102 protein-coding genes, 4 pseudogenes and 1 riboswitch (1 of these 107 only partly in view) are annotated in these 113,250 nt (G+C 71.0%); of the genes and pseudogenes, 52 read left to right on the plus strand and 54 right to left on the minus strand.

Features of this window, described 5'->3' with window-relative positions; translation table 11 throughout:
• Positions 1-604: 604 nt before the first annotated feature.
• The 6 genes and pseudogenes from IE244_RS05045 to IE244_RS05065 all read right to left on the minus strand — a co-directional run bounded on the left by IE244_RS05045 (position 605) and on the right by IE244_RS05065 (position 6,780).
• Complete coding sequence (locus IE244_RS05045; RefSeq protein ID WP_191871434.1) at positions 605-1,603, minus strand: DUF1259 domain-containing protein; 999 nt, start codon at positions 1,601-1,603, stop codon at positions 605-607.
• A gap of 805 nt (positions 1,604-2,408) precedes the next feature.
• Positions 2,409-2,702 (minus strand): annotated as a pseudogene (locus tag IE244_RS43115) (transposase family protein); the annotation flags it as partial.
• A gap of 1 nt (position 2,703) precedes the next feature.
• Positions 2,704-3,873 (minus strand): hypothetical protein, encoded by a 1,170-nt coding sequence (locus tag IE244_RS05050; protein ID WP_191871435.1) that lies wholly within the window; start codon positions 3,871-3,873, stop codon positions 2,704-2,706.
• A gap of 59 nt (positions 3,874-3,932) precedes the next feature.
• Positions 3,933-4,733 carry a transposase family protein gene (locus IE244_RS05055; protein WP_191871436.1) on the minus strand — a complete coding sequence of 267 codons (801 nt, stop codon included), beginning with the start codon at positions 4,731-4,733 and terminating at the stop codon, positions 3,933-3,935.
• 557 nt (positions 4,734-5,290) lie between these two features.
• Positions 5,291-5,899: a hypothetical protein gene (locus tag IE244_RS05060; RefSeq protein ID WP_191871437.1), complete on the minus strand. Its 609-nt coding sequence runs from the start codon at positions 5,897-5,899 to the stop codon at positions 5,291-5,293.
• A 398-nt stretch (positions 5,900-6,297) separates the two neighbouring features.
• Entirely contained in the window at positions 6,298-6,780 is a 483-nt protein-coding gene (locus IE244_RS05065) for a hypothetical protein (RefSeq protein ID WP_191871438.1), read from the minus strand.
• Positions 6,781-7,979: 1,199 nt separating this feature from the next.
• On the opposite strand from IE244_RS05065, the pseudogene IE244_RS41745 reads away from it, so the two are divergent.
• Positions 7,980-8,315: pseudogene (locus IE244_RS41745) on the plus strand (hypothetical protein); the annotation flags it as partial.
• Here IE244_RS41745 and IE244_RS05070 read toward each other — a convergent pair.
• Positions 8,301-8,507: a hypothetical protein gene (locus IE244_RS05070; RefSeq protein ID WP_373305707.1), complete on the minus strand. Its 207-nt coding sequence runs from the start codon at positions 8,505-8,507 to the stop codon at positions 8,301-8,303. The pseudogene IE244_RS41745 and the gene IE244_RS05070 sit on opposite strands and share 15 nt — an antisense overlap.
• A gap of 85 nt (positions 8,508-8,592) precedes the next feature.
• Between IE244_RS05070 and IE244_RS05075 the strand changes: the two genes are divergently transcribed.
• Both IE244_RS05075 and IE244_RS05080 read left to right on the plus strand, forming a co-directional pair.
• Complete coding sequence (locus tag IE244_RS05075; protein ID WP_191871439.1) at positions 8,593-10,104, plus strand: metallophosphoesterase family protein; 1,512 nt, start codon at positions 8,593-8,595, stop codon at positions 10,102-10,104.
• 162 nt (positions 10,105-10,266) lie between these two features.
• Complete coding sequence (locus tag IE244_RS05080; RefSeq protein WP_191871440.1) at positions 10,267-10,650, plus strand: hypothetical protein; 384 nt, start codon at positions 10,267-10,269, stop codon at positions 10,648-10,650.
• Positions 10,651-10,783: 133 nt separating this feature from the next.
• On the opposite strand, the gene IE244_RS05085 is transcribed toward IE244_RS05080, so the two are convergent.
• Entirely contained in the window at positions 10,784-11,533 is a 750-nt protein-coding gene (locus IE244_RS05085) for a hypothetical protein (protein WP_191871441.1), read from the minus strand.
• Between the two features lie 346 nt (positions 11,534-11,879).
• Here IE244_RS05085 and IE244_RS05090 point away from each other — a divergent pair, with 346 nt between their 5' ends.
• Positions 11,880-12,029 carry a hypothetical protein gene (locus IE244_RS05090; RefSeq protein WP_157857829.1) on the plus strand — a complete coding sequence of 50 codons (150 nt, stop codon included), beginning with the start codon at positions 11,880-11,882 and terminating at the stop codon, positions 12,027-12,029.
• Between the two features lie 159 nt (positions 12,030-12,188).
• On the opposite strand, the gene IE244_RS05095 is transcribed toward IE244_RS05090, so the two are convergent.
• Together IE244_RS05095 and IE244_RS05100 are read right to left on the minus strand one after the other, a co-directional pair.
• Positions 12,189-12,569, minus strand: coding sequence for a hypothetical protein (locus tag IE244_RS05095; RefSeq protein WP_191871442.1), 381 nt, complete (start codon positions 12,567-12,569; stop codon positions 12,189-12,191).
• A 179-nt stretch (positions 12,570-12,748) separates the two neighbouring features.
• Entirely contained in the window at positions 12,749-13,114 is a 366-nt protein-coding gene (locus IE244_RS05100) for a hypothetical protein (RefSeq protein ID WP_191871443.1), read from the minus strand.
• A 472-nt stretch (positions 13,115-13,586) separates the two neighbouring features.
• Here IE244_RS05100 and IE244_RS05105 point away from each other — a divergent pair, with 472 nt between their 5' ends.
• Positions 13,587-13,874 (plus strand): hypothetical protein, encoded by a 288-nt coding sequence (locus IE244_RS05105; protein WP_191871444.1) that lies wholly within the window; start codon positions 13,587-13,589, stop codon positions 13,872-13,874.
• Between the two features lie 191 nt (positions 13,875-14,065).
• Here the strand turns inward: IE244_RS05105 and ku are convergent, their stop codons facing one another.
• Positions 14,066-15,130, minus strand: coding sequence for a non-homologous end joining protein Ku (gene ku / locus IE244_RS05110; protein WP_191871445.1), 1,065 nt, complete (start codon positions 15,128-15,130; stop codon positions 14,066-14,068).
• 143 nt (positions 15,131-15,273) lie between these two features.
• Between ku and ligD the strand changes: the two genes are divergently transcribed.
• Entirely contained in the window at positions 15,274-16,161 is an 888-nt protein-coding gene (gene ligD, locus IE244_RS05115; RefSeq protein ID WP_191871446.1) for a non-homologous end-joining DNA ligase, read from the plus strand.
• Positions 16,162-16,182: 21 nt separating this feature from the next.
• Here ligD and IE244_RS05120 read toward each other — a convergent pair whose 3' ends face one another.
• Positions 16,183-16,986: a nuclease-related domain-containing protein gene (locus tag IE244_RS05120; RefSeq protein WP_191871447.1), complete on the minus strand. Its 804-nt coding sequence runs from the start codon at positions 16,984-16,986 to the stop codon at positions 16,183-16,185.
• A gap of 100 nt (positions 16,987-17,086) precedes the next feature.
• Between IE244_RS05120 and IE244_RS05125 the strand changes: the two genes are divergently transcribed.
• The 5 genes from IE244_RS05125 to IE244_RS05145 all read left to right on the plus strand — a co-directional run bounded on the left by IE244_RS05125 (position 17,087) and on the right by IE244_RS05145 (position 22,614).
• A complete protein-coding gene (locus tag IE244_RS05125) occupies positions 17,087-17,596 on the plus strand; it encodes a protein-tyrosine phosphatase family protein (RefSeq protein WP_191871448.1) in 510 nt (169 codons plus the stop codon).
• Between the two features lie 110 nt (positions 17,597-17,706).
• Positions 17,707-18,441 (plus strand): hypothetical protein, encoded by a 735-nt coding sequence (locus IE244_RS05130; RefSeq protein WP_373305708.1) that lies wholly within the window; start codon positions 17,707-17,709, stop codon positions 18,439-18,441.
• A complete protein-coding gene (locus IE244_RS05135) occupies positions 18,438-19,688 on the plus strand; it encodes an ATP-binding protein (RefSeq protein WP_191871449.1) in 1,251 nt (416 codons plus the stop codon). Before IE244_RS05130 ends, IE244_RS05135 begins: the two co-directional genes overlap by 4 nt.
• A 71-nt stretch (positions 19,689-19,759) precedes the next feature.
• On the plus strand, positions 19,760-21,121 hold the full coding sequence (locus IE244_RS05140) for an FtsW/RodA/SpoVE family cell cycle protein (protein ID WP_191871450.1): 1,362 nt from the start codon (positions 19,760-19,762) through the stop codon (positions 21,119-21,121).
• A 35-nt stretch (positions 21,122-21,156) separates the two neighbouring features.
• Positions 21,157-22,614, plus strand: coding sequence for a penicillin-binding transpeptidase domain-containing protein (locus IE244_RS05145; RefSeq protein ID WP_191872066.1), 1,458 nt, complete (start codon positions 21,157-21,159; stop codon positions 22,612-22,614).
• A 3-nt stretch (positions 22,615-22,617) separates the two neighbouring features.
• Here IE244_RS05145 and IE244_RS05150 read toward each other — a convergent pair whose 3' ends face one another.
• Entirely contained in the window at positions 22,618-23,475 is an 858-nt protein-coding gene (locus IE244_RS05150) for a hypothetical protein (RefSeq protein ID WP_191871451.1), read from the minus strand.
• A gap of 103 nt (positions 23,476-23,578) precedes the next feature.
• Complete coding sequence (locus tag IE244_RS05155; protein WP_191871452.1) at positions 23,579-24,688, minus strand: ferritin-like domain-containing protein; 1,110 nt, start codon at positions 24,686-24,688, stop codon at positions 23,579-23,581.
• Positions 24,689-24,810: 122 nt separating this feature from the next.
• Here IE244_RS05155 and IE244_RS05160 point away from each other — a divergent pair, with 122 nt between their 5' ends.
• From IE244_RS05160 to IE244_RS05175, 4 genes are all read left to right on the plus strand, one after another.
• On the plus strand, positions 24,811-25,749 hold the full coding sequence (locus IE244_RS05160; RefSeq protein WP_191871453.1) for an AurF N-oxygenase family protein: 939 nt from the start codon (positions 24,811-24,813) through the stop codon (positions 25,747-25,749).
• 112 nt (positions 25,750-25,861) lie between these two features.
• On the plus strand, positions 25,862-26,518 hold the full coding sequence (locus IE244_RS05165; protein ID WP_191871454.1) for a TetR/AcrR family transcriptional regulator: 657 nt from the start codon (positions 25,862-25,864) through the stop codon (positions 26,516-26,518).
• A gap of 4 nt (positions 26,519-26,522) precedes the next feature.
• Positions 26,523-26,825: a DUF8847 domain-containing protein gene (locus IE244_RS05170; protein WP_506005164.1), complete on the plus strand. Its 303-nt coding sequence runs from the start codon at positions 26,523-26,525 to the stop codon at positions 26,823-26,825.
• 124 nt (positions 26,826-26,949) lie between these two features.
• Positions 26,950-28,002, plus strand: coding sequence for a C40 family peptidase (locus tag IE244_RS05175; protein WP_191871456.1), 1,053 nt, complete (start codon positions 26,950-26,952; stop codon positions 28,000-28,002).
• 112 nt (positions 28,003-28,114) lie between these two features.
• On the opposite strand, the gene IE244_RS05180 is transcribed toward IE244_RS05175, so the two are convergent.
• The 4 genes and pseudogenes from IE244_RS05180 to IE244_RS05195 form a co-directional block, all read right to left on the minus strand.
• On the minus strand, positions 28,115-29,353 hold the full coding sequence (locus IE244_RS05180) for a tyrosine-type recombinase/integrase (protein WP_191871457.1): 1,239 nt from the start codon (positions 29,351-29,353) through the stop codon (positions 28,115-28,117).
• The gene (locus IE244_RS05185; protein ID WP_191871458.1) at positions 29,353-29,550 is read right to left on the minus strand and encodes a helix-turn-helix transcriptional regulator; all 198 of its coding nucleotides are present in this window, start codon (positions 29,548-29,550) and stop codon (positions 29,353-29,355) included. Before IE244_RS05185 ends, IE244_RS05180 begins: the two co-directional genes overlap by 1 nt.
• Positions 29,519-30,304: pseudogene (locus tag IE244_RS05190) on the minus strand (FtsK/SpoIIIE domain-containing protein); the annotation flags it as partial. The pseudogene IE244_RS05190 and the gene IE244_RS05185, both read right to left, overlap by 32 nt.
• Positions 30,305-30,306: 2 nt before the next feature.
• Positions 30,307-30,636 carry an SCO3933 family regulatory protein gene (locus IE244_RS05195; RefSeq protein WP_191871459.1) on the minus strand — a complete coding sequence of 110 codons (330 nt, stop codon included), beginning with the start codon at positions 30,634-30,636 and terminating at the stop codon, positions 30,307-30,309.
• Between the two features lie 191 nt (positions 30,637-30,827).
• On the opposite strand from IE244_RS05195, the gene IE244_RS05200 reads away from it, so the two are divergent.
• From IE244_RS05200 to IE244_RS05215, 4 genes are all read left to right on the plus strand, one after another.
• Positions 30,828-31,148 (plus strand): putative quinol monooxygenase, encoded by a 321-nt coding sequence (locus IE244_RS05200; RefSeq protein ID WP_191871460.1) that lies wholly within the window; start codon positions 30,828-30,830, stop codon positions 31,146-31,148.
• Positions 31,145-32,380, plus strand: coding sequence for a helix-turn-helix domain-containing protein (locus tag IE244_RS05205; RefSeq protein ID WP_191871461.1), 1,236 nt, complete (start codon positions 31,145-31,147; stop codon positions 32,378-32,380). Before IE244_RS05200 ends, IE244_RS05205 begins: the two co-directional genes overlap by 4 nt.
• 598 nt (positions 32,381-32,978) lie before the next feature.
• Positions 32,979-33,515 (plus strand): hypothetical protein, encoded by a 537-nt coding sequence (locus IE244_RS05210; RefSeq protein ID WP_191871462.1) that lies wholly within the window; start codon positions 32,979-32,981, stop codon positions 33,513-33,515.
• A 317-nt stretch (positions 33,516-33,832) separates the two neighbouring features.
• Positions 33,833-34,351, plus strand: a complete 519-nt coding sequence (locus tag IE244_RS05215) for a SixA phosphatase family protein (RefSeq protein ID WP_191871463.1) — start codon at positions 33,833-33,835, stop codon at positions 34,349-34,351.
• A 419-nt stretch (positions 34,352-34,770) separates the two neighbouring features.
• Here the strand turns inward: IE244_RS05215 and IE244_RS05220 are convergent, their stop codons facing one another.
• The 5 genes from IE244_RS05220 to IE244_RS05240 are packed head-to-tail and all read right to left on the minus strand — an operon-like array spanning position 34,771 to position 40,633.
• Positions 34,771-36,024, minus strand: coding sequence for a styrene monooxygenase/indole monooxygenase family protein (locus IE244_RS05220; RefSeq protein ID WP_191871464.1), 1,254 nt, complete (start codon positions 36,022-36,024; stop codon positions 34,771-34,773).
• A 23-nt stretch (positions 36,025-36,047) separates the two neighbouring features.
• The gene (locus IE244_RS05225; RefSeq protein ID WP_191871465.1) at positions 36,048-36,686 is read right to left on the minus strand and encodes a GTP-binding protein; all 639 of its coding nucleotides are present in this window, start codon (positions 36,684-36,686) and stop codon (positions 36,048-36,050) included.
• Positions 36,667-37,104, minus strand: a complete 438-nt coding sequence (locus IE244_RS05230) for a DUF742 domain-containing protein (protein ID WP_191871466.1) — start codon at positions 37,102-37,104, stop codon at positions 36,667-36,669. The genes IE244_RS05225 and IE244_RS05230 overlap by 20 nt, the downstream gene beginning before the upstream one ends.
• Complete coding sequence (locus IE244_RS05235; RefSeq protein ID WP_191871467.1) at positions 37,101-37,598, minus strand: roadblock/LC7 domain-containing protein; 498 nt, start codon at positions 37,596-37,598, stop codon at positions 37,101-37,103. The genes IE244_RS05230 and IE244_RS05235 overlap by 4 nt, the downstream gene beginning before the upstream one ends.
• A complete protein-coding gene (locus IE244_RS05240) occupies positions 37,595-40,633 on the minus strand; it encodes a sensor histidine kinase (protein WP_373305709.1) in 3,039 nt (1,012 codons plus the stop codon). The genes IE244_RS05235 and IE244_RS05240 overlap by 4 nt, the downstream gene beginning before the upstream one ends.
• Positions 40,634-41,086: 453 nt before the next feature.
• Here IE244_RS05240 and IE244_RS05245 point away from each other — a divergent pair, with 453 nt between their 5' ends.
• Positions 41,087-41,875 (plus strand): protein phosphatase 2C domain-containing protein, encoded by a 789-nt coding sequence (locus IE244_RS05245; RefSeq protein ID WP_191871469.1) that lies wholly within the window; start codon positions 41,087-41,089, stop codon positions 41,873-41,875.
• 18 nt (positions 41,876-41,893) lie between these two features.
• Here the strand turns inward: IE244_RS05245 and IE244_RS05250 are convergent, their stop codons facing one another.
• On the minus strand, positions 41,894-42,385 hold the full coding sequence (locus IE244_RS05250) for a MarR family winged helix-turn-helix transcriptional regulator (RefSeq protein ID WP_191871470.1): 492 nt from the start codon (positions 42,383-42,385) through the stop codon (positions 41,894-41,896).
• A gap of 237 nt (positions 42,386-42,622) precedes the next feature.
• Here IE244_RS05250 and IE244_RS05255 point away from each other — a divergent pair, with 237 nt between their 5' ends.
• Positions 42,623-43,456, plus strand: a complete 834-nt coding sequence (locus IE244_RS05255) for a lysozyme (protein ID WP_191871471.1) — start codon at positions 42,623-42,625, stop codon at positions 43,454-43,456.
• A 165-nt stretch (positions 43,457-43,621) separates the two neighbouring features.
• Positions 43,622-45,985 carry an ATP-binding SpoIIE family protein phosphatase gene (locus IE244_RS05260; RefSeq protein ID WP_191871472.1) on the plus strand — a complete coding sequence of 788 codons (2,364 nt, stop codon included), beginning with the start codon at positions 43,622-43,624 and terminating at the stop codon, positions 45,983-45,985.
• 1 nt (position 45,986) lies between these two features.
• Here the strand turns inward: IE244_RS05260 and IE244_RS05265 are convergent, their stop codons facing one another.
• The 6 genes from IE244_RS05265 to IE244_RS05290 form a co-directional block, all read right to left on the minus strand.
• A complete protein-coding gene (locus IE244_RS05265; RefSeq protein WP_191871473.1) occupies positions 45,987-46,499 on the minus strand; it encodes a hypothetical protein in 513 nt (170 codons plus the stop codon).
• 8 nt (positions 46,500-46,507) lie between these two features.
• Positions 46,508-46,951 carry a hypothetical protein gene (locus tag IE244_RS05270; RefSeq protein WP_191871474.1) on the minus strand — a complete coding sequence of 148 codons (444 nt, stop codon included), beginning with the start codon at positions 46,949-46,951 and terminating at the stop codon, positions 46,508-46,510.
• A gap of 122 nt (positions 46,952-47,073) precedes the next feature.
• Positions 47,074-47,670, minus strand: a complete 597-nt coding sequence (locus IE244_RS42715) for a hypothetical protein (protein WP_191871475.1) — start codon at positions 47,668-47,670, stop codon at positions 47,074-47,076.
• 179 nt (positions 47,671-47,849) lie between these two features.
• On the minus strand, positions 47,850-48,806 hold the full coding sequence (locus IE244_RS05280; RefSeq protein WP_229853963.1) for a serine/threonine-protein kinase: 957 nt from the start codon (positions 48,804-48,806) through the stop codon (positions 47,850-47,852).
• A 95-nt stretch (positions 48,807-48,901) separates the two neighbouring features.
• Positions 48,902-51,331, minus strand: a complete 2,430-nt coding sequence (gene lon / locus IE244_RS05285) for an endopeptidase La (RefSeq protein ID WP_191871476.1) — start codon at positions 51,329-51,331, stop codon at positions 48,902-48,904.
• Positions 51,332-51,452: 121 nt separating this feature from the next.
• Positions 51,453-52,277 carry a rhomboid-like protein gene (locus IE244_RS05290; RefSeq protein WP_191871477.1) on the minus strand — a complete coding sequence of 275 codons (825 nt, stop codon included), beginning with the start codon at positions 52,275-52,277 and terminating at the stop codon, positions 51,453-51,455.
• Between the two features lie 194 nt (positions 52,278-52,471).
• On the opposite strand from IE244_RS05290, the gene IE244_RS05295 reads away from it, so the two are divergent.
• From IE244_RS05295 to IE244_RS05310, 4 genes are all read left to right on the plus strand, one after another.
• Entirely contained in the window at positions 52,472-53,152 is a 681-nt protein-coding gene (locus IE244_RS05295) for a spermine/spermidine synthase domain-containing protein (protein WP_191871478.1), read from the plus strand.
• Positions 53,153-53,265: 113 nt separating this feature from the next.
• Positions 53,266-54,006, plus strand: coding sequence for a response regulator transcription factor (locus tag IE244_RS05300; protein ID WP_031163266.1), 741 nt, complete (start codon positions 53,266-53,268; stop codon positions 54,004-54,006).
• Positions 54,003-55,118, plus strand: a complete 1,116-nt coding sequence (locus tag IE244_RS05305) for a HAMP domain-containing sensor histidine kinase (RefSeq protein ID WP_191871479.1) — start codon at positions 54,003-54,005, stop codon at positions 55,116-55,118. The genes IE244_RS05300 and IE244_RS05305 overlap by 4 nt, the downstream gene beginning before the upstream one ends.
• Positions 55,119-55,421: 303 nt before the next feature.
• Positions 55,422-59,219 carry a multifunctional oxoglutarate decarboxylase/oxoglutarate dehydrogenase thiamine pyrophosphate-binding subunit/dihydrolipoyllysine-residue succinyltransferase subunit gene (locus IE244_RS05310; RefSeq protein ID WP_191871480.1) on the plus strand — a complete coding sequence of 1,266 codons (3,798 nt, stop codon included), beginning with the start codon at positions 55,422-55,424 and terminating at the stop codon, positions 59,217-59,219.
• A gap of 95 nt (positions 59,220-59,314) precedes the next feature.
• Here IE244_RS05310 and fxsT read toward each other — a convergent pair whose 3' ends face one another.
• The 8 genes from fxsT to IE244_RS05350 all read right to left on the minus strand — a co-directional run bounded on the left by fxsT (position 59,315) and on the right by IE244_RS05350 (position 73,280).
• Complete coding sequence (gene fxsT / locus IE244_RS05315) at positions 59,315-62,323, minus strand: FxSxx-COOH system tetratricopeptide repeat protein (protein ID WP_191871481.1); 3,009 nt, start codon at positions 62,321-62,323, stop codon at positions 59,315-59,317.
• Positions 62,324-62,451: 128 nt separating this feature from the next.
• Positions 62,452-63,876 carry an aKG-HExxH-type peptide beta-hydroxylase gene (locus tag IE244_RS05320; RefSeq protein ID WP_191871482.1) on the minus strand — a complete coding sequence of 475 codons (1,425 nt, stop codon included), beginning with the start codon at positions 63,874-63,876 and terminating at the stop codon, positions 62,452-62,454.
• Positions 63,873-64,997, minus strand: a complete 1,125-nt coding sequence (locus tag IE244_RS05325; protein WP_229854004.1) for an FxsB family cyclophane-forming radical SAM/SPASM peptide maturase — start codon at positions 64,995-64,997, stop codon at positions 63,873-63,875. Before IE244_RS05325 ends, IE244_RS05320 begins: the two co-directional genes overlap by 4 nt.
• 222 nt (positions 64,998-65,219) lie before the next feature.
• A complete protein-coding gene (gene fxsA / locus IE244_RS05330) occupies positions 65,220-65,411 on the minus strand; it encodes an FxSxx-COOH cyclophane-containing RiPP peptide (RefSeq protein ID WP_191871484.1) in 192 nt (63 codons plus the stop codon).
• A 68-nt stretch (positions 65,412-65,479) separates the two neighbouring features.
• Positions 65,480-69,025, minus strand: coding sequence for an SAV_2336 N-terminal domain-related protein (locus IE244_RS05335; protein WP_229853964.1), 3,546 nt, complete (start codon positions 69,023-69,025; stop codon positions 65,480-65,482).
• Positions 69,026-69,032: 7 nt separating this feature from the next.
• Positions 69,033-70,049, minus strand: a complete 1,017-nt coding sequence (locus IE244_RS05340) for an AAA family ATPase (RefSeq protein WP_191871485.1) — start codon at positions 70,047-70,049, stop codon at positions 69,033-69,035.
• A gap of 109 nt (positions 70,050-70,158) precedes the next feature.
• Positions 70,159-72,759: a VMAP-C domain-containing protein gene (locus IE244_RS41755; protein ID WP_229853965.1), complete on the minus strand. Its 2,601-nt coding sequence runs from the start codon at positions 72,757-72,759 to the stop codon at positions 70,159-70,161.
• Positions 72,756-73,280, minus strand: coding sequence for a CU044_2847 family protein (locus IE244_RS05350; protein ID WP_191871486.1), 525 nt, complete (start codon positions 73,278-73,280; stop codon positions 72,756-72,758). Before IE244_RS05350 ends, IE244_RS41755 begins: the two co-directional genes overlap by 4 nt.
• 182 nt (positions 73,281-73,462) lie before the next feature.
• Here IE244_RS05350 and IE244_RS05355 point away from each other — a divergent pair, with 182 nt between their 5' ends.
• From IE244_RS05355 to IE244_RS05365, 3 genes are all read left to right on the plus strand, one after another.
• Positions 73,463-73,642, plus strand: a complete 180-nt coding sequence (locus tag IE244_RS05355; RefSeq protein ID WP_003992906.1) for a DUF6104 family protein — start codon at positions 73,463-73,465, stop codon at positions 73,640-73,642.
• A gap of 348 nt (positions 73,643-73,990) precedes the next feature.
• Complete coding sequence (locus tag IE244_RS05360; RefSeq protein WP_191871487.1) at positions 73,991-74,896, plus strand: DUF4097 family beta strand repeat-containing protein; 906 nt, start codon at positions 73,991-73,993, stop codon at positions 74,894-74,896.
• A gap of 1 nt (position 74,897) precedes the next feature.
• Positions 74,898-75,941 carry a PadR family transcriptional regulator gene (locus tag IE244_RS05365; protein WP_191871488.1) on the plus strand — a complete coding sequence of 348 codons (1,044 nt, stop codon included), beginning with the start codon at positions 74,898-74,900 and terminating at the stop codon, positions 75,939-75,941.
• An 88-nt stretch (positions 75,942-76,029) separates the two neighbouring features.
• Here the strand turns inward: IE244_RS05365 and IE244_RS05370 are convergent, their stop codons facing one another.
• Both IE244_RS05370 and IE244_RS05375 read right to left on the minus strand, forming a co-directional pair.
• Positions 76,030-76,995 (minus strand): zinc-binding dehydrogenase, encoded by a 966-nt coding sequence (locus IE244_RS05370; RefSeq protein ID WP_191871489.1) that lies wholly within the window; start codon positions 76,993-76,995, stop codon positions 76,030-76,032.
• Between the two features lie 192 nt (positions 76,996-77,187).
• Entirely contained in the window at positions 77,188-78,411 is a 1,224-nt protein-coding gene (locus IE244_RS05375; RefSeq protein ID WP_191871490.1) for an NAD(P)-dependent malic enzyme, read from the minus strand.
• A gap of 556 nt (positions 78,412-78,967) precedes the next feature.
• Between IE244_RS05375 and IE244_RS05380 the strand changes: the two genes are divergently transcribed.
• Genes IE244_RS05380 through IE244_RS05390 form a run of 3 tightly spaced genes read left to right on the plus strand, consistent with a single transcriptional unit; the run spans position 78,968 to position 81,685 of the window.
• The gene (locus tag IE244_RS05380; protein WP_191871491.1) at positions 78,968-79,930 is read left to right on the plus strand and encodes an ABC transporter substrate-binding protein; all 963 of its coding nucleotides are present in this window, start codon (positions 78,968-78,970) and stop codon (positions 79,928-79,930) included.
• A 28-nt stretch (positions 79,931-79,958) separates the two neighbouring features.
• Positions 79,959-80,927 carry an amino acid ABC transporter permease gene (locus IE244_RS05385; protein ID WP_191871492.1) on the plus strand — a complete coding sequence of 323 codons (969 nt, stop codon included), beginning with the start codon at positions 79,959-79,961 and terminating at the stop codon, positions 80,925-80,927.
• A complete protein-coding gene (locus tag IE244_RS05390; RefSeq protein WP_308436252.1) occupies positions 80,924-81,685 on the plus strand; it encodes an amino acid ABC transporter ATP-binding protein in 762 nt (253 codons plus the stop codon). Before IE244_RS05385 ends, IE244_RS05390 begins: the two co-directional genes overlap by 4 nt.
• A gap of 111 nt (positions 81,686-81,796) precedes the next feature.
• Here the strand turns inward: IE244_RS05390 and IE244_RS05395 are convergent, their stop codons facing one another.
• Complete coding sequence (locus IE244_RS05395; protein WP_191871493.1) at positions 81,797-82,555, minus strand: class I SAM-dependent methyltransferase; 759 nt, start codon at positions 82,553-82,555, stop codon at positions 81,797-81,799.
• Between the two features lie 100 nt (positions 82,556-82,655).
• Here IE244_RS05395 and IE244_RS05400 point away from each other — a divergent pair, with 100 nt between their 5' ends.
• Complete coding sequence (locus IE244_RS05400; protein WP_191871494.1) at positions 82,656-83,285, plus strand: CGNR zinc finger domain-containing protein; 630 nt, start codon at positions 82,656-82,658, stop codon at positions 83,283-83,285.
• On the opposite strand, the gene sodX is transcribed toward IE244_RS05400, so the two are convergent.
• Positions 83,189-83,623: a nickel-type superoxide dismutase maturation protease gene (gene sodX, locus IE244_RS05405; RefSeq protein ID WP_191872074.1), complete on the minus strand. Its 435-nt coding sequence runs from the start codon at positions 83,621-83,623 to the stop codon at positions 83,189-83,191. The genes IE244_RS05400 and sodX overlap by 97 nt on opposite strands.
• Positions 83,624-83,768: 145 nt before the next feature.
• On the opposite strand from sodX, the gene sodN reads away from it, so the two are divergent.
• Together sodN and IE244_RS05415 are read left to right on the plus strand one after the other, a co-directional pair.
• Positions 83,769-84,164 carry a superoxide dismutase, Ni gene (gene sodN / locus IE244_RS05410; protein WP_023546844.1) on the plus strand — a complete coding sequence of 132 codons (396 nt, stop codon included), beginning with the start codon at positions 83,769-83,771 and terminating at the stop codon, positions 84,162-84,164.
• A gap of 525 nt (positions 84,165-84,689) precedes the next feature.
• Complete coding sequence (locus IE244_RS05415; RefSeq protein WP_308436253.1) at positions 84,690-85,130, plus strand: EF-hand domain-containing protein; 441 nt, start codon at positions 84,690-84,692, stop codon at positions 85,128-85,130.
• A gap of 217 nt (positions 85,131-85,347) precedes the next feature.
• On the opposite strand, the gene IE244_RS05420 is transcribed toward IE244_RS05415, so the two are convergent.
• Both IE244_RS05420 and IE244_RS05425 read right to left on the minus strand, forming a co-directional pair.
• A complete protein-coding gene (locus IE244_RS05420) occupies positions 85,348-85,521 on the minus strand; it encodes a hypothetical protein (RefSeq protein ID WP_191871495.1) in 174 nt (57 codons plus the stop codon).
• A gap of 24 nt (positions 85,522-85,545) precedes the next feature.
• Positions 85,546-86,130, minus strand: coding sequence for a helix-turn-helix domain-containing protein (locus IE244_RS05425; RefSeq protein ID WP_191871496.1), 585 nt, complete (start codon positions 86,128-86,130; stop codon positions 85,546-85,548).
• A 334-nt stretch (positions 86,131-86,464) separates the two neighbouring features.
• Between IE244_RS05425 and IE244_RS05430 the strand changes: the two genes are divergently transcribed.
• The gene (locus IE244_RS05430; protein WP_191872078.1) at positions 86,465-87,172 is read left to right on the plus strand and encodes a B3/B4 domain-containing protein; all 708 of its coding nucleotides are present in this window, start codon (positions 86,465-86,467) and stop codon (positions 87,170-87,172) included.
• Positions 87,173-87,264: 92 nt separating this feature from the next.
• Here IE244_RS05430 and IE244_RS41760 read toward each other — a convergent pair.
• A pseudogene (locus IE244_RS41760) lies at positions 87,265-87,462 on the minus strand (inorganic phosphate transporter); the annotation flags it as partial.
• A 49-nt stretch (positions 87,463-87,511) separates the two neighbouring features.
• Between IE244_RS41760 and IE244_RS05435 the strand changes: the two are divergent.
• Genes IE244_RS05435 through IE244_RS05445 form a run of 3 tightly spaced genes read left to right on the plus strand, consistent with a single transcriptional unit; the run spans position 87,512 to position 89,175 of the window.
• On the plus strand, positions 87,512-87,910 hold the full coding sequence (locus tag IE244_RS05435; protein WP_191871497.1) for a helix-turn-helix transcriptional regulator: 399 nt from the start codon (positions 87,512-87,514) through the stop codon (positions 87,908-87,910).
• A 40-nt stretch (positions 87,911-87,950) separates the two neighbouring features.
• Positions 87,951-88,367, plus strand: coding sequence for a VOC family protein (locus IE244_RS05440; protein WP_031163324.1), 417 nt, complete (start codon positions 87,951-87,953; stop codon positions 88,365-88,367).
• A gap of 43 nt (positions 88,368-88,410) precedes the next feature.
• Positions 88,411-89,175 carry a VOC family protein gene (locus IE244_RS05445; RefSeq protein WP_191871498.1) on the plus strand — a complete coding sequence of 255 codons (765 nt, stop codon included), beginning with the start codon at positions 88,411-88,413 and terminating at the stop codon, positions 89,173-89,175.
• Between the two features lie 59 nt (positions 89,176-89,234).
• On the opposite strand, the gene IE244_RS05450 is transcribed toward IE244_RS05445, so the two are convergent.
• From IE244_RS05450 to IE244_RS05460, 3 genes are all read right to left on the minus strand, one after another.
• The gene (locus IE244_RS05450) at positions 89,235-89,567 is read right to left on the minus strand and encodes a DUF952 domain-containing protein (protein WP_191871499.1); all 333 of its coding nucleotides are present in this window, start codon (positions 89,565-89,567) and stop codon (positions 89,235-89,237) included.
• Positions 89,568-89,736: 169 nt separating this feature from the next.
• Positions 89,737-90,870 carry a family 2 encapsulin nanocompartment cargo protein polyprenyl transferase gene (locus tag IE244_RS05455; RefSeq protein WP_191871500.1) on the minus strand — a complete coding sequence of 378 codons (1,134 nt, stop codon included), beginning with the start codon at positions 90,868-90,870 and terminating at the stop codon, positions 89,737-89,739.
• Positions 90,871-90,982: 112 nt separating this feature from the next.
• On the minus strand, positions 90,983-92,389 hold the full coding sequence (locus tag IE244_RS05460; RefSeq protein ID WP_191871501.1) for a family 2B encapsulin nanocompartment shell protein: 1,407 nt from the start codon (positions 92,387-92,389) through the stop codon (positions 90,983-90,985).
• A gap of 268 nt (positions 92,390-92,657) precedes the next feature.
• On the opposite strand from IE244_RS05460, the gene IE244_RS05465 reads away from it, so the two are divergent.
• Positions 92,658-93,251 carry an N-acetylmuramoyl-L-alanine amidase gene (locus tag IE244_RS05465; protein ID WP_191871502.1) on the plus strand — a complete coding sequence of 198 codons (594 nt, stop codon included), beginning with the start codon at positions 92,658-92,660 and terminating at the stop codon, positions 93,249-93,251.
• A gap of 125 nt (positions 93,252-93,376) precedes the next feature.
• Positions 93,377-94,282 carry a 1-aminocyclopropane-1-carboxylate deaminase/D-cysteine desulfhydrase gene (locus IE244_RS05470; protein WP_191871503.1) on the plus strand — a complete coding sequence of 302 codons (906 nt, stop codon included), beginning with the start codon at positions 93,377-93,379 and terminating at the stop codon, positions 94,280-94,282.
• Here IE244_RS05470 and IE244_RS05475 read toward each other — a convergent pair.
• Complete coding sequence (locus tag IE244_RS05475) at positions 94,279-95,874, minus strand: Na+/H+ antiporter (RefSeq protein WP_191871504.1); 1,596 nt, start codon at positions 95,872-95,874, stop codon at positions 94,279-94,281. The two genes, IE244_RS05470 and IE244_RS05475, sit on opposite strands and share 4 nt — an antisense overlap.
• Positions 95,875-95,935: 61 nt before the next feature.
• Here IE244_RS05475 and IE244_RS05480 point away from each other — a divergent pair, with 61 nt between their 5' ends.
• The 3 genes from IE244_RS05480 to IE244_RS05490 all read left to right on the plus strand — a co-directional run bounded on the left by IE244_RS05480 (position 95,936) and on the right by IE244_RS05490 (position 98,046).
• On the plus strand, positions 95,936-96,196 hold the full coding sequence (locus IE244_RS05480) for a UBP-type zinc finger domain-containing protein (protein ID WP_191871505.1): 261 nt from the start codon (positions 95,936-95,938) through the stop codon (positions 96,194-96,196).
• A 324-nt stretch (positions 96,197-96,520) separates the two neighbouring features.
• Entirely contained in the window at positions 96,521-96,937 is a 417-nt protein-coding gene (locus tag IE244_RS05485) for an ATP-binding protein (protein ID WP_031163342.1), read from the plus strand.
• A 17-nt stretch (positions 96,938-96,954) separates the two neighbouring features.
• Positions 96,955-98,046: an RNA polymerase sigma factor SigF gene (locus IE244_RS05490; protein ID WP_229853966.1), complete on the plus strand. Its 1,092-nt coding sequence runs from the start codon at positions 96,955-96,957 to the stop codon at positions 98,044-98,046.
• Between the two features lie 12 nt (positions 98,047-98,058).
• On the opposite strand, the gene IE244_RS05495 is transcribed toward IE244_RS05490, so the two are convergent.
• A complete protein-coding gene (locus IE244_RS05495) occupies positions 98,059-98,505 on the minus strand; it encodes a hypothetical protein (protein ID WP_031163346.1) in 447 nt (148 codons plus the stop codon).
• A gap of 198 nt (positions 98,506-98,703) precedes the next feature.
• Here IE244_RS05495 and IE244_RS05500 point away from each other — a divergent pair, with 198 nt between their 5' ends.
• On the plus strand, positions 98,704-99,672 hold the full coding sequence (locus IE244_RS05500; RefSeq protein WP_191871507.1) for a diacylglycerol/lipid kinase family protein: 969 nt from the start codon (positions 98,704-98,706) through the stop codon (positions 99,670-99,672).
• A 320-nt stretch (positions 99,673-99,992) separates the two neighbouring features.
• The gene (locus tag IE244_RS05505; protein ID WP_003992873.1) at positions 99,993-100,250 is read left to right on the plus strand and encodes a WhiB family transcriptional regulator; all 258 of its coding nucleotides are present in this window, start codon (positions 99,993-99,995) and stop codon (positions 100,248-100,250) included.
• A 222-nt stretch (positions 100,251-100,472) separates the two neighbouring features.
• Here the strand turns inward: IE244_RS05505 and IE244_RS05510 are convergent, their stop codons facing one another.
• Both IE244_RS05510 and IE244_RS05515 read right to left on the minus strand, forming a co-directional pair.
• Positions 100,473-101,948, minus strand: coding sequence for a sensor histidine kinase (locus IE244_RS05510; RefSeq protein WP_078963508.1), 1,476 nt, complete (start codon positions 101,946-101,948; stop codon positions 100,473-100,475).
• A gap of 316 nt (positions 101,949-102,264) precedes the next feature.
• Positions 102,265-102,894 (minus strand): TetR/AcrR family transcriptional regulator, encoded by a 630-nt coding sequence (locus IE244_RS05515; RefSeq protein ID WP_191871508.1) that lies wholly within the window; start codon positions 102,892-102,894, stop codon positions 102,265-102,267.
• A 169-nt stretch (positions 102,895-103,063) separates the two neighbouring features.
• On the opposite strand from IE244_RS05515, the gene nagB reads away from it, so the two are divergent.
• From nagB to IE244_RS05545, 6 genes are all read left to right on the plus strand, one after another.
• A complete protein-coding gene (nagB, locus tag IE244_RS05520) occupies positions 103,064-103,849 on the plus strand; it encodes a glucosamine-6-phosphate deaminase (protein ID WP_191871509.1) in 786 nt (261 codons plus the stop codon).
• A gap of 165 nt (positions 103,850-104,014) precedes the next feature.
• Positions 104,015-104,779, plus strand: coding sequence for a GntR family transcriptional regulator (locus IE244_RS05525; RefSeq protein ID WP_191871510.1), 765 nt, complete (start codon positions 104,015-104,017; stop codon positions 104,777-104,779).
• Between the two features lie 134 nt (positions 104,780-104,913).
• Positions 104,914-105,177 (plus strand): DUF3311 domain-containing protein, encoded by a 264-nt coding sequence (locus IE244_RS05530; protein WP_031163359.1) that lies wholly within the window; start codon positions 104,914-104,916, stop codon positions 105,175-105,177.
• Positions 105,174-106,802 carry a monocarboxylate uptake permease MctP gene (gene mctP, locus IE244_RS05535; protein WP_191871511.1) on the plus strand — a complete coding sequence of 543 codons (1,629 nt, stop codon included), beginning with the start codon at positions 105,174-105,176 and terminating at the stop codon, positions 106,800-106,802. Before IE244_RS05530 ends, mctP begins: the two co-directional genes overlap by 4 nt.
• Positions 106,803-107,149: 347 nt before the next feature.
• A riboswitch (cobalamin riboswitch) is annotated at positions 107,150-107,217 on the plus strand.
• 172 nt (positions 107,218-107,389) lie between these two features.
• Positions 107,390-109,753 carry a ribonucleoside-diphosphate reductase subunit alpha gene (locus IE244_RS05540; protein WP_191871512.1) on the plus strand — a complete coding sequence of 788 codons (2,364 nt, stop codon included), beginning with the start codon at positions 107,390-107,392 and terminating at the stop codon, positions 109,751-109,753.
• Entirely contained in the window at positions 109,753-110,766 is a 1,014-nt protein-coding gene (locus IE244_RS05545) for a ribonucleotide-diphosphate reductase subunit beta (RefSeq protein ID WP_191871513.1), read from the plus strand. Before IE244_RS05540 ends, IE244_RS05545 begins: the two co-directional genes overlap by 1 nt.
• 91 nt (positions 110,767-110,857) lie before the next feature.
• On the opposite strand, the gene IE244_RS05550 is transcribed toward IE244_RS05545, so the two are convergent.
• Positions 110,858-112,228 carry a bifunctional albaflavenone monooxygenase/terpene synthase gene (locus tag IE244_RS05550; protein ID WP_191871514.1) on the minus strand — a complete coding sequence of 457 codons (1,371 nt, stop codon included), beginning with the start codon at positions 112,226-112,228 and terminating at the stop codon, positions 110,858-110,860.
• Positions 112,225-113,250, minus strand: the 3' portion of a protein-coding gene (gene cyc1 / locus IE244_RS05555) for an epi-isozizaene synthase (protein ID WP_191871515.1). It continues 60 nt past the right edge of the window; 1,026 of the gene's 1,086 nt are visible here — the last part of the coding sequence; its start codon lies off the right edge, out of view; it ends in the stop codon at positions 112,225-112,227. Before cyc1 ends, IE244_RS05550 begins: the two co-directional genes overlap by 4 nt.

Here is a 113,250-nt window from a genome sequence, read left to right on the forward strand (position 1 = left end):
CCACCTGCCGGAACAGCACCCATAACTCGTCCGGCACCAACCGCTCAACCAGATCCGTCATGCACGGTTCAACGAACGATCACGCCATAAGAAACGACGTCTTAGGAGAGAGGCTAGGTGACCGCGCGCCTGAGCTGCGGCCTGGCATCGAGCAGTGCGATGTCGTGGTGGTCGGTGGCCCAGCCGATACCGCAGAACACGCTGGTCATGGTGGTGCCCTTGGGGGGGCCGGTGATGTGAGGTCGTCGCCGTCGCGGGGTCGCGCGTCTCCCTAATGGCAGGGCTCAGGGCCCGTCATCCGATTAGCCGTTCCTAATCCCAGCGGTCGCCAGGAGCCTCGGTCAGCTGCAGAACTGGGGCGTTCGCCGAGCGGCTAGAGGTGTTCCCTGGCGGCGGCTTGGACCACGAGAGCCAACGATGCCGCTGTTTGTGTGCGAGCGGGGGTGGCGGGAAGGCATATGGGGCCGACTCTGTTTTGAGAGGTCAGGCCTCAGGAGCGGCTACGGATCACCACATGCCGACCCGTCCAGGACGCTCGGCCATGAGAAACCGCCCAGCGTCTTACCTCGCCATTAGAGCTTTATGCGAGTCTGTCAAACTAAAACTAGAGTCCCGCTGCAGGCATCGGCACAACGTTGGTGACGTCCACGGCCCGGCGAATGGCCGCGGCGAGCCTGACGGCATCGCCGACAGCCCAGTAGTGGACGAAGAACAGGTGAGGTTCGTCGTTGAGGTGGTGGTGATGCACCTCGACGAGTTCGACCCCGCCGCGCCGCAAGGCCACGAGGACGGGCTGAACCTCGTTGGCGATCATGACCAGATCACCGCTAACCGCGGCCGTTCCGCCACCGAGCGGCTGAAAGTTGACGGAGGTGGTGGCGCCCAGTCCCGGAGGCAAGGCCAAATTGCCGTCGGCAATGGTCTCCCGGCGGACATAGGTGCACGTGTAGATCTCGTCGCTAGCAGCCCCCTTGACGCCCATGGCGGCATCGATCGAGGCAGTGTCCAGGTCGCCCGACGGCGAGAGGGGGATGGGTTCGGCAGGCGGGGTGCTGGTGCAGTCCAATGCCGCACGTAGACCGCGAGCAACGGCGACCGGATCGTGGCCGTGAGCATGCAGGTGAACCCACCAGACATCCGGACTATGGGCCAGCAGGTGCTTATGGATGGCCGTCAGCATGATCCCCCGACCCTGCAGGACGTCACAGAAATGCTGGAGTTCACGCTCGGTGACCACAAAGTCCCCTATCATGAGCGCACTGTGGTCTGCGTACCGGACGAAGGACACATGCGTGCCTAGGGCGAGGGCAGGCTTGATCAGGATGCCTTGGGAAAAGACAGTGAGGTCTCGGCGCGGAAAGGCCGTGTGGTACATGAACCGCCGCATGTCACCGGGGCGACCAAGAGCCTTACCCACGTCCGCCCAGTCTGCCGGCTTGGTCATCACCGGTTCGACCAGATCGCGGCCTTTAGGTCCGAAGGACAGGGCGTGGGCCCGGGCTGGCACGCTGGTAAATGCCGGCGCAAGGGCTACCGCGGCCAGCACACCGCGCCGGGACGCGGTAAGTCGGGGGCTGGTGTCCTGCTCTCGCTCATCGTCCATGCGCTACGCCTCCTGACGCGATGGAAGCACGGAAGAGCGCGTCGACCGCTGATCGGCACAGCTACATCCCACCAGTTGGGCTACCCAGCGGACGCCCCACCTCGCTCGTAAGCAGGGACCGTGGGCGGCCGGTCTGTGCTGTAGGGAAGTACAGCAACCACACCGACCGCGGTCGATCGACGCGAACCGCCGGCGACCTCGTGACCAGCGTGCTTGGCCTCAGCGACCGTCGTGCCTGTAGTTCGCATCGAGGGTCTGTGGCGTGGTCCCCGGGCCGTGCCACTCTCGTGCCAGAACGGACGGGGACTCACGGGGAACCGCAGTACGCCCCGGCACTCAGCGCCAGACACGCCCAAGACGGCATAGCCGCTGATCACCCGAGCATTGGCCCAACCTCGCTCCTCAAGCGGCAGTCGGCCGACTGCACCTGGTCTCGCCTTACGGCGATCTGGCTTGTGCAGCGGCTCACTGCCTCCAGCTTCCGAGGATGGCCCTTGGCCGACGTCGAGCGCCATGGGGAGCGTCCCAGGTGTCCGACTGTCCGGTTAGAGCGCTGACCTGCATAAATGGGTGAGACAGCGAGATTCGCCGGTGTCCCACCTGTCCGACCTGAGTATCGGCTGCAACACCCGGGGTGTGGCAGCCCCTCACGTCGTCGCCTCCCGCCCCCTCCCCTGCGCGTCGAATCCTGCCGGGGGCACTCGCCGAGGATCGGCAGGAATCAGGCGCTGACCAGGGCGGATGCCGACAGAAGAGGGCGGAAGTCAGTCTCACTGAGCCTTTTCAGCGTTGCCTCCCCCGGGGCGAGGACAGCCGTGGCGATTGACGACATTCGATTCGGGCTGCGCCGGGCCCTGCGGAACTCGCCATCAGTCGTGCGACGCCGCGCTCGACCGGCGTGGCTTGTGCCGCGGACAGCGCGCGGTTGTGGGTTCGCTTGTTCCGGTGAGATCACGGCCCGGCGGGCGTCTGAGGGGGCCGTCACCAGACTGGCGCCAAGGTAGGCACGGTCGACAAGGGCCGGGACTCCTGGCACTCGCAGATCCGGTGTCCGGTGGGCACGCGCGGTCAGGTCGTGGCCGCGGCCGAGACGCCCTCCTTCAGGGCAGAAGGCCGTGAAGCACTCCGCCCCAGGCGTCCATGGCCCGGCGCAGTTCCTCGCCGCTGGCTGCCGCAACTGTCAAGGACGAGAGTACCGATCTGATGATTCCACGGTTTCGTTGTCCAGAAGGAGTCTGCGCGGCCTCGGCGAGATACCCGACATTGTCGAGCAGGTCCCGCCGCTCGTCTTCGTCCAGGCCGGCCTGGTGCAGCACGGCCTGCTCCAACTCCTTCAAAGCCTCGGCCACATCTGGGCTGCCGTGCTGAACGACACCCGCGATCGTGGAGTCGATGTTCGCAATCTGTGCGGCGAACTGACCGCCGTAGAAGGTCCCCCCGCTGAAGGACAACGAGATGCGGGGTTCGGGCACTGATTGCCCCGACGCCTCGGCATAGTCCGGCATGCGCTGTTGCACCTCTTCCAAGTAGGCAAGCCCAAGAGCCAGATAGGCCCGGCTCAAGACCACCGGATCCGTGACGACCGGACTCTCACAGGCTCCCAGGCCCCGGGTCAGATCCATAAAGCCGAGTAGATAAGGGATGGCGGTCGACTCCAACACCTTCGCGCGCCAGGACTGCACGGTCGTCTCCCCGACCCCACCAACGGTCAGCCGCTCCTCCAGTGCCCGACCTGTGTTGATGTGGTCGGCGAGATCTTCAGCGACAAGCCGGGCGAGCGTTCCCTCGAGCAGCTGCCCGTACCGGGGCGGGTGGAACTCATCTGGGATGTCGAGCGCCGACCCGACTATCCGTGCTCCCCGGCAGTTCTCCGCTATCTGCTCGGCCAGGAGATAGACGTCCTCGATGGCTCTCGCGGCGTCGGCGTCTCCCTGCCGGAAGCGTTCAAGGTCCCGCGCCTCGTAGTGAAGGTCCACTTCGGAGCTGCCGAGGCTGCCGTACTCGTGGCCGGAGACCGCGATCATGTAACGCAGCCCTCCCGGCAGTCCTCGGTTGGCAGATGCCCATCTGCTTGCATCGGCGAGCGCGCGGAGAGCTTCGGGTTTTGCGCGTCCCGTGAAGAGGGTGGTGGCTGAACCGTGCCGCCACGGGCGGAGGGCTGCCGCGACGGCCTGAGCCTTACGGCCGCGCTCGGCCAGCATCTGTCGCAGTCGTGCCCGAACGTCCTCGTCCTGGGACCGGATGATGCGCCTGGCCGTCTCCCCGTCCATGCCCTCATCGTCTGCTGCACGAGCCGTAGTTGACAAGGAAATCGAGATTCTCGCCTGCATCAGCAACCGCGAGAGATGGTTTCCCGTCGACTGGAGTAGTCACTGGTCTTCCAGCGTTGCCTCTCCAGGGTGAGGACGGCCTTGGTGATGACGGTCATGCGGTTGGGGCTGATGCGGGATCGTCGGGAGATCTGCCAGGACTTCAGCTGTGCCATGCCGCGTTGGGCGGGGGCTCGGGCCTGGGCGAGGGCACGGTTGACGGTGCGCTGGGTGGGGTTGAGTTCCCCGCCCGGTGACCGTCTCTGCCCGGTGGTGACGTGCGGGCCGGTGCCCTGGTAGGCGCGGTCGGCCAGGATCGGGACGCCCTGCCGCTCGCAGATCCGGACGATGTGGTGGGTGCGGGCTGCGGTCAGGTCGTGGGTGCAGCCCGGCAGCGCGGGTGAGATCCACAGCACCGTGCCAGCGGGATCGGTGACGACCTGGACAGCCACGCCGTGGCGGCGGTGCTTGGCGGAGTAGTCGGCGCGGCTGTCGCCGACGCGGTCGCATTCGGCGAGGGTGCCGTCGAGGAGAACGAAGTCCGGGCCGCTTTCCCGCAAGGCTTTCAGCAGGCCAGGTGCGCGGTCGGCGAGCAGGCCGACGACGGCCGTGACGTAGGCGTGGGCGGTACCGACCGATATCCCAAAGCCGGCCGCGATCCGCGCCAGGGTGTCGTGCGTACGCAGGTACACCAGCGCCACCAGCGCGCGCTGGTGCGGCGGGAGTTTGCGCCGACGGTCACCCTCACGAGTGACGATGAGCATCGTGACCTGCTCGACCAGGGCGTGGGGCAGGTCGAGTGCGGCAGGATAGGGAACCAACGAGGCTCCTGTGCCGGTGGGTTGAGATGCCGAACACCTCCCTCAACGGCACGGGAGCCTCGTGCGTTGCGGGACCCCGGCTCGCCGTGTTGAGGTCACCCGATCGGTGGGCGCACTGAAAAGGCTCACTGACTCCCGCCCTTTCTCGTTATCTCTCACGGTCCGCGACACAGCCCCGACACACTCTTCGGCAAGCAGGCGCCCCGAGAGGGCCTGAGGGAGTCGCCTGCACCTGTGGAGCCCCACCCTCAGCGCAAGGCATGGCGGGCTCACAGTGGACCAAAGTTTTCAGGGGTCATCACGCGTGGATGACCACCCTGCTTGATCAAGCTCTTCACGGAGGCGCCCGATGCACCATCGCCGGGGGTGGTGGGGCCGGTCCGCGCTCCTGCCTTCGTCCCGCTCCAGCCTGGCCAGCGCACGTGCCGCCGCACAGCATTCGGCCGCCTGATGTCAGGGAAGGGGTACTTCGTGGCCGGGGGTGTCGGCAGGGGCGGTACCGGCAACGGGCAGAAGTGCGGCCGGCAGCGGCCGCACCCCGCCGAGCGATTTTCCCACTAATCAATCCTGACGCAGTAGACGAACGGGACGCTGGCCGTGCTTCGACCCGACGTCAGATCGACTGCGCGAAGACGTGCGTTCGGGTTGCCGGGAGCGCACCGTCCGGGAAAGCCGGGGACGAATCCGAAGCTCCCGCCGGCGTGTCCGGAGTACCTGGCGGCCGTGACCGTCCAGGACCTGTTGACCGCGCCGGAGACCACGATGCGGACCCGGCTGTCTATGTTGAAGTGGTCGCCGCTGACCTTGAGGGTGCCGCTGTTCGTATTGATCCACAGCCGCACCGCCAACCGTCGATCATCGGCCTGACTGTTGTCGTATCGCGCCTGCGCGCGGGTCTGCGGGGTGACGCAGGTGAGGTCGTCAGAGCCCCATGCCTCACGCCAGACATAGCCCTGCTTGCAGTAGCCGTTCGCGAGAGTCCTGTCAGGGGCCAGAGCGTTGTCGTTGGCGGTGTCCGTACGCGTCTGCGGTGTGACGCACACGAGATCGTTGGCACGCGCGGCCCTCCAGACATATCCCTGTCTGCAGGTGTTGGGCCCATAGTCCTGAGCGTTGGCGGCCGACGGTGCAATTAGCCCGCCACCGATCCCGGCGACAACCACCATCGCCGGGGCTGTAAATCGCCTGAACATAGTCATACCTCCACAGTTCCGAGGTCGCTACGGTTCCCTCGTCCGCTTCGCCAGCGAATCGTCAAACCCTGCGGGTGGAAGCCCGGTCCGGCCACACCGTGCGACATCCCCCTCAGCTTCACCTTGTCCGCCGTCAGACGGGCCCGCACCGCCCGGCGAGTCGCATCACCGGGACCATTCCGGCCTCCGCGATCGGGTTCGTGTCATCGAACGCAGCGGCATGGGTGCATCTCGCGGATGCACTCCGATTCTGTGGAAATGGAACCCTGGGAAGTCCCATCGTCGCAGCTCGGAGGGCATCCGCGTCTTCATGTCCCGCCCTGTACGGCTATTGCCCGGTGGACCGAAGTGACGCCGAAACTACTTGGGCGTCATCGCGTGTTGAGGTAGAGCTGCGGCGACCAGTTGGTGCATCGCGATTGCTGGAAGATTCCACCGCGGTTGCATGCCTGGACCATGAAGTTGTAGTCGCCCCAAGCAGCGGAGATCGTCCACACCTGTCGCGCACCCGGGCCCAGTTCGGTCTGGCGCCAGCTGCCCCCCGGTGGTGCCCAACGGACGTTGTAATGTGTGGTGTTGGTGGTGTACCCACCGTAGTAGATCCTGGCGACCCTGCCGCATGAGGAGTACCGCGCCCCGATGTAGGGAGTGTTGTCCCACTTGTACCGGACCGGATCCTCGCCGGTGCTTCTGCCGCCATCGGGCGGGTAGCCGTCGGTCTCGTAGCACGCCTGCTTGGTCACGTCGACGGCCGTCGCGGATGCGGCACCGGCATTGGGGGCCGTCGTCATGCCGATGGCAACGGCGCAAGAGAAGACCACGGGCACCGTTCTGCGCAACATCAGCGTGGTCATTCTTCCCACCGTCCTTCCTGTGATGGGAACCCACTTGCGGTTGTGCGGGAGCACCTGTGACGGAGCAGTCCCGTGCGCCGGGCATGACACGACCGCAGCGGGCGCCTGAGTGCTTGATCACCCCGGACCGGGCCCTGCTTGTACGGGCCTCGGTCCCCTCCCTTCTCCTCAGCCTAGTTCTGATGCGCCGCTGCCGCTTGTCGACACGAAGGTGGGGAACCGCGGACGGGGGCGACCAGGAGTTCTGACCCCACCCCGCCGCAGGACTGCGCGACAACTGCCGCCAGAAGTTGCAAGCTTTCGCCAGAAGGCGATCATCGCAAGGTCGCTGTTCACCGAGCTGGGACCTGGGATTCGCCCGTGGACCGCCCGGCCGGCGCCCGTGGACCGGCAACGGTGCCCCCGCGGGTAGTCATGGTTCCCCGGTGTGGCGAGCAGCAAGGTCGCAGGCCTCCGCCTGTCTTGTCGGAGGCTCGCTTCATGCATGGATCATCGGGTCATGCGCGGATCATCGGGCGTCCGCCGTCCGACACACCTCCGACACACTCCGTGTCGTGGACGCCTCCGACACGCTCCGCCGCAGGTCAGAGGAGTGTGAGGGGTGATCTCCGCATTCACTCCGCAGCCGTGTGCGAAGGTTCGAATCCTGCTGGGTGCACCCAGCAGGAGGTGTCCAAAGACCTCGTCACCAGCGGAATCGCTGAGGCCGGGGTCTTCGCGTTTGTGCAGGCGTATGCCGCCCGAAGCGGCCGTGTCTCGGGGTCGGTGGACGAGGCGTGGACGGGATCTTGGAGCATCGCCGCAGGTCGCGGCCCCCTTCCGGCGCTCGGCTCAACTCGTCTCGAAGACAGGGCAACTGGCGCGACTCCAGCCGTGGAGTCCGCGGCACCCGACTGCTTGGATCGCTGGCGTGACGGACTGGTCCCAGCTCCACCACGCCTACGGCACGGCAGAAGACATTCCGAGCCTGCTCGGCGCAGTGAGCAGGGCCCCCAAGGATTCAGGCTGGACCGCGCTTTGGCCGGCTGTGCCATCACGGCACCGTCTACCCAGCAAGCTACGCAGCCTTGCCGGCTCTGCGAGACCTGGCACGCCAGTGGTCGCCCGCGGACAGACAGATGCCACTCGTGCCGGCCGGCGCCATCACGGCCAGCACTGATCAGCCGTAGGGCGATCGAGATCACCACGTGGCCTACGCCTCGCTCCGGGCCTCCATCGACGCCTACTCGGCGCCCCAGGCCGACAGAGGGGTCGCGGGCGCACTCCGCACGATATCGCCGGCGCTCGATCCGGACGCATCCGACGAGGCGTGGGGATGGCTGTACAACGGTCGCATCGAGACGAGGAGAGCTCTCCTGCGCGCCGAGCCGTGCACTGTGTCAGTCACCCAGGCCAGCACTCGTATCACCTGGACGATTCGACCAGTGCTCTTCGTGCCGCTCGCCCACCGACGAGGCGTCGAGCTGCCAGCCCGCGCACACGACTTCACGACCGGCAAAGGACGCGGATCACGTCCTCGCTCAGGTGGACGGTGACGCCCTGGTGGCATAGCCACGGCCGAGCTGGATGAGCTGTTCGGCTCCCATGAAGCCGCCGACGCTGCCGACGGGCCGCTCGACGATCTTCTCGGCGGGCGGGGCAACTGCGGTGGCAGGCCGGCCGGACGGCCACCTTGTGGCCGCGCACAGCAGGGATGCCGTGGTCGCCCTGCCACGAACGGAGTTCACCGAACCGTTGGAACGTGTTTGTGTCAACTGATAGATCGACTGCCTAACGTGCGTTGGCTACTCCCGCCGTGGAAGGACACCGCACATGAGACGCGTCACCAAGCTCTCCTCCGCAGCTGTCGGCCTGGCAGTCCTCGCGGTCACCGGCACCGCCGTCGCCGCCGCGAACCAGAGCGACAGCGACTGGCCCTACGCCCACCACAGCGCGGCGTCGTACACCCTGGCGGCTGTCGGCGACATCGCCTGCGAGCCCGACGACGCCGAGAACGCCGCCACCCCGGCGTCGCTGAAATGCGGCAGCCCCACTCTGGGCGGCATGAGCGCCGAGTTCGCCACCGCCAAGCAGGCCACGGGCATGCACCCCGACGCGGTGGCACTGCTGGGCGACGAGCAGTACCAGGTCGGCAAGCTGACCGACTTCGAGCAGTCCTTCGAGCAGGCATGGGGCGGCCTGAGGATGCTCGAACGCCCGGCGCCGGGCAACCACGAGTACTACCCGTACACCAAGAAGGGCGACAACGAGGCCGGGCAGAACGGTGCCGGATACTTCGGCTACTTCAACGGCCACGACCAGGCCGGCACGCCGGAGACCCAGGGCCAGGCCGGCGACGACACCGCCGACAAGCAGGGGTGGTACTCCTACAACCTCGGCAACTGGCACATCGTCTCGCTCAACGCCGAGTGCAACTCCGACGCGTTCAACCACGACTGCTCCACGACGGACAGCGGCCTCCTCGGCCAGGAGACCCAGTGGCTCTCGAACGACCTGGCCGCCAACAAGCGTCAGTGCACGATCGCGTACTGGCACCAGGCGACCTTCAGCGCCACGACGGCCTCGACCGCCACGGTGCCCGCGTCCGCGCCGGGCGCCGGTGGCGCCGAGGGCGCAGCGACCGACGCGTGGTGGAAGCTCCTCTACCAGCACCACGCCACGCTCGTCCTCAACGGTCACGAGCACGCGTACGCCCGGCTGCGCCCGGCCGACCCACGGCATCCCGGAGTTCATCGTCGGCTCCGGCGGCGAGGCCCTCGACACCCTCGCCGGCTCGCCCGGCAACTACGACAACCCCAACGTGGTCACCGCCCAGGCCAGCGCCTTCGGCGTCATGAGGCTCACCCTCAAGCCCAACAGCTACAGCTGGGACTACAAGCCCGTCCTGCCCGGCCCCGGCTTCGACTCCGCAGCGCTGCAGTACAGCGACTCCGGCAGCGGCACCTGCAGCTGAGGCCCCAACCTCCCTTCATCTCTGAGGCGTGGGCCACGATCGAGATCAGCTCGGTGGCAGCCGTTGAAGCCACTGCGGCAAGCACCACCGAGACAAGACACGCCCCACGCGACCGACTGAGTTACAACTTTCCCTACGGGTTCAAGTGCCCGCGCGAGGCGCGGGCTGGCCCCGCGTCCGGCCCCCACCCGCCTCCGGCGGGGGATCGGCCGGCACCGGGATGGAGGGGCGCCGTCGCCGACCCAGGTCCGTCGCGGCAGATGCTGGGGGGCTCCCATCCCGTACGCCATCGACCCAGGCAGAGCCGAGCAGACGCGGCCCATGGCGTCCAGGTCGTTCGTACATCGGCGCGCTCCACCTGGGCGCCATGAACCACGCCCGCTCCACGGTGTGTGGGTCGACGGTGTACGGGATGGGAGCTCGGAGTGGTTACTGCCGGAGGCAACAACTCATGTGCATGGCTGTCCCGCCGATGAGCTGAGGTTCTATGCTGAGCCGGCTGTGTGAGGCCGACAGATGAGCGGAGTTCGCAGGTGATCGGGGGCTTCATTGCGCTAGCCCTGTTCGTGGCGCTGGCTGTCCGGTACGTCGTGGTGGCCGTCCGGCTCTGGGGACATCCTGAGCGCGCTCCCGATGCCGCGCAATCGTTCAGTGTGAGAGGGGCGCCCGGATGGGCCCTCACACGTGGCGTCGTGGTCGTTGCGGCGAGCTTCGTTTTGATGGCCGTCATGGTGATCGCGCTGGTCGTGGGACTCGCAGTCACGCGGACACAGAAACCGGCCGAGCCTTGGTCGGGGATTTCGGCGGTGTCCATCGGTGGGATGTTGCTGTGCTGGCTGCTGATCCTCCTGATCGGGATCTTCAACAGGCCGCGGTTTCTGGTGCTCCCCTACCTCAGAGACAAGCGGCGGCTGTGACGCCGGGGGAGCGCTTGGCGATCACTCCGCCCGGCGGTAGCCACAAGAAAGATCGGAAGCATGACAGTCAGAAACACCCAGTAAGCGACTGCAGAAAATACGCGCTGACCTGGTCGCGACAGGTCTCGGCCCGTCACGACCAGGAGGGGGAATCGTCCAGCCGTTCCACGGTGAGTTGGTAGGCGTTTCTCAGCCGCGTGTAGTCGTAGAAGTCGCCCTGCGGCTCGCGCTTGACGGTCAACAGGCCTTGCGCCTCAAGCTCCTTGCGGCCCTTGGTCCACGTGTCCGAGGACAGGCCGTATCGCTGACGCTTCGCCGTGTGGAGGTATCGCGGCTCCGAGTGGCCTCCGAGGGCTTCCCTGAGGGCAAACAGGAGGGCCGTCGCCGTCGGCGACAGCTGGAGGAGCCAACCGCGCGTCCAGAACTCCACCGGCATGCCGACGTACCGGCCTTCGTCCCTTGGCTGCGTGTACACCCCTCCGTCGCCGGTGGCACTCAGCAGCGTGATCGCCGAGGGCCGCCCCCACTGCGGCTGGAGGTCGATGAACTTGTTCTCCTCCAGCCACTTCAAGTTGCTGGCGACGCGCCTCGGTCCCGTCTTCGGGTCGAGTGCGAGCATCTGCGCCCAGCCGTTCGGACCCGGCGGTCTCCGCAGGTCGAAGGGCTCTTTCGTGGCCATCATGGTGATGCACAGGTAAAGCCGGAGGCGCACCATGCCCCCACGCCCGCCCTGGATGAGCCGCGCGAGCGGCGGAGGCGTGTCGTCGTCCTCGGACGCTATGACGAACGCCGGCGGGAACGGGATGTGCCCCCGCCTCTTCGCCTTGTCCGCCGCCCCCCGCAGGTAGCCGAGCGCCTCGGACTGACGTCCATCGAGCGGCACGTCTTTTACCTTCCTGCAGGAGAGCCCGGGATATGGGACTTACAGGGGTACACGGGGGTAACAGGAGTTTCTATGGATTCCGTCACGGCAGTCGAGAGACTACAGCAGGAGCGTGGAGCTCTGCAGCACAAAGGAAGATAGCTCCGTCAGTGCCGTCAGATGTGTCCTTCACGAACAACATTCACCCATTTTGACCTGCTGTTTTCTGCCTGCCAGCATCGCCTCAGCCAAGCAGGAGATCGTCGAGCGGCCCGCCGGGATGCTGCCGCGATTCCACTGATGAGGGGATTGATACAGGTTGTCCAGCCACGACTCATCGCTCCGGGGCCTCTGGGCTGCGGTCATCATGCTCGGTGCGCTCGTCGTCGCCATGCTGAGCGCGGCCGCTTTCTGGTCGGCGGGAGCACCCGCGTACGCCTCGCTCGGGGCGGGGGGTGCCACCTTCATCGGTCTTGCCACCCTGGGGTTCACCCTCAGGAAGTTCCTGACCGAGTGAGGCCCGGTGGCGGTGAGGCTCTGAGCGGCCGAAGGCGGGCCATGGGCTTCGTGGGCTTCTACGCCCCACGGCCCGCCTTCGGACTCTCCCCCGAACGCCGCTGTTCGCCGGCGTCCGGGTCACCCCGGACCGGTCTCGTCCGGGGATCGGTCGCTCACATCAGGTCTCACCGCATTCCCATCGGCCGTACCCTCCCATTTCCCCGCCGGGTTGGGGATGGCCGATGCCGGCCTTGACGCAGATTTTTCGCCCCTCGGGGAAATTGTGGCTGTTTTCGAACTGGATGGTTCCGCGTCCGCCGTTGTTCCAGACGATGAAGTCATAGCCTTCATCACCCTTCAGCGGCGCGACGTCGACTTCGAGGGCCGCCGAGAAGTTGTCGGCGCAGGTGTCCCTCAGGTAGAAGGAGTCCCCATCGGCGACGAACCAGCCCTCCGAGGTCCGGCTGCACGCCCCGTACCCGTATGAGTGAGGAGTGTTGACGCCCGCGAATGCAGGCGAACTTGCAATCCCGACGCTTGTCACTGCGGCTAGTGCCACACCCAGAAGTCTGTTCCGAGTCACACGCACGCGAATTCCCCCTTTTCATCGAACTTCACGTGAAAGGATCTCGCGCTCCTGCCGGAATGTCGTTAGCGCTGAGTGCACACCCGCCTTGGCCCAGAGTTCACTCCGGTGCCGCCGGGCGGCATCACCGGCAGGCGATACCGGGCCGGCTGTCAGTCGGGGACGCAGCCGAACCAGTTCACCGTGTCGTGGTCGGAGGTGTAGCCCAGGCATCTGATGGTCCTGTTGTGCGTGGTCTCCGTACGGTCGACCGTTCCGTTCAGGTAGTCCGTCGTGTGGTGGGGCTGTACGAGGGTGTCGATCTCGACGGTGTACCAATAACGTTTGCCGGTCGGGATGGTGCAGTGGTGGCCCGTCACGTTACGGCTGGGATCGTCGGTCCACACGGCTCGTTCGGCGCGGTCGCAGTGCGCGCGGTCCGCGGCGCCGGCGGTGCCGGCGCCGGTGCCGAGCAGGGCCGTGGTGCCCGTGGCCACCACCGCGGCAGCGCCGAGCAGACATTTCAGGGAGAGGTGCATCGGGGGCCTCCTGGCAGCTGTGGTGACGGCCTGGAGTCGCTACGTCACCTTGGGGTGATAGTCACATTTGTCCGGGGTGTCCGGCTCGGCGGGCCGGGGCGCGCTCCTCCGACCCGGTGACATCGGTGCCGCCAATGCAGCAGTCCCCGGAGCACGCGTGGTAGAGGGCCGCGCCCGCTGTCGCCCCCGGCGCCTCCAGCACTCCCCGCGCCCCCGGCACCTTCCCACCCGCCGGCCCAGGCTCCACCCCACCAGCCGCCCCCTACCAGTTCGGGCCCGCGGCGCCCTGCGCCCCGACCTCGCCCTCGCACGCCGTGCTGCCCGGCCCCTTCGTCATGGGAGCGGCCGCCGTGCCGGGTGCGTACGCTCCGGTCGGCGGGCCGGGGCCGCGGCCGTACGACCCGGCCGGCGCGCACACCACCCCGGTGGCCGCGGGCGGCAAGGGCCGTGGCAAGGGGCGGCCAGCGCCGCGGTGAGCAGGTCCGCGGCGCCGACGGCCCCGGTCCCGGTGACGTACGCCGGGATCCTGATGACCAAGAGCCACGACCTGTACCTGGCGGACACCCCGGTGCGTGCCAAGGCGGACAGCGGTACCTCCGACGAGGATATGGCCTACGCCGTCTACTCCTCGGGCGCCGTCCTCGCGCCCGGCACCACCTCCGGCAGCTCGCTCGCCCTGTCGCCCGTGGGCCGGCAGGGGGCCTGGACGTGTGCGAGGCGGCGACCGGCTACAGGAGCTGCCTCTGGGTCCGGGACCTGACCGTCGGTCAGCAGATGTGCGTCATCAGCGGGACGGGGCACGTGGCTCTGGTGACGTACCGGGGTTCGTCCGGGACGACGTCCGCGACGCTGGACGTGAAGGTGTGGCGCAACGCCGCCTAGGAGCTCGACGGCCCTCCGGAGCTCGACGACCAGCCGGCCGGTTCCGCAGTCCGCGCTCCGGCCTCGCTCTCAGGCCGTTCTCCTGCGGGACGTCGTCTTCTTCGGCGACGTCTTCTTCGCCGTGCTCTCGGAGTTCTTCGCCGTCCTCTTCGAAGCCGCCGTCTCCGTCCGCTTCGACGCCGCCGTCTTCTTCGCCCCCTCGGCCGCCTTGGACGTGGACTTCCGCGCCGGTGCCGTCTTCTTCGCGGCGGCCGTCTTCCTGGCCGTGGACGTCGACTTCTTGCCCCCGGTCTCCTTCGGTGCCGAGCGGCGCGGCGGCAGGGACCTGACCTCGGCCTGCGCCCCGGAGGGCGGCGCGCCGCGGGATTCGCGGGCCGCCCGCACGCTGTTCTCCAGGGCCGCCATCAGGTCCAGCACCTTGCCGCCGGCGGCCGGGGCCGGGGCCTCGGGCGGGGCTTCGCCGGAGGCCTTCGCGGCGATGACCTCCTCCAGTGCCTCGCGGTACTCGTCGTGCAGGTCCTCCAGGTCGACCTCGCCGAGGGTGTCCATCAGGGCGTCGGCCAGGTCCAGTTCCTTGTCGCGGATGGTGACGGGGACGTCCGGGGCGAGGCCCTCGGGTGCGCGGACCTCGTCCGGCCACAGCAGGCCGTGCATGGCGATCGCGTCGCCGACCACCCGCAGCATGCCGAGGCGTTCGCGGCCGCGCAGCGCGTACTTGGCGATGGCGACCTTGTTGCTGCGTTTGAGGGCCTCGCGCAGGAGGGTGTACGGCTTGGCCGCCGGGGCGCCGCTGGCCGCGAGGTAGTACGCCGCTCCCATCTGGAGCGGGTCGATCCGGTCGGCCGGGACGAAGGCGACGATCTCGATGGTGCGGGCCGTGGGGATGGGGAGGTGGGACAGGTCCTCGTCGGTGATCGGGATGATCGTGCCGTCCGCGTCCTCGTACGCCTTGCCGATCTCCGCCTGGGCGACCTCCCGTTCCTCCAGTTCGCACACCTTGCGGTAGCGGATACGCCCGTTGTCCTCGGTGTGGATCTGGCGGAAGGAGATCGCGTGGCTCTCCGTGGCGTTCACCAGCTTGATCGGGATGCTGACGAGGCCGAAGGAGATGGCGCCGTTCCAGATGGATCGCACGTGCCGCACCCTTCCTCGGAAACCGGGACTGCCGGGGCTGACAGAACCGCCGGGACCGCCGGACTGCCGGAACCACCGGACTGCCGGGACTGCCCGGACACCGGTTGCACCGATTCCGACGGTTTTTCTGGGATTGTCATCTTATGACGCCTATCACAGAGGTGGAGGGGCGGCGGGTCGCGCTCAGCAACCTGCAGAAGGTGCTGTATCCGGAGAGCGGCTTCACCAAGGCGGAGCTGGTGCACTACTACGCGACCAGCGCCGACGTGCTGCTGCCGCATCTGCGCGACCGGGCCGTGTCCTTCCTGCGCTTTCCGGACGGCCCGGAGGGTCAGCTGTTCTTCACCAAGAACGTGCCGCCGGGCACACCCGAGTGGGTCACGACCGCCGAGGTGCCGCGCTCGTCGGCGGACGGTCCGGCCCGGATGGTGGTGGTGCAGGATCTGCCGACGCTGGTCTGGGCGGCGAACCTGGTCACCGAGTTCCACACCCACCAGTGGCTGGTGCAGACCCCGGACGAGGCCGACCGGCTGGTTTTCGACCTCGACCCGGGCGCTCCCGCGACCGTCGTCCACTGCTGCGAGGTGGCCCTGTGGCTGCGCGAGCGGCTCGCGGCGGACGGCATCGAGGCGTATCCGAAGACGGCCGGGTCGAAGGGGCTGCATCTGCTGGCGGCGGTGCGCGGGGGTTCGTCCGAACGGACCAGTGAGTACGCCAAGGCGCTCGCCGTGGAGGCCGAGCGGGCGATGCCGCGGCTGGTGGTGCACCGGATGACCAAGAGTCTTCGGCCGGGGAAGGTGTTCGTCGACTGGAGCCAGAACGCGGCCCGCAAGACCACGGCCGCGCCGTACACGGTGCGCGCCCGCCGGGCTCCGCTGGTCTCGGCACCGGTGACGTGGGAGGAGGTCGCCGACTGCCACGCCCCCGCCCAGCTGGAGTTCCGGGCGAACGACATCGCCCCGCGCCTGCAGGATCTGGGCGACCTGCTGGCCCCGCTGCTGGAACCGGGCGCGGCGACCCCCCTGCCCTGACCCGGGGCCCCCTCCCGGGGCCTACACCCTCCCCCAGGTGTTCCGGTCCCTGGCCATCGCGTGCAGCGCCTCCACGTCCGCCGGTTTCAGCACCCCGCCCAGCCGGGCCAGGCCCGCCAGCTCGGTGTCCTGGAGGATGCGTACCGCCCGGGGCGGGGCGGTCACGGTCAGTTCGGCCGGGCCCGCCAGGGCCAGCACCGGGCGCACCTCGGCGGTCAGGGCGTGGGAGGCCCGGTCGGCGGCGGCCCGCAGCCGGCGCAGCAGCGGTTCGGGCTCGCGGCGGCCCACGGTGACCATGGGGTCGGCGACCAGGACCCGGGCCTTGCGGGCGTACAGGGCGTGCACGGCGAACAGGCCGCCGGGGCCGAGCAGCAGATGATGGATGCGGTCGCCGCCGGGGAGGGGGAGGGAGTGCAGGGCGTGCCAGCCGGCGCCCTCCAGGGCGTCCAGGGCGCTGCCGACGGTCTCCTCGGCGGTCAGGGCGCGGCGGCGCGGGTCGGGGCGCAGCCGGTGCGCGGGGCCGGGGTCGCGGTCGAGGGCGACGAGCAGGGCCTCGCCGGGGCGGTTGGGGGCGAGGTCGTCGTCCGGGTGCAGGGCCAGCCGGGCCAGTTCCGCGGGGGTGGGGACCGGGGGCGGGCCCACGGTCACCGGGCCGGTCAGGAACGGTTTCAGGGCTTCGAGTACGTCGTCCCTGCTGTCCTCGGCGAGCAGATTGACCCGGCCGGTGTCGCGGTCGTACCAGGCGACGCTGGATCCGTCCGGGCGGCAGACGTACAGCCGTTCTTGCCCGTGCCGATAGGCCGGCACCACGCGCAGTGCGCTCATGCGCCATCACCCCTTGACCATGGGAACAGGCGGGGTGCTCCTGGGGCAAGACCGGTTACCGTGGAGGGCGGCCCCGCGAGGGGGAGTTGGGGAGGCGCCGTTGCGGATCCGCGGAAAGCAGCCCGACGTACCGGCTCCGGAGAGCCCGTGGAACGAGATCGTGCCTGGTCTGTGGATGGGCGGGCACGAGTTCCGGGGCCGTGCGGGGCGGCCGGAGCTTGCGGTCGTACGGGACGAGTTCGATGTGGTGCAGACGCTGCTGCGGCTGCCGGGGTACGGCCCCGATCCGGACGTCGAGCACCATGTGTGGCCGATCCCGGACGGCCCGCTGGACGGGACGCAGCTCGCCGGGGTGATCCGGCTGGCCCGGGCGGCGAACGAGGCCCTGGACGCCCGGCGCCGGGTGCTCGTCCGCTGTTACCACGGGTACAACCGCTCGGGTCTGGTCGTCGCGCACGCGCTGCTCCAGCGGGGGCATGCCTCGCCGGACGAGGTGATCCAGCTGATCCGGGCCCGGCGCTCGGCGTGGGCGCTGCACAACGAGCTGTTCGTGGAGTACCTGCGCGCGGGCCTGTGGACGGTGCGCTTGCTGGAGGAACTGGCCGAGTAGCCTCTCTCCCAGCACCACTCCGACGGGTGCAAAAAGGACTTAATACGAATTTCCTCGTCTACACATAAGGTGTACGGGGCCCCGACCGACCCCGACGCCCCAGGAGCATCGTGTCAGCCCGCCGTCCAGCGCGCACCGCCGTCACCGCGGTCGCCGTCGCCCTGCTCTCGGCGACGGCGACGGCCTGCGGTGACACCGGCGGGCTGCGGGGCGCGGGCGCCACCCCGACCGCCGTCAGCCCCGCCAAGCTCTGGCCGGACCTGCGCCCGGCGTCCAGCCCGGCCTACCCCTACGACGTGGCGACCCGGGAGGTCGTCAAGGGGATCACGGTCCCCGGCGACGACATCCGCGAGGTGGACCCGGTGGACGTGGTCGAGGCCGAGGTCGAGGCGCATCCGGACGACTACGGATCGAAGGGGGCGTACCACGGGACGGTGGACCGGCTCGGGGACTGCCGGGCGGGCGGCGACCGGGCCCGCTGCCCGCTGCTGAAGCCGTACTACCGGGACCTCACGGGTGACGGCCGGGACGACATGACGCTCGGCTTCCGGCTCTACCCGACCAACCAGACGGCCGTGCGGGTCTACACCGTCGAGAAGCACAGGCTGGTGCAGGTGCTGGCCGACAACGACGCGATCCTCGGCGTGGAGCTCGCCGGCCGTTCGCTGATCGAGCGCTCGCCGGCCGACATCTCCGGCTACGAGTACCGCACCACCTGGGTGTGGGATCCGGGACAGCGCGCCATGGTGTTCTCCCGCGACGAGTACCTGCACACCGGTGACGGCCGGCACGCCAAGAAGCCCTCGCCCTCGCCGTCCGCCTCCCCCTCGGCGAGCGCGCGATGAGGCTCGCGCTGCCCCAGTGGGCCGGGGCGCTCGCCGTGAAGGCGGCCGCGTTCATCACGGTGATGAGCTGTGCGCTGGCCGCGCTGCTCGGCGTCCTGGTGCACGTCTCGGTGACCAACCAGACCGTCGGCCAGGCCCGCGGCCTGGCCCTGTCCAAGCTCGCGGACGCCACCCAGGCGTACGAGGCCGGGGACGCGCTGCCGCCGAACGCCGGGGTCGACCCCGCGGGACTGCCGGCGCCGCTGCGGAAGCTGGCGGTGGCCGGCGGGCGGGGCACGATGGTCTCCGCGCACGACGGGCGGCCGACCATGTGGGCGGCGGGCCCGGTGGCCGGGCACCGGGCGCTCGCCGTGGCGGTCGACTACTCGCAGCAGGCCCGCACCATCGCCGGGCTCGACAACTCGATCGTGTGGTCGTCCGGGCTCGCGATCGGGGCGACGGTGCTGGTCGGTGTGTTCGCGGTGACCCGGGTGACCAGGCGGCTGCACGGCACCGCCCGGGTGGCCCGGCGGATCAGCGCGGGTGACCTCGACGCGCGCGTCGGCGACCCCCGCACGAAGGACCCGTCCCGTCCGCAGGACGAGGTGGCCGCGGTGGCGGCGGCCCTGGACTCCATGGCGTCGAGTCTGCAGAGCAAGCTGCTGAGCGAGCAGCGTTTCACCGCGGACGTGGCGCACGAGCTGCGCACGCCGCTGACCGGCCTGCACGCGGCGGCGGAGCTGCTGCCGCCCGGCCGGCCCACGGAGCTGGTGCGGGACCGGGTGGCCGCGCTGCGCACGCTCACCGAGGACCTGCTGGAGATCTCCCGGCTGGACACCGGCCGGGAGAAGCTGGAGGTGGACACCGAGGAGCTGGGGGCGCTGGCCCGGCGGGTGGTACGGGCCTCGGGCACCGACACGGAGGTGCGGGTCCTGACCGACGCGCGGGTGGAGACCGATCGGCGGCGGCTGGAGCGGGTGCTGGGGAACCTGGTGGCCAACGCCCACCGGCACGCGGCACCGCCGGTGGTGGTGACGGTGAACGGGGCGGTGGTGACCGTACGTGATCACGGGGCCGGGTATCCGGAGTACCTGGTGGCGCACGGGCCGCAGCGGTTCCGCACCGAGGGCGGGGCGACCGGGCACGGGCTCGGGCTGACCATCGCGTTGGGGCAGGCGGAGGTCCTGGGGGCGAAGCTGGTCTTCGGCAACGCCGTGGACGGGGGCGCGGTCGCCACGCTGATCCTGCCGGTGACCGAGGGCCGGTAGAGAGCTCGGGATCTCGGGCGCGTCGCGGGGTGCCCCGAGCACAGGACGCCCCATTTGGGTAGGTTCCGGGCATGACCAAGGCCGGAACCACCGTGGCGGCGGCGCCCACTCCCGCACCCGCCGTACGCCTCCCCCGGCGCCGTGGCATCGAGCTCGCCCTGATCCTGCTGGCCGTGCTGCTGTCGGTGTACGGCTACTGCGCGGTGGGTCTCGCGCGAACCGGCACCGTTCCGCCGGGCGCCGCCGGTTACGGCGCCGGGCTCGCGGTGCTCGCGCTGTGCGCGCATCTCGCGGTGCGCATCCGGGCGCCGTACGCCGACCCTCTCTTCCTGCCGATCGGGGTGCTGCTCAACGGGCTGGGGCTGGTCCTGATCTACCGGCTGGACCGGGAGACCCCGGCCGACCAGGCGGCTCCTGCCCAGCTGGTGTGGTCCACGCTCGGGGTCGGGCTGTTCATCGCCGTCGTGCTGGTGCTGCGCGACCACCGGGTGCTCCAGCGGTACTCGTACGTGTGCGTGGTCGCCGCGCTCGGGCTGCTCGCACTGCCCATCCTGTTCCCGGCGGTCAACGGCGCCCGTATCTGGATCCGGATCGCCGGGTTCTCCATCCAGCCCGGCGAGTTCGCGAAGGTGCTGCTCGCGGTGTTCTTCGCCGCCTATCTGGCGGCCAACCGCAGCGCGCTCGCCTACACCGGCCGCCGGCTGTGGCGGCTGCAGTTCCCGACCGGGCGGGTGCTCGGGCCGATCGTGACGATCTGGCTGCTGAGCGTCGGGGTGCTGGTCCTGGAGCGGGACCTGGGCACCTCGCTGCTGTTCTTCGGGCTGTTCGTGGTGCTGCTGTACGTCGCCACGGGGCGCACGGGCTGGATCGCGGTGGGGCTGCTGCTCGCCGTGCTGGGGGCCGTCGCCGTGGGGCGCCTTGAGCCGCATGTGAACCAGCGGATCGAGGACTGGCTGCACCCCTTCGCCACCATCGAGGCCGGCCAGGGCCCGAACCAGCTCTCCCAGTCGCTGTTCGCCTTCGCGGCCGGCGGGGTCTTCGGCACCGGGCTCGGCCTCGGGCACTCGATCCTCATCGGCTTCGCCACCAAGTCGGACTTCATCCTGGCCACGGCCGGCGAGGAACTGGGGCTCGCCGGGCTCGCGGCGGTCATCCTGCTGTACGCCCTGCTGGTGGAGCGCGGCTACCGGGCGGGCCGGGCCCTGCGGGAGCCCTTCGGCCGGCTCCTCGCGGTCGGGCTCGCCTCGATCCTGGCCCTGCAGGTGTTCGTGATCGCGGGCGGGGTCACCGGGCTGATCCCGCTGACCGGTATGGCGATGCCGTTCCTCGCCCAGGGCGGCTCCTCGGTGGTCACCAACTGGGCGATCGTGGCCCTGCTGATCCGGGTGAGCGACTCGGCGCGCAGCCAGTACGACGGCCGGGAGGCCCTGTGAGCGAGTACGGCGGCTTCCACGAGGGCGAGCGGCCGATGGCGCGGTACATCCGGCACGCCTGCGCGTTCTGCACGCTGCTGCTGGCGGCCCTGCTGGTCAACGCGGCCCGTGTGCAGGTCGTGCAGTCGGGTCTGTACGACGACAACCCCGCCAACCGCCGTGCCACGATCGCCCGTTACGGCCAGCCGCGCGGGGACATCCTGGTCGGCGACGAGCCGGTCACCGGCTCCGTGGACACCGGAGAGCAGCTGCGCTACGAACGCGCCTACAAGAACGGCCCGTTGTACGCCCCGGTGACCGGCTTCGCCTCGCAGTCGTACGGCACCACGTTCCTGGAGCACGCCGGGGACGGGGTGCTCTCCGGTACCGATCCGGCGCTGTCGCCGCTGCCGGTGTGGAACGACGTGACGCGCGGCCCGGTCCCGGCCGGGAACGTCGTCACGACGCTGCACCGGGGCGCGCAGGAGGCGGCGTACCGGGCGCTGGCCGGGCGCAAGGGCGCGGTGGCCGCGATCGAGCCGGCCACGGGCCGGATCCTGGCGCTGGTGTCGAGTCCGTCGTACGACCCCGGGGAGCTGTCCGGTAACGGGGAGGCGGTGACCTCGGCCTGGGCGCGGCTCAACCACGACCCGGAGAAGCCGATGCTCAACCGGGCGGTGCGGCAGACGTATCCGCCGGGGTCGACGTTCAAGGTGGTGACGGCGGCGGCGGCGCTGGACGCGGGGGTGGCGACCGACCTGGACGCACGCACCGACTCCCCCGACCCCTACCGGCTGCCCGGCACCACCACCCGGCTGACCAACGAGGCCGACGACTGCCGGGACGCCTCGCTGCGGTCGGCCTTCGAGTGGTCCTGCAACACGGTGTTCGCCAAGCTCGGCGTGGACGTCGGGGTGAAGGGCATGGTGGCCACGGCGGGCGCGTTCGGGTTCAACGACGCCGGGCTGCGCATCCCCTTCTCCGTCGCGCCCAGCACCTTCGACGCGCATGTGGACAAGGCGCAGCTGGCGCTGTCCTCGATCGGGCAGTACAACACGCGGGCCACCCCGCTGCAGATGGCGATGGTGGCCTCGGCGGTCGCGAGCGGCGGGCAGCTGCGGTCGCCGTATCTGGTGGACCGGACGACCCGGCACAGCGGTGAGACGGTCGCCGGGAGCGGGACGCATCCGGTGCGGCAGGTGATGAAGCCGTCGACGGCCGCGCGGCTGAAGGAGCTGATGGCCGATGTGGTCCGGGAGGGCACCGGCACCCAGGCGGCCATCCCCGGTGCCCTGGTCGGCGGCAAGACGGGTACCGCGCAGCACGGGGTCGGCAACGCCGGTGTGCCGTACGCCTGGTTCGTCTCCTGGGCGCAGACCGAGAACTCCCTGGAGCCGCAGGTGGCGGTGGCGGTGGTGGTGGAGGACGCCTCGGCGGACCGGGGCGAGATCAGCGGTGGCGGGGACGCGGCGCCGATCGCCCGGGACGTGATGCGGGCCGTTCTGGGCCGGTGACGGTCAGCCGATCGGCTTGACCGCCTCGGAACGGATCGTGAGGGTGTTCCTCGCGGCGGCCTCCAGGTCGATGTCCGACGGACGCTGGGACGCGAGCGGTGTGTTCACGGTCGCGACCGTGGCGCCCGTGTTGCCGTCGGCCCACGCGCAGATGGGCACGGTGAACTTCGTGCTCATCTGTTCCTGGGTCACCACCTCGCAGCTGATCGTCACGCCGCTCAGCTCGAAGTCCTTGGCGGGGACGGCGACCGTGGCGTTGGCGCCCTCGGCGGCGCCCCTCATCATGTTCTCGCGGGCCGCGTCGGTGTTCTTGAACCGGCCGTACATGCCCGAGACGACCAGGGTGCCCTTGGTCACGTCGCCGTCCGCGTGGTAGGAGCCCACCACGCCGTGGAGGTCCTTGGCGTCCCAGGCCCCGTCGGCCTCGTCCTCGATCTTCTTGCCCTCGGTGCCGGAGAGGTCCTGGGCGAGCCGGTACTTCCCGCCGAGCAGCGTCCCGGGCAGCGTGAGCCTGTTCTTCGCGTCGGGGAAGCCGCTCTCGACCACCGCGCCGAGCAGGACCAGCCCCACGACGACCACCGTGACCACACCGCCCACGATCCCGAGCACCAGCCCGACCCGCCGCTTCCTCGGCGGCGGGACCATGGGCGGGACACCCCAGGCGGGGTACGGCTGCTGGGGGTAGGCCTGCGGCGGGTACGGCTGCTGCGGCGGGTACGGCGCGCCGTACGGGCCGGGGGCGGCCTGCGGAGCCCCGCCGTACGGGCCCGGGCCCGCCTGCGGGGGCTGCTGGCCGTAGGGGTACGGCTGCTGCTGGGGGCCGTTGGGGTACGGCTGCTGCGGTGGCGGAGGCGTGGACACGCCCGCACGCTACTGCACCCGGATGAACGCTCCGGCGGCCGCCCGGGCCAGGCGCGCCCACCCCGGCCGTGTCAGCTCTCCGCCATGCGCACCCCCGGCCGCGTCAGCTCTCCGCCGCGCCCGCCTCGATGGCGTCCCGCACCTCCGCGATCCGCTCGTGCTCCTCCGCGGCGAAGCGCTCCGCGTCCAGCTGCTCGGCCAACTCCTCGTCCTGGGCCATCAGCAGGTCCAGGCTGGAGTCCCCCATCTCGAAGACGCCCATGTCGACGTAGGCCTGCTGCAGCCGCTTGCCCCACAGGCCGATGTCCTTGACGCAGGGCACGATCCGGCTGAACAGCAGCCTGCGGAACAGCTGGAGGAACTCGGAGCGCTCGCTCAGCGCCTCCGCCTCGGCCTTGGGGATGCCGAAGTTCTCCAGGACCTCGACGCCCCGGAGCCGGTCCCGCATCAGGTAGCAGCCCTCGATGACGAACTCCTCGCGCTCGCGCAGTTCGGCGTCGGTGAGCTGCTTGTAGTAGTCCCTGAGCGCCAGCCGGCCGAAGGCCACGTGCCGGGCCTCGTCCTGCATGACGTAGGTCAGTATCTGCTTGGGCAGCGGCTTGTTCGTGGTGTCCCGGATCATCCCGAACGCGGCCAGCGCCAGGCCCTCGATGAGCACCTGCATCCCCAGGTAGGGCATGTCCCAGCGGCTGTCGCGCAGGGTGTCGCCGAGCAGGGACTGGAGGTTGTCGTTGATGGGGTAGAGGAGGCCGATCTTCTCGTGCAGGAAACGGCCGTAGATCTCGGCGTGCCGGGCCTCGTCCATGGTCTGGGTGGCGGAGTAGAACTTGGCGTCCAGGTCCGGTACCGACTCCACGATCCGCGCGGCGCAGATCATCGCGCCCTGCTCACCGTGCAGGAACTGGCTGAACTGCCAGGAGGCGTAGTGCCGCCGCAGCTCCCCCTTGTCCTTGTCGGTCAGCTTGTCCCAGTACCGGGTGCCGTAGAGGGACATCGCCTCCTCGGGGGTGCCGAGCGCGTCGTACGGGTCGACCTCCAGGTCCCAGTCGATGCGCTGCATGCCGTCCCACTGCTTGTCCTTGCCCTTCTGGTACAGGGCGAGCAGCCGGTCACGGCCGTCGTCGTACTCCCAGCTGAAGCGGGCGGCACCGCTCGCGGGCACCTGCCAGGGGGAGGGCCCGGGCTCGTCGGCGTACAGGTCATGGGTCGGCATACCCCGCAGGCTCACACGTAGACGCGAAGTCAACAAGTCATGCGCAAGGGATTGACGACCTTGCTGACAGGCAGTCTCATAAGAGGTGGACGACGTACCCCGGGTAACGAGGTGAGGGAGCCATGACGACCCTGACGGAAGCCGACGCGCTGGACGGCCTGCGCGACGCGCTCGGCCTGCTCAAGGACCGGGAGCAGGTGGCCGAGCGGCTGCTCGTCTCCTCCGCCAAGCACTCCTTCGACCCGGACGAGGAGCTGGACTGGGACGCGCCCTTCGAGGAGGGCAAGTGGTTCTGGCCCCCGGAGCTGGTGTCGCTGTACGACACCCCGATGTGGAAGCGGATGAGCGAGGAGCAGCGGATCCTGCTCTCCCGGCACGAGGCGGCGGCGCTGGCCTCGCTCGGCATCTGGTTCGAGATGATCCTGATGCAGCTGCTGGTCCGGCACATCTACGACAAGGCGGCGACGAGCGCGCACGTGCGCTACGCGCTCACCGAGATCGAGGACGAGTGCCGGCACTCGAAGATGTTCGCCCGGCTGATCACGCACGGCGGGACACCGTGGTACCCGGTCAGCAGGGCCCACCAGAGCCTCGGCCGGCTGTTCAAGACCATCTCGACGACCCCCGGTTCCTTCACGGCGACGCTGCTCGGCGAGGAGGTCCTGGACTGGATGCAGCGCCTGACGTTCCCGGACGAGCGGGTGCAGCCGCTGATACGGGGCGTCACGCGCATCCACGTGGTCGAGGAGGCACGGCATGTGCGCTACGCCCGCGAGGAGCTGCGCCGCCAGATGGTGACGGCGCCGAAGTGGTCGCAGGAGTTCACGCGCGTCACGTCCGGTGAGTTCGCGCGGGTGTTCTCGGTCGCGTTCGTGAATCCCGGCGTGTACACGAACGTCGGGCTCGACAGGCGCGAGGCGATGGCCCAGGTGAAGGCGAGCGGGCACCGGCGGGAGGTCATGCAGACGGGAGCGAAGCGGCTGACGGACTTCCTGGACGACATCGGGGTGCTCAGGGGAGTCGGGCGGCGGCTGTGGAGGTCGTCCGGGCTGCTGGCGTAGGACTGTGGCGGCGGGGCCGCGCCCCGCAGGGGCGCGGGGAACCGCGCGAGAAGCCACAACGGACCGGCGGACGGAAGACGCCCCCCTGAGCGGAGCGATTAGGCTGCGGTTCATGACCCCGGCCGCCACCCCCGCCTACCGCCGCCTGAGCGTCGAGGAGCGCCGCAGCCAGCTGCTCACCGCCGCGCTGTCGCTGTTCGCCCACCGGGCACCGGAGGACGTGTCCCTGGACGACGTGGCCGAGGCGGCCAAAGTCTCGCGCCCGCTGGTCTACCGGTACTTCCCCGGCGGCAAGCAGCAGCTGTACGAGGCCGCGCTGCGCTCCGCCGCCGAGGAGCTGCAGCTGTGTTTCGACGAGCCCCGCGAGGGCCCGCCGCTCCCCCGCCTGTCCCGCGCCCTGGACCGCTATCTGGCCTTCGTCGACGAGCACGACACCGGCTTCAGCGCGCTGCTCCAGGGTGGCAGCGTGGTGGAGACCTCGCGGACCACGGCGACCGTCGACGGGGTGCGCCGGGCCGCCGCCGAGCACATCCACGGCCACCTCGGCGTCGCCGACCCCGGTCCCCGGCTGCGCATGACCGTCCGGACGTGGATCACGGCGGTGGAGGCGGCCTCCCTGATCTGGCTGGACGAGGACAAGCAGCCCCCGGTCGCGGAGCTGCGCGACTGGCTGGTGGAGCAGTTCGTGGCCATGCTCACGGTCACCGCGGGCCGGGACCCGCAGACGGCGGCCGTCGTCGGCACGCTCGCCGGGGATGACCGAGACTGAAGCGGTGAAGAGTCAGGACACCCCCTTCGAGGGCGGCCCCATGGACGGGCGGGTACTGCCGGTCCTGGTCGGCGCCACCGGCCACCCCCCGAAGACGTACCGCATCCCCGTCCCGGACCCGGACGGCGGCCCGCCCACGGTGCTCGTCTACCGCCGCGTGCCGCGCGGCCACAGCAGGCGGCTGGGGCTGATCCAGGGGTGGAAGTACGAGTTCGCCCCGGGCGACACCTCCGGCGGCCGGCTCCGCTGGCCCTGGTCCAGGCCACAGGGCGCGCCGCCCGGCAAGCCGGACGACGCGAACGGGTGACAGGGTTGCGCCGAACCGCGCACGTTCGGGGCGCGGCCCGCGCGGACACGTCTGATTATCACGTGATGATCCCGGTGCGACGAGCGGCGGAGAGCCCGCCCTCACCGGCACCGGAGGTGAAGACGTGTCAGGAAGGCTCCTGCGCCTGGCCTGTACGGCGACGATGGCGGCCCAGGCCGTCCTCACACCCGCACCCGCCCTGGCCGCGCCGGATCCGCAACAGCGGTCCGTCTCCGCTCTGTTGACCGACCTTCAGCGGCTGTACCGGCAGGCCGAGCAGTCCACCGAGGCCTACGACGCGACCACGGAGAAGCTGAGGCGGCAGCGCGCCGAGGTGTCCCGGCTCGACGGCGAACTGTCCCGCGCCCGGCTCGCCCTGCAGGACAGCCGGGCCGACGCCGGCCGGCTGGCCCGGCAGCAGTACCAGAGCACCGGCGGCCTCGGCCCGTATGTGCGCCTGCTCCTCGCCCGCGATCCGCAGCACGCGCTGGACGAGGGCCATGTCATCGGCGAGCTGGCGCGCCAGCGGGCCCGCACGGTGACCCGGCTGACCGCCGCGGAACAGCGCAAGGACGCCCTGGCCCGGGCGGCCCGCAAGGCCCTCGACACCCAGCTCGCCCTCGCCGGCCGGCAGCAGCGGCAGCACGACGACGTCCGGGCCAGGCTGGGCGACGTGGAACGGCTGCTGGCCGCCCTCACCCCGGCCCAGCTGGCCGCGATCGCCGGCCTGGAACAGCAGGGCGTCAGCGAGGCCCAGCAGCGGCTCAGCACCGGCGGCGCCCTGCCCGAGGACCGCCCCGCCTCCCCCGAGGGCGACCGCGCGGTCCGCTACGCCATGGCCCAGCTCGGCAAGCCGTACCAGTGGGGCGCGCAGGGGCCTTCGGCGTACGACTGCTCGGGCCTGACCTCACAGGCCTGGTCCCACGCGGGCACCCCGATCCCCCGCACCAGCCAGGAGCAGTGGCACCGGCTCACCCGGGTCCCGCTGCGCGACCTGCGCCCCGGGGACCTGGTCGTGTACTTCCCCGAGGCGACCCACGTGGCGATGTACGTGGGCCACGGTCAGGTCGTACAGGCTCCGCGCCCGGGAGAGCGCATCGAGGTCGCCCCGATGGCGTCCTATCCGGTACTGGGAGCCGTACGCCCGGACGCCCCTCAGCCCAGCGAGGCCAGGTAGGCGGACGTCTTCTCGGGGTCGGAGAAGCAAGCCGACGGCCCCGCAAGGCTTCTACCAGCGGTTTCCACCGAACTGGCCAGCCTTCACGGGGCCGTGGGCCGTCTGTGGGCCGTCAGACAGGACGTTGGGTCTTGGCATAGACCGTCGCGATTGCCGTCCGGGTTCGCTCCTGGCTGCTCGGCATGAGGTGTGCGTAGATCCGTAGTGTCAGGGCGGCGTTGCTGTGCCCGAGGTACTCGCTTACCGCCTTGATGCTCTCCCCGCCGTCCAAGAGCGCAGACGCGTAGAAGTGCCGCAGTGCATGCATGCCGTGCTCGCGAGCCGCCACGTAACCAGCCGCCTTGGTCTCCGGCTCCGGGATGACGCCGGCCGCGACGAGCGCAGGCTTCCACGCCTCCTCGTTCAGGGAGGTACGCCACACATGGTTGCCACCAGGCGCCATGAAGATGAGCCGCCGGGTCACCTTCGGCCCGTCCGGCGTCTTCCAGGGCAGCGTGATCTCAACCGGCGGGAACTGCTTCATGTGGGCCCTGAGCGCGTCGGCCACGGGACCGGGAAGCGGTACATCCCTGGTCTTGCCGCCCTTAGGCAGCGCGAACACGGGCTTGCTCCGACTGAGCTTGAGCTGCTGCACCACGTGCAGCGTGTCGGACTCGAAGTCGATCGCATCCACGGCGATTCCCAGGATCTCTCCCTGGCGCATGCCGCAACCTGCGCCCAGGTCGACCGTGGCTTGGTACCGCTCCGGCATCGCTGCCTGTACGGCGAACACCCGCTCAGCCGACCAGGGAACCACGCGCTTGGGCTCAAGCGCCGGCGGCTTCACGGATCGAGCGGAGACCGGATTGCGGCTCAGGTATCCGTCATCGACAGCGGCGCTCAGAGCCGCTCGCACGTTCGCGTAGATGATCCGACCGTACGAGCCGGGCACGCTGGATTCGAGCGCTGCCGCCCACTCTCGGATGTGCTCCGGCTTGAACGATCCGAGCGGGCGCGTCCCGATGTACGGGAAGGCATGGAGCCGCAGTTGGGAATTCATGGACTCGATCGTGTTCGGGTCCGCCCCAAGGGTCATGAGCCACTTCTCGGTGTACTCCTGGAAGGTCACCTTGGCCGCACCTGGGTCAACGTAGTTACCGGTCGCCATGTCCGCTTGGGTGCGTTCCAACCACCGTTCGGCCTCCCTCTTCTTGCGATCGGGAAAGCTCTTGGACTTCTCGGTGCCGTCGGGGCCGACGTACCGAGCGCGGTAGCGCATGCCGGTGCCGTAGCGCTCGCTCTTGACCCGCACAGGCTTGCCGTTCGGCCCGGTCTCGGTCTTGTACCAGCGGTCTTGGAAGTGGCCAGCCATCAGGCAGCCTCCCCAAGCCGAGAGTCCACCCAGGCCCGCACATCACTGGGGTCGAAGCGCAGGTGACGGCCGACCCGGAAGCCGCGGGGACCGGTGTGCTTCCGGCGCCACTGGTAGACCGTCTCCACGCTCGGAAGCTCGAACATCTCGACCAGGTCCTCCGGAGTCAGGAACCGGTTGGGCAGTTCTGATGCCATGGTCTTCCATCTCCGCGACCAGGACCGCGAGCAGAGAGGCGGCATCGTCCGGGGTGGTCACCAGCGCCGACAGACGCGGCCCGTACGCGGACTGTTCCACCCCGCGCTTGCAGTCGATACCCGCCAAGGCGACCGGGAGCCTGGCAAGGCCCTTGATCAGGTTGCGCTGGTACATGGACTTGCCCGACCCATTCGCGCCCAGCGTCAGCGCCATCGGCGCCTTGCAGTAGTCCCGCTCAAAGGCAGTCCCGTCATCCCGCAACGCGACCGGCACGATCATGTCGTGCGGCACAGCCCTACGGGGCATCCGCACCCGGCGCAGCACGTCATAGCCGGTCATCCGCAGCTCAACGAAACCCGGCTTGGTCTCCCGCACGGTCACCGAGTGCACGCCCCAGGCATGACGCAGCCGTTCCGAGGCAGCGGCCACGTCAGCGGGCTCCAGTCCGGCCGGAAGCCGCAGCGTCACCCGCAACCCGGTCGAGGTGCCCCGCACCCGGCGGATCTTCGGCGGGACCGGCTGCACCTCACGCCTAGACAGGTTCCGCGTCACGAACGCCCGCAGACCCGACGGCCGCACCGTCAGCCCGCACACATCCATCGTGGGCCGGTAGGAGAACCCGAACCGCACCAGCGTGGCAGGCAGACCGACCAGCGCCCAGTACGCGTGCGGCGCCCGCACCTTCGCGTAGCCGACACCACCGGCGGCGGATAAACCGGCCGTGGCCTCCAGCCACATCGTCAGGTCCGTCATGGTCAGGCCGCCGCGGTGATCGCAACCGCACGGAACGAGATGCCGTGCCGCTTCTGACCGTTGAACTCGTTCTCCCAGTCACACGCCTTCAGCCCGACGACCCGCACCGGCATACCCGGTGCCAAGCCCTCGGGGTAGCCCGTCTCCGGGATGGTCACCTGGTAGAGGTTCCCCTCCCCCTCGTCCGAGACCAGCAGGCCCACCGTCGACAGGGGCGCGCCTGTCTCCCGGTCCATGGCCCGCTCCCCGGTCTTCGCGTTGGCCAGCTTCGGGGTCGGCGCGGTCGCCACGAACACCACAGCGGTTGAAGTGTCGATCTTGAAGGACGGCATTCCTAGCTCTCCCTCGTGGGACGAGCCCTAGGCCGGTGTCGTCATCCCGGCGGATGGCACGAGGCCCAGGGCGCCTTGGTACTGCGACACCACCGAAGCTACTCGCAGAAAAACTGCGAATTAACAGAAAAACTGCGACCAGTAGCTCAACTCCGGGTCTGCGAGACTGAGGCGACGACAAGGAGGCAGAGATGGCCAACTTTGGGCTTTTTGTTCGCTTCACGCTGCGCGAGGGAGCTGCCGAGGCGTTTGACGCGCTGGTCCGCGAGACCACCGAAGGGATCCGAGCGCACGAGCCCGGAACGCTGGTCTATGCGTGCCATGAGGTTGAGGGAGCGCCCAATCAGCGCACCTTCTTCGAGCTGTACGCCGATCACGCCGCCTTCGAGGAACACGAGCGCCAGCCCCACACGCAGCACTTCCTGACGGAGCGCGACAAGTACGTCGAGAAGACCGAGGTTGACCGCCTCCAGCCGTACGCCGGCAAGTACCCCACGGGAGCCGAGGAGTGACGACCTCCGACCCCAAGGCCCTGGGGCCCAGAGTCAAGGAGCTGCGCCGCGCCGCCGGCATGTCGCAGAGTGACCTTGCCGCCGCGATGGGGCGCTCGGAGAGTTGGGTGTCACAGGTCGAGAGAGGCGTACAGCCCGTTGAACGACTCTCGGTCCTGCAAGCCCTGGCCGACGCACTCAATGTGTCCGTGCGAGAGCTTCGGCCGGACGCTCCCCCGGCGGAGGAATCCCAACCAGAGGCCCACGCGAGGAGCAACGACCTCGACGGCCTACGAGTAGCCCTCACCGGTCACCCAGCACTGGGCAGCCTCTTTCAGCAGCCGCCGGCCGAAGCGAGTCCAGCGCTTGCCGACCTCCGTCAGCAGGTGGAGGAGGCGTGGACTCTCGTGCACGCGTCGAGGTATGCGGCACTGAGCGATCACCTCGCCAAGCTGTTGCCCTGCATCGAGACAGCAGTACGTCATGCGCCCGCGGGCGCCCGCACCGAACTGCACTACCTGCGCGCCAAGGCGTACCAGGTGGCCGCAGCCAGCTTCACGCGGCAGGACCAGGCAGATGCAGCATGGATCGCGGCAGACCGGGCCCTGCAGGCAGCCGAACTGGCGGGCCAGCCGTTGGAGGTGGTCGCGAGTCTGTTTCGCATGGCGCACGCCTTCATGAGGCAGCAGCACATGGAGCAGGCAGAGCAAGCGGCGAAGTCTGCTGTGGCCGTCATGGCGCCGAGGGCAGAGGCGCCTGCATGCCCACCGGAAGAGCTCTCGCTGTTGGGGGCCATGAACCTGGTCCTCGCGGTGATCAACGCGAGGGAGGGCAACCGAGCGCGGACTCATGAACACATTGAGCGGGCGCGAGGGCTCGCGGCGCGGTTGGGGGAGGACCGCAACGACTTCGACACGGAGTTCGGACCGACGAACGTCGAAGTCCACGCCGTAAGCACAGCGGTCGAGCTGGGAGATGCAGGACTCGCCTTGGACGTGGCTCAGGACGTTGACACATCGGGCCTGTCGCCCGAGCGGCAGTCGCGTTTCTTGCTTGACGTGGCGCGAGCACACGCGCAGCGGCGACACGTCGGCGAGGCCACAGCCGCGATCCTGGAGGCTGAGGCTTTGGCGCCCGAGCAGATCCAAGACCACCACCTGGCCCGCGAGGTCATCCGCGACTTGATCCAACTCTCCGGTCCCCGGGTGCCCAAAGCCCTGCGTGACTTGGCCGAACGGAGCGCTGTCCTCTAGACCGACCTGTTACAGATTTCTCTACCTCATCAAGCCCCGGCTGCGCTCCGCTCCGCCGGGCGCGCTTCCCGGCTATGGCCGCGCCCGCGCTCCTGCCTTCGGCCCGCTCGGCGCGGCCGACGCCGACGCGCGCCCACATATGGATAGGGCCGATGGCCATGAGCCGATCACCGCATAGCGCGGCCCGATCAAGAACATGCCTCCGGCGGGGGATCGGCCGGCACCGGGATGGAGGGGGCGCCGTTCCCGCCCGCGGGTCCGTAGTGGCGTGCGCGGGGAGCTCCCATCCCGTCCGCCGTCGACCCAGGCAGAGCCGAGCAGACGCGGCCCATGGCGTCCAGGTCGTTCGTACAGTGGCGCGCTCCACCTGGACGCCATGAACCACGCCCGCTCCACGGTGTGTGGGTCGACGGCGGACGGGATGGGAGCTGGGAGGAGTGGTGGGTTGAGGCTGTGTACGGGGAGGCTTCGCTGCACACCAATCCAAGCAAAATCACGAAAACGCAAGGAACCCGTGAGAGATGCCGTCCGGCGCCTAGTCTCCTCAGGTGAGGGGGAGGCGTGCAGCGACGATCACGCCGGTGCGCAGCCTATAAAGATGATCAACATGCTGATAGGGGCATTGGGTGGTGCGTTGAGCACCATCCTCGTGTCCGCCTGTGTTGCCTGTACCCGTCGCGGACAAGAACTCTTGGCCCGGCTACTGTCCTATCGGCAACGGCGGCGAGTAAGACGCGAAGCTCAGGCAGGATCGGGACAAGGGAGCCGGGCCTGGCTCACCAGCCCGATCGAGGGCGATGCCTTCGACACTGAGATCCATGTCAAAGGCAGAGTCCTTGACCTACCTCAAGATCATGAATTGTGGATCGTTCACCGCGTTCCCAACGGCAGCGAGATCTGGCCGAAGGAGAAGCTGACCTTGGACGCAGGTGGGTGGTTCAAGGTGACCACGTTGGAAGGTGGCAGGACCCGTTCGATGGCTGTGGTTGTGTTGCAGACGTCGAAGCAAGTGAGCCAAGAGTTCGACGCGTGGTTTCAGCGAGGACGACGAACCGGCCGCTTTCCGAGCGTTCGGCTTCCATCCTCTGCTCGCGTGTTGGCAAGCGTTGTCGTTCGCAGCCAACCTGGGCGATAGCGCGCTTAGCTGAGGCCGTCAAGGGTGGCACTAGCTCCTGACATCAATGCTTGACACCAACAGAGGCGAACGTCAGCGATCGAGGACGCATTGTGGCGAACGGCTTGCCCTGCTCTGGAACGCGTTGTTCAAGGGCAGCGATGCCACATGATCGACCTGATAAGGATGAGGCCGCACCTCAAAGCCTCCGCACTACAGGGCGCTGCCCTCGGCTCATGGACGGCGCCCCCCGGATAGGCCATCGAGGTAACCCATGAGGCTGAATTCGGCTGCACGGCCCTACGGCACAGGCCAACCTGCTGCAAACATCCGAAGCTATGAGCGTTGATACCCCTCGTCGACTGGTTCTTCTGCGACATGGCAAGGCAGATTGGTCTGACGAAAACGATCACGAGCGCCCTCTCGCCGAACGCGGCAACAAGGATGCCCCGGTCGCTGGACGATGGCTCGCCGGAGCTGGCGTCACCCCGAGCCTGGCTCTGTGTTCGACAGCGTCGCGATGCCGCGAAACCTGGAAACTCGTGGCTGATGAGCTGTCACAGAAGCCCAAGACGGTTTACGACGAACGACTCTACGAGGCTTCGCTTGGCGAGCTCATCGCAATTCTCAACGAGGCGTCCGACGATGTGGACGACCTGCTCCTTGTAGGTCACAACCCTGGTGTCCACGCGCTGGCCGACGCTCTCGCAGGCGAGGCTGAGGGTGACCTCTTGGCCCGCATGAACCGAAGCGGCTTCCCGACGTCCTCCCTGGCAGTCCTCACCTTCAACGGCTCATGGCGAGCCGTTGAACACGGCGTCGGCCGACTGGTTGCCTACTGGTCCCCTCACGCGTAAGCGACGATGGTTGCTGTACAGCAGCGGCATACAGCAACCCCAGCGACCGAGCACGGCCGACCATGCCGTTCCCTGGCCTCTCGATGACCAGAACGACCGTCGCTGACCGATCTCTCTAGAGCTACGGATCAGAAGGTCTCTGACATCCGCGGCTGACATCAACGACGCCGGACGAGGGCATACGCCAGCGTCTCTGTCCGGCCGTCGCACCAGTCGCCGACCGCAGCTGACGCAGGCCCGGATCGAACTCCTAAAGCGGTGGCCGACGGACCCATGCCCGGTCCAGCGGGAAGCTGCGGGAACACCGCCCACAGACGGCCCCAGGGATATCCCTGGGGCCGTCTGTGGGCCGTCCGAGAGGAACCGGCGACGACAAACAACGACAGGCGCCAACAGGCGGACCGCAGGTCAGAGGGACGTCACGCCCCGGCGACCGAAGCCAGGTAGGCCTGTGTCTTCTCGGGGTCGTAGAAGAAGTTCTCGAAGTCGGCCGGGTCGTCGAAGGCGTTGGCGAAGCGGTCGGCGGCCGGCTGCAGCTGGCCGGCGGCGCCGATCAGGTTCAGGATGTGCTCCGGCGGCGGCGCCAGCATCGCGTTGGTCCACTTGGTGACGTGCTGCGCCGTGGCCCAGTACCGGTCGAACGTGGTCCGCATCCACTCCTCGTCGAACGGCTTGTCGCCGTGCTCCAGGATCGAGGCGAGGTACGCGGCCGCGCACTTGGCGGCGGAGTTGGAGCCCTGCCCGGTGATCGGGTCGTTGGCGACGACCACGTCGGCCACGCCCAGCACGAGCCCGCCGCCGGGCAGCCGGCCGACGGGGTTGCGGACGGTCGGGGCGTAGCGGCCGGCCAGCGTTCCGCCGGCGTCGGTCAGTTCGGCCTTCGTGGCCCGGGCGTACTCCCAGGGCGTGAACTTCTCCATGAGTTCCAGGGTCAGGGAGAGGTGCTCCGCGGGGTCCTTGACGCCGTTGAAGACGTCGAGCGGGCCGCCGGGTATGCCCTCCCAGAACAGGATGTCGGCCGGTCCGGAGGTGGTGAGCGTCGGCATGACGAACAGTTCGCCGACGCCGGGGACGAGGTTGCAGCGGACGGCGTGGAAGTCGGGGTGCTCGGGGCGCGGGCCGAGCCCGTGGACGTACGCCACCGCGAGCGCCCGCTGCGGCTCGCTGTAGGGGGAGCGCTCCGGGTCGCGGGCGAACATCGACACCAGCTCGCCCTTGCCGGCCGAGACCAGGACGAGGTCGTAGGTGCGGGAGAAGTAGTCGAGGTCGCCGACCGCCGCGCCGTGGATGACCAGCTGGCCGCCGCGCTGCGCGAAGGTCTCCATCCAGCCGGCCATCTTCACCCGCTGGTCGACCGACTGCGCGTACCCGTCCAGCGTGCCCACCCAGTCGATGGCCCGCTGCGTGGGACCCGGGTCGTGCGAGCCGGGGGCCGCGACCGAGACGCCGAGCCCCTCGATCTTCGGGGCCTGGGACTCCCAGAAGTTCAGCTGGAGATCACGCTCGTGCTGCAGTGCCGTGTGGAACATGCACTGCGTCGACATGACCCGGCCGGTGCGGATCTCGTCCGCGGTCCGGTTCGACATCAGGGTGACCTCGTAGCCGTGCGACTGAAGGCCGAGGGCGAGCTGGAGACCGGACTGACCGGCTCCGACGACGAGTATCTTCCGCATCGGGTGAGGGCTCCTAACAGGGACTACTCGGGGGTTTCGTCCAGCGCGTGGCCGACCAGGACCAGGAGTGTCTCGATGGCCGAAATTCGACGCCGCGCATCCATGATCATGACAGGGATGTGCGGGGGGATCGTCAGCGCCTCCCGGACGTCCTCCGGCTCGAACAGCTCGCTGCCGTCGAAGTGGTTGACCGCGACGACGTACGGCAGGCCGCAGCTCTCGAAGTAGTCCAGCGCCGGGAAACAGTCCTTCAGCCGGCGGGTGTCGGCCAGGACGACCGCGCCGATCGCGCCACGCACCAGGTCGTCCCACATGAACCAGAACCGCTGCTGGCCCGGCGTGCCGAACAGGTAGAGCACCAGGTCGTCGTCGAGCGTGATGCGGCCGAAGTCCATGGCCACGGTGGTGGTCAGCTTGCCGGGCGTGGCGGTGAGGTCGTCGGTCTCCTCGCTGGCCTCGGTCATCAGCGCCTCGGTCTGCAGCGGCGTGATCTCCGAGACGGAGGTGACCAGCGTGGTCTTGCCGACGCCGAAGCCCCCGGCCACCACGATCTTCGTGGCGATGGGGGCCCGGGTGCGGTCCGTCTGCCAGGACTTCAGGTCCTCGTCGGGCTCGGTGACGAGGGGGGCGACGCCGATGGCGTCAGAGACGGCGGAGTCCACTCAGCACCCTTTCCAGCAGAGCGCGGTCCGGGCGGCCGGTGCCATGACCGGTTCCGGTGCCGTACACACGGATCTTTCCCTGGTCCGCGAGGTCGCTCAGGAGCACGCGGACCACGCCGAGCGGCATGCTCAGCAGCGCGGCGATCTCGGCCACCGTGCGCATACGGCGGCACAGTTCGACGATGGCCCGCATCTCCGGCATGACCCGGGTGGCGAGCGGGCCTTCCCCGCCGCCGATGGCGCGGGCGGCGTTCCCGGCCAGTTCCCTGCGCTCCTCGGGGGCCTCCAGCGCCGCCACGAACGTCTCCACGAGCAGGACGTGGCCGAAGCGGGTACGGCCGCCGGTGAGCGAGTAGGGACGGACGCGGGCGGGTTTGCGGTCGGCGCCGCGCACGGGGAGTTTCGCTGTGCCGCTCATCGGGCGCTCCCGGTCGACGGGGACTCCAGTGACTGCCGTAGCTCCGAACGGAGTTCCGGGGTGAGGACGTGGCCGGCACGGCCGACGAAGAGCGCCATGTGGTACGCCACCACGCTCATGTCGCACTCGGCGCTGCCGTGCACGCCGAGCAGTGAGCCGTCGCTGATCGACATCACGAACAGGCTGCCCTCCTCCATCGCGACCATGGTGTGCCTGACCCCGCCGAACGCCATCAGCTTCGCGGCGCCGACGGTGAGGCTGCCGATGCCGGAGACGATGGTGGCGAGGTCGGCGGAGGAGCCGCGGGGGCCCTTCGCCGGGCGGGCCTGACGGGACTGCTCGGCGTGCCCGGGATCGGACGAGAGGAGCAGCAGGCCGTCGGACGAGACCACGGCGACCGACTGGATGCCGGGAACTTCCTCGACCAGGTTGGTCAGGAGCCAGTGCAGGTTGCGGGCTTCACTGCTCAGTCCGTACGTACTGGGCGCGGTCAACTGCTTGCCTCCTCGGCTGTGCCCCCCGTGGATTCTTCGGCGTGTGCGATTTCTGCTTCTACGGCTTGGTAGCCGGCCTGGGCGCCGCTGCGGAAGCCGCCGAGCCTCCTGCGGAGGGCTTCGGCGTCGACGCTGCCGGTGCGGTGGCGCGGGGCCTGGGTCGGCACGGTGATCTTGGGGGTGCGTTTGGGGAGGCCCTTGGCGGTGACCGCCTCGGCTTCCGCTTCGGCGGGATTCCCGTTCCCACCCGCACCACCCGTGCGGCTCTCGTCGTCGGCCGCGGACGGCCCCTGCGGGGCGCGTCCGCCCTCGGCGGCCGGCGGGTCCGCGGGCAGGGCCTGCGGCACGTCCGCCCGGCCGGCCGTCGGCTCCGCCGCGAGGTCCGGGAGCAGCAGTTCCATCGTCGTCTCGGCGTACGTCTCCGCCGGGGCCTTCGGGCGGGTCTCCGTGCTCTGTGCACCCGGGTCGGCCTGCTCGTGAACCGCCTGCTCCGCGTCCCCGCGGGAAGAGGTGAGACCCCCTTCCGCGGACTCCCCGAAGACAGGGGCATCCCCCTGTGGCGCCCCACCGGAGGCGGAAGCGCCGTCCTCCGCCGAGCCGCTGGAGGCGGACTCGGCGCCCTCGGCCGAACCGTCGGAGGCAGCGCCGGCACCCTCGGCCGACCCGCCGGAGGCCGGGCCGACGCCCTCGGTCGAACCACCCCGGAGAGACCCGGCGCCCTCGGTCGAGGCACCGGAGGCAGGGCCGGCACCCTCCGACGGCCCGCCGGAGGCCGGGCCGCGCCCCGTTGCCGAACCGTCTGAGACAGGCTCCGTGCCCTCGGGCCCGCCCGAGGCGGGTCCGGTGTCCTCCGCCGGAGTGACAGGGGCGGGTGTGGTGCGGAGGGTTTGTTCCGCCAGGGCGACCAAGGGGTCCTGGTCCTTCGGGCGGCCGGGCAGGACGTTGGAGTTGGCCTCGGCGGCGGCGCCGGGCAGGGAGAAGGTGCCGGTGCCGCCCTGGTGGGCGGACGGGGCCGCCGGCGGGGCCTCGACGAGGAGCGTGGCGGGCAGCACCACGACCGCCGCGATGCCGCCCTGCTTCTGCTCGCGCAGCTGCACGCGCACCCCGTGGCGCTGGGCGAGGCGGGCGACGACGTACAGGCCGAGGCCGAGACCGTCCTCGCCCTCCTGGTCGTACGGCGACTCGGGGTCGAATTCGGCCAGGCGGGCGTTGAGCCGGTCCAGGCGGTCCGTCGCCATGCCGATGCCCTCGTCCTGGACGGAGAGCATCACCTCGCCGCTCTCCAGCAGCCAGCCCGAGGTCTCCACCGGCAGCTCCGGCGGCGAGGACGACGTGGCGTTCTCCATCAGCTCGGCCAGGAGGTGGGAGAGGTCGTCGGCGGCGAAGCCCGCCACGTGGGCGTGCGGCGGGAGGGCCGCGATGCGGACGCGTTCGTAGCGCTCGATCTCGCTGACGCCCGCCCGCACCACGTCGACCAGCGGAACCGGGCCGTGGTGCTGCTGGACGTGCTCGGCGCCGGCGAGGACCAGGAGGTTCTCGCTGTGGCGGCGCATGACCGTGGCGAAGTGGTCGAGCTTGAAGAGGGTGGCCAGACGCTCCGGGTCCTGTTCGCGGTCCTCCAGGCCCTCGATGACCGCGAGCTGGCGTTCGACCAGGCCCAGGGTCCGCAGCGAGAGGTTCACGAACGTGCCGCCGATGCTGGTGCGCAGCCGCTGGAGCCCGGCCGCGGCCTCGGCGAGTTCGGCGCGCAGTTCCTCACGGGCGTCGGCCATCTTCTGGCGCTGGCCGACCAGGTGCTTGCGGTCGGTTTCGAGCGTGGCCACCCGCTCGTGCAGCGCGGCGGCGTGCGCGTGCAGGGCGTTGACAGCGCGGACGACCTGGGCGAACTCGTCGTTGCGGCCGGTGAAGGCGATCGGTTCCTGGGCGGCCGGGTCGTCGGACTCCGCGAGGCGGGCCGAGCCCCGGCGCAGCACCGACAGGGGGCGGGTCAGGGTGCGGGCCATGGCCGTGGCGATGCCGATCGCGACCAGCAGCAGCGCGCCGAGGACGGCGACACGGATCTCCAGGGCCGTGACGTCGTCGTCCCGGAGGTGCGCCAGGTCCTTGGTGCGGCGGTCGTAGAGGGCCGATTCCACCCCGCGCATGAGGTCGGCACGGGCGGACAGGGCCGCGTCCAGCTTCTTGGTGCTGGTGGTCAGCTCGCTGTCGGCCAGCGTCGGCTGGTCGGTGAGCGTGCTCAGGTACTTCTCCGCCGAGTTGACCTCGGAGCCGGTGACGGTGGAGTCGTAGGAGTCGACGGCCGCCTTGGGGGCGGTCGCGCGGAAGTCGGCGAGGGCCGCGTCGGCGCGCAGGCGGGCCTGCTGGGCGGCGGCGGCCAGTTGGTCGCGCTGCTTCCTGTCGGCCGCGGAGGTGGTGGAGGCCGTGGTGGGCAGGCCGGTGACGGGATTGATCACCGTGCGCGTGGTGGACGGCACGTTCAGCGCGGCCAGCAGCAGGCCGCGGGCGGCGGCGGACTGCTGGACGGCGGTGTCCAGTTCGGCGAGCGCGTGGGCGCCGGAGCCGGCCCGCGGGGGTGACTGCTCGGCCAGCTGCTCGGCGAGCCGGTGCAGCGCGGTGATGGTGGCCGAGTAGGCCTGGTGGGTCTGGAGCGCGGTGGTCTTCCCCGTGAGGGCGGCGCGCCGGGTGACGGAGATGCCGTAGAGGTCGGTGCGCAGGCCGGGCGGGAGGTCCGGGTCGGCACGCAGGTCCTCGACCTGCCGGTCGACACGGGTGCTGCGGTCCTCGGACGGGGCCTTGGACTTGGCGCGGCCGGCCGCGATGTAGGAGGTGACCTCGTCGCGCTCGTCGGCGAGGGAGTTCGCCAGGGCGAGGGCGTCCTGGGTGCGGGCGGCCAGCGTCACCAGGTCCTGGGAGTCATTGACGTCCTGGGAGGCGGTGAGCAGGGAGGGCGCGCCGGCTCCCGCGACGGCGGCGGCCACCACGGCGACCGCGACGATGAGCCGGGTGCGCACATGGGTGGGGCGGCCGGTGCCCACGGGGGTCTGCTCGGCGGTCCCCGCGGGGGCCGTCTGCCTGCCTGTGCGCCGAGGCCGCTTCTTCTGCACCGGTGCTCGCAATCCTGAACTCGTCCAGCCAGGGCACCGGGTGGCGCCCCGTCATCTCGGTGCCAAGTGGTGCGTACACCCGGTTCGTACGGTTCCCGACCCTCCCAGCGCCGGTGGGCAGTGGTCGCGCATCACCTGACCCGCCACCCGAAGGAGTGAACATCGGAGGGGAGTTGGCGGGCAAGTTCCTGTGGCGCGTGCGGGACCCTCCCGCGGCACGCCGGTTGGACGCGCGCCGCAGGCTTTGGCAGTATTCGCCGCCACGCCTTCCCGGAGCCACTCATTCCCGCCCATAACAGACGCCTGACCTGCGGGGTCGTGCCAATTCGGCGCCGCTTGCCAGCCTTTGGCGGACGCTGTGAAGGGCTCGTGCAGACTGGCTGGATGCGAACTGATCTCGTTTCGGAACCCGGCGACGCGAACCGCCCCAACGAGGACTTCGCCGGTGTCGGACTACCCGCCTCCGGACAGGGAGGTTGCGTGATCGTCCTGGACGGGGTGACTCCGCCGAGAGGGCGGACGGGGTGTCTGCATTCCGTTCCCTGGTTCACCGCGCGGCTCGGCGGCGCGCTGACCGAACTTTCCCTTTCGAGCAGAGATCTGACGCTGCCGGAGGTGCTCTCCCGGGCGATCGGCCGCACCGCCGAGGCCCACGCGGACACCTGTGAGCTTTCTCACCCGCGAACCCCGCAGGCGACCGTCGCCCTGGCCCGCTGGTCCGCCGACACGGTCGAGTACCTGGTGCTGTCGGACTCGGCACTGCTGCTGCACGGTCCCGACGGGAGGGTCACCCCGGTCCTGGACGACCGGCTGGCCCGGATCCCGCGCTCCCGGCTCGCCACCGACGCCCTGGTGGACACCACGCTGCGCAACAAGGAGGGCGGCTTCTTCACGGCCGCCGCCGATCCCTCGGTGGCCGTGCGCGCGGTCGCCGGCACGCTGCCCCGCCACGAGGTCCGGGCCCTGGCCGCGCTCACGGACGGCGCGACCCGCTGGACGGAGAAGTTCCGCGAGGGTGACTGGCCCGCCCTGTTCGACGTGGTCGCGAAGGAGGGCGCCCGGTCGCTGGTGGACCGGGTGCGGGAGCTGGAGACGGCGGACCGGGAGGAGCGGGCCTTCCTCGGGCGGAGCAAGACGCACGACGACGCGACGGTGGTGTACGTGGAGCTGTGAGGCCCGCGCCGGATGCCTCTACTTCTCCATGACGCCGTTCAACTGGTGCAGCAGCCGGGCCAGCTCCGAGACCTCGCGCCGGTCCCAGTGGGCGAGCTGGCGGACGTACCGGGCGCGGCGCGCCTCGCGGACCTTGCCGACCCGGCCGCGCCCCTCGTCGGTGAGGGTGACGAGCCAGGCGCGGCCGTCGGCGGGGTCGGGCTCGCGGACGATCAGGCCCAGCTCCTCCAGGGCGCGCAGCTGGCGGGACATGGTGGCCTTGCCGACGCCGATGTAGGCCGCGAGCTCCGTGGCCCGCTGACCGCCGCACTCGTCCAGGCGGATGAGCAGGCCGTACGCGGAGGACTCCAGGTCGGGATGGACCTCGCGGGCCATCTCGCCCTGGTTGGCCCGCGCCCGCCGCAGCAGCACGGTCAACTCCCGCTCCAACGCCAGGAATTCCTGGTCTGCGCCACTGGGCGTCATTTCGTGGGCGCCGCGATGTGCGTCGCCGTTTCCGTCCTCGTGCACGTCAGCACCCCTGCTCGGTTTCCCGGTCCTGAAAGTTTCTGTCAAAAATCGTCATTGCCGCAGCTCCGTAAGTATTTCGCAGGCGTAGACCAACGGCGGCCCCCGGACCCCCTTCCCACGCCGTCATCTACGTGCGTAGCTTCTTTATCAGGCAATCAATGGCATGCCCACGCCAGTGCGGCACCCGGTTCACGGTCACCCCCACGTTCCCCCCACCCCACATCCCGGAGGCACGTCATGCCCGTGCGCAGACCCGGCTCCGACCGCTCCGCCCGCCCGCGCCCGCTCGCCGTCCTCGTCACGGCCCTGCTCGCGGCGCTCTCCCTCACCCTCCCCCTCACCTCCGCCCACGCCGCGACCACCCCCAGCCGCGGCTCCGCCCACATGGGCATGGGCGTCCTCGCCCACGACGGCCGGAACGGCACCCCCGCCTCGCAGGACGTCACCCAGACCGAGGGCGTCGACGTCTCCGCCCACCAGGGCAACGTCGCCTGGTCGACGCTGTGGAGCAGCGGGGTGCGCTGGGCGTACACCAAGGCGACGGAGGGCACGTACTACACCAACCCGTACTTCGCCCAGCAGTACAACGGCTCGTACAACGTGGGCATGATCCGCGGCGCCTACCACTTCGCGACCCCGGACACCACCAGCGGCGCCACCCAGGCGAGCTACTTCGCCGGCCACGGCGGCGGCTGGTCCCGGGACGGCAAGACCCTGCCGGGCGCGCTCGACATCGAGTGGAACCCCTACGGCGCCGCCTGCTACGGCAAGACCACCAGCCAGATGGTCAGCTGGATCGCCGACTTCATCACCACCTACCACTCGCTCACCAGCCGGTACCCCGTGATCTACACGGCCACCAGCTGGTGGACCCAGTGCACCGGCGACTACGGCGGCTTCGCCGCGAACAACCCGCTGTGGATCGCCCGCTACGCCTCGGACCCCGGGACGCTGCCGGCCGGCTGGTCCTACTACACGATGTGGCAGTACACCTCCTCCGGCCCGACCGTCGGCGACCACGACAAGTTCAACGGCGCACTGGACCGCGTACAGGCCCTGGCCAACGGCTAGCTCCACCCACCGTGTGCAGGTCCTGGCCGACGGCCGGTCCGGTTGACGTGTGCCGGGGACCCCTGTCCGCCCGGGCAGGGGTCGCTTTCCCTGCGTTGGTGCTCTCCGCCGGCCGGGATCATGCTGGTCAGGGAGAGCCTGCCGAGCTAGGCGAGATGAGCGGCGATGGAGCGACAGTCGACGTACACGGCCACGGCCACCATCGATGAGCTGGGCATTCTCACGGGCTGGAGCGAAGGCGCACGGCGGCTGCTCGGCTACGACGCCCCGGCCGTCGTCGGACGGCCCGCCATCGCACTGCTCGCCGCCGACGGCTCGGCGGCGCGCCGCGTTCTGGCCGGCCGCGAACGCTGGAACGGCACCGTCCCGCTGCGCCACCGCGACGGCCGGCTGCTGGAGCTGCGCGTGCTCGCGCACCGCCGGACCTCGGACACCGGGGTCACCGACTGGCTCGTGGTCAGCGCCGTGACGGTGCGCAGCCAGCCGCCCCGGGGCGAGCCGCTGGAGGAGTGGACGTTCCTGCAGTCCCCCTTCCCGCTGGCGATCTTCGACGCCGACCTGCGGCTCGTACGCGCCAACCGCCGGATGGAACACGCCCTCGCCCTGCCCGAGGCGGCGATGCGCGGCCTGCGCCTGCCGCACATCGTGCCGGGCGCCGCGAGCGAGGAGGCCGACGGGGCGATGCGGCTGGCGCTGGAGTCGGGTCGGCCGCAGGAGGCCAGGACCGGGCTCGGCACGGAGCTCGGCGCGGCCGCCGTGCTCACGCCGCTGAAGGACGCCGGCGGCCGGGTGCGCGCCGTCTGTCTGTCCACGCAGGCGCCCGGCCAGGACACCGCCGCCCCGGCACGCCCCTCGGCCGAGAGCGGCTCGCCCGTCGGCCCGGGGGCGGACCAGGCCCGTGCCGCCCAGGAACTCGGCGAGGTCACGGTTCCCCGGCTCGCGGACGTCATGGCGGTCGACCTGTTCGACACGCCCCGGGAGGTGGACGAGGAGCCCGGCCGGCCCGGCCCGGTGGTGCTGCGCCGCGCCGCACTGCGCGCCGTCCCGGACGGCCACGGACCCGCCTACGGCGCCGGCGTCGGCGAGGCGGTCGTCTGCCCGCTGGACTCCCCTCCCGCCCAGTGCCTCGCGGCGAGCCGGCCGCTGCTGTACGACACGACGGACCCGGTCGTCGCCGAGTGGGCGGCGGCGGACCCGGGTGCGGCGTGGCTGCGCGCGTCCGGAGCGCGTTCACTGCTGGTGGTGCCGCTCCTCGCCCAGGGCAGCACGCTCGGCGTGGCGCTCTTCGCCCGGCGCCCCGGCCGGGGCGCGTTCGGCCCGGAGGAGCTGCGGCTGGCCCAGGAGTTCACGGCCAGGGCGTCCGCCGGCATCCGGCAGGCCCGCGCCTCTTCCCGGACCCGCACCACCACCATGGCCCTGCAGCAGAGCCTGCTCCCGCACACGCTGCCCGCGCAGGCGGCCCTGGAGATCGCCACCCGCTATCTGCCCGCCGCGACCCGGGCCGGCGTGGGCGGCGACTGGTTCGACGTGATCCCGCTGTCCGGGGCGCGGGTGGCGCTCGTCGTGGGCGACGTGGTGGGCCACGGCATCCGTGCCTCGGCCACCATGGGCCGGCTGCGCACCGCCGTACGCACCCTGGCCGACGTCGATCTGCCGGCCGACGAACTCCTCACCCACCTCGACGACCTGGTCCTGCGGCTCGCCGCCGACGAGGGCAGCGCGGACCCGGCCGCCGAGACCGCCGGCGGCATCGGCACCACCTGTCTGTACGCGGTGTACGACCCGGTCTCGCGCCGGTGCACCCTGGCGCGGGCGGGCCATCCGCCGCCCGCCGTGGTCATGCCGGACGGCGCCGTGCGCTTCCTCGACGTGCCCGCGGGGCCCCCGCTCGGACTCGGCGGGCTGCCCTTCGAGGCCGTCGAGACCGAACTGCCCGAGGGCAGTCTCCTCGCGCTCTACACCAACGGGCTCTTCGAGGCCCGCGAGCACGACATCGACGAGGCGCTGGACAAGATGTTCGCCGCGCTCGGCCGGCCCGCGGCCACGCTGGACTCCCTCTGCGACCACGTGCTCACCGAGCTGCTGAGCCACCGTCCCGACGACGACATCGCGCTCCTCGTCGCCCGCACCCGGGTCCTGCACGGGGACCGGGTCGCGGCCTGGGAGCTGGCGAACGACCTCACGGACGTCTCCCGGGCCCGCCGGCTGGCCTGCGACCAGCTGTCCGCGTGGGGCCTGGACGAGGCCGCCTTCCCCACCGAGCTGATGGTCAGCGAGCTGGTCACCAACGCCATGCGGTACGGCCGGCCGCCCGTCCAGCTCCGGCTGATCCACCAGGACTCGACCCTGATCTGCGAGGTGTACGACTCCAGCGGCAGCACCCCGCACATGCGGCGCGCCCGTATCTTCGACGAGGGTGGCCGGGGTCTGCTGCTGGTCGCCCAGCTGGCCGACCGCTGGGGCACCCGGCACGACCGGGTCGGCAAGACGGTGTGGGCGGAGCAGTCGGTGGCCGGGACCACCGGCTGAGTCAGCCGCTGCCACCGTTGCCCCCACGGCCGCCCTGACCGCTTCCCTCGCAGCCCACACCCAGGCAGATCCCGCCGTCGCCGCCCCGGCCGCCGTCGCCGCCGTCGCCCGTGCCCGCCGCGTCGCCGCCGTTCCCGCCGCTGCCGCCGTTGGCGCTGCCGGCGCAGACGCCGACGCAGATGCCGCCGTTCCCCCCGTCCCCGCCGCTCCGGCCCGGCGCGCCCGTGGTGCCGGCGCCGCCGTTGGCGCTGCCGTTGCAGAGCCCGGCGCAGATGCCGCCGCCCGAGCCGCTGCCGCCGTTGACCGTGCCGTTGCAGTTGCCCGCGCAGATCGAGTCGCCGATGCGGACGCTGCCGTTGCCGACATGGACGCTGCCGAGGCCGGGACGGCCGCTGCCCGCTCCGCCGCCGACGGGGCCGGTGGCGGCCGTCGCGGCCGGGGCCATGGCGCCTCCGGCGATCACGAAGGTGGAGACGGCGAGACCGAGACCGAATTTCCAGGAGTGCTTGCGCATGGGTTTCCTCAGGAATCCACTCGGAGGAATTCGAGCCACCCGCCGTCCAGGAGATTTTGCTCCCACTTGCTGATTTCCTTCTCCCGGACCTTGTACTTCTTGGCCGCGTCGGCCTCGGTCACCCGGCCGGTCAGCACCGCCAGCGCGATGCGTGCCTTGTCCAGCCGGGAGAGCTTCGACTTCGGTCTGCCGGGCAGGTCGCTCAGGCCGTGGAACGGCGCACAGCCGGGCTTGCCGGGCTCTCCGGGCTCACCCGGCTGCCCGGGCGCACCGCCCTTGCCTCCTTCGCCGCCCTCTCCGCAGTGCGCGGACCGGTCGGCCGGGGCGGCCGCGTGACTGCCGGGGGCCGGGGCGATGGGGGTGGCTGCTTGGGCGGCGCACGCGGTGGTGGTGACGAGCGCCACGGAGGCCGCCGCGAGGATGAAGGGACGCCGCCAGGTGCTGCTGGACATGGGGGGGTCTCCGTTTCGGGTCAGGAGTGCCGGTGAGGGATCGCGGGGAGAGGGGAGGGCTTCGGGGAGGGGGTGGAGGCCCTCGCGGCCTCCACCCCGTGGACGGTCAGCGGCGGTGACGGTCAGAAGAGGCTGATTCCGCCGGCCCCGCCGGACCCGCCGGCGCCGCCGAAGAGCCCGCCGACGCCGCCCTTGCCGCCCTTGCCTCCGTTGCCGCCCTGGAAGACGCTGTTGCCGCCCTTCCCTCCGTTGCCGCCCTGGCCGCCGACGAGGACGCCGTCGCCACCGCCACCGCCGCTGCCGCCGCCACCGCCGGAGAGGACGCCGAAGCCGCCGGCCCCGCCGTCGCCGCCCTTGCCGCCGACGACACCTTCGCCGCCGCCACCGCCGCCACCGCCGCCGCCTCCGGAGAGGACGCCGTCGCCGCCCTTGCCGCCGGCGCCACCGTCACCGCCGGTACCGAGGACGCTGCCGCCTCCGGAGCCGCCGGCGCCGCCACCGCCGCCCACCAGCCCGGAGCCGCCGTCACCCCCCGCGCCACCGGCGCCTCCGCCCTGGACGAAGGCCATGGTCGAGGTGGGCATCGGGGCCGCCATCGCTCCGGACACGGGCAGCAGGACCCCTCCGGTGACCAGCGCGGCCGAGGCGGCGAGGGTCGCGAGACGGAGACCCCGGCGCTTCGGGCGGATTTCGTCGTGGGTGTGAACCTTGCGAGTCATGAGCTTTCTCCCATTGCTGTGTGTATTTCCCGAGTGGATTTGCCGGGGTGTTTTCCGGCGCACTTCAAGTAAGCCGGAACGGGAAATACGGGTCATGTTCCGAGGACTCGGGACTTGACGGGGACACAGGCGTTGGGTAAAGCCCGCGTAAGCGGCGGGGCAGCGGCGTCGGGCGGGCGTCAGAAGAGGACCGGCCCGGCCCAGGGCGGCGGTGCCGGTGGCGGCACGCGGTCCACCTGGGTCGGCGTACGGCGGCGCGGTGCCGCGCCCAGGTCGCCGGCGGCGGTGCGCAGGGCCGCCACGAACTCCAGGCAGGAGCCGTGACGGTCGCCCGGGGCCTTGGCCAGGGCGCACCGCATGACCTCGTCGGCGGCCGCCGGGATGCCCGGCCGCTCCTTGCTGAGCGCCGGCGGCGGGTCGTACTGGTGGGCCCACAGCAGTTCGAGGTGGTCGTCCCGCCGGAAGGGCGGAGTGCCGGCGAGCATCTCGTGGACCACGCAGGCCAGGCTGTACAGGTCGGACCTGCCGTCCACCGGGCGCCCGGCGATGCGCTCGGGTGCCACGTAGTCGAGGGTGCCGACGAACTCCCCGGCGGTGGTGAACCCGGTGAGCGACAGCGACTTCTTCGCCAGCCCGAAGTCGGTGAGGTAGACGTGCTCGGGGTGATCGCTGTCGACGCCCTTGGCGACCAGGACGTTGCCGGGTTTGACGTCCCGGTGCACCAGGTCACGCGCGTGGGCGGCGTCGAGCGCGGACGCCAGCTGGGCGGCGATGCGCAGCGTCGTCGCGGCCGGCAGCGGGCCCTCCCGGTCGAGCAGGGCGCGCAGGTCCTGGCCGGCGACGAAGCACATGGCGATGTAGAGGATCCCGTCGGTCTCGCCGGCTTCGAAGACGGGGACGATGTTGGGGTGGTCGATGGCGGCGGCGACCCGGGACTCCTGGGCGAACCGGCGGCGGAAGGCGTCGTTGCGCGTGTACTCCGGGGCGAGCAGTTTGAGGGCGACCGTCCGACCGAGGCGCAGGTCCTTGGCGCGGTAGACGACGGCCATGCCCCCGCGGCCGAGCTCGCGTTCCACGCGGTATCCCGCGATCTCGGCCCCGATCAGCCCGGAGGGGCTTCTGGGCGGCCAACTCACGCCTGAATTCTACCGAGAGACCCCTGTATGAGCGCATGGCGAAGGCCCGGGCCTCCCTCACGGGACCCGGGCCCTCGCTCATCCGGCAGCGTCCGTCACGCCGCTACCGGAACCGTGGGCACCGCACCGTTCGTGGCGGGCGCGAGCGCCAGCTCAAGGACCTGGCGGACGTCGGTCACGGTGTGGACGTCGAGCTTGTCCAGCACCTCGGCCGGGACGTCGTCCAGGTCGGGTTCGTTGCGCTTGGGGATGATCACGGTGGTCACCCCGGCACGCTGCGCGGCGAGCAGCTTCTGCTTCACGCCCCCGATGGGCAGCACGCGTCCGGTCAGCGAGACCTCGCCGGTCATCGCCACGTCCGTGCGGACCAGCCGGCCGGAGAGCAGCGAGGCGAGGGCCGTGGTCATCGTGATGCCCGCGCTCGGGCCGTCCTTCGGGACCGCGCCCGCCGGGAAGTGGATGTGCACGCCCCGGTCCTTCAGGTCGCCCACCGCGAGCTCCAGTTCGGCGCCGTGGCTGCGCAGGAAGCTCAGCGCGATCTGCGCCGACTCCTTCATCACGTCACCGAGCTGACCGGTCAGGGTCAGGCCCGCAGCTCCCGTCTCCGGGTCGGCCAGGGACGCCTCCACGAAGAGGACGTCACCGCCGGCGCCGGTGACCGCGAGACCGGTCGCCACGCCGGGGACGGACGTACGGCGCTCGGCCGGGTCCTGGGCGGACTCGGGCACGTGGTGCGGGCGTCCGATCAGTGCGCGCAGGTCGCCGTCCGTCACGGTGAACGGCAGCTCCCGCTCGCCGAGTTCGTGCTGGGCCGCGATCTTGCGGAGCAGCCGTGCGATGGACCGCTCCAGGGTGCGCACGCCCGCCTCGCGGGTGTACTCGCCGGCCAGCTTGCGCAGGGCGCTCTCCTCCAGAGCGACCTCGTCCTCGCCCAGTCCCGCCCGCTCCAGCTGGCGCGGGAGCAGGTGGTCGCGGGCGATGACGACCTTCTCGTCCTCGGTGTAGCCGTCCAGGCGGACGATCTCCATACGGTCGGCGAGCGCCTCCGGGATGGCCTCCAGGACGTTGGCGGTGGCCAGGAAGACCACGTCCGACAGGTCGAGTTCGACCTCCAGGTAGTGGTCGCGGAAGGTGTGGTTCTGCGCCGGGTCCAGGACTTCGAGCAGGGCGGCGGCCGGGTCGCCGCGGAAGTCGGAACCCACCTTGTCGATCTCGTCCAGCAGGACCACCGGGTTCATGGACCCGGCCTCCTTGATCGCCCGCACGATCCGGCCGGGCAGCGCGCCGACGTACGTACGGCGGTGACCGCGGATCTCGGCCTCGTCACGGACGCCGCCGAGGGCGACGCGGACGAACTCGCGGCCCATCGCGTGCGCGACACTCTGTCCCAAGCTGGTCTTTCCGACGCCGGGCGGGCCTACCAGGGCCAGCACGGCACCGCCGCGCCGCCCGCCGATGACGCCGAGGCCGCGCTCGCCGCGCCGCTTGCGCACGGCCAGGTATTCGGTGATGCGCTCCTTCACGTCCTCCAGGCCGGCGTGCTCGGCGTCGAGGACCGCCTTGGCGCCCTGGATGTCGTAGGCGTCCTCGGTCCGCTCGTTCCAGGGCAGCTCCAGGACGGTGTCCAGCCAGGTGCGGATCCAGGAGCCCTCGGGGGACTGGTCGCTGGAGCGCTCCAGCTTGTCGACCTCCTTGAGCGCGGCCTCGCGGACCTTCTCCGGCAGGTCGGCGGCCTCGACGCGGGCACGGTAGTCGTCGGACTCCTCGGCCGAGTCCTTGGAGTTCCCGCCGTTCAGCTCGCGCAGTTCCTTGCGGACGGCCTCCAGCTGACGGCGCAGCAGGAACTCGCGCTGCTGCTTGTCGACGCCCTCCTGGACGTCCTTGGCGATGGTCTCGGCCACGGCCTGCTCGGCGAGGTGGTCGCGGAGCTGCTGCGCGGCGAGCCTGAGCCGGGCCACCGGGTCGGCGGTCTCCAGCAGTTCGACCTTCTGGTCGGTGGTGAGGAACGGCGAGTAGCCGGAGTTGTCGGCGAGCGCGGAGACGTCGTCGATGGCCTGGACGCGGTCCACGACCTGCCAGGCACCGCGCTTCTTCAGCCAGGTGGTGGCCAGTGCCTTGTATTCCTTGACCAGGTCCGCGACCTGACCGGGCAGCGGGTCGGGGACGGTCTCGTCGATGCGGGCGCCCTCGACCCACAGGGCGGCGCCGGGACCGGTGGTGCCGGCGCCGATCCGCACCCGGCTCCGGCCGCGGACCAGAGCCCCCGGGTCACCGTCGGCCAGCCGGCCGACCTGCTCGACCGTGCCCAGCACACCGGTCTTCGCGTACGTGCCGTCGATGCGTGGCACCAGCAGCACCTTGGGCTTTCCGGGCGTGGACCGGGCGGCGGCCTGGGCGGCCTCCACCGCGGCGCGCACCTCGGAGTCGCTCAGGTCCAGCGGGACCACCATGCCGGGCAGCACGACCTCGTCGTCGAGCGGCAGCACGGGCAGGTCGAGCGTGAACGCCGTGGACTCAGTAGCCATGATCTCCCCTTCGGCAGTCAAGTTGAGCTATGCCGACTCAACTACGGGAGAGGGGCAGGTGTTCCCCGTGTTTGTTCGCTGTGAGCGATCACTTGCGCCCGAGGGGGCGTGCTCGCCGTCCTCAGGCCGGCTGGTTCCACCGGCGCAACAGGGGCCAGCTCGCCACGCCGATCGACAGGGCGATCAGATGGCCCCAGTTCGTCATCGGGTCCTGGAAGGCGATCAGGTCGTCGACGAGGAGGGTGGTCGCGAGCGCCAGGAGCGGCCAGCGCAGCCAGGGGCGCAGCAGGCCGGCGAGGGCGCCGGTGCTGGCGGCGACGCCGAAGCTGATGCCGTAGTCGAGCCGGTGCAGCGAGGTGGCGGGGAGGTGGCCGACCAGGACGGCCAGGCCCACGGGGACCTCGGTGGCGAGGGTGGCCAGGACGTGGCCGCCCAGGAAGACACAGGCCGCCCGCGCGCCGCCTATGCGCCGTTCGAGCGCGGTGAGCACCAGCACGAACGCCAGCGCGTACGGCGACAGGACGCCGCCCGCGATCCACAGCGCGCTCCCCAGCAGCACCAGGACGGGGGTGCGCACCAGGTGGGCGACGTCCGTGCTGGAGTCCTGGTAGAGAGCGTGGACCAGGCCCGGGTCGGCCAGCGCCGCGATCACCGAGGTGAGGGCCAGGAGGGCGCCGTAGGCGAAGGTGAACGGGGTGCCGGCGGGCGTGGGCAGCAGGCGCCACACCCGCGGGAACCGCACGGCCGGGCGCGTCGGGGCGCCGACCGCGGCGGGCGTGGGCACGGGGGCGGGGTCACAGGCGGGGACCGTGGCGTGCCGCTGGCGGGGCATGCCGTCCAGCAGGTCCGCGAGGGCGGGCGTCGCGACGGCGGCGCCGTCGGGAAGGGGCGCGCCCGGCAGGGGCGCGGACGCGGCCGACGCAGGGCCCGTCGCGATGGGTTCCACGGTGTGGCGCTCCTTCCGTCGCGCCCCACCTTTCGTGTTGCGCGGGCCGCTGTCTATGACCGACGCCACGCGAGAGCGGATTCACAGCAACCTCTCACGTACCGGATGCGTCCGCCCCGGCCCGTTACCGACAGCACGCGCGTGTCATCCGCAATTCCCGTGAACGACAAGCCGCGTTCGAGCAGGATGGGGGCATGACTGCTGCCGTGCACGACTCCCCCGTGGTCCTCGACCGGCGCGACGGCCCGTACGGCGAGGTGGCGCTGCGCCGGCACGGGACGCTGCTGCAGATCATCGCCAACGGCTGTTTCCTGATGGACACCTCGGACGGCCGTTCGGAGCGGCTGCTGGTGGACGCCGCGTACGACGCGCTGGACGGGCGGCCGGAGCCGAAGGTGCTGATCGGCGGGCTGGGCGTGGGCTTCTCACTCGCACATGCGGCGGCGGACTCCCGGTGGGGGCGGATCACCGTCGTCGAGCGGGAACCCGCCGTCATCGACTGGCACCGGCACGGGCCGCTGGCGGAGATCTCCGCCGGTGCGCTCGGCGATCCGCGCACCGAGATCGTGCGGGGCGACCTCGTGGCGTTCGTCAATGAGACTTCCGACACGTTTGACGCGCTCTGTCTGGACATCGACAACGGACCCGGCTGGACCGTCACGGACGACAACCACGGTCTCTACGCGCCGGCCGGACTCGCCGCCTGCGCAAGGGTGTTGAATCCCGGCGGGGTGCTCGCCGTGTGGTCCGCCGAGCCCTCTCCGGAATTTGAAGGAACCATGCGGAATGCCGGGTTCCAGCAGGTGCGTACCGAAGAGGTGCCCGTTGCCCGGGGCGTTCCGGACGCCGTGCACCTCGGCGTCCGACCTGGATAGCGACAGCACGGTGGATCCCCGTAATGTGCTGCCCTGACGCGGATCATTCAAGCGTCAAGCGCAGACATGGGATCACCCCACGGGTTCCGGAAAGCAACAAGCAGGGGCGGGCGATGGAGCAGACACACACCTCCCAGAGCGGCGCGGCGACGACCACCCCGGGCGCACAGCGCCGGGTCCTGGTCGTCGAGGACGACCCCACGATCGTCGACGCCATCGCGGCCCGGCTCCGCGCCGAGGGATTTCTCGTGCAAACCGCGTCGGACGGCCCGGCCGCCGTCGACACGGCCGAGGCCTGGCAGCCCGATCTGCTGATCCTCGACATCATGCTGCCGGGCTTCGACGGCCTCGAAGTCTGCCGGCGGGTGCAGGCGCAGCGGCCGGTGCCGGTGCTGATGCTGACCGCGCGGGACGACGAGACGGACATGCTGGTCGGTCTCGGGGTCGGCGCGGACGACTACATGACCAAGCCGTTCTCGATGCGGGAGCTGGCCGCGCGGGTGCACGTACTGCTGCGGCGGGTGGAGCGGGCGGCGCTGGCCGCCGCGACGCCCCGCAGCGGCATCCTGCGCCTCGGCGAGCTGGAGATCGACCACGCGCAGCGCCGGGTGCGGGTGAAGTCCGAGGACGTCCACCTCACGCCCACCGAGTTCGACCTGCTGGTGTGCCTGGCGAACACCCCGCGCGCGGTGCTCTCCCGGGAGCAGCTGCTGGCCGAGGTGTGGGACTGGGCGGACGCCTCCGGCACCCGCACGGTCGACAGCCACATCAAGGCGCTGCGCCGGAAGATCGGCGCCGAGCGGATCCGCACCGTGCACGGCGTGGGATACGCCCTGGAGACGCCCACCCCATGAGCGGCGGCGGGCGCCAGGCCACGCGGAGGAGCCCCGGGGAGGACCCCTGGGGCGGCGTACGCCCGTTCTCGATCAAGACCAAGCTCGGTGCGCTGGTCGTCATATCGGTGCTGATCACCACCGGACTGTCGATCGTCGCCGTGCACACCAAGACCGAGCTGCGCTTCATCACGGTCTTCTCGATGATCGCCACCCTGCTGATCACGCAGTTCGTGGCGCATTCGCTGACCATGCCGCTGGACGAGATGAACACCGTGGCACGGTCGATCTCCGAGGGCGACTACACCCGCCGGGTGAGCGAGGGCCGCCGGGACGAGCTGGGCGACCTGGCCGGGACGATCAACGTCATGGCGGACGAGCTGGAGGCCCAGCACAGCCAGCGCAAAGAGCTGGTCGCGAACGTCTCGCACGAGCTGCGCACCCCCATCGCCGGCCTGCGTGCCGTGCTGGAGAACATCGTCGACGGGGTCACCGAGGCCGACCCCGAGACCATGCGGACGGCACTGAAGCAGACCGAGCGGCTCGGCCGGCTCGTGGAGACCCTGCTGGACCTGTCCCGGCTCGACAACGGCGTCGTACCGCTGAAGATGCGCCGCTTCGAGGTGTGGCCGTACCTGTCGGGCGTGCTGAAGGAGGCCAACATGGTGGCCTCGGCGCGCGCCGGCATCGCCTCGGGCTCCGGCAGCCACACCCGCACCGACGTCCATCTGCACCTCGACGTCTCCCCGCCGGAGCTGACCGCGCACGCGGACCCCGAGCGCATCCACCAGGTCGTCGCCAACCTGATCGACAACGCGGTCAAGCACAGCCCGCCGCACGGCCGGGTGACGGTGAAGGCGCGGCGCGGGCCGCAGCCGGAGTCGCTGGAGCTGGAGGTCCTGGACGAGGGCCCCGGAATCCCGCGGTCGGAGTGGCACCGGGTGTTCGAGCGGTTCAACCGGGGCGCGGTGACCCGGCCGCACGGCCCGGGCAGCGACGGCGGTACGGGCCTCGGGCTGGCGATCGCCCGCTGGGCGGTGGATCTGCACGGCGGCCGGATCGGTGTGGCCGAATCCGAGCGCGGGTGCCGGATCATCGTCACCCTTCCGGGACTGACTTCCGTCCCGAGTTGACGTAGGGTCCGCACCGGAAGCACAAGATCCACGACGGTCGCTGCCGTTACCGCGCAGCAGGACACGTGTGATCAGGGGCAGGCCCGCGCCACCCGTCGAACGAAGGCGCGCCGGGCCCGGGCCGGTGCACCCTCCCACATGCGGAACCACGCTTGTTTCCCGCCATATCAAGCCCTGAAACAAGATTTCCGATGTGACTTACGCGACGATGACCTTGCTCGACCTGACCTTCCCCGCCATGGAGGCGTAGCCTTTATTCCCGCTGTCCATCACCTTGTGAAGCGGAAGAGGGCGGTTGCCGCCGTGTCGCCACAGTCCCCCAGTAACTCGAGCATCTCGACCGACGACCAAGCCGGGAAGAACCCCGCTGCCGCGTTCGGTCCGAACGAGTGGCTCGTCGACGAGATCTATCAGCAGTACCTCCAGGACCCGAATTCGGTAGACCGTGCCTGGTGGGACTTCTTCGCCGATTACAAGCCGGGTGCTCCTGCCACCCCGGCTGCGGCGGGTACTGCGGCCGCGGGGGCCGCAGAGACCACCACCACGGCCCCTCCGGCCCAGCCCGCGGCCCCGGCCCCCCAGGCCGCCGCCCCGGCTCCCGCTCCCGCGCAGCCCGCTGCGGCTCCCGCTCCCGCGGTGAAGGCCGCGGCCCCCGCCCCGGCCAAGCCGGCGACGCCCGCACAGGCGCCGGCCCAGCCGAAGGCCAAGGCCGCGCCCGCCACAGCGGCCCCGGACGGCCCCGAGCTGGTCACGCTGCGCGGCCCGGCCGCCGCCGTCGCGAAGAACATGAACGCCTCGCTGGAGCTGCCGACCGCCACCTCGGTCCGCGCGGTCCCGGTGAAGCTGCTGTTCGACAACCGCATCGTCATCAACAACCACCTCAAGCGCGCCCGGGGCGGGAAGATCTCCTTCACGCACCTCATCGGGTACGCGATGGTGCAGGCCATCAAGGCCATGCCGGCGATGAACCACGCGTTCGGTGAGAAGGACGGCAAGCCGACCCTCATCAAGCCGGCGCACGTCAACCTGGGCCTGGCCATCGACCTGGTCAAGCCCAACGGTGACCGCCAGCTCGTCGTGGCCGCCATCAAGAAGGCCGAGACGCTGAACTTCTTCGAGTTCTGGCAGGCCTACGAGGACATCGTCCGCCGCGCCCGTGACGGCAAGCTGACGATGGACGACTTCACCGGCGTCACGGTCTCCCTGACCAACCCCGGCGGCCTCGGCACCGTCCACTCCGTGCCGCGGCTGATGCCCGGCCAGTCCGTGATCATGGGCGTCGGCTCCATGGACTACCCGGCGGAGTTCCAGGGCACCAGCCAGGACACCCTGAACAAGCTCGGCATCTCGAAGGTCATGACGCTCACGTCGACCTACGACCACCGGGTGATCCAGGGCGCCGCCTCCGGCGAGTTCCTGCGCCAGGTCGCGAACCTGCTGCTCGGCGAGAACGGCTTCTACGACGACATCTTCGAGGCCCTGCGCATCCCCTACGAGCCGGTCCGCTGGCTCAAGGACATCGACGCCAGCCACGACGACGACGTCACCAAGGCCGCCCGCGTCTTCGAGCTGATCCACTCCTACCGGGTCCGCGGCCACGTCATGGCCGACACCGACCCGCTGGAGTACCGCCAGCGCAAGCACCCCGACCTGGACATCGTCGAGCACGGCCTCACCCTGTGGGACCTGGAGCGCGAGTTCGCCGTCGGCGGCTTCGCCGGCAAGTCGATGATGAAGCTGCGCGACATCCTCGGTGTGCTGCGCGACTCGTACTGCCGCACCACCGGCATCGAGTTCATGCACATCCAGGACCCCAAGCAGCGCAAGTGGATCCAGGACCGCGTGGAGCGCGGCCACTCCAAGCCGGAGCGCGAGGAGCAGCTGCGCATCCTGCGCCGGCTGAACGCGGCGGAAGCCTTCGAGACGTTCCTGCAGACGAAGTACGTCGGCCAGAAGCGCTTCTCGCTGGAGGGCGGCGAGTCCGTCATCCCGCTGCTGGACGCGGTCATCGACTCCGCTGCCGAGTCCCGCCTGGACGAGGTCGTCATCGGCATGGCCCACCGCGGCCGCCTGAACGTCCTCGCCAACATCGTCGGCAAGTCGTACGCGCAGATCTTCCGCGAGTTCGAGGGCAACCTCGACCCGAAGTCGATGCACGGCTCCGGCGACGTGAAGTACCACCTGGGCGCCCGCGGCACCTTCACGGGCCTGGACGGCGAGCAGATCGCGGTCTCGCTGGCCGCCAACCCGTCCCACCTGGAGACCGTCGACCCGGTCATCGAGGGCATCGCCCGCGCCAAGCAGGACATCATCAACAAGGGCGGCACGGACTTCACGGTCCTGCCGGTGGCGATCCACGGCGACGCGGCCTTCGCGGGCCAGGGCGTGGTGGCCGAGACCCTGAACATGTCGCAGCTGCGCGGCTACCGCACCGGCGGCACGGTCCACATCGTCATCAACAACCAGGTCGGCTTCACCGCGGCCCCCGAGTCCTCGCGTTCCTCCATGTACGCGACGGACGTGGCCCGCATGATCGAGGCCCCGATCTTCCACGTGAACGGCGACGACCCCGAGGCCGTCGTCCGCGTGGCGCGGCTCGCGTTCGAGTTCCGTCAGGCGTTCAACAAGGACGTCGTGATCGACCTCATCTGCTACCGCCGCCGCGGTCACAACGAGTCCGACAACCCGGCCTTCACCCAGCCGCTGATGTACGACCTGATCGACAAGAAGCGCTCGGTGCGCAAGCTCTACACCGAGTCCCTGATCGGTCGCGGCGACATCACCCTGGAAGAGGCCGAGCAGGCGCTGCAGGACTACCAGGGCCAGCTGGAGAAGGTCTTCACGGAGGTCCGCGAGGCCACCTCCCAGCCGGCCGCCGCGGACACCCAGGCGCCGCAGGACGGCTTCCCGGTCGCGGTTCCGACCGCGATCTCCTCGGAGGTCGTGAAGCGCATCGCCGAGTCCCAGGTGAACATCCCCGAGCACTTCACCGTGCACCCGCGTCTGCTGCCGCAGCTGCAGCGCCGGACGACCATGGTCGAGGAGGGCACGATCGACTGGGGTATGGGCGAGACCCTGGCCGTCGGCTCCCTGCTGCTGGAGGGCACCCCGGTCCGGCTGTCCGGCCAGGACTCCCAGCGCGGTACCTTCGGCCAGCGCCACGCGGTTCTCATCGACCGCGAGACGGGCGAGGAGTACACCCCGCTCCAGTACCTCGCCGAGGACCAGGCCCGCTACAACGTCTACAACTCCCTGCTGTCCGAGTACGCGGTCATGGGCTTCGAGTACGGCTACTCGCTGGCCCGCCCCGACGCGCTCGTGATGTGGGAGGCGCAGTTCGGCGACTTCGTCAACGGCGCGCAGACGGTGGTGGACGAGTACATCTCGGCGGCGGAGCAGAAGTGGGGCCAGACGTCCGGCGTCACGCTCCTGCTCCCGCACGGCTACGAGGGCCAGGGCCCGGACCACTCCTCGGCCCGTGTCGAGCGGTTCCTCCAGCTGTGCGCCCAGAACAACATGACGGTCGCGATGCCGACCCTGCCGTCGAACTACTTCCACCTTCTGCGGTGGCAGGTGCACAACCCGCACCACAAGCCGCTGGTGGTCTTCACCCCGAAGTCGATGCTGCGCCTCAAGGCCGCCGCGTCGAAGACGGAGGAGTTCACGTCGGGCCAGTTCCGCCCCGTGATCGGCGACTCGACGGCCGACCCGGCCGCCGTCCGCAAGGTCGTCTTCTGCGCGGGCAAGGTCTACTACGACCTGGAGGCCGAGCGGGCCAAGCGCGGCGTCACGGACACGGCGATCATCCGCATCGAGCGGCTGTACCCGCTGCCGGGTGCCGAGCTGCAGGAGGAGATCAAGAAGTACCCGAACGCCGAGAAGTACCTGTGGGCGCAGGAGGAGCCGGCGAACCAGGGTGCCTGGCCGTTCATCGCCCTCAACCTGATCGACCACCTGGACCTGGCGGTCGGCGCGGACGTCCCGCACGGCGAGCGGCTGCGGCGCATCTCGCGCCCGCACGGCTCGTCCCCGGCGGTGGGCTCCGCGAAGCGGCACCAGGCGGAGCAGGAGCAGCTGGTGCGTGAGGTTTTCGAGGCGTAAGCCTCTGAGGTTCCCCTTGCAGCAAGGGCCCGGTGTCGAGTTCTCACTCGGTACCGGGCCCTTTTGCCTACGGGGCGCTCCCCTGCCGGGCGCTTTCAGTTCGCCTGGGGTTCGAAGTCCCAGTAGGGGCGGTTGCGGGAGCGGGCCGAGATGGTGTGGACGTGTTGGGGACCGAGCGTGGCGGCGAGGTCCGAGAGGGCCTCCTGCTCGACCTTCTCGGCCTGCTGACGGTCTCTCAGGGCGCGCAGGTCGGCCGCGTGGGCGACCCGGGCGGAGAGGGTGAGGGGGTGGGTGCGGCCCAGGGTCTCGGTCGCCCTGATGGTGGTGACCCTGCTGAGCTCGGCGGCGGACTCGGGCTCGGCGACGAGGTTGCGCAGGGCCGAGGCGTTGATGGCGCAGCCGAGGGTGTGCGGGTGGTGCTCCCCGAGGGCCGCGGCCATGCCGGTCAGCGCCTCCTCGATGAGGACGTGCGCGTGTTCCCGCTCGCCGACGCTGCGCAGGATCAGCGCGTGGTTGGCACGGGCCCCGATGAGGAAGGGGTGGCCTTCGGGCAGCAGCAGCTCGTACCGGGCGATGATGGACTCGCTGGCCTCCCGCGCCTGGTCGATGTCCCCGTGCTCGCGGGCGAAGCAGCTCTGGCTGACGGCGGCGGCCAGGGTGTGCACATGGGTGTCGCCCAGTTTGCGTTCGTAGCCCTCCAGGACATGGGTGAGCAGTTCGCCCGCGGTGGCACGGTCCCCGCCGCGCAGTTTGCACAAGGCCAGGTTGTGCTCGGCGCGCAGGGTGCTCTGGTGGTCCCGGCCCATGACGCGGTGGTGTTCGTGCACGTTCTTCGTCTGGGCGGAGTCGGCCTCGGAGTACCGGCCCAGCAGACGCATGTCGATGGCGTAGGACACCTCGGAGAACAGGGTCCAGGGATGCCGGCCCTTGAGGAGCAGGCGGCGCGCCTCCAGCGTCTTCAGGTCGATGCTCCTGGCCTCCTCGTAGCGGCCCAGGAGCCGCATGGTGTAGCCGAGGTTGTTCAGGGCGTTGAGGGTGCGCGAGTCCTGCTCTCCGAAGAGGTCGCGGTAGGTCGGGTAGAGCCACTGGTCCAGTTCGAGAGCGGCCTCGTACTGGGCGAGTTCGCGCAGGTCGGCGGCGAGTCCACCGGCCATCCGCAGATGGTCCAGGTCGTGCTCGCCCCGGTCCTCGCGCAGCTGTTCCATCGCGGCGCGGTCGATGGCCTCGGTCTCCTGGAAGCGGCCGGCGGAGCGCATCAGGTTGGCGTAGTGGTAGGTCAGCTCCCACACGCGGGGGTGCGAGGCGCCGAGCAGCCGGCGCCAGGCGCGCAGGGCGCGCGCGCCGAGCTTGACGCCGGCGGTGTACTCGCCCGCGAAGAGCATGTACCGCAGGCAGTTCAGCACCAGGGCCTGTACCTTGCGGTCCTTGCTCTGCAGCACGTCGGCGTACTTCAGGTGCGGCACGATCTCCGCGTACGTGTCCCAGTTGCGGGTGTCGGTGGGGCGGCCCGGGTCCGCCTCGGCGAGGGCCCGGCGCACGACCTCGATGAACTCCCGCCGGTCCTGCTCGGGCATGTCCTTGTGCACGATCTGGTGGACCATACGGTGCAGGTAGACCGACTCGCCCGAGGAGGCGGCCTCGTCCAGGGCGGTCTCGTGCGACTCCAGGCGGACGACCGAGTACTGGCGGAGCTGGTTGATCGCCTTGTTCCACAGCAGCGGGTCGTCCAGCAGTCCGGCGATCTGTTCGGGCAGGTCGTCGTGGGACATCTCCTTCAGCAGCCGGACGGGGATGAACCCGGGGGCGAAGAAGGTGCACAGGCGCAGCAGGTCGACCGACTCGGGGACCGTTTCGCGGAGTTTGTTGAGCAGTATCGACCACGCGGTCTGGAAGGCGAGCGGGAAGTCCGCCGACACCTTGACCACGTCCTGGTCGATGCCGCCCTCCAGGAGGGCGATGTAGTCGTCCACCGAGAGGTCGGAGTCGTTGAGCCAGCCCGCCGTCTGGTCCAGCAGCAGGGGCAGGTCCTCCAGCGCGTCCGCCAGCTGGTCGGCGTCCGCCTCGCTCAGCCGGGGCGCGCGGCGCCGGATGAAGGCCACGGACTCGTCGCGGGCGTAGACGGGCACTTCGAGCAGTTTGCTGTTGTGCTCGCCCCACTCGGGGTTGCGGGAGGTGATGATCACGTGTCCGGGGCCGGTCGGGACCAGGTCCCAGATCTGCTCGGGCTCGTCGGCGCCGTCGAGGATCAGCAGCCAGCGGGAGTGGGGGTCGCCGCGGCGCAGCGCGTCCCGGACGGCGCGCAGCCGTTCGCCGTACTCGGGGCCGGTGGACAGGGCGAGTTTGGGGGCCAGTTCGGCGAGCAGGCGGCGGTAGGTGACCCGTTTCTCGGAGCTGACCCACCACACGACGTCGTACTCGGAGCCGAACCGGTACGCGTACTCGGCGGCCAGCTGGGTCTTGCCCACCCCGGACATGCCGTGCAGGGTGAGGACGCCGGCGCCGGGCTCGCTGCCCTGGAGGAGGTGGTAGGCGTCGTTCAGGAGCGGTTCGCGGCCGGTGAAGCGGGTGTTGCGGCGCGGTACGCCGCCCCAGACGTCGGGCATCGAGGCGGGAAAGCGCGGGGCCGGACGGGTGACGTCCGCGCTCACGGGCGTGTCGAGCGGCACGTCCAGCCGGTCCAGCAGGCGCCGTTCGGCCTCGTCCGCGCCCATGTTGGTGAGGTCGACGGGGGCGAGGGCGGCGGTGGCGGAGGGCACGGTGGTGTTGGTGACGGACACCGCGGCGAACCTGGCCGGGTCGGGGGCGACGACCTCGCGCAGGGCCGTGTTCCACTCCTCGTGGGTGCGCGGGCCGAGCTGGAAGTACCACTCGCTGACCAGGATCAGGGTGCGGCCCTCGGCCAGGGTGAGGTCGCGCAGCAGACCGGCCAGGGACTCGTCGGGCGGGGCGTCCCAGCGCAGGTAGACCACCCGCAGACCGCGCCGCTCCAGCCTGTCCCCGATCCACGCCGCCCAGGGCCGGTTGAATCCGGCGAAGCTGATCGTGACGGTCTGCCTCGCGGCTCCCTTCCCGGTGGACCGGACCGGCGTACGAGCTTCAGACATGCAGCGGCCTCCAGCACGTAGTCCTCACATCGTAGAACCTCGGCGCGGCGCTGGGGAGTCCGGCGACTGCACCGGCGCGCGCCTCGGTCCGACGATCTTCCCGCAGCGAGGAGCGGGAAGTCGGCATTTCATCGATTCGTGAGCGGCGGTGCCGGAGGCTGACGCTGCCTCCACAGGGTGCGCACGGCTTTGACGTACGCCTGCGCGCGCGCCGTGTAGCCGCGGGGTGCCGGACGCTCGGCGAGCCGTTCGTGGACGGCGGCCATGGCGTCGACGAAGCGGCGGCCCACCGGGGTCAGGTCGGGCGAGCCGACGAGCGCGGGCAGGGCCGCGCCGACCTGGGCGTGGTAGCGGGCGTGTTCCGCCCAGGCGGACTCCCGCCGGGTCGGGTCGGCCAGCGCCCGGCGCTGGAAGAAGTCCGCCAGCGCCAGATGGGAGTAGGTGCCCTGCAGGAGACCGTCGTACGGCCGCGGGTCGGGGCGCCAGGGCGCGAAGTAGCGGGCCTCGGGGCCGGCCCGGTGCAGTTCCACCAGCTCGCCGAGCGCGGCGAGTTTGGTGTGCTGCAGTTCGTGCACGAGGGTCGCGGCGAAGGCCACCGGGGTGGCGGGCGCGCTGCTGAGCAGCGCGCCGAACGCCTCGCGCCGGGTCGCGCTGCAGCTGCCGCGGCCGCCGGCGCCGGGCGGCAGCTCCAGCGGGACCAGGCAGCGCAGCAGGGTGAGCGCCTCGGTGAGCCGGTGCTCGCCCCCGGTGCGCAGCACGGCGGCGGTGCCGGTCCAGGTCTGCAGCCACCGCTTGCGTTCGGCGTCGTCGGGGGCCGCGGGTCCGCTCAGCGCGTACGGTCCGGGGTCGCGGGGCGGGACGCGGTAGGGGTCGAGGTCGTCCAGGGGCATGGGGGCGGCGCCGGGCACCAGGGCGGGCAGGGCGTGGGCTGGCGTCCAGGCGGGGGTCGCGGACCAGGCGCCGGTGCCCTGCTCCAGGTGCACGGTGGCGTCGGGCGCACCGGGCTGGCGGAGCGTCAGCCTGCCGTCCGTGTGGCGGACGTCGACGCGTACGTCGTCCGGCTCGGCCGTGCGCAGGGCACCGAGGGAGGGCAGGTGCAGCACACCGTCGCGGGCGGTGAGGGAGGTGGTGAACGGCAGTCCGGCGCGGGCCGCCGCGGCGGCGGCGACCGCGCTGAAGTGGGCCAGGTCGCGCAGGAGTTCTCCGCGCTCGGGTGGGGCGAGCCGGCCCTCGCGGGGGCTCAGCCCGGTCAGGCAGCGCCTGGCCCAGGGGCCCGTCAGCGGATGGGTGAGCCGCGCCCGGGCCGGGGAGTGCGCGCCGCCGCCGGTGGCCCGGTCCGCCGCCGTCAGCAGCGCCCAGTCCTCCCGCAGCCGGTCCCGGGCCGTGCCGGGGCAGACGGCGGGGTCGGCCGCCTCGGCGGCGTCGAGCACGGCGCGCAGCATGAGCAGGCGCCGGGTGTCCTGGTCGCGGGTGAGGAGCGCGAGGGTGTCGGGACCGCCCTCGGTGCGGCCGAGTTCGGCCAGTGCCCGGTCCGGGACCGCCGGAGGTGTCACGGGGTGCCCCCTTCGAGAGAGGCCGGGACCGCGGGGCGGGTGCCCGGCGTGTCCCCGGCCAGCCGTCCGGCCACATGCTGGATGAAGAGCTGCAGGTCCGCGCAGTACACGGACGGGTTGCGAAAGCCCTGTCCGGCCCGGTACCGGTGGGCGTAGTGGCCGCCGCCGCACACCGTGACCAGCGGGCAGGCCCGGCACCGGTCGGCCAGGGCCGCCGGGCCGGCCTGGCGTGCCGCGACGCCGGGGTGGCGCAGGGCCTGGTCGAAGTCGTGCCGGAAGACGTCCAGACCGGTTTCGGCAGCGCCCTCGTAGGCCGACTTCAGCGAGTCGACCTGCTCGATCGAGCCGTCCGTCTCGACCACGAGGGCGTCGAAGGGCTGGAGCCCGAGCGACTCGGTGGCGGCCGGGAGTCCGAGCAGCAGCGCCAGGCACTCCTCGAAGAGCCGCACCCGCGTCTCCCGGCGCCCGGCCGACCACCAGCGGTCGAAGACCCGGCACAGCCAGGCGCCGTGGCGGGCGCCGCCCCAGTGTGGGGGTGGCGCCGACCAGTTCCCGTGCGGCAGCAGCAGGTCCAGCGCGGGCGGGCGGAGGACGAGCAGGGACTCGTACAGGTCGACCGGGTCGGTGGTGGGGTCGGCGACGGTGAGGAGGCCGGCGTACGCCTGCGGGAAGTGGTCGGCGACCAGGCGGGCGCCGCGTGCCGCGGCGGGCCAGGAGGGCCGTCCGGCGTGGTCGACGCGGCGGGCGTTGTGCGCGGCGCTTCCGCCGTCGAGGCTGATGCCGATGCGGATGCCGTGCCGGGCGAGGACGGCCGCCCGGTCGTGGGTCAGCAGGGTGGCGTTCGTCTGGACCGTGGCCTGGACGGTGCAGCCGGCCGGGACGCGGGCGCGCACGTCGTCGGTGAAGCGGGCGAGGGTGTCCGCGCCGGCCAGCAGGGGTTCCCCGCCGTGCAGGACGAGGGACAGGCTGGTCAGGGCGTGGGTGCGGGCGTGCCGGGCGATGCGGTCGGCGGTGTGCCGGAGGACCTCGGCGGGGGCGGCGGCCGGGCGGGTGCGCCAGGTGTGGTCGGGGCCCTCGTACAGGTAGCAGTAGCGGCAGGCGAGGTTGCAGCGGCCGTGCATCTTCACGATGAACTGCCGGAAGGGGCGGGGGGGCCGGTCTTCGGACGGCGGACGGGTGGCGGTGTCTTCGGACACTCCAGCACCCCCATGCCCTAGGCCCCGCCGGCTGCGATACGAGCGCGCCACGGCCCTTTCCGCCCGTATGGACGCGCATTCCCGGCCAGTGGCCGGGCGCAAACACCGCCCGATCGAAGTTGTCTTCTTCTGTTCCCAGTTGACCGGTCAGAGGCAGTTGTTGAAGCCCCAGAGCATCTCGCTCGGACGCTCCGCCCGCTCCCGCAGGCCCGCGAGCACCTCCTTGAGGACGGGATGCTCGATGGTGCGCAGCTCCTCCAGGTCCAGCGCCGGCAGATCCGGCAGATCCGGCAGCGGTCCGGCGTTCCCCGGTGCGGGTGACTCGTCCCGTGCGTCCATCCCCGTTCCCCTCTCCCCTGTCTCCCCTGCCCGTGCGGTTGTTCCCGTCGGTTCCCGCTCGTTCCCGCTCATTCCAGCTCGGCCAGCCGGAGCACCGTGTCCGCCGCCGTCGGTCCGCCCGAGCCGAGGCTGCCCTCGGGCAGCCGCGACCACTCGGCACGCGCCGCCCGGTAGGCCTCACGAGCCGCGCGGGGGCGGGCAGCCGCCTCGTAGGACATACCCCGCCAGTGGTGCGCTTGCGCACCCAGCTCCACCGCGTCCTGGCGCCTGCGCTCCGTTTCGGCCTCCTCCTCGGCCTCTCGCGCCGACTCGGCCGCCGACCGGAAGGCGTCCACCGCGTCGTCCAGGCGGGTCGGCCGGCCCAGGCTCCGGTAGGCCTCGTACTGCGCCTGCCCCAGCTCCAGCCGGCAGCGCGCGGCCAGCAGCGGATCGTCCGCGTCCGCCGCCGCCAGGCCGAAGAGGTGCTCCGCCTCCCGCAGATCCACCCGGTCGCCGCGCAGCCGGTAGCGCAGGATCAGCGCCCGGCCCAGCATCAGCAGCCGGTACGCCGCGTGCGGGCTGCCCGTGGGCGTCTCCGTACGGCAGTCCCGCAGCACGCGGATCGCCTGGGACAGCGGCTCCCACGCACGGGCCGGGCTCTGCGCGCCCGCGCGGCGCAGCAGCACCTCGCCCCACTCGGCGAGCACGTCGCAGTAGCCCGTCGCGTCCCTCGGCATGTCCGCCGCCGCCAGCGCGAACGCGTCCGCGGCGTCCCGCAGTTCCCGCGGGTCACCCGACTCCGTGTAGCGGGCGACCCGGACCCGGCCGGCCCGCACGTGCAGCAGGGAGCGCAGGCTGCGCCGGGTGGTGCTCGCCAGCGCCTCGTCCAGGCGGTCCTGGGCCTCGGCCAGGTCCCCGCCCGACGCCAGCAGGGCGTCGACCAGGTCGAGGCGGACCCGGACGCTCTCCCGCGCCCGGTCGGCGCCGCCCGGGGCCACGTCCTGGGCCCCGGCCGTCAGCGCGTCGCGCAGGGACCGGGAGGCCTGCCCGGCGTAGCCGCGGGCCTGCTCCGGATCGGTCGTGGCCTCCGCCAGGCGCAGCAGCAGCCTGCCGTGGGCGAGCGGCAGCTCGGGCGGGCGGTGCCGGCGGTCCGGCCAGATGTCGGCGAACGCCTCCAGCATGCCGACCGCGCCCTGCAGCAGGGCGCTGTCACCGCCGAGGCGCCACTGCGTCTCCAGCGCGCCCACCCGCTCCAGGGTCAGCCGCAGCGCCTCCTCCGGCTCCAGCTCGGGCGCGGCGCAGGCCACCGCGTACTCCCGGTCGGCACGGCTCAGCAGGTCCAGGGCGCCGTGCTGGTCGCCGCGGCGCCGGCGGTCGGTGGCCGCCGCGCGCAGCACCCGGGCCAGCGCCGCCCGCTCGCGCAGCGCGTGCGGGTGCGCCACGGCCCGCTCGGCGGCCGTCTCCGCCTCCCGCAGCAGCTCGGCCCCGCCCTGCACCTCCCACAGCCGCAGCGTGGCGTAGGCGTACTCCGCCCACAGCCCGGGATCGGCCCCCGTCGGCCGCTCGTGCTCGGTGGCGCCGCGCAGCAGCTGTACGGCGTCGATCGCGTCCTGCACCATGCCCTCGGCGTCGAACCGGGCGAGCAGGGTGCGGGCCCGGACCACCGCCGGGTGCGTCGGCCGCTCCCCGGGCGGGGCGCCGTTGCCCCGGGTGCCGTAGAGACGGAAGTGTTCCGGCAGCGGCATGAAGCGCTCCAGTACCCGGGCCGCGACCTCGGCGAAGGGCTGCGGGACCAGCGTCGCCTCGCCGCCGTCGCCGTTCTCTCCGGGATAGCCGGTGCCGGGCGCGTAGGCGCGCGCCCGGGCCGCGGCGGGCTCCCGGTCGGGCTCGGCCGCGTCCCCGCCGCCGAGCTGGGCGAGGGCCAGCGCCGGGAAGTTGGCGCCGCCCTTGCCGAAGCGCTGCTCGATGTACTCGGAACAGTGCTTGAGGACCAGCACCGCCTCGTCCCGGCCGAGCGTCGACAGCAGCGCCTCGCGCACCTCCGGGTCCATCTCGTACCACTGGACGTCACCCTGCCCGTAGTCCTCCCCCGCCCGCTGGACGAGGCCGCCGAGCAGCACCTCCGCGAGTTCGGAGGGGCCGGATCCGGGCAGCATCGTGCGCTGCACCAGCTGCATCACGGGCAGGCACAGCGGGGCTGCGGCCAGATAGACCGCGAGGCGGCCGGCGGTCGGGGAGGCCGCGGAACGGAACCTGCTGACCCGTTCCACCGACGTCGGCCTGCGCGTACGGCGGGGCTCCGGCGCGGGCGGCTGGTCCGCGCGCACCCAGCCCACCGCGCCCGGCACCGGACCGGTACCGGCCCCGGACAGCAGCCGCGCCCAGGCGCCGAGGGCCACCGGCTCGGGCGGCAGGACCGGTACGGGCAGCACACCCGGCGGCGGGACCACCGGGGCGCCGTCGGGGGTGCGCATCCGCAGCGCGGTGCCGCCCGGGGTGTCGCCGCGGGTCAGCCGGCCGTACGTCACGGGCAGCCGGGTGCGGTTCCACAGGCGCTGCGGAAGCGGCTGGAGCACCGCTACGGGGGCGATCCGGGCCAGGTGGTGCAGCAGCCGGTGCGCGTGGCCACTGCGCCACAGCGGGCCCGCGCAGTCGCTGACCAGCAGGGTGATCCGACGCCCTGTGGGGTCGCTCAGCCGGTCCAGGCCGTGCAGCGGGGCCGCCTGGGCGTCCGGGCTGCGGCTGACCGCCGGCTCGCCGTCCGGGCCGGCGTGCAGATGGCTGACCTGGACGTCCCCGAAGGCCCCCAACTGGGCGAAGACCTGGTGGAGTTCGGTGAAGAGCCGGTCCCACACCCGCATCGAGGGCGCGGCGTCCAGCACCAGCTGGAGCCGGGCGTCGCCGCGGATCACGGCGTGCCGGACGGGCAGGATCAGGCCGCCCGCGCGAGCGCTCAGCTCGGCGGTGGCCGTCTCGTCCAGCTCCGTGCGCAGTGCCGGCGCGGCACTGCGGTACGCCTGCAACGGCCGCAGGGCGCGCTGGAGTTCGAGGGGCGCGGGCAGCACCGGGGCGACGGGCACACCGACCGGCAGCGCCGTGATCCGCCCGTTGCCCCGGACGCTCTTGGCGCCGTTCCGGGGCAACGGGTAGAGCGTCACACCGCGGTCAGGGCCGGCGGAGATCGTCTGGGGCCCCTGCCACGGAGGGGCCGGCACGCCCAGCCGTTCCGGGCCACTGCCGCCCTGCGCGGGCGCAGCCTTGCCGGTTCCCTCGTCCGACGGCGCCGCGGGCCCGGCGCCACCGGCCGCCCCCTCGCCTTCGTCCGCCTGCCCGGAGCCGGCCCGGCACGCCAGCCACAGGGCGTCGCTCAACCCCTCCACATCGGGCTCCAGCCCGATCTCCCGCAGCCGCCGCACCAGTTCGGCCAACGGGTCACCACCGCCCCCCTCGGCCGGCCCGACGGGCGGGTCCGCGGGGTCAGGGGTGGATGCGAGGGCGGCCGGGCCGGAGGGGTCGGGCGGGCCGGAACGGGCCGTGGGTGCCGGCGTGTCGGGCTGACCGAGCCGCTCGGCGGGGGCCGGCGGGCCGGGCCGGTCCGCGGGTTCCGGGCCGTGTCGTGCCGCTGCGTCGGGCATCAACGCCTCACCTCGAACGGTCGAGTCGCTGGATGAGCAGGTCGGCGAGTCGTTCGCGGCTCGGCGGGGCGGCGGCGTCGGTGAGGTGGATCGCGTTCAACAGCTGGTCGGCGGCGAGGAGTTCGCTGCGGGAACGCTCCAGGAAGCGGGCGATCAGGTCGTCGCCCGCCCGCGCGGCCTCGTCACCGAGGTGGGCGCGGACGAAGGTGGCGAGCCGGTTGTGGTCGGGCCGGCCCAGCTCCAGATGGATGCACCGGCGCATCAGCGGTGCCGGGAAGTCCCGCTCCCCGTTGCTGGTGAGCACCACGAACGGGAAGGCGCGGCAGCGCACCCGGCCGTCGCGCACCCGCACCTTGGTGCCGTCGGCGGTGAGCACCTCGGCCTCGCCGTCGGGCAGCCGGTCGGCGATGCGCTGCAGCTCGGGTATCTCGAACTCGCCCTCCTCCAGCACGTTCAGCAGGTCGTTGGGCAGGTCGATGTCACTCTTGTCGAGCTCGTCGATGAGCAGCACCCGCGGGGTGTCCGAGGGCAACAGGGCGGTGCCGAGCGGCCCGAGCCGGATGTAACTGCCGATGGCCGCCACGGCTCCGGGGCTGCCGGCCGCCGTGCCGTAGCCGCCCTGCGCGGCGATCTGGACGTCCTGCAGCCGGGCGATGGCGTCGTAGTGGTACAGCCCGTCCTGGAGCGTGGTCCGGCTGACGATGGACCAGCGCAGCACCTCGCCGAGCCCCAGTTCGTACGCCACCGAATGGGCCAGGGTGCTCTTGCCCGCGCCGGGGCTGCCCGTCACGAGCAGCGGGCGGCGCAGATAGAGCGCCGCGTTGATCATCTCCAGCTCCTCGGCGCCGGGCCGGTGCAGTTCGGCCAGGTGCCGGTGCGCGCCGAGCCTGCGGTCCTGGGAGCCGTCGCCGTCCGCGTCCCGGCCGGAGAAGTCGCGCCAGGGCGGCGGCGGCGGAAGCCGGCTCATCCCGTCGTGCGGTTCCCCGGCGCCCCGGTAGATGAGCCACTCACTGGATTCGGTCATGTCCGGTCCTCGTCGTCACTCGTCCGCCACGGCAGCCGTCGAACGTGCATCACGGTATCGACCCTCAGGACCCCTGGTAAGGGGATCCGTAGGGAACGCGCGGCCCGCGTCACGGCGCCTCAAGCAGATCTCCGGCGCCGGGCAGGGGCCTGTACGGATCGTCGTACAACAGTGCTATTCCATGGGCCCAGTAGGCCTCAGTCAGCCCCTCGTGCACCTGTCTGCGCAGTCCGTGCACCACCTCGGGCAACAGGGCCACCCCGTTGCCGTCGTCGACGACCGTCTTGGCTCCCCGGTGGAACTCTCCGCACACGGCTTCGGGTTCCCGCCGCCAGCGGCGCCACACCGCCACGCCGAAGCCGGCGCGCAGGAGCCGGCCGAGCGAGGCGGGGTCGCTGTCGTAGCGCAGGTCGCCCAGGCGGCACAGCACCGGGACGTCGTGCGGCGCGAGGTCCCGCAGCGCGGCCGTGTCCGGTACGGGCCTGCGCACGCCGTCGTCGCAGTCCAGTACCTCGGCCCGCGCCTGACGGACGTGCAGCCGGCGCCAGCGGTCCCGTCGCTCACCGTCCTCGTCGTCGTACGACTCCCAGGCCGCCGCCGGCCAGGCACCGGGGCCGTCCGTCGCCTCGTCGGGCAGCTGGTCACGGTCCGAGCAGCGCACGAGCACCGGCCGTTCGACGCCCAGCGGGACGCCGTCGCGCCGCAGCCGCCAGTCGTCCACCGCCGTGCCCAGGAGCAGATGGGGCAGGGCCACGTGCAGGAGGGCGGGCCGCCCGGGCTCGTCGCACTGCCGGAAGGCCTCGGTGAGCGGGGCGGCCACATGGGAGTCGAGGCCGGCCAGCGGGGTGCGCCGGGTCTCGTGCAGCAGGCGCGTCCCCCCGTCCGTGTCCGCCACGGAGATCGACCAGTCGCAGTGGTCGGGCTCCCAGGCCCGGCGCAGCACCACCAGCAGCACGGACGGGCCGGGCGGCGCGAGGGCCGGATGCGGTACGGGGCGCTCCGTCGGCAGTTGGCCGGGGTCGTCGTCGGCCCGCTCGTGACCGGGATGCACCCGGCCCAGCAACTCGACCCGCTGGCGGGCGAGTTCGGTGCGGTAGCCGCTGTCGAGGCCTGTCGACGCGTGCCTCACCCAGTCCCACAGGGCCCGTTCGGCCGCGCGCACGCTGGGCGTCCGGTCGCGGTCGGCGGCCAGGATCCGCATCGCGTAGTCGATGACGAGCCTGCGCACCCCGTCCTGGCGCGCGTGCTCGTAGAGCACGCCCAGGCCGTCCCGCCAGCCGCGCGGGGCGGGCACCAGGGACGGAAGCCGGAAGCCCGGCAGGGAGCGGAGGAGATCGAGCAGGCCGCGGGTACTGGCCGGGGGCGGCAGATCGGCCAGCCGGCCCAGCAGTTCACCGCGCTCGTGCGGGCTGAGCGCGCGCCCCGGGCGTGCGCCCAGTTCCCCCTGGATGTCGGCCCAGGTGGGGGCCGACGAGTCGGAGGGCTGCTGGCGGTCGCGGTGATAGCGGTCGTGGGCGTGGAAGACGGCTTGATAGAGGTCGCCCTGGGGGAGGCCGCTCACGCGGATGCCACCGGCGCCGGTCCCCGGAGAACCACCCGGGCCGGTACCACCTGCGTGGTCGTCGGCCCCGGGAGAGCCACTCGGGTACGGAAGGCCCGCGTGGGCCTCGACCTGGAGGGAGCCGCTCGGGTGGAGGCCGGCGGGATCGGCGCCAGACCTGAGGGAGCCGCCCGGGAGGACGTCGGCGGGATCGGCGCCAGGCCTGAGGGAGCCACTCGGGCGGACGTCGACGGGATCGGCGCCGGTCCCCCGGGAGCAGCCCAGGCCGCCGATGGCACCGGCGTGTTCGTCACCGGTCCCGGAGGGGTCACCCGTGTGCGGAAGGCCCGCGTGGGCGTCACTCCGGGGGGAGCCGTTCGGGTGCGGGCCGGCGGGATCGGCACCGGACCGGACGGAGCCGCTCGGGTGGTCGCCGGCGGGCCCGGTCCCGGTCGTGGCTCCTGTCGCCGTCTGGGCTCTCGTCCCTGTCTGCAGGGTGCGTAACTGCTCGATGCCGATGGACGTCCCGCCCGCCCCCTGGTCCGCGCGGGACTTCAGGACTCCGACGACCTCCCCGCGCACGGGGTCGATCACCGGCCCGCCGGAGACACCGGGCGGCAGGTCGTTCTGCCCGAGCCGCACCTGCTCCTCCGGCGACCACGCACTGATCGTGCCCTGGACGGAGAGGTACCCGTCCAGGATCTCCAGCCGGCCCCGGGCCCCCGTCCACCCCGCGTAGTACACCCGGTTCCCGCCGAAGTGCGGGTTGGGACGCTCGGAGACGTACACGCACGTGTGCCCGGCGGGCTCGCGGAGCCGGACCAGCGCGAGATCCGGGGCGGGCCAGCCACCGCCGGGAACGAGCCGGCCGGCCTGCTCCGGCAGGGTCGCCGCCACCTTCCCGGGCACGGCGCACGGGTCCTCGTAGGGGCTGGTCCGGTAGACCACGGTGACCTCGCCCCCCTCTTCGGCATGAACCACGTGCGCGCAGGTCAGAACCCAGTTCGGCGCCACGAAGAAGCCGCTGCCGAGGAAGCCGCCGGGCTCGTCGTGGGCATACCCTGCGTCGGAGCGATGAATGCGCACCGTCGCCGCGAGAACGAGTTCACGAAGGGCAAGCCGGGCGGCATCGGCGCCGTCCGGCGCGCCCCCGTCGTACGGCTCCGTCATTCCGCGCCCCCGACGGCGCCACCCACGGCACCTCCGTGCCCCCGAGCGCCGGTCGACGCGCCGGTGCGCGGGCCCTGGGCGGCGGACGGCGCGGCCGTGCCGCCGGGCGTGGGAGGTGGCTGCGCCGAGGAGTCCCGGGAGGCGGCGGGCGTGCCCGCGTCCGCGTCCGGCGGGCCGCCCCCGTTCCACTTCAGGGTGACCGTGATGGCGGCCTTGGCCTCACCGTCCGCGAGCAGGCCCACCACCTTCCCGGCCTTGGCGGTCAGCTCGATGCCGAACTCGACGTTCACCTCGTCCGGCCGCACCGCCCGCAGCGGACCGGACAGCGAGCGTGCGACACCGGTGATCAGCGACTGGAGGCTCTCGACGCTCGCCTCCACCCGCTCGGCGAAGCCGGTGTCCGTGTACGACAGTCCCCCCGACGGCGCGGACAGTTCCTCGGCGCCCGATATCCGGGCCCACACCGGCGTCCCGTCCGGCAGCTGGATCCGCGCTACTCGCGTCGACTCCCCGTTCGTCATGCTCCCCCGTCCCCTCGCCCCGTCGGGACCGCCCGCCCGCAGGGCCGGACGGCTGCCTATTATTTTCCTGTCCTCGCCAGGCTCCTCAGGCGGAAATGCGGCATCTTCCACCTCTCACAGGTTGAGGGTTCTTCCCGCCCGGGAGCGGCCCTACCCCTGCACTGAACGACGGAGCGGCATCCATGTACTTCACCGACCGAGGAATCGAGGAACTGGAGAAGCGGCGCGGCGAGGAAGAGGTCACCTTCGAGTGGCTCGCCGAGCAGCTGCGCACGTTCGTCGACCTGAACCCCGACTTCGAGGTTCCGGTGGAACGCCTCGCCACCTGGCTGGCCCGCCTGGACGACGAGGACGACGAGTAGGTCCGGAACCGGCCCGGCGGGCGGTACGACACCACGGTCGCAGCGCCCGTCCTCCCCGCCCTCCCTTACGCGTACGCAGGACGCGGCGCCGCGCGCACCGCCACCCGCGCCGCGCCCCACCACGCGCCGCACCACGGCCGGCGCCACGCCGCCCCTCGTCCTGCGTCCGCGCTCCCCCGTACCAGCGCTCCCCCCACCCGCACTCCCCCAGCCGCGCCCCTCCCGGCCCCGGCATCCCACGAAAGGGTGTCTTGACTTTCCGCGACCGCGATATATCGTGAATCGGGATAGACGCGATATGGCGTGTCGCGGCTGGCCCTTCGCCCAGCCGTGCCCGAGGAGGTCCCCATGCCCGAGTGGTCCGTCACCGAGCCCCGGAAACTGAGCTTTGACACCCGCGTGAGCGACCTGCAGGTCCGCATCGTCAACGGAACGGTGAACGTGGTGGGCACGGACGAGGGTTCCGCCCGCCTGGAAGTCTCCGAGATCGAGGGACCGCCCCTGGTGGTCACCCAGACCGGCGACACCCTCACGGTGGCCTACGAGGACCTGCCCTGGAAGGGCTTCCTCAAGTGGCTCGACCGCAAGGGCTGGCGGCGCCGTGCCGTCGTCTCCCTGGCGGTTCCCGCCGACACCCGTGTGGAGGTCGGCGTGGTCGGCGCCGGCGCGGTCGTCTCCGGCATCCACGGCCCCGCGGTGGTGAAGGGGGTGACCGGCGACACGACCCTGGTCGGCGTCTCCGGCCCGGTCCGCGCGGACACCGTGTCGGGGAACCTGGAAGCCCAGGCCGTCACCGGTGACCTGCGGTTCCACTCGGTCTCGGGGGACCTGACCGTGGTCGAGGGCTCCGGCCGTACCGTCCGCGCGGACTCCGTCAGCGGCTCCATGATCGTCGACCTGGACCCGGACGGTCCCACGGAGGTCAACCTCACCAGCGTCTCCGGCGAGATCGCCATCCGCCTGCCCCACCCGGCGGACGCCGAGGTGGAGGCGAACACCGCGAGCGGCACGATCTCCAACGCCTTCGACGGACTGCGGGTGCACGGCCAGTGGGGCGCCCACAAGATCACCGGCCGCCTCGGCGCGGGCACGGGCAGGCTCCGCGCCACCACGGTCTCCGGCTCGATCGCCCTGCTGCGCCGTCCGCCGCGCGAGGACGAGGCGGACAGCGTGGGGGACGCCGGGCCCTCCGGATCCCCCCGGAACCCCGGTACCGCCACGGCCGACGGCACGACCGACAAGAAGGTGCTCTGACATGCCCCCCGTCTTCGCCCACGGACGCCTGCGCCTGTATCTGCTCAAGCTGCTCGACGAGGCCCCGCGCCACGGCTACGAAGTGATCAGGCTCCTTGAAGAACGCTTCCAGGGTCTGTACGCCCCCTCGGCGGGGACGGTCTACCCCCGCCTGGCCAAGCTGGAGGCCGAGGGCCTGGTCCGGCACACCACGGAGGGCGGCCGCAAGGTGTACGCCATCACGGACGCGGGCCGCGCCGAACTGGCCGACCGCAGCGGCGAGTTGGCCGACCTGGAGCTGGAGATCCGCGAGTCGGTCGCGGAACTGGCCGCCGAGATAAGGGCCGACGTGCGCGGCGCGGCCGGTGACCTGCGCCGCGAGATGCGCGCGGCCGCGTCCGAGGCCCGCCGGAGCGCGAAGACGGGCGCGGGCCCGGCGGGACCGGCCGGGGACTACGGCGACCTCACCGACAAGGAGGCCTGGCGGGCCGCCAAGGAGGAGATGCGCCGGGTCAAGCAGGAGTGGAAGGAGCAGGCCCGCCGCGCCAAGGACGAGAGCCGCCGGGCCCGTGAGGAGGCCCAGCGGGCCCGCCACCAGGCCCAGGAGGCGCAGGAGCGGGCATGGGCCCAGGCGCAGCAGGAGATGCAGCGCATCGCCCGCCAGGTCCAGGACCGCGTCCAGGACCGCTTCACCCAGGGTGACTGGCCGACGGGCGTCCGCGAGGGCCTGTCCGAACTGGCCAGGGAACTGGGCGACTTCGGCAAGAACTGGGGCTATCCCCGCACCCCCGGGGAGCCGGCGCCCGCGCCCACCGCCGCCCCGGACCTGCACCATGTCACGCCCACCGAGGACTTCCCGGCCGAGTACGAGCCCTCCTGGGCGCACGAGGACCTCACCGGCGACCCGCCCCGCGACCTGGACCGCCTCCTGGACCGCTTCCGCGACGACATCCGCGACGCGGCCCGCGACCACGGCGTCAGCCAGGAGCAGCTCGGCGACGCCCGCCGCCATCTGTCGACGGCGGCGGCCCGCATCGGCGCGCTGCTCCGCCAGCCGAGGCCCTGAGCCCGGCTCGTCGGAGCAGCGCGGAGGCCGAGGCCCTCGCGCAGGCGAAGGGGAGCAGCCGCCGCCTTCGGTGCCGCTCGCGGCCGGGTCAGGAGTGGGTGAGGACGATCTTCCCGAACTGCTCTCCGGAAGCGAGCCGCTCGAAGCCCTCACGGGCCCGGTCCAGCGGCAGCTCCTCGTCGATGACGGGGCGTACGCCGGTCGCGGCGCAGAAGGAGAGCAGGTCCTCCAGCTCCTCCTTGGTGCCCATGGTGGATCCGACGACCTTCAGCTCCAGGAAGAAGATCCGGGTCAGCTCGGCGTGCGAGGGCCGGTCCCCGCTGGTGGCACCGGAGATGACGATCGTGCCGCCGGGCCGCAGGGACTTCACCGAGTGGGACCAGGTGGCGGCGCCCACGGTCTCGATGACGGCGTCCACCCGCTGCGGCAGCCGCGCCCCGGACTCCACGGCCTCCACGGCCCCGAGTTCCAGGGCGCGCTTCCGCTTGGCCTCGTCCCGGCTGGTCGCGAAGACGCGCAGCCCCGCCGCCTTGCCGAGCACGATGGCAGCCGTGGCCACACCGCCGCCCGCGCCCTGCACCAGGACCGAGTCACCGGGCCGTACGCCGGCGTTGGTGAACAGCATCCGGTACGCCGTCAGCCACGCCGTCGGCAGACACGCGGCCTCGGCGAAGGACAGCTCCTTGGGCTTGGGCAGGACGTTCCAGGTCGGCACGGCGACCTGTTCGGCGAAGGTGCCCTGGTAGCGCTCGGTGAGGATGGAGCGCGGCTCGTCGGGGCCGACGCCGTGGCCGGTCTGGCCGATGACGGAGTGCAGGACGACCTCGTTGCCGTCCTCGTCGATGCCGGCGGCGTCGCAGCCGAGGATCATCGGCAGCCGGCCCTCCGGGAGGCCGACGCCCCGCAGGGACCAGAGGTCATGGTGGTTGAGGGAGGCGGCCCGCACATGGATGGTGCTCCAGCCGGGCCGGGCCTCGGGGGCCGGGCGCTCCCCCAACTCCAGGCCGGAGAGCGGCTGGTCGCGGTCGATTCGGGCGGCGTAGACAGCGAACATACAGCCGACGATAGGGGTGCTGATCAGCCAACGGAACTGCGAGGGTCTGTGACACATGCCCTCTTGCGCAGGGGCACCCGTCCAGCGCAGCCCGGCACGGGCACCGTCGAGGGGCGCCCCGTCAGCACACGGGTCGGGCGGGTGGGAAAGGAAATGGCCCCGCCCGGAGGGGCGGGGCCATTCAGCGCGACGTCAGCGACGAGCGACGCCCTCGGCCCGAGCAGCGGCCGCGACCGCCGCCGTGACCGCCGGAGCGACCCGCTCGTCGAACGGCGACGGAATCACATAGTCGGCGGCGAGATCGTCGCCCACCACGGCGGCCAGCGCCTCCGCGGCAGCGATCTTCATCCCCTCGGTGATCCGAGAGGCCCGCACCTGCAGCGCGCCCGCGAAGATGCCCGGGAACGCGAGCACGTTGTTGATCTGGTTCGGGAAGTCCGACCGCCCGGTGGCGACGACCGCCGCGTACTTGTGCGCGACCTCCGGGTGCACCTCGGGGTTCGGGTTGGCCATCGCGAACACGAAGGCGCCCTTCGCCATGGAGGCCACGGCCTCCTCCGGGACCGTACCGCCGGAGACGCCGATGAAGACGTCGGCGCCCGCGAGGGCGTCCTCCAGCGAGCCGGTGATACCGGCCTTGTTGGTGAAGCCGGCCAGCTGGCGCTTGACCGGGGTGAGGTCCTCCCGGCCGGCCGACACGACGCCCTTGCGGTCGGCCACCGCCACGTCACCGATGCCGGCCTCGACCAGCATCTTGGCGATGGCGACACCGGCCGCGCCGGCGCCCGAGATGACGGCCCGCAGCTGCCCGATCTCACGGCCGCTCAGCCGCGCCGCGTTCCGCAGCGCCGCGAGCGTCACGACGGCCGTACCGTGCTGGTCGTCGTGGAAGACCGGGATGTCGAGGCGCTCCTGCAGCCGGCGCTCGATCTCGAAGCACCGGGGCGCCGAGATGTCCTCGAGGTTCACTCCGCCGAAGGAGGGAGCGAGCCGGACGACGGTCTCGACGATGTCGTCCACGTCGGTGCAGTCGAGCGCGATCGGCACCGCGTCGACGCCGCCGAACTGCTTGAACAGGATCGCCTTGCCCTCCATCACGGGGAGGGAGGCCTGGGGACCGATGTCCCCGAGTCCGAGCACGGCCGTACCGTCGGTCACGACGGCGACCACGGAGGACTTCCATGTGTAGTCGTTGACCAGCTCCGGCTGTTCCGCGATCGCGGTGCACACGCGCGCGACGCCGGGCGTGTACGCGAGGGAAAGGTCGTCCTTGTCGCGGACCGGCACGGTGGCCTGCACGGCCATCTTGCCGCCGCGGTGCAGCGCGAACACCGGATCGAAGGAATCGAGGGGCTCGGCCCCGCCGTCCTGATCCGTATTGCTGTCGCTGCGAGGATTGACGATCTCCGCTGCCACTTTGTTTTACCCCTTAGCTATGCATGGTTTGAGGGTCGACCACTCCTGGTGAGGGGTGGGCGGGCACCGCGCACGGCCCGATTGCTGATACGTACGGGCACATACGCGACGGGCGCGCCGCACACGCGCCCTGAGCCCCGGATGAGGGGTGTAAAGAACCTTCTTACCGGACGGACGGCGCCTACGACGAGTCCAATAGGCGCAAGGTCACATCCCGGAACAGAAAAGCCACCGCGAGATGACGCGTGGCTGACAACCACGCCAAGCGCGCGAGGACACGGGAAGCGGGCGCGCACGCTGATCACATCGTGAGACGCGCCGAAGATTCTCCGGCCGCAGGACTGGATTCCCGCAGATGGTTCGGTGGTGATGCACCGGGGTTGTACCGACCTGAGGCGGTTCGGGGGTCACCCGTTATCCGATTTTGACATAGTCAGCCCCCTGAACGGCGTAGTCCGAATGGCAAGATGCGGTAAACCCACGAGGTCGCGACACCCGAAGGTGTGTGTTTCTCGTCGACCATCGGCACCTCTTCCCAGCAGCCGGAGGAACAACGATGACCGCAAGCTCCACCCGTCGTACGACCGCCACCCGCTCCCGTCTGGGAGCGGCCGGTGCGATCGCGGTCGCGGGCGCCCTGCTGCTCACCGGCTGCGGGGACCAGACCAACGGCGGCAAGGGCAGCTCCTCCGCGTCCGGCAGGACGAGCAGCGCTCCGCTCTTCTCGAAGCTGCCGAAGACGATCCAGGACAAGGGCGTCATCCAGGTCGGCACCAACGCCGAGTACGCACCCATGGAGTACCAGGAGGGCGGCGACATCGTCGGCGTGGACCCCGACATCGCCGCCGCGCTGGCCAAGAAGCTGGGCGTGCCCTTCAAGTTCACCTCCGGCTCCTTCGACGGCCTGATCACGTCGCTGAACTCCGGTCGTTACGACGTGGCGATCTCGTCCATAACGGACACCAAGGCGCGCCAGCAGGGCCTGGACGACAAGGGCAAGAAGCTCGGTCCGGGTGTCGACTTCGTCGACTACTTCACGGCCGGCACCGCGGTGTACGTGCAGAAGGGCAACCCGAAGAAGATCGGCTCGGTCGAGGACCTCTGCGGCCAGACCGCGGCCGTGCAGCACGGCACCACGTACGAGCAGCTCCTGCAGAAGCAGTCCAAGGCCTGCACGGACGGCGGCAAGAAGAAGATCACGATCGAGTCGTTCGACAACGACACCGAGGCCCAGACCCGTGTGAAGTCCGGCGGCGCGGTGGCCGGCGTCAACGACTACCCCGTGGCGATCGACCTGGCCCGCAAGGCCGACGGGGGCAAGGCCTTCGAGGTCGTCGGCGAGCAGGTCGACGCCGGCCCCTTCGGTATCGCCGTGAACAAGGACAACAAGCAGCTCACCAGCGCTCTGGAGGCCGCCGTCAGCGCGATCATCCAGGACGGTACGTACAAGAAGATCCTCGACAAGTGGGGTGCCCAGAGCGGCGCCATCGACAAGGCCGCGGTCAACGGCGGCAAGTGACTGCCAGACACACTGAAGGGCAGTCACGGTGACTGACGATCTCGACAAGACACCGGCCGACGCGAGGCCGTCGGCCGACGTCTCCAAGGAGCCCGGCGGCGGCCCGGTGCCACCGGAGGCGATCAAGGCGATACCGGTCCGTCACTGGGGCCGCTATGTCAGCGCGGTCGTGGTGCTGGCCCTGGTCGGCCTGCTGGTCAACGCCTTCGCCACGGCCGAGAAGATCCAGTGGCACGCGGTCGGCGACAAGCTGTTCGACTCCACTGTGCTCGCGGGCGCCGGCCGCACCATGCTGATCAGCGTGCTCGCGATGGCCCTGGGCGTGGCCCTGGGCATCGTGCTGGCCGTGATGCGGTTGTCGAAGAACCCGGTGACGAGCTGGGTGGCCTGGGTCTACATCTGGTTCTTCCGCGGCACGCCGGTCTACGTCCAGCTCCTGCTCTGGTTCAACCTGGCGCTCATCTTCCCCGTCCTGAACCTCGGTCCGATCTACAAGGACGAGATGACGGATGTGATGACCCCGTTCATGTGCGCCCTGCTGGGTCTGGGCCTCAACGAGGCCGCGTACATGGCCGAGATCTGCCGCGCCGGGCTGCTGGCCGTCGACGACGGCCAGACCGAGGCCGCGCACGCGCTCGGCATGAGCCACGGCAGGACCCTGCGCAGGATCGTCATCCCGCAGGCCATGCGGGTGATCGTGCCGCCCACCGGCAACGAGTTCATCAACATGCTGAAGACCTCGTCGCTGGTCTACGCGGTCACGTACAACGAACTGCTGCGCGCCACCTCGACGATCGGTTCCACGTCGTACGCCGTGATGGAGATGCTGTTCGTCGCCTCCCTCTGGTACCTCGTGATGACCAGCGTGTTCAGCGTCTTCCAGTACTACCTGGAGCGCCGCTACGCCCGCGGCTCGACCCGCAGTCTGCCGCCCACCCCGTGGCAGAAGGTCAAGGCCAACCTGCTCGGCCCGAGCGGCAAGAGGAGCGTGCGATGAACGCCATGGTGAAGGCCGAGGGCGTACACAAGTCCTTCGGCGCCGTCGAGGTGCTCAAGGGCATCGACCTGGAGGTGAGGCCGGGCGAGGTGTTCTGCCTGATCGGCCCCTCCGGCTCCGGCAAGTCGACCTTCCTGCGGTGCATCAACCACCTGGAGAAGATCAACGCCGGCCGGCTGTACGTCGACGGCGAGCTGGTCGGCTACCGCCAGCAGGGCGACAAGCTGTACGAGCTGCGCGACCGCGAGGTCGCCATGAAGCGCCGGGACATCGGCATGGTCTTCCAGCGCTTCAACCTGTTCCCGCACATGACGGCTCTGGAGAACGTCGTGGAGGCGCCGGTGCAGGTCAAGGGCGTGGCCAAGGCGCAGGCCCGGGAGCGGGCCGAACAGTTGCTGGAGCGGGTGGGCCTGGCCGACCGGGCCGGGCACTACCCCTCCCAGCTCTCCGGCGGCCAGCAGCAGCGGGTGGCGATCGCCCGGGCCCTGGCGATGGAGCCGAAGCTGATGCTGTTCGACGAGCCGACCTCGGCCCTGGACCCGGAGCTGGTGGGTGACGTCCTGGACGTCATGCGGGACCTCGCCGAGTCCGGCATGACCATGGTCGTGGTCACCCATGAGATGGGCTTCGCCCGCGAGGTGGGCGACAGCCTGGTGTTCATGGACGAGGGCGTGGTGGTGGAATCCGGCCACCCGCGCGAGGTCCTGACGAACCCGCAGCACGAGCGGACGCAGTCGTTCCTGTCGAAGGTTCTCTGACCGGATGACGCTGAGGGGCGGTACGGACCACCCGTACCGCCCCTCAGGCCTGTCCGCCTACTTCGCCCGCCGCACCGGCTTCGCCCGCCGCACCGACTTCACCGGCTTCGCCTACTTCACCGCGAGCAGCAGCGTGTCCGACGGCGAGCACCACACCGGCCGGGCCTCCCCGAACCCCTTCTCGCGCAGCACGTCCGCGTGCCACACCGGGGCGGGCATGTCCCCGTCGGCGTGCTCGCCGTAGATCTCGAACCGCCGGGCGGTCGGCTCGGCGAGCACGGGGTCCTCGGCGGCGACCTGCCACCATTCGGCCCAGTCCAGGGCACCCGCCCGCCTGGCCTGATCCATGCGTGCGTGCCGCTGGGCGCGCTCGGCGGCGTTGATCCGGGGCGTGCTGTCGTCGATCATGTGGTCCGCGTTCATGAAGACACCGCCGTCGCGGACCAGCTCCGCGACCTGACCGTAGAGGGCCGCGAGGGGTTCGCTGTGCAGCCAGTGCAGGGCCGTCGCGGTCAGGACGGCGTCGTAGGAGTCGTACGGCAGCTTCGCCCGCCAGTCGGGGTCCTTGAGGTCGGCCTCGACGAGGTGCACCCGCTCGTCGCCCCCGAAGGTGCCGCGCGCGATGGTGAGCAGGGCCGGGTCGAGGTCGACGCCGGTGCTGGTGGCCGCCGGGAAGCGGGTCAGCAGCCGGCCGGTGATGCTTCCGGTGCCGCAGGCGAGGTCGAGCACGCGCGGCGCCGTCCCGACGAGTGCCTCGACCATGTCCAGCATGATCCGGAAGCGGTCCTCACGGTCCGGCATGTACGACTCCTGCTGCCGGTCCCAGCTCTCCTGCCAGGCGGCCCAGTCGGTTCCGGTACTCGTCGTCATGGAACCCCGACTCCCCTCGGTTCGCGTAATACCCTGGACACACGACCGGCTGTTACCCGACCGCAGACACGACCATAAAGCGCCCCCGTAAGGACTACAAGTGGAACTGGCCTATTACTCGGATTACGCCGTCCGTCTCGTCAACAGCGAGGAACCGGCCCGGGGCAAGGACTCGCTCACCTCGGTCGAGGCCGTCCGCGACCTCTTCGGCGTCAACGCCGCGGCGGCCCGCCGCGCCGCCGACGCCGACGTCACGCGCTTCCGCTCGGTCCGGGCCCGGCTGCGCGCGGTCTTCGAGGCGGCCGACAAGGGCGACGAGACGCTGGCCGTGGACCTGCTGAACTCGCTGCTGCTGGAGTTCCCGGTGTCGCCGCAGATCTCCGGTCACGACTACCGCGACGAGGACGGCCGCCCGCTGTGGCACATGCACCTGGCCGACCACCCCTCCAACGCCACCGCCGGCTACGCGGCCATCGCGGCGATGGGCCTCGCCTTCCACCTGACGGAGTACGGCGTCGACCGCCTCGGCCTGTGCGAAGCGGCCCCCTGCCGCAACGCCTACCTCGACACCTCCACCAACCGCTCCCGGCGCTACTGCTCCGACCGCTGCGCGACCCGCGCCAACGTGGCCGCCTACCGGGCCCGCAAGCGCCTGGAGGCCGACCGGTCCGGCAGCAGCGGCCTGGCGGCCGAGAGCGCCCAGCGCACCAGCGCCAGCGGCGAACGCTGACCGGCCGGGAAAGGCCGGTACCGCAGGCGCGCCTTGCCCAGCACCAGTTCGTCCGGGACGACCCCGTAGTCGGTGCTGTCCCCGCCCGCGTACGGGTTGTCGCCGAGCACCCACCAGCCGCCCTCACGGCGCGCCACGGCACGCTTGACGACGAGCAGGTCCTGCTGGAACGGGTGACGCAGGACCACGACGTCCCCCGGCCTGACCGAGGCCCCGTACTGCACCAGCAGCCGGTCCCCGTGCAGCAGCGTCGGCACCATGGACGGCCCCGTCACCTCGGCCAGTCCGAACGGCGCGACCGCCCTGCCCCGCTCGGTCTCCTGCGACAGCTCCGGCATCCCCGGCACCTCCCCGGTCCGTTCCTCCACCAGTCTCAGTCTGACCCTGGACTTTTGTCCTAAGCCCTAGGGGGCACCCGAGAAATCGCCTTCTGCAGGGAGTAATGTCGCACCTGAGAAGACGATCACGAGGAAGGAATGCTCCATGCTTTCCCGCCTGTTTGCCCCCAAGGTCAAGGTCAGCGCCCACTGCGACCTGCCCTGCGGCGTGTACGACCCGGCCCAGGCCCGCATCGAGGCGGAGTCGGTGAAGGCCGTCCAGGAAAAGATGGCCGGCAACGACGACCCCCACTTCCAGGCGCGCGCCACCGTCATCAAGGAGCAGCGCGCGGAGCTCGCGAAGCACCACGTCTCCGTGCTCTGGAGCGACTACTTCAAGCCCCCGCACTTCGAGAAGTACCCGGAGCTGCACCAGCTGGTCAACGACGCCCTGAAGGCCCTCTCGGCCGCCAAGGCGTCCACCGACCCGGCGACGGGCCAGAAGGCGCTGGACTACATCGCCCAGATCGACAAGATCTTCTGGGAGACCAAGAAGGCCTGATCTTGGATCAGGCCGTCTGACCTGCAGTTTTCCCGACTAGCAGCGTCTCCCCGACCGCACTCGGCCACAGGCCGCCGAACATGGCGTCCCTGAGGGTCCGGGTGCGGTCTTTTTCACCCGGCCGCAGATGGGCGCAGATCCGCAGCGTGATGACGGCGGACGCGTGGCCGAGGACCTGCGGGCGCCGTTCCGTTCGGTCTTCCAGCGGCGGTCATTGAGGAGCTCGCCCTCCTCCATCCGCGCGGAATCCGCCGGTCACCACCCCACTCGTTCTTGGAGTCAGGGTTCGGACGCCGGCCTACGGCCTGAGTGTCATTCACCTGGCCTCCCCAGGGGCGCATCCCATGCCCCGGCGTCTCGAAGCGCACGAGCCGCGCACGCTCCGCTTCATGAGCGGCCACGCGCGCCTGTACTCCCACCGCACGCCATACGGGCGGCTGCCGTCGCATGGAACCTGGAACAGGGCGGGTAGCAAGCGCCGGACGAGTCCTCGTCGAGCGGGAGACAAGCAAGAGGAGACCTCCAGTGCGCCGTACCACCGTTGAAGCCGCCACCGTCGCGAGAGGCCGTATCTTCGCCATGATGGACGCGGACGGGGACGGGGTCGTCTCGGCGCACGACTACCTCTCCCGGGTCGATCGGACCGTCCAGGCCACGGGACGCTCGGAGGACGACCCGCTCGTCGTCGCCGCCCGCGGGCAAGCCCACAAGGCGTGGGGGGCGATGGACGCGAACGGCGACGGGAAGCTGACCTTCGAGGAATACGACGCATGGGTCGGCGCCGACAAGTTCGACCACATCTGCCGGTTCCCCCTGGGCTCACTGTTCGACCTCGCCGACGGCGACGGCCTGGTGGTTCGTGATGAGTACCTGGCGTCGATCCGTTCCTACGTCATCGGCGACGCCTCGCCTATGGGCGAGGTCCTGTATCAGGCGCCGTCCGATGGGTCGGGCGGACCGGTGTGAGCCGAGTACGCGACCGCCGCCGCGGGCGACTTCTCCGCCCGGGACAGATCCGGTGCGCGGTCGCCGACAGCTTCCGGTAGTGCTTCGGCGATCCAGTGCGACTGCCCAGAAGGGGAGACCAAGGAGGCCTGATCCTGGATCACACCTCCTGACCTGTAATTTTCCCTGACTTGCAGCGTCTCCCCGACAGGGGACCGCCTCCCCCGCGGCGCGTTCGTCACTCGGTGTGCAGGACGCGGGCGGTGGTCTGACGGGCCGCCGCACGGGCCGGCGGCAGCGCGGCGATCGCCACCCCGGCGAGCGCCGGCCACACGATGGTCCCGGGGTGCCACACGTCCAGCATCCGTGCCGGGAAGGCGAGATGGGCGCTGTGCTCGGTCAGGGGGATCACCGCACGGCAGGCCGCGACGCCCTGTCAGGTGATGGAGGCGGGGCCGGGTGGCAGATGGACCGTCATGATCAGGTGGCAGCTCCGGGTGCCCGCACCGCGGTAGGTGTGCGGGGTGTCGCCGTCGAACGTGGCGGTCTGGCCCGCTTCGAGGGTGTGCTCGGTGCCGTCGACGACCAGGGTCATACGGCCCGCGACGACGCTGACGGTCTCCACGACTTGGGCCTGGTGGGGGTGGCTGGGGTATTCCTCGTCCGGCTCCAGCCGCCAGCGCCAGACCTCGACCGGCGCCGGGCCCGACGTCGTCAGCACGAGCCGGGCCTCACTGCCGCGCTCTCCGGTCCACAGAGGGGCGACCGCATCGGCGTCCACGACACGGACCCGGCCTTCGGACGGTCCCTGCATCAGCGCGGACACCGAGATGCCGAGGGTGTCGGCGAGCCGGACCAGGGTGGCCAGGTTGGGGTTGCCCTGGGCCTTCTCCAGCGCCACCAGGGCGCCCTTGCTGACCTGGGCGCGCCGGCCGAGCTCGTCCAGGGACAGGCCCGCGCGGGTGCGGGCCGCCCGCACGTTGTGCGCGACCGTCCGCAGGGCCGCCGCCGTCTCGGCCACCTGATCACCTTCCTAGCATCTTGACCAGTGGACTGTACCGCCCGGTCGTTTGGTTGACACGGCTCGGTCGTTCCGTTGTACGGTGTGGTCGTTCCACTGAGATAGTAAGGGATGTGCCGTGATCGCTCTGCTGCTGGCCCTCGGCAGCTCACTCGCCTACGGGTGCGCCGACTTCCTCGGCGGCCTCGGCGCCCGTAAGGCCCATGTGCTGCGGACCGTGCTGGTCGCGGCCCCGGCCAGTCTCGCGGTCGAGCCGGCGCTGGAGAAGGCCCAGGGCAACCGCAACCTGGCCACCCTGGTCCCACTCGCTCCCACCAGGAAACGGAACCCGCCCATGTCCGCCTTCCGCATCGACCCCGCCGTCGCAGAAGCCTTCCCCGACACGCTCATCGCCCTCGTCACCGCCACCGGCCTGCGCGGCCGCGAACCCTGGCCGCGCACCACCGCCGCCCTGGCGGAACTGGAGCGCCGACTCGCCGACGGCACCTGGCGGCCGGCCGACGAGACCGACCCCCGCATCGAGGCGTGGCACACCGCCTACCGCGCGTTCGGCACCAACCCCCGCCGCGTCCGCCCCAGCGTCGACGCGCTCGGCCGCCGCCTGGCCAAGAAGGGGACGCTGCCGCGCATCAACCCGGCCGTCGACTCCTACAACGCCGTCTCCGTCCGCCACGGCCTGCCCGCCGGCGCCTTCGACCTGGACCGGGTCACCGGCGACGTCGACATCCGGTACGCGGACGGCACCGAGTCCTTCACCCCGCTCGGCGAACCCGGCACCATCGAGACCCCGAACCCCGGCGAGATCATCTACGCGGACACCACCGGGGTGCTGACCCGCCACTGGAACCACCGCGACGCGCACCGCACCCGGGTCACCGAGGACTCCACCCGCGTCGCCTTCCTCCTCGAAACCCTCCACGCCACCCGCGACGGCGACCTCCTCAAGGTCGCCGCCGACACACTGCAGGGCCTCCTCGCCCCGCACTCCGGACACAGCACCGTTCACTACCTCAGCCCGGCCCAGCCTCGGGCCACCGTCTGACACGGCACCTGACAAGGCACCCGTCGAGGGCCGGGCACGCACGGGCGGCGGATCAGTGGAACCGCGGCACGATCAGAAAGATCCCGTACGCCGCCCCTTGTCACCGAGTCCTGGCGGGCGCGGGCGCTGAGCCTGTAAGCGAGGTAGGTGGCGGCCAGGGCGGCGAGGCCCGCCACCACAGGGGAGGCCACGGCCGGGATCAGCACCTTGTCGACGACCTCGTCGAAGTGCACGCCGTGGGAGCCCGCGCCGACCCGGACCGCGCCGATCCGACCGCCGAAGAGGGCGTGGAAAAACGTTCCGTACCTCGCTGCCCGTGTCCTGTGCCAAGCTGTCGACGTGACCCTGGAGGACCTCAGACGGCTGCGTCGCGTGCGCGACCGCATGGACCGCGAGTACGCCGAGCCGCTCGACATGACCGAGCTGGCCCGTGGCGCCCACATGTCGCCCGGCCACTTCCAGCGCAGCTTCCGCAAGGCGTTCGGCGAGACGCCGTACAGCTATCTGATGACCCGCCGGGTCGAGCGGGCCAAGGCGCTGCTGCGCCGGGGCGACCTCACCGTCACCGAGGTGTGCCTCGCCGTGGGGTGTACGTCGCTCGGCTCCTTCAGCTCCCGCTTCACCGAGCTGGTCGGCCAGACGCCGAGCGCCTACCGGGCCCGCGACCACGAGGAGAGCGCGGTGATCCCGTCCTGTGTGGCCCGTACCTTCACCCGGCCGCGCCGCCGGTCCTGGTGACTCGCGCGCGCCTGGGTCCGGATGGGCCTAGCGTGAGCCCATGGACGTGAAACTCAAGCAGTGCTTCATCGCGGTGGACGACCATGACAAGGCGCTCGCCTTCTACCGTGACGTGCTCGGCCTGGAGGTCCGCAACGACGTGGGCTTCGAGGGCATGCGCTGGGTGACGCTGGGCTCACCGCTCCAGCCGGACGTCGAGATCGTGCTGGAACCGCCCGGCGCGAACCCGGACGCCTCCCCCGCCGATCGGCAGGCGATGGCCGAACTGCTCGCCAAGGGCATGCTGCGGGGTGTCATCTTCACGACCGAGGACTGCGACGCGCTGTACGAGCGGGTGCGGGAGTCCGGCGGGGATGTGCTCCAGGAGCCGACGGACCAGCCGTACGGGGTGCGCGACTGCGCCTTCCGGGACCCGGCGGGCAACCAGTTGCGCTTCCTCCAGCGGCCCGCGGAGTGAAATCCCGCGAGTGACCGGGGAGTCGGCACCTACACTCCCCGTCATGATCATTCGCTGGACGTACGCCTTCGTCGACCGGCCCGTCGGCCGGCTGCCCGAGGCCCGCGCCTTCTGGACCGCCGTCACCGGCACCCGGCCGTCCGAACCCCGCGGTGAACAGGGCGAGTTCCTGACCCTGCTGCCCGAGGACGCCGACGGGGCGGACGCCTGCGTGAAGCTCCAGGGCGTCACCGAGGGCGAGGGCGGGGCCCACCTCGACTTCTGCACCGAGGACGTACGGGAGCTGATCGGGGCGGCCCGTGAACGGGGCGCGGACCTGGTGACGGACCACGGGGACTGGGCGGTACTGCGTTCCCCGGCGGGGCAGTTGTTCTGCGCCGTGCCCTGGCACGGGGAGACGGTACGGCCGCCCGTGGTGGCGGGCAGCCGGCTCGACCAGGTCTGCCTCGACATCCCGCCGTCGGCGTACGCCGCCGAGTCCGGCTTCTGGGCCCGGCTCACCGGCTGGGAGCGGCACACCGGTTCACGGCCGGAGTTCCAGGTGCTGAAGCCGCCGGCGGGACTGCCCGTCCGGATCCTCCTCCAGCGGCTCGGCGAGGAACGCCCCGCCTCCGCCCATCTCGACCTCGCCTGCGCGGACATCGCCGCCGTCCAGACCCGGCACGAGGAGCAGGGGGCGGTCCGGGTGGGCGGGGGCCCGCACTGGACCGTGATGCGCGACCCGGCGGGCGGCGTCTACTGCCTGACCGGACGGGACCCGCTGACCGGCGGGCTGGCCGGCGCCGGTAGGACCCCGACGGACGCGTAGGTACCGAGGACCGGGACGCCGGAGGGCCCCCGGGCCCGGCGGACACCCGTCCTCGCCGGTCACCCCCAGGGCTCCACGTCCACCACGGCGTCGGCCGGCACCGGCCCGTACACGTGCGGGAACTCCTCCCCGCCCGGCTTCATGGCCTCGTACTTCACCGGCACGTCGACCAGGGCCGGATCCACGACCAGCACGACCAGCTCGTCCGGACCGTCGTAGTCGCCGTAGAGGCGGGCGGCGATGCGCGGAAGCTGCTCGCGGGTGGAGAAGTGGATGAAACCTTCCTCCTGGAGGGTGCGGCCAGGGGAGGACATCTCGTAGGCACCGTGTTCGCGTGCCTTCTCCCAGAGGGAGCGTTCGGTGATATGGAAGATATGGGGCATTTTCGACATGGGCCCACGGTACGGCGGCTGCGGGATCAGCGCTTACGTGGGTACGTCCGCACGAGCACGCCCTTGGTGAAGGCGCGCACCGCGTCGAGGCCGGACTCCTTGATGTCGAGGCCGGTCGCGAACATCGGCATGCCCCTACCGTAGACGACCGGACAGGTCTTGATCAGGCTCAGCTACCGCGCCGGGTCACGAACTCCGCGAGCATCAGCAGCCCGCCCGCCGCCTCGGGGTCGGGGACCGCCCGGGACAGCTCCTGCACGGCGCGGGCCATCCGGTCGGCCGCCTCGGCCTGCGCCCAGTCCCGGCCGCCCGCCCGCTCCACGGCCAGCGCCGCAAGCGCCACGCCCTCGGTGTCACCGGCCACACACGGCGTGCCGTACAGCTCGGCGAGTTCGGCCGCCGCCTCCGTGCCGGTCGACAGGGCCGCCACCACGGGCAGCGACTTCTTGCGGGCCGCGAGATCCGCACCGGCCGGCTTCCCGGTGTGCCGCGGGTCGCCCCATATGCCGATGACGTCGTCGATCAGCTGGAAGGCGAGCCCGGCCTGGCGGCCGAAGCCGTCCAGCGCCGCCACGTCCCCCGGGCCGGCGCCCGCGTACAGCGCGCCGAGGGCGCAGGCGCAGCCGAGCAGCGCGCCGGTCCTGGCCTCGGCCATGGCGAGCACCTCGGCGAGGGTGACACCCTCGGGGGCACCGCGCTCCAGGTTCGTGTCGGTGTACTGGCCGGCGCACAGTTCCACGACGCAGTCCGCGAGCCGGGCCGCGGCCGGCCCGGCGGCCGGGTGCGGGTCCTCGGCGAGCAGCCGCAGGGCCAGCGCCTGCAGGGCGTCACCGGCGAGGATCGCGTCGGTGACGCCGAACACGGTCCAGGCCGTGGGCCGGTGCCGGCGGGAGGTGTCGCGGTCCATCACGTCGTCGTGCAACAGGGTGACGTTGTGGACCAGTTCGACCGCCACCGCCGCCCGGACCGCCGCCGTACGGGCCGCCGGGCCGCCGAGGGCGGCGGCCGCCGCCAGGACGAGCGCGGGGCGTATCGCCTTGCCGGCGTCGCCCGTCGCCGGGGTGCCGTCCGCGTGCTGCCGGCCGAAGTGGTAGAGCGCGATCCGGCGCATGGCGCCGGGAAGTGACTCCAGGGCCGCGTGCAGCTCCGGGTCGACGACGGCCCGCGTGCACTCCAGCAGGGCCGCCGCCTCGTGTCCTTCGAGCGGACCGGCGTCGTCGGCCCTCCCCCACCGCTCCTCCGCCGTGCCGGGGCACGGCACGACGGGGGAGCGCAGTTCGGTCTCCGTCATGAACTCGGCCATGTCTCCCCCTCGCCAGGTCCGCGGACGCCGGCGTCGCCGGTCCGGCCGGACGCATGTTCCGAGGGTCTACCCGCCACGCCGGGCGGGGACACGGCCGTGAAGTGCGGAAACGTCACCTCCAGCGGCCGATCTCGACGTTCTCCAGCACGCCGAGAGCGTCCGGCACCAGCACGGCGGCCGAGTAGTAGGCCGTCACCAGGTACTTGATGATGGCCTGTTCGTTGATGCCCATGAAGCGGACGGACAGGCTCGGCTCGATCTCGTCCGGGACGCCCGACTGCCTGAGGCCGATGACACCCTGGTCCTGCTCGCCGGTGCGCATCGCGATGATCGAGGTGGTGCGCTCCGGGGTGACCGGGATCTTGTTGCACGGGTAGATCGGCACGCCGCGCCAGGTCGGGAGGCGGTTACCGCCGATCTCGACGGATTCCGGGACCAGTCCCCGCTTGTTCAGCTCGCGTCCGAACGCGGCGATCGCGCGCGGATGGGCCAGGAACAGCTTGGTGCTGCGCCGGCGGCTGAGCAGTTCGTCCATGTCGTCCGGGCTGGGCACTCCGTCGTGCGGCTGGATCCGCTGGTCGTACTCGCAGTTGTGGAGCAGGCCGAAGTCGCGGTTGTTCACCAGCTCGTGCTCCTGGCGCTCCTTGAGCGCCTCGACCGTGAGCCGCAGCTGCTGCTCGGTCTGGTTCATCGGCTGGTTGTAGAGGTCGGCCACGCGGGTGTGGATGCGCAGCACGGTCTGGGCGATGCTCAGTTCGTACTCGCGGGGCCGCGCCTCGTAGTCCACGAAGGTGTGCGGGATGTCGGGCTCGCCGGAGTGGCCGGCCGCCAGCTCGACCTCCTTCTCGCCGTACTTGTTGGTCCGCTGCTCCGGGACGGAGCGCAGCTGCTCCAGATGTGCGCGCAGGGTGTCTGAGCGCTCGGCGATCTGCTGGAAGTCCTGGCGGCTGAGGATCAGCACCGTGGTCGCGGTGTCGGCGCGGACGGTGTACTCCCAGATGGCGTCCGGGTCCAGCAGCGCCTGCTCGCCGAAGTAGGCGCCGTCGGCGAGGACTCCGAGGACGGCGTCGTCGCCGTAGGGGCCGGTGCCGATCTTCTCGACCCTGCCGTGCGCCAGCAGGTACACCTCACCCGTCTGGTTCCCGAAGTCGGCGATCACCTCGCCGGGGGCGAAGTCGCGCTGGCGACAGCGCCGGGCCAGCTCCGTCAGCACCTCCTGGTCCTCGTAGGAGCGCAGGGCCGGCAGCTCGCCGAGCTCGGCCGGGATGACCTCGACCTGGTCGCCGGTCTTCACGAAGGTGATGCGGCCGTCACCGACGGAGTACGTCAGCCGCCTGTTGACGCGGTACGTGCCGCCCTGCACGTCGACCCACGGGAGCGTGCGCAGCAGCCAGCGGGAGCTGATCTCCTGCATCTGCGGAACGGACTTGGTGGTGGTGGCCAGGTTCCGCGCTGCCGCCGTCCCGAGGGACTGCTGCGGCGTGCCTTGATCCGTGCGGACCTCTTCGCCTACCGACATAGAGAATTGCCTCCCAGGTTTTCCCGGTGCCGAATCGCACGGGCACCGGTCTCGTGACCGAGCCTTTCATCACCGAGAGTGTCCGCACCATTACCCGAAAGAGCGGGAATGGATCATCGCATTACTGGGCACGAAGAGGGATCCCGCCGCCGTCCGGGGACGTCCGGTTTCGGCGGCGGTCTCGTTGCAGAAAGCAGAACGTAGAGGCAGGTGCCGAACGGTCGCGTCCGGCGGCCGGCCTGGACCGGCACGGAACGAAGGAGGCGGCATGGCCCCACCCATGTCCGCGGGCGAGTTTCTGGACGCGCTGCGAGCGGAGGGCGTCACCGTCGTCGAGGTCGGCGACTGGCCGCACCACAACCGCAACCACAAGGGCCCGTGGGGGCCCGTGCACGGCGTGATGATCCACCACACGGTGACCCGGGGCAGCGCGCACACGGTCCGGATCTGCCGGGACGGCCATCCGGCGCTGCCGGGCCCGCTGTGCCACGGCGTGATCACCAAGGACGGCAGGGTCCACCTGGTCGGCTACGGCCGCGCCAACCACGCCGGCCTCGGCGACGACGACGTGCTGCGCGCGGTGATCGCGGAGAAGGGGCTGCCGCCGGACAACGAGGCGGACACCGACGGCAACCGGCACTTCTACGGCTTCGAGTGCGAGAACCTGGGCGACGGGGCGGACCCCTGGCCACAGGCCCAGCTGGACGCGATCGAACGGGTGGCCGCCGCGGTGTGCCGGCGGCACGGGTGGAGCGAGAGGTCGGTCATCGGCCACCTGGAGTGGCAGCCGGGGAAGGTGGATCCGAGGGGGTTCGGGATGGGGTGGCTGCGGGAGCGGGTGGCCGAGCGGCTGAAGGGGTAGCGCCGGGGTACGTCGCCGGATGCGGGTCCGCGGTGGGCGGGTCGCACGGCTCCCCGTGACCGTCACGCGGCTCCCCGTGACCGCCGCGGGGCGCCCGTGACCGCCGCAGCGGTGACAATGAAGCCGTGACCAGCCGGACTCCGCTCGCTCCCCGCCTGCCCTCTCCTCTTCAGGAAGTAGGGGACGAGCGGTTCGGCCGTCACGGCCTGCGGCTGCTCCTGAAGCGCGACGACCTGATCCACCCGGACCTCATCGGCAACAAATGGCGCAAGCTGGTGCCGAACATCGAGGCGGCCCACGGCCGCCCCCTGGTCACCTTCGGCGGCGCCTACTCCAACCACCTGCGCGCCACCGCCGCCGCGGGCCGCCTCCTCGGTCTGCCGACCACCGGCGTGGTCCGCGGCCAGGAGCTGGCCGGCCGTCCGCTCAACCCCTCGCTGGCCCGGTGCGCGGCGGACGGCATGCGGCTGCACTTCGTCGACAGATCGACATACCGGCACAAGACCGAGCCGCGTACCCTGGCGGCGATCCTGCGCGCGGCCGGCGCCGAGGAGGCGTACGTCGTCCCCGAAGGCGGCAGCAACAGCGCGGCCGTACACGGCTGCCGGGCCCTCGGCGAGGAACTGCGCGGGCACGCCGGCGTCGTCGCGGTCGCCTGCGGCACCGGCGGCACGCTCGCGGGGCTCGCCGCCGGGCTGGCGGCCGGGCAGCGCGCGCTCGGCGTGCCGGTCCTCAGGGGCGGATTCCTGGAACGCGACATACAGCAGCTGCAGGAACGTGCCTTCGGCGCCCGCACCGGCTCCTGGTCCCTCGACGAACGTTTCCACTTCGGCGGCTACGCCCGTACGACACCCGAACTGCACGCCTTCGCGGAGGACTTCGAGCGCCGCCACGGACTGCCCGTCGAACGTCTCTATGTCGCCAAGTTGCTCTACGGGCTCGTCGCCCTCGCCGACGAGGGCGCCTTCCCGCGCGGGACGACGATCGCCGCCGTCGTCACCGGGCGGCCGTTCGCCGAGGACCGGGCCTAGCCCGCCTCCCGGTACACCGCCGCCTCCTCCAGGTCCAGGCGTCTGAGCAGCGCGCGCAGCATCTCGTCGTCGATGTAGCGGTGGTCGCGGAGCCTGACGAAGACCTCGCGTTCGGCACTGATCATCTCGCGGGACAGCCGGCGGTAGGTGTCGTCCACGGTCTCGCCGGTGACCGGGTTGGTCTGCCCCAGGCGCTCCCAGACGGCGTTGCGGCGGCGCTCCAGGACCGTGCGCAGCCGGTCGGCCAGCGGCGGGGGCAGGGCGTTGCGCTCGTCGGACAGGAGCTCGTCCAGGCGCCCCTCGGCGGCCCGGGAGGCCTGCGCCTGGGCGTTGGCCTCGGCGAGCGTCTCGGCCTGCCGGTCGCGCCCCGGGAAGCGCATCAGGCGGATCAGCGGCGCGAGCGTCAGGCCCTGCACGACGAGCGTGCCGATGACCGTGGTGAAGGTCAGGAACAGGATCAGGTTCCGCTGCGGGAAGGGAGCACCGCCGTGCACCGTGAGCGGGATCGAGAACGCGATGGCCAGGGACACCACGCCCCGCATGGCGGCCCATCCCGTCACGACCGGGCCCCGCCAGGTGGGGTCCTCCTCGCGCTCCCTGACGCGGCGGAAGAGCCGGCGGGGCAGGAAGGTCGCCGGAAACACCCAGACGAAGCGGGCCGCGACGACCACGAGGAAGATCGCGGTCGCGTACCAGACCGCGTCGGCTCCCTGGTACGCGCCCAGTCCCTTCAGGACCGTCGGCAGCTGCAGGCCGATGAGCGCGAACACGGCCGATTCCAGCACGAAGGCGACCATCCGCCACACCGCGTCCTCCTGGAGCCGGGTGGCGAAGTCGACCTCCCACGCGCGATGCCCGAGGTAGACCGCGACCACCACGACGGCGAGGACCCCGGAGCCGTGGAACTGCTCGGCCACGCCGTAGGCGACGAAGGGGATCAGCAGGGAGAGCGTGTTCTGCAGCAGCGCCTCCTTCAGGTGGGTGCGCAGCCAGTGGATCGGCACCATGAGCACCATTCCGACGGCGACACCGCCGACGGCGGCCCGCAGGAACTCGCCGACGCCGCCCGCCCAGGTGGCCCCCTCGCCGACGGCCGCGGCGAGTGCCACCTTGTACGCGGTGATCGCGGTGGCGTCGTTGAGCAGGGACTCGCCCTGCAGGATGGTGGTGATCCTGGACGGCAGGCCGACCCGGCGCGCGATGGCCGCGGCCGCGACCGCGTCCGTCGGGGCCACCACCGCGCCCAGCACGAGCGCGGCGGGCAGCGGCAGCCCCGGCACGACGAGATAGGCGGCCCAGCCGACGGCGAAGGTCGCGAAGAGCACGTACCCGATCGACAGCAGCCCCACGGGCCGCATCTGGGCGCGCAGATCGAGGTACGAGCTCTCGGTGCCCTCCTTGTACAGCAGCGGGGGCAGCACCAGGGGCAGGACGACCTCCGGGTCCAGCGTGTAGTGCGGGACGCCGGGGACGTACGAGACCGCCAGGCCCACGGCGACGAGCAGCAGCGGGGCCGGCACGGGACCACGCCGGGCGGCCCCCGCGACCGCCGCACTGCCCGCCACCAGCAACAGCAGCGGCATCACGTCCATGATCCTCGCCCACCCTCGTTTTCCGCGCGGCCACCCGCACACCCGTCGTAATCTGGCAATCATGAAACAGTGCACGCACGCCGAAGCGCTGCCGCACCCGGAGCCGGACCCGCGCGACGCCACCTGCCCGGAGTGCCTCCGGGACGGCACCCACCCCATCCAGCTGCGGCTGTGCCTGACCTGCGGCCACGTCGGCTGCTGCGACTCCTCGCCGGGGAGGCACGCCACGCAGCACCACGAGGCGTCCGGCCACCCGGTCATGCGGTCCTTCGAGCCCGGCGAGGAGTGGCGGTGGTGCTTCGTGGACCACGTTCTCGTCTGAGTTCTGGTGTGCGAGCGGTTTCCCGGGCGCTCGCATTCCCGTCCGGCCGCCTTCTCGTGTGACACTGCATGCGGCGGCGACCGCACGACGGTTCGAGCGTGTGACGTCTGGGTACGTCAACCCGGCGCGCCCTCTTCCCATTTGGGCGCGCTAACCCTCTAGACACGGAGCGTATGCACAGCTTTACTGTGAGTGACGCCAGGGGGGTTGGGGTCCCGGGACAGGAACGTTCGGAGCGCGATAGCGTCACCGCGGAACCACGTACGCGTTACCCCGGGGGGCGACCCTCGGCCCCGTAAAGCTTGTACCACCATGGAGGTGAGGGTGTCCCAGATCGCAGGCGAGCCCACGGCGAATCAGGACTTCGTGGAAGTCCGGCTGCCGGCTGCGGGTGCCTACCTGTCGGTGCTGCGGACGGCCACGGCCGGTCTCGCGGCCCGCTTGGACTTCACCCTGGACGAGATCGAGGACCTGCGCATCGCCGTCGACGAGGCCTGCGCGATCCTGCTCCAACAGGCCGTGCCCGGCTCCGTGCTCAGCTGTGTCTTCCGGCTCGTCGACGACTCGCTGGAAGTCACGGTCGCGGCGCCGACCACGGACGGTCACGCCCCCTCGCGGGACACCTTCGCCTGGACCGTGCTGTCGGCCCTCGCGGGCAAGGTCTCGTCCGCCGTCGACGAGGACAAGACCGTGTCGATCAGCCTCTACAAACAGCGCGGCGCGGGCCCTGGCCCGGCGTGAGGAACGGGGACGGTCCGGTGCGGGACGAAGAGCGCGGCACACGGGAGCTGCCGGCCGGGGACGGGGGTGCCTCCTGGCCGAGGACGGCCGAGACGTCCGGGGAGGGCCCCCGGGACGGTTCCCGGCGCATGGCGGACGGCATCGACGGCATCCCCGAGCAGGCCAGACCGCACCCGGAGGACGACTCCGCGCGGGCCGGCGGTGACGGTTCCGTTGAGGGCGCGCCCGCGGCGGGACCCCGCGCGGCGGCCAGGGCTCGGGGAAGGGCTACGGGCGGGACGATGAGCGAGCACGAGCGGTACGCCGAGGACGACGCGCCGGGCGCGGAAGCCGTGCAGGCCGCACAGCACGACCCGCAGGACCGCAGCGGGGCCCGGGCGAAGTTCGTCGAGCTGCGCGGCCTGAACGCGGGCAGCCCGGAGTACGCGGAGCTGCGCAACCAGCTGGTCCGCATGCACCTGCCGCTCGTGGAGCACCTGGCGCGCCGCTTCCGCAACCGCGGCGAGCCGCTGGACGACCTCACGCAGGTCGCCACGATCGGTCTGATCAAGTCCGTCGACCGGTTCGACCCGGAGCGCGGCGTGGAGTTCTCCACGTACGCCACCCCGACCGTCGTCGGCGAGATCAAGCGGCACTTCCGCGACAAGGGCTGGGCCGTCCGCGTGCCGCGCCGGCTGCAGGAGCTGCGGCTCGCACTGACCACGGCGACGGCCGAGCTGTCCCAGCTGCACGGCCGCTCCCCCACGGTCCACGAGCTGGCCGAGAAGCTCGCGATCTCCGAGGAGGAGGTCCTGGAGGGCCTGGAGTCCGCCAACGCGTACTCCACACTGTCCCTGGACGTCCCCGACACCGACGACGAGTCCCCGGCGGTCGCCGACACCCTCGGCGCGGAGGACGAGGCGCTGGAGGGCGTGGAGTACCGGGAGTCCCTGAAGCCGCTGCTGGAGGACCTCCCGCCGCGGGAGAAGCGGATCCTGCTGCTGCGCTTCTTCGGGAACATGACCCAGTCGCAGATCGCGCAGGAGGTCGGCATCTCCCAGATGCACGTCTCCCGGCTGCTGGCGCGCACCCTGGCCCAGCTGCGGGAGAAGCTCCTCGTCGAGGAGTAGCGCGGCCCTGCGCTATTCGGCGCGGCCCGGTCCCCTGATGCCGAGGGCCCGGGTCGTCTCGCCGTTGACGAGCAGCACCAGCGCCGCGACGGCGACGGCCGTGAGCGCGATACCGGCCGGGACGGCCAGGCTGTCGGCGTGGATCAGGTTGTACGCGATCGGCAGCGCCATGAGCTGTGTGATCACCGCGGGACCGCGGCTCCAGCTGCGCCGCAGCAGCAGTCCGCGCGCGGCGAGCAGCGGCAGCAGCGCGAGCACGACCAGCGTGATGCCGAGGGTCACGGCCTGCTGCCGGTCGTCCGGGGAGCCGGTGAGGCCGAGCACGAGCACCCACAGACCGCCGCCGCCCAGGGCGAGACCCTCCAGCGCGGCCAGCACGGCGGCGTACGTCAGCCGGCGCGGGCGCGGGCCGGCGGCGGCTTCGGCGGTGTCCTGGGCGGGGCTCTGCTCACTGCTCACCCCAGCAGGGTAACGGGGGCGGTGCGAGCGCCCCGAAAGGGGCGCGCGCGACCGCGCGACCAGCCACCCCGGACGCCCGCCCGGCAGCGGTGCCGCACCCCCGCGGCGCGGCGCCGTGTCCACTGTCACGCCCCCACCTCTTACCGGATCCCTACCTCGCTGTGTGCCCGGTACCCCCCAGTAGGTACGCTGCCCTCCATGCGTGCACTTCTCGTGGTCAATCCGGCGGCAACCACCACAAGCGCACGCAGGCGTGACGTCCTGATCCACGCGCTGGCGAGCGAGATGAAGCTGGAGGCGGTCACCACCGAGTACCGCGGCCACGCGCGCGACCTCGGCCGGCAGGCGGCGGACAGCGACGACATCGACCTCGTGGTGGCGCTGGGCGGCGACGGCACGGTCAACGAGGTCGTCAACGGGCTGCTGCACGCCGGACCCGACCCCGAGCGCCTGCCCGGCCTCGCCGTCGTGCCGGGCGGCTCCACGAACGTCTTCGCCCGCGCCCTGGGCCTGCCCAACGACCCCGTCGAGGCCACCGGCGCCCTTCTGGACGCCCTGCGCGAGGGCAGCGAGCGGGTCGTCGGGCTCGGCCTGACGTCGGGCACGCCCGGCACCGAGGACGAGGCGGTCCCGGACCGCTGGTTCACCTTCAACGCCGGCCTCGGTTTCGACGCGGGCGTGGTCGGCCGGGTCGAGCAGCAGCGCGAGCGGGGCAAGAAGTCGACGCACGCGCTGTACGTCCGCCAGGTGGTCCGGCAGTTCCTCGGCGAGCAGAACCGCCGGCACGGCTCGATCACACTGCGGCAGCCCGGCGAGGACCCGATCAGTGATCTTGTGGTCGCCATAGTCTCGAACACGTCCCCGTGGACGTATCTCGGCAATCGCCCCATGTATACGTCGCCTAAGGCGTCGTTCGACACGGGCATCGACGTGCTCGGTCTCAGCCGCCTCTCGACGGCCGCGGTTGCCCGGTATGGCACCCAGTTGCTCACTTCGTCCCCCGAGCGCGGACCCCATGGCAGGCATGTGGTCTCCCTGCACGACCTGGACCGGTTCACCTTGCATTCGAAGGTGCCTCTCCCCCTCCAGATGGACGGTGACCACCTCGGGCTGCGTACGAGCGTGACGTTCACAGGCGTACGCCGTGCACTGCGTGTGATTGTGTGAGCGGAAGACGCAAAAGTCCTTTCACTCGAACGTTTAGGCCAGGATCCACCCCATGGAAGTACGGCTGTGACCTAGTCGACACCGAGGAATCAAAAAAAACTTTCCGGAAGGGGTTGTATCCGCCGCTGAGGTTTGCGAGTCTCTACGTGGCGATCGGGACGGCCCGCAACACCGGCCTCCACTGATCACCGGAACCCCTCTTCAAACCAAGGACCACGCCGGGGAAGACTCGGCGGTCGGCCCTTCACTTGTTGAGGGATTCGTGAAAGCGTTCACATTCACAAGCAATCTGCATGTAATACCAAGGAGAGGTAGCAGCCATGGACTGGCGTCACAACGCCGTTTGCCGCGAGGAAGACCCCGAGCTCTTCTTCCCCATCGGCAACACCGGTCCTGCGCTGCTGCAGATCGAGGAAGCCAAGGCCGTCTGCCGTCGCTGCCCGGTGATCGAGCAGTGTCTGCAGTGGGCGCTCGAGTCCGGCCAGGACTCCGGCGTCTGGGGTGGTCTCAGCGAGGACGAGCGCCGCGCCATGAAGCGCCGCGCCGCCCGCAACCGGGCCCGTCAGGCCTCCGCCTGACACTCCCACCCCTGCTGACAGCCTGAGCTTGGCGGCGCGTGCAGCACGCACGCATCTCCCGCCCCCGAGCCGCAGCGCGCAGTATCCCCCGATGCGCTTAGCCCAACAGCAGAGCAGCAACGAGCACGAGCCTCGGACCAATGACGGTCCGGGGCTTTTTGCTGTGCCCGCACCGTGCCCACCCTCCACAGGGCAAACGGCCGCCGCTGTGCGGCAGTTGGGTCACTTCTGCGCCCGCACGGGAATGTCGAGGATCACCCTGGTCCCCCGGCCCGGCGCCGGGACCATGTCGAAGGAGCCGCCCAACTCGCCCTCCACCAGGGTGCGGACGATCTGCAGGCCGAGGTTGCCCGAGCGGTGCGGGTCGAAGTCCTCGGGCAGCCCGACCCCGTCGTCCTGGACCGTGACGAGGAGGCGGGCCTCCTTGGTCGTACCGCCGCGAACCGCCGACACCTCGACCGTGCCGGTGTCGCCCTCACGGAATCCGTGCTCCAGGGCGTTCTGCAGGATCTCGGTGAGGACCATCGACAGCGGGGTGGCGACCTCGGCGTCGAGTATCCCGAAGCGTCCGCTGCGCCGGCCGGTCACCTTGCCCGGCGAGATCTCGGCGACCATGGCCAGCACACGGTCGGCGATGTCGTCGAACTCCACACGCTCGTCCAGGTTCTGGGACAGCGTCTCATGCACGATCGCGATCGAGCCGACACGCCGGACGGCCTCCTCCAGGGCCTCCCGGCCGCGCTCGGACTCGATGCGCCGGGCCTGCAGCCGCAGCAGCGCGGCGACCGTCTGGAGGTTGTTCTTCACCCGGTGGTGGATCTCCCGGATGGTCGCGTCCTTGGTGATCAACTCCCGTTCGCGCCGCCGCAGTTCGGTGACGTCCCGGCACAGCACCAGGGAACCGATGCGGGTGCCCTTGGGCTTGAGCGGGATCGCCCGGAACTGGATCACGCCGTCATGGGCCTCGATCTCGAACTCCCGCGGCGCCCAGCCGCTGGCCACCTTGGCGAGCGCCTCGTCCACCGGCCCCCGGGTCGGGGCGAGTTCGGCGGTGGTCTGGCCCAGGTGCTGGCCGACCAGGTCGGCGGCGAGACCGAGGCGGTGGTAGGCGGAGAGGGCGTTCGGAGAGGCGTACTGGACGATGCCGTCCGCGTCGAGGCGGATCAGGCCGTCGCCGACGCGCGGCGAGGCGTCCATGTCGACCTGCTGGTCGGGGAAGGGGAAGGAGCCGGCCGCGATCATCTGGGCGAGGTCGGAGGCGCTCTGGAGGTAGGTCAGCTCCAGCCGGCTCGGGGTGCGGACGGTCAGCAGATTGGTGTTGCGGGCGATCACGCCGAGGACGCGGCCCTCACGTCGCACCGGGATGGACTCGACGCGTACGGGGACCTCTTCACGCCACTCCGGGTCGCCCTCGCGCACGATCCGGCCCTCGTCCAGCGCCGCGTCCAGCATGGGCCGGCGGCCGCGCGGGACGAGGTGGCCGACCATGTCGTCGTGGTAGGAGGTGGGGCCGGTGTTGGGGCGCATCTGGGCGACCGAGACATACCGCGTGCCGTCGCGGGTGGGGACCCACAGGACCAGATCGGCGAAGGAGAGGTCGGAGAGCAGCTGCCACTCCGAGACCAGCAGATGGAGCCACTCAAGGTCGGAGTCGTCGAGGGCGGTGTGCTGGCGGACCAGTTCGTTCATGGAGGGCACGTCTGCGAGCGTACCCGCGGGCCGGGGGTGGCCGGAAAACACCCGCGGGCCGCGGCGCCTGGAAGGGACCCTCAACCCTCCCGGCACCGCAGCCCGGAGCATCATCGGCCGTGGGGTGTGCGGTCCCGGTCGGCCGAAGGTCGAGGAGCCGGGGCAGTCAGGGCAGAGAGCGCCGGTTCCTCGATCCGCCTTCCTGTGCGGGGAAGACGGAGGCTTGTTCACTTGGATTGTGGACTAGACCACAAGGATGTGTCCACGGCCTTGTCGGCATGCACGACTGATGGCACCCGATGCCACGCAGCCTAGCCCGCCTCGGTCAGTCGCGGGGCCAGATGGCCGTGGCAATTTCCGCGAGCGCTTCCAGTTCCTCGCGGCTCGCTCCGTCGCGGGCCTGCTGGGACATGCCCTGGATCATCGCGCCGGTGTGCCGGGCGAGGGTCGTGGCATCGGTGCCGGCCGGGAGCCGCCCGGCCGCGACGTCCGCCCTGATCCGGGAGGCGAGGGCGGCGATGTTCCGGTTGCGCCGCTCGCGCAGCAGCTCCTCGATCTCGGGGCTGGTGCAGTTGGTGGCGGCGTGCACGACCAGGCAGCCGTACGGGTGCGCGGGGTCGGTGTACGCGACGGCGGCCTCGCGCAGCGTGCGCTCGACGGCGGCGCGGGCGGTGGGCTCCTCGGCGAGGGCGCGGCCGACGAAGGCTCCGTGGGTGTCGGCGTAGACCCGGACGACCTCCTCGAACAGGGTCCGCTTGTCACCGAAGGCCGCGTACAGGCTCGGGGCGCCGATGCCCATGATCCGGGTGAGGTCGGAGACCGAGGTGGCCTCGTAGCCGTGCTCCCAGAAGGCCATGAGCGCCTTCTCCAGCGCGGTGGCCCGATCGAAGGAGCGCGGCCGACCTCGCCCCTTCGGCGCCTTGACCTGCTCTTCCACCTGTCCGCGTCCCACCATGGAGCGTATTTTATAGCGCACCCTAGAGAAATGTCCCCGTCGTGTCGTAGGATTTTTATGTAACGACCGATAGATAACTCAGAAGGGAGGGCCGGCGCAGGGCGATTCTGTTAGATTGGTCTAAACCACATAGAGACGCACGAGCCCACTTCAGAACGGCAGGCCCAGCGTGGAAGTTGTCATCGTTCCGGACGCCGCGGCGGGCGGCGAGCTGATCGCCGAGGCCATGGCCCAGCTGCTGCGACGCAAGCCCGACGCCCTGCTCGGCGTGGCCACCGGCTCCACCCCGCTGCCCGTCTACCAGGCGCTGACCACGAAGGTGCGCTCCGGCGCCGTCGACACCTCACGGGCGCGCATAGCCCAGCTCGACGAATACGTGGGGCTGCCCGCCGAGCACCCCGAGTCCTACCGCTCGGTGCTGCGCCGCGAGGTGCTGGAGCCGCTGGGCATCGGCATGGACGCGTTCCTCGGGCCCGACGGCACCGCCCCGGACGTCCAGGCGGCCTGCGAGGCCTACGACCGGGCACTCACCGAGGCCGGCGGGGTGGACCTGCAGCTGCTCGGGATCGGCACCGACGGGCACATCGGGTTCAACGAGCCGTGCTCCTCGCTCGCCTCGCGCACCCGGATCAAGACACTGACCGAGCAGACCCGCGTCGACAACGCCCGCTTCTTCGACGGGGACATCGAGCAGGTCCCGCACCACGTCATCACCCAGGGCATCGGCACCATCCTGGAGGCCCGGCACCTGGTGCTGCTGGCGACCGGCGAGGGCAAGGCGGACGCGGTCGCCGCGACCGTCGAGGGGCCGGTCGCGGCCGTGTGCCCGGCCTCCGCGCTCCAGCTCCACCCGCACGCCACGGTGGTCGTCGACGAGGCCGCCGCGTCCAAGCTGAAGCTGGCGGACTACTTCCGGCACACCTACGCCAACAAGCCGGACTGGCAAGGGATCTAGCCCAGGGAGCCGCCCGTTGGACTAGACCAACAACAGGTGCGACGGTATACAGAGGAGATCACGGAGGGTGCGGGTGGACTCCTGGCACACGAAGCCGTGCCACGATGTGACCCGTGGCCGATGCCAGTCGGTCGCTTTCGGCATCCGGAGCCGGGAAGGCAGAGCATGAGCACCGACGTCAGCAGTGCGGAGAACGAGGCCGGCACGACCGGCCGTACGGCGCGCGTGCCCAAGTACTACCGCTTGAAGAAGCACCTGCTCGACATGACGGAGACGCAGGCCCCGGGCACCCCGGTACCGCCCGAGCGCACGCTGGCCGCCGAGTTCGACACCTCCCGCACCACCGTCCGCCAGGCCCTGCAGGAGCTGGTCGTGGAGGGCCGGCTGGAGCGCATCCAGGGCAAGGGCACCTTCGTCGCCAAGCCCAAGGTCTCCCAGGCCCTCCAGCTCACCTCCTACACCGAGGACATGCGCGCCCAGGGCCTGGAGCCGACCTCCCAGCTGCTGGACATCGGCTACATCACCGCCGACGACCGGCTCGCCGGTCTCCTCGACATCACCGCCGGCGGGCGCGTGCTGCGCATCGAGCGGCTGCGCATGGCCAACGGCGAGCCGATGGCGATCGAGACCACCCACCTGAGCGCCAAGCGCTTCCCCGCCCTGCGCCGGTCGCTCGTGAAGTACACCTCCCTCTACACCGCGCTCGCCGAGGTCTACGACGTCCATCTCGCCGAGGCCGAGGAAACCATCGAGACCTCGCTGGCCACTCCGCGCGAGGCGGGCCTGCTCGGCACCGACGTGGGCCTGCCGATGCTGATGCTCTCCCGCCACTCCCTGGACCGCGAGGGCAAGCCCGTGGAGTGGGTGCGGTCGGTGTACCGGGGGGACCGCTACAAGTTCGTCGCGAGACTCAAGCGACCCACGGAGTAAGGCGCTTGGGACGGGTGGACCTTCGCTGAATCGATATACCGATATACGGACGAGGTCTTCCACTGTCGCGACACCGTCACCTAGATTGCCTGCGCATTACACAGGTGATCAGCGAGGGGACGGAGAGCCGTGGCATGTCCGAAACACCTGAAGTGAGACCACCGGTCGTCACCCCGGCCCGGGTGATCATCGCTCTGTGCCTCGTCGCGCCCTTCGTGGCGATGCTGTGGGTCGGCTCGTACGCCAAGGCGGACCCGGCCTTCATCGGGATCCCGTTCTTCTACTGGTACCAGATGCTCTGGGTGCTGATCTCCACCGCACTCACCGTGACCGCGTACCAGCTGTGGCAGCGCGACCAGCGTGGCCGCGCCTCCCGGAAGGGCGGTGAGACCAAGTGAAGAACGGTGTCAACGGCGTCGCGCTCGGCGTCTTCATCTTCTTCTTCCTGGCCGTCACGGTCATGGGCTTCCTCGCCGCACGGTGGCGCAGGGCCGAGAACGAGCACTCCCTGGACGAATGGGGCCTGGGCGGACGGTCGTTCGGCACCTGGGTCACCTGGTTCCTGCTCGGCGGCGACCTGTACACGGCGTACACCTTCGTCGCCGTGCCGGCGGCGGTCTACGCGGCGGGCGCGTCCGGCTTCTTCGCGGTGCCGTACACGATCCTGGTCTATCCGCTGATCTTCACCTTCCTGCCGCGCCTGTGGTCGGTCTCGCACCGCCACGGGTACGTCACGACCTCGGACTTCGTGCGGGGCCGGTTCGGCTCGAAGGGGCTGTCGCTGGCGGTGGCGCTGACCGGCATCCTGGCGACGATGCCGTACATCGCGCTGCAGCTCGTCGGCATCCAGGCGGTGCTGGACGTGATGGGCGTCGGCGGCGGGGACAACACCAACTGGTTCGTGAAGGACCTGCCGCTGCTGATCGCCTTCGGTGTGCTGGCGGCGTACACCTACTCCTCCGGTCTGCGCGCGCCCGCCCTGATCGCGTTCGTCAAGGACACGCTGATCTACATCGTCATCGCGGTGGCGATCATCTACATCCCGATCAAGCTCGGCGGCTTCGACGACGTCTTCGCCAAGGCGGGCCACGCGCTCAGCCAGGTCAACCCGGCGACGGGCAAGCCGCGCGGCGCGCTCGCGCCGCCGGAGGCGGGCCAGTGGACGTACGCCACGCTCGCCCTGGGCTCGGCGCTCGCGCTGTTCATGTACCCGCACTCGATCACCGCGACCCTCTCCTCCAGGAGCCGTGAGGTGATCCGCCGCAACACCACGATCCTGCCGCTGTACTCCCTCATGCTCGGGCTGCTGGCCCTGCTGGGCTTCATGGCGATCGCGGCCGGAGTGAAGGTCACCAACGGCCAGTTGGCGATCCCGCAGCTGTTCGAGGACATGTTCCCGGACTGGTTCGCGGGGGTGGCCTTCGCGGCGATCGGCATCGGCGCGCTGGTGCCGGCCGCCATCATGTCCATCGCGGCGGCGAACCTCTTCACCCGCAACATCTACAAGGACTTCATCAAGCCGGACGCGACGCCGAAGCAGGAGGCGCAGGTCTCGAAGTTCGTGTCGCTGCTGGTGAAGGTCGGCGCCCTGGTCTTCGTCCTCACCATGGACAAGACGGTCGCGATCAACTTCCAGCTGCTGGGCGGCATCTGGATCCTGCAGACCTTCCCGGCCCTGGTCGGCGGCCTGTTCACGCGCTGGTTCCACCGCTGGGCCCTGCTGGCCGGCTGGGCGGTCGGCATGGTGTACGGCACGGTCGCCGCGTACGGGGTGGCCTCGCCGACGCAGAAGCACTTCGGCGGCTCGGCCAAGGAGATTCCGGGCATCGGCGAGATCGGCTACATCGGCCTCACGGCGTTCGTCCTCAACGTCGCCGTGGCCGTGGTCCTCACCTTCGTCCTCAAGGCCGTCAAGGCCCCCGAGGGCGTCGACGAGACCAGCCCGGAGGACTACACGGCGGACGCGGGCGACCCCGGCGTGCAGGTGGAACTGCCGCCGGCGACGGCCGGAGCGGGCCACTAGCAGCGACGAGCACGCCGGCCCGAGCGGGCCGCCGGGGCAGGGCCCCGGCGGCCCGTCGCCGTTCCCGCCGGACGCCGGTGCGTGCCGGGCGTCGCGAGGGGGCGAACGTCGCCTGGCGGGGCACTGGTCCCGGGTGCGTCCGGCCATCTCGTCCCGGAAACGGTCCAGGTCCCTGACCCGCATGCCGACCCAGGCGGGTGTCTTGCGGCGCAGGCCCCGCAACCCGGCCGCCGCGGCGTCACCACGAGTTGACGCTCCGAAGCCACCGCACCACACAACAGACACAACATCTGGGGGTGACGCGACAGCCCGACACTAGATGTATGCTCATCCTCGCTGTCGCCGCAGGGGAATCCGGTGCGAATCCGGAACTGTCCCGCAACGGTGTACTTGTGCATGTCCGTTCCGGAAACCCCGTGCACAGGAGTCAGTCCGAGGACCTGCCGACAGCGCGCCCGGCCGTCCGGTCCGGGTGCCCTGAGACGTCCGGGCCTCGTGGAGTGGGCCGGTGGACGCGACGCCCTGTGCGCTCGTGGCTGCCCCCTGCCCTCCGCAAGGCCCCCGTGCCGAGCGAGGGAGAGCCCCACGTGACCATCGCGCCAGCAGATCCGGCTTCAGCCAGCGGCCTGGAGACCGACGGTCCCGGTACCGCGCTGCTGCGGACCCTGACCGAGCTGACCGCCGACCTGCCCGACGCCGACCCCGGCCGGGTCGCCGCCGCCGCGCTGCGCGGCCGGTCGGCGCGCGCTGACGAGGCGGAGTTGCGCGAGCTGGCCACGGAGGCCGCCGCCGGGCTCATCTCCGAGGACCCCGCCTACTCCCGGCTGGCCGCCCGGCTGCTGACCCTCTCCATCCGGGCCGAGGCCGCCTCGCAGGGCGTGACGTCCTTCACCGGGTCCGTGGCCGTGGGGCACCGCGAGGGGCTCATCGCCGACCGGACCGCCGCGTTCGCACGGCTGCACGCCGAGCGGCTGGACGCGCTGGTCGACACGGACGCGGACGACCGCTTCGGCTACTTCGGCCTGCGCACGCTGCACAGCCGGTACCTCCTCCGGCACCCCATCACCCGCAAGGTCATCGAGACGCCCCAGCACTTCATGCTGCGGGTCGCGAGCGGCCTCGCCGAGGACGACACCGTCCGCTCCCTCGACGAGGTCGCCGCGCTCTACGGGCTCATGAGCCGCCTCGACTACCTGCCGTCCTCCCCCACGCTCTTCAACTCCGGCACCCGGCACCCGCAGATGTCGTCCTGCTACCTCCTCGACTCGCCGCTGGACGAGCTGGACTCCATCTACGACCGCTACCACCAGGTCGCCCGGCTCTCCAAGCACGCCGGCGGCATCGGCCTGTCGTACTCCCGGATCCGCAGCCGCGGTTCGCTGATCCGCGGCACCAACGGGCACTCCAACGGCATCGTGCCGTTCCTGAAGACCCTGGACGCCTCCGTGGCCGCCGTGAACCAGGGCGGCCGGCGCAAGGGCGCCGCGGCCGTGTACCTGGAGACCTGGCACTCCGACATCGAGGAGTTCCTGGAGCTGCGGGACAACACCGGTGAGGACGCACGCCGTACCCACAACCTGAACCTCGCGCACTGGATCCCGGACGAGTTCATGCGCCGGGTCAACGCCGACGAGCAGTGGTCGCTGTTCTCCCCGGCGGACGTGCCGGAGCTGGTGGACCTGTGGGGCGAGGAGTTCGACGCCGCCTACCGCAAGGCCGAGCAGGCGGGACTGGCGAGGAAGACGCTGCCGGCCCGTGAGCTGTACGGCCGGATGATGCGCACCCTCGCGCAGACCGGCAACGGCTGGATGACCTTCAAGGACGCGGCCAACCGCACCGCCAACCAGACGGCCCTGCCCGGCCACGTCGTCCACTCCTCGAACCTCTGCACGGAGATCCTGGAGGTCACCGACGACGGCGAGACGGCGGTCTGCAACCTGGGTTCGGTCAACCTCGGCGCCTTCGTGAGCGGCGGGGACATCGACTGGGAGCGTCTCGACGAGACGGTCCGCACGGCCGTCACCTTCCTCGACCGCGTGGTCGACATCAACTTCTACCCGACCGAGCAGGCGGGCCGGTCGAACGCCAAGTGGCGGCCCGTCGGCCTCGGTGTCATGGGCCTGCAGGACGTGTTCTTCAAGCTGCGTCTGCCCTTCGACTCCCCGGAGGCCAAGGCCCTGTCCACGCGGATCGCCGAGCGCATCATGCTCGCCGCGTACGAGGCCTCCGCCGACCTCGCCGAGCGGAGCGGCCCGCTGCCGGCCTGGGAGAAGACCCGTACCGCCCAGGGCGTCCTGCACCCCGACCACTACGACGTCGCACGCGTGTGGCCCGAGCGCTGGGCTGCCCTGCGGGAGCGGATCGCGTCCGTCGGCCTGCGTAACTCGCTGCTGCTCGCGATCGCGCCGACCGCCACCATCGCCTCCATCGCGGGCGTCTACGAGTGCATCGAGCCGCAGGTCTCCAACCTGTTCAAGCGCGAGACGCTGTCCGGCGAGTTCCTGCAGGTCAACTCGTACCTGGTGCGGGATCTGAAGGAGCTGGGCGTCTGGGACGCGCGGACCCGTGAGGCGCTGCGCGAGTCCAACGGATCGGTGCAGGACTTCGCCTGGATCCCGGCCGACGTACGGGCCCTGTACCGCACGGCGTGGGAGATCCCGCAGCGCGGCCTGATCGACATGGCGGCGGCGCGGACACCGTTCCTCGACCAGGCGCAGTCGCTCAACCTGTTCCTGGAGACGCCGACCATCGGCAAGCTCTCCTCGATGTACGCCTACGCCTGGAAGTCCGGCCTGAAGACGACGTACTACCTGCGTTCGCGGCCCGCGACGCGCATCGCCCGCGCCGCCCAGGCGCAGACCCAGAAGACCCTCCCCGTCCAGCAGGTCACCGAGCCCGACGCGGTCGCCTGCTCCCTGGAAAACCCCGAGTCCTGCGAGGCCTGCCAGTAATGTCCAGCCGTAACACCAACCTGCTCGACCCGGGCTTCGAACTCACCCTGCGCCCGATGCGCTACCCCGACTTCTACGAGCGCTACCGGGACGCCATCAAGAACACCTGGACCGTGGAGGAGGTCGACCTCCACTCGGACGTCGCCGACCTCGCGAAGCTGACCCCGGCCGAGCAGCACCTGATCGGCCGGCTGGTGGCCTTCTTCGCGACGGGCGACTCGATCGTCGCGAACAACCTGGTCCTGACGCTGTACAAGCACATCAACTCCCCGGAGGCGCGCCTGTACCTGTCGCGTCAGCTCTTCGAGGAGGCCGTGCACGTCCAGTTCTATCTGACCCTGCTGGACACCTACCTGCCCGACCCGGAGGACCGGGCGGCGGCGTTCGCGGCCGTCGAGAACATCCCCTCCATCCGCGAGAAGGCCGAGTTCTGCTTCAAGTGGATGGACTCGGTGGAGCGGATCGACCGCCTGGAGACGAAGGCCGACCGCCGGCGCTTCCTGCTCAACCTCATCTGCTTCGCCGCGTGCATCGAGGGTCTGTTCTTCTACGGCGCCTTCGCGTACGTCTACTGGTTCCGCAGCCGGGGCCTGCTGCACGGCCTCGCCACCGGCACCAACTGGGTGTTCCGCGACGAGACGATGCACATGTCCTTCGCCTTCGACGTGGTGGACACCGTGCGCAAGGAGGAGCCGGAGCTGTTCGACGACGCGCTCCAGCAGCAGGTCACCGACATGCTGAAGGAGGCCGTCGAGGCCGAGCTGCAGTTCGCCCGCGACCTGTGCGGTGACGGCCTTCCGGGCATGAACACCGAGTCGATGCGGCAGTACCTGGAGTGCGTCGCCGACCAGCGTCTGGCCCGCCTCGGCTTCGCCCCGGTGTACGGCTCGGAGAATCCCTTCTCCTTCATGGAGCTGCAGGGCGTCCAGGAGCTGACGAACTTCTTCGAGCGCCGCCCGTCGGCTTACCAGGTCGCGGTGGAGGGCACGGTCGACCTGGACGAGGACTTCTGATCCTCCTTCGCGGTTCACGCACCGTGCCGAACGCCTACCGGCGCGCGCTTGGGGGCCCTGAAGCCGCCTGGGCGCGCGCCGGTACCAGGTTCTACCAAGGCATCGGCCTCAGCAGCAGCTCGTGCGGACGCAGGGTGATGCCCACGCGGGTGCTGTCGTTCGACCCCGCGACCTGCTCGAAGCGGTACTTCGCCGAGACCGCGGCGGTGATCAGGCTCAGCTGGGTCATGGAGAAGTGGTCGCTGGGGCACTTGCGGTTGCCCACGCTGAACGGGCTCATGGCGTACTTCGGCACCTCCCCGGCCCGCTCCGGCAGCCATCGGTCGGGGTCGAAGTCGAGGTGGCGGTCGTAGGAGCGGGCGTCGCGCTGGATCGCGTACGGGCTGTAGACGATGTCCGCCCCCGCCGGAATGCGATAGCCGCCGAGCGAGGTGTCGGTCACCGCGCGCCGGGTCAATATCCATACGGCAGGCCTGAGCCGCATGGCCTCGACGACGACATTGTTGGTGTGCGTGAGCGCGCGCACGTGCTCGAATCCGACCGGTCGACCGCCGGTCACGGATTCGACCTCGGTCCGTACCTTCTCGGCGTGTTCCGGGTGTTCCGCGAGAACCTGCAGCAGCCACATGATCGTGGACGCCACCGTTTCACTGCCGGGGGTGAGTATCGCGACGACCTGGTCGTGGATCTCCTGTTCCCCGATGGGGTCGCCATTGTCGTCCTTTGCCTCCAGCAATGCCGTCAGCAAATCGTCCGGCTTTTGACCAGATGCCCTCCGCTCGGCGACGATCTCGTCGACCAGCAGATGCAAATCGGCCAGCGCCCGGTTGAATTCGCGGTTGGCCGGGAACGGCAGCCGGTACAGCGGTCCGAGCGGGATGACCATCCGGCGGTACATACCCCGGAAGACGCTGGCGAGGTCGACGCTCAGCCGCTCGGCGCGCTCGTCCATGTACTCGCCGCGCAGCAGGCAGCGGGCGGCGATGCGCACGGCCACGCGGAAGGACTCGGAGGTGCAGTCGATGGTCTCGCCGGGCCGCCAGCGCTCGGTCAGGGCGTGCGCCTCCTCCTCCATGACGGGCCCGTAGTCCGGGATGGCGTCCAGCCGGAACGCGGGCTGGATGGTGCGGCGCTGACGGCGGTGGCGGGGGCCGTTGGCGGTGGCCACGCCCTCCTTGCCGAGCAGGCCTTCGAGGGACTCCCACAGGGGTCCGTCGATCTTGAAGTCGGTGCTGAGCGCGAGCGCGCCGGTCAGCTCCGGCGTGGTGACGGCGTACACCGTCTTGGGGCCGAGCTTGAGGCGTACGACGTCGCCGTGGTCGCGGAGCCGGGACATGAAGGCGAGCGGGTCGCGGACCAGTTTCAGGCCGTGCCCGAGGCCCGGCACGGCGCCACCGGCCAGGGGAGGTTCACGCAGTTCGGTGGCCTTCGAGGCCAGGGGCCGCACGGACTCGACGGTCATGACTCACCTGCCGCTTCGTTGGTGACGTACGGGGGCGTGGACCGGTCGTCCCAGGTGTCGACCCGGTACCGGCCGGACTCGTGGTGGAACCAGTAGGCGGAGCTGAACCAGTTGCGCATGTTGGCGACGCAGGCGCGGACCGCGGCGCTGAGTTCCTTTCCGCGGACCGTTCCGTCGGCGAGGTCGTCGGCGAACCGCAGGGCGTCCCGCTCGGCCGCGAGGAATTCCGTGACGCATTTCTCGACCCGCCGCCTGACTTCGTCCACCGCGTCTTCGAGAGTCAGCCCCTCATGGGTGATGAGACTGATTCCGAGATTGTGGACCTCGTCGCCCGCTATTTCCTTCGGCAGTGAGCACAGGTCGTTGTACCAGGCGGCGAATTCCTGGCTGAGCAGCGCGGCCCGGCGATAGGCGGGGGTTTTCCGTACCGGGTCCGGGAGTTCACACCCGGCGGTCGGCTCCAGCAGGTCCGTCCATATCCAGTGCGCGAAGGTGAGCCGGCGCAGGGCGAGGTATTCCTCGACCCCGGGTATGTATCCCTCGGTGCGGTTGCGGAACTCACGGTCGTAGGCCTCGATCACCGCGTGGAAATGCCGGGCGAACCGCTGGTTCCAGGTGCGCGACAGGAAGCGGAACAGCCGCAGCACGCTGTCCGCGAATCCGGCGACCAGCGGGTCCGGGTGGTGCAGATGGTGCCGGGGTGCGTCGAGGGCCGCGTGCAGGCGGTACCTCAGCCGCCGCCAGTCGCCCGCCCGGCCGTGCACGATGTAGCGGTCGTGGTGGTCGTCCCAGACGAAGAACCACGCGCTGTAGTCGGCGATGGCCTGCATGACCTCCTCGGGTGCGCCCAGGTAGTAGCCCGCCATGAGGTCCGTGTAGCACAGTCCGTCGGCATATTCCTGCACCTTGTCCGCCGGCATGAGCCGTTTTTCCAGCAGCCAGAGCCGTGTTGTGTGCTGGAGCTGCGGCCAATACGGATGCAGCTGCCGGGGAAAGTCGGACTCGATCACCGGGAGTGCCAG

It is taken from the genome of Streptomyces filipinensis, from assembly GCF_014649495.1.
Classification (GTDB): Bacteria; Actinomycetota; Actinomycetes; order Streptomycetales; family Streptomycetaceae; genus Streptomyces; species Streptomyces filipinensis.

Excerpts from the sequence above, each read along its gene's own strand:
- IE244_RS05445 (WP_191871498.1), top strand. The coding sequence starts at position 88,411 with ATGATCATTCGCTGGACGTACGCCTTCGTCGACCGGCCCGTCGGCCGG.
- IE244_RS05505 (WP_003992873.1), top strand. The coding sequence starts at position 99,993 with ATGGACTGGCGTCACAACGCCGTTTGCCGCGAGGAAGACCCCGAGCTC.
- IE244_RS05515 (WP_191871508.1), bottom strand. The coding sequence starts at position 102,894 with ATGGTGGGACGCGGACAGGTGGAAGAGCAGGTCAAGGCGCCGAAGGGG.
- IE244_RS05180 (WP_191871457.1), bottom strand. The coding sequence starts at position 29,353 with ATGGCTGGCCACTTCCAAGACCGCTGGTACAAGACCGAGACCGGGCCG.
- IE244_RS05140 (WP_191871450.1), top strand. The coding sequence starts at position 19,760 with ATGACCAAGGCCGGAACCACCGTGGCGGCGGCGCCCACTCCCGCACCC.
- IE244_RS05245 (WP_191871469.1), top strand. The coding sequence starts at position 41,087 with ATGCGAACTGATCTCGTTTCGGAACCCGGCGACGCGAACCGCCCCAAC.
- IE244_RS05455 (WP_191871500.1), bottom strand. The coding sequence starts at position 90,870 with ATGGCCGAGTTCATGACGGAGACCGAACTGCGCTCCCCCGTCGTGCCG.
- fxsT (WP_191871481.1), bottom strand. The coding sequence starts at position 62,323 with ATGTCTGAAGCTCGTACGCCGGTCCGGTCCACCGGGAAGGGAGCCGCG.
- IE244_RS05355 (WP_003992906.1), top strand. The coding sequence starts at position 73,463 with ATGTACTTCACCGACCGAGGAATCGAGGAACTGGAGAAGCGGCGCGGC.
- IE244_RS05195 (WP_191871459.1), bottom strand. The coding sequence starts at position 30,636 with ATGCCGTCCTTCAAGATCGACACTTCAACCGCTGTGGTGTTCGTGGCG.
- IE244_RS05075 (WP_191871439.1), top strand. The coding sequence starts at position 8,593 with ATGAGACGCGTCACCAAGCTCTCCTCCGCAGCTGTCGGCCTGGCAGTC.
- IE244_RS05265 (WP_191871473.1), bottom strand. The coding sequence starts at position 46,499 with ATGCGCAAGCACTCCTGGAAATTCGGTCTCGGTCTCGCCGTCTCCACC.
- IE244_RS05370 (WP_191871489.1), bottom strand. The coding sequence starts at position 76,995 with ATGTTCGCTGTCTACGCCGCCCGAATCGACCGCGACCAGCCGCTCTCC.
- IE244_RS05060 (WP_191871437.1), bottom strand. The coding sequence starts at position 5,899 with ATGGTGGTTGTCGCCGGGATCGGTGGCGGGCTAATTGCACCGTCGGCC.
- IE244_RS05165 (WP_191871454.1), top strand. The coding sequence starts at position 25,862 with ATGACCCCGGCCGCCACCCCCGCCTACCGCCGCCTGAGCGTCGAGGAG.
- IE244_RS05160 (WP_191871453.1), top strand. The coding sequence starts at position 24,811 with ATGACGACCCTGACGGAAGCCGACGCGCTGGACGGCCTGCGCGACGCG.
- IE244_RS05525 (WP_191871510.1), top strand. The coding sequence starts at position 104,015 with ATGAGCACCGACGTCAGCAGTGCGGAGAACGAGGCCGGCACGACCGGC.
- IE244_RS05475 (WP_191871504.1), bottom strand. The coding sequence starts at position 95,874 with ATGGACGTGATGCCGCTGCTGTTGCTGGTGGCGGGCAGTGCGGCGGTC.
- IE244_RS05050 (WP_191871435.1), bottom strand. The coding sequence starts at position 3,873 with ATGGACGGGGAGACGGCCAGGCGCATCATCCGGTCCCAGGACGAGGAC.
- IE244_RS05390 (WP_308436252.1), top strand. The coding sequence starts at position 80,924 with ATGAACGCCATGGTGAAGGCCGAGGGCGTACACAAGTCCTTCGGCGCC.
- IE244_RS05365 (WP_191871488.1), top strand. The coding sequence starts at position 74,898 with ATGCCCCCCGTCTTCGCCCACGGACGCCTGCGCCTGTATCTGCTCAAG.
- IE244_RS05395 (WP_191871493.1), bottom strand. The coding sequence starts at position 82,555 with ATGACGACGAGTACCGGAACCGACTGGGCCGCCTGGCAGGAGAGCTGG.
- IE244_RS05100 (WP_191871443.1), bottom strand. The coding sequence starts at position 13,114 with ATGCACCTCTCCCTGAAATGTCTGCTCGGCGCTGCCGCGGTGGTGGCC.
- IE244_RS05295 (WP_191871478.1), top strand. The coding sequence starts at position 52,472 with ATGACTGCTGCCGTGCACGACTCCCCCGTGGTCCTCGACCGGCGCGAC.
- IE244_RS05360 (WP_191871487.1), top strand. The coding sequence starts at position 73,991 with ATGCCCGAGTGGTCCGTCACCGAGCCCCGGAAACTGAGCTTTGACACC.
- IE244_RS05550 (WP_191871514.1), bottom strand. The coding sequence starts at position 112,228 with ATGACCGTCGAGTCCGTGCGGCCCCTGGCCTCGAAGGCCACCGAACTG.
- IE244_RS05210 (WP_191871462.1), top strand. The coding sequence starts at position 32,979 with ATGATCAACATGCTGATAGGGGCATTGGGTGGTGCGTTGAGCACCATC.
- IE244_RS05305 (WP_191871479.1), top strand. The coding sequence starts at position 54,003 with ATGAGCGGCGGCGGGCGCCAGGCCACGCGGAGGAGCCCCGGGGAGGAC.
- IE244_RS05135 (WP_191871449.1), top strand. The coding sequence starts at position 18,438 with ATGAGGCTCGCGCTGCCCCAGTGGGCCGGGGCGCTCGCCGTGAAGGCG.
- lon (WP_191871476.1), bottom strand. The coding sequence starts at position 51,331 with ATGGCTACTGAGTCCACGGCGTTCACGCTCGACCTGCCCGTGCTGCCG.
- IE244_RS05450 (WP_191871499.1), bottom strand. The coding sequence starts at position 89,567 with ATGTCGAAAATGCCCCATATCTTCCATATCACCGAACGCTCCCTCTGG.
- IE244_RS05335 (WP_229853964.1), bottom strand. The coding sequence starts at position 69,025 with ATGCCCGACGCAGCGGCACGACACGGCCCGGAACCCGCGGACCGGCCC.
- IE244_RS05530 (WP_031163359.1), top strand. The coding sequence starts at position 104,914 with ATGTCCGAAACACCTGAAGTGAGACCACCGGTCGTCACCCCGGCCCGG.
- IE244_RS05380 (WP_191871491.1), top strand. The coding sequence starts at position 78,968 with ATGACCGCAAGCTCCACCCGTCGTACGACCGCCACCCGCTCCCGTCTG.
- IE244_RS05440 (WP_031163324.1), top strand. The coding sequence starts at position 87,951 with ATGGACGTGAAACTCAAGCAGTGCTTCATCGCGGTGGACGACCATGAC.
- IE244_RS05340 (WP_191871485.1), bottom strand. The coding sequence starts at position 70,049 with ATGACCGAATCCAGTGAGTGGCTCATCTACCGGGGCGCCGGGGAACCG.
- IE244_RS05545 (WP_191871513.1), top strand. The coding sequence starts at position 109,753 with ATGTCCAGCCGTAACACCAACCTGCTCGACCCGGGCTTCGAACTCACC.
- IE244_RS05430 (WP_191872078.1), top strand. The coding sequence starts at position 86,465 with ATGTCCGCCTTCCGCATCGACCCCGCCGTCGCAGAAGCCTTCCCCGAC.
- IE244_RS05155 (WP_191871452.1), bottom strand. The coding sequence starts at position 24,688 with ATGCCGACCCATGACCTGTACGCCGACGAGCCCGGGCCCTCCCCCTGG.
- ligD (WP_191871446.1), top strand. The coding sequence starts at position 15,274 with ATGACGCCTATCACAGAGGTGGAGGGGCGGCGGGTCGCGCTCAGCAAC.
- IE244_RS05460 (WP_191871501.1), bottom strand. The coding sequence starts at position 92,389 with ATGTCGGTAGGCGAAGAGGTCCGCACGGATCAAGGCACGCCGCAGCAG.
- sodN (WP_023546844.1), top strand. The coding sequence starts at position 83,769 with ATGCTTTCCCGCCTGTTTGCCCCCAAGGTCAAGGTCAGCGCCCACTGC.
- IE244_RS05200 (WP_191871460.1), top strand. The coding sequence starts at position 30,828 with ATGGCCAACTTTGGGCTTTTTGTTCGCTTCACGCTGCGCGAGGGAGCT.
- IE244_RS05065 (WP_191871438.1), bottom strand. The coding sequence starts at position 6,780 with ATGACCACGCTGATGTTGCGCAGAACGGTGCCCGTGGTCTTCTCTTGC.
- IE244_RS05045 (WP_191871434.1), bottom strand. The coding sequence starts at position 1,603 with ATGGACGATGAGCGAGAGCAGGACACCAGCCCCCGACTTACCGCGTCC.
- IE244_RS05090 (WP_157857829.1), top strand. The coding sequence starts at position 11,880 with ATGCTCGGTGCGCTCGTCGTCGCCATGCTGAGCGCGGCCGCTTTCTGG.
- IE244_RS05120 (WP_191871447.1), bottom strand. The coding sequence starts at position 16,986 with ATGAGCGCACTGCGCGTGGTGCCGGCCTATCGGCACGGGCAAGAACGG.
- IE244_RS05230 (WP_191871466.1), bottom strand. The coding sequence starts at position 37,104 with ATGAGCGGCACAGCGAAACTCCCCGTGCGCGGCGCCGACCGCAAACCC.
- IE244_RS05260 (WP_191871472.1), top strand. The coding sequence starts at position 43,622 with ATGGAGCGACAGTCGACGTACACGGCCACGGCCACCATCGATGAGCTG.
- sodX (WP_191872074.1), bottom strand. The coding sequence starts at position 83,623 with ATGCCGGAGCTGTCGCAGGAGACCGAGCGGGGCAGGGCGGTCGCGCCG.
- IE244_RS05350 (WP_191871486.1), bottom strand. The coding sequence starts at position 73,280 with ATGACGAACGGGGAGTCGACGCGAGTAGCGCGGATCCAGCTGCCGGAC.
- IE244_RS05480 (WP_191871505.1), top strand. The coding sequence starts at position 95,936 with ATGAAACAGTGCACGCACGCCGAAGCGCTGCCGCACCCGGAGCCGGAC.
- IE244_RS05500 (WP_191871507.1), top strand. The coding sequence starts at position 98,704 with ATGCGTGCACTTCTCGTGGTCAATCCGGCGGCAACCACCACAAGCGCA.
- IE244_RS05255 (WP_191871471.1), top strand. The coding sequence starts at position 42,623 with ATGCCCGTGCGCAGACCCGGCTCCGACCGCTCCGCCCGCCCGCGCCCG.
- IE244_RS05185 (WP_191871458.1), bottom strand. The coding sequence starts at position 29,550 with ATGGCATCAGAACTGCCCAACCGGTTCCTGACTCCGGAGGACCTGGTC.
- fxsA (WP_191871484.1), bottom strand. The coding sequence starts at position 65,411 with ATGGACGCACGGGACGAGTCACCCGCACCGGGGAACGCCGGACCGCTG.
- IE244_RS41755 (WP_229853965.1), bottom strand. The coding sequence starts at position 72,759 with ATGACGGAGCCGTACGACGGGGGCGCGCCGGACGGCGCCGATGCCGCC.
- IE244_RS05215 (WP_191871463.1), top strand. The coding sequence starts at position 33,833 with ATGAGCGTTGATACCCCTCGTCGACTGGTTCTTCTGCGACATGGCAAG.
- IE244_RS05145 (WP_191872066.1), top strand. The coding sequence starts at position 21,157 with ATGGCGCGGTACATCCGGCACGCCTGCGCGTTCTGCACGCTGCTGCTG.
- IE244_RS42715 (WP_191871475.1), bottom strand. The coding sequence starts at position 47,670 with ATGACTCGCAAGGTTCACACCCACGACGAAATCCGCCCGAAGCGCCGG.
- IE244_RS05325 (WP_229854004.1), bottom strand. The coding sequence starts at position 64,997 with ATGCACGGCCGCTGCAACCTCGCCTGCCGCTACTGCTACCTGTACGAG.
- IE244_RS05300 (WP_031163266.1), top strand. The coding sequence starts at position 53,266 with ATGGAGCAGACACACACCTCCCAGAGCGGCGCGGCGACGACCACCCCG.
- IE244_RS05270 (WP_191871474.1), bottom strand. The coding sequence starts at position 46,951 with ATGTCCAGCAGCACCTGGCGGCGTCCCTTCATCCTCGCGGCGGCCTCC.
- IE244_RS05220 (WP_191871464.1), bottom strand. The coding sequence starts at position 36,024 with ATGCGGAAGATACTCGTCGTCGGAGCCGGTCAGTCCGGTCTCCAGCTC.
- IE244_RS05465 (WP_191871502.1), top strand. The coding sequence starts at position 92,658 with ATGGCCCCACCCATGTCCGCGGGCGAGTTTCTGGACGCGCTGCGAGCG.